Genomic DNA, 111,884 nt, shown 5'->3' on the forward strand with positions numbered 1-111,884 from the left:
CGGCATGGAGGTGGCCCTGCACCTGCTGGGCCCGCTGGGGGCTTCGGCGGTGTTGTTGTTTGCGGTCTCATCCGGTGCGCTGGCACAACCCTGGTCGATCATCGGCAGCTACCTGTGCGCCGGTGTCGTGGCATTGCTGGTGGCCCGCGTCCTTGGGCGCACCCTGGGCGGTGCCTGCCTGGCGGCCGGCATGGCCGTGGTGCTGATGTGCTGGCTGCGGTGCCTGCACCCGCCCGCCGGTGGGCTGGCCATGAGCCTGGTCCTGGCCGACCCTGCCTCCGCCGCCCTGGGCTGGCACGAATTGGGGGCCGTATTACTCGGCGCCGGCGCCTTGCTGGCCTGTGCATTGGCCTACAATAATGCGACGCGAACGCGCTACCCCAAGGGTGCTGTCGAGACGTCGACGACTGTCTTGCCTGACCCCAGGGCCGCCCGCGACCCCGCTATCACGGCCGCCGACTTGAAGCTGGCGCTGGCGGACATGGAGCAATTCTACGACGTGGCCCCGACGGAGCTGGAGCAATTGATCCATGCTGCAGAAACCCACGCTCGGCGCCGCAGCATCGGTGAAGTACTGGCAACCCGCGTGACCTGAACCCGCGCCCGCCACCCTGCATAAATGCAAAAACGACCTGCATGATTTCGGGTTGTACTGTGCAAATTTGCACTGGTACGATCACGGGAGTGTTTGCGCACGACCATCTTGATAAAGAACAATAAAAGCAGGGAGTTACAGATGACTGCTCAGGTTTCAAGCGAAGCAAGCAGCGCCGAGAGGCGTCAGGACGACGTACTGGCCGAAGTACGCAACCATATCGGTCACCTCACCCTCAATCGCCCCGCTGGCTTGAATGCCATCACCCTGGACATGGTCCGCAGCCTGGCGCAACAGCTGCACGCCTGGTCAGACGACCCGCAGGTGCATGCCGTAGTCCTGCGCGGTGCGGGCGAAAAGGCATTTTGTGCCGGCGGCGATATCCGCTCCCTGTATGACAGTTTCAAACGCGGCGACACCCTGCACGAAGACTTCTTCGTCGAGGAATACGCGCTGGACCTGGCCATCCACCATTACCGCAAACCCGTACTGGCCCTGATGGACGGGTTTGTCCTGGGCGGCGGCATGGGCCTGGTGCAGGGTGCTGATTTGCGCGTCGTCACCGAGCGCAGCCGCCTGGCGATGCCGGAGGTGGCGATCGGTTACTTCCCGGACGTCGGTGGCAGCTACTTCCTGCCGCGCATTCCCGGCGAGCTGGGCATTTACCTCGGCGTGACCGGCGTGCAGGTTCGCGCGGCAGACGCCCTGTATTGCGGGTTGGCCAACTGGTACCTGGACAGCGCCAAGCTGGCCAGCCTCGACCAGAAACTCGACAGCCTGCAATGGCATGAATCGCCGCTCAAAGACCTGCAAGGCGTGCTGGCCAAGCTGGCGGTGCAGCGCCTGCCCGACCCGCCGCTGGCCGCATTGCGCCCCGCGATCGACCACTTCTTCGGCCTGCCGGACATTCCGAGCATCGTCGAGCAACTTCAGGAGGTCACTGTCGCCGACAGCCATGAGTGGGCACTGAACACCGTCCACCTGATGCAAACCCGCTCGCCCCTGGCCATGGCCGTGACCCTGGAAATGCTGCGACGCGGCCGGCGCCTGCCGTTGGAGCAGTGCTTTGCCCTGGAGCTGCACCTTGACCGCCAATGGTTCGAACGCGGCGACCTGATCGAAGGGGTCCGTGCGCTGATCATCGACAAGGACAAGAACCCTCGCTGGAACCCGCCGACGCTCCATGGACTGAACAAAAGCCACGTCGACAGCTTCTTCCATCACTTCGAGCAGGTTGCGAAATAAGCCATGCAAGACATTGAATACACTGAAGAACAGGTAATGATCCGTGACATGGCGCGCGACTTCGCCCGTGGTGAAATCGCTCCCCATGCCCAAGCCTGGGAAAAAGCCGGCTGGATCGACGACGCCCTGGTGGCGAAGATGGGTGAACTGGGCCTGTTGGGCATGGTAGTGCCGGAAGAATGGGGCGGCACCTATGTCGACTACGTGGCGTATGCCCTGGCCGTGGAAGAGATCTCGGCCGGCGATGGCGCCACCGGCGCACTGATGAGTATCCATAATTCAGTGGGTTGCGGGCCAATCCTCAACTACGGCACCGATGCCCAGAAACACACCTGGCTGGCCGACCTTGCCAGTGGCCAGGCGATTGGCTGCTTCTGCCTGACCGAACCCCAGGCCGGCTCCGAGGCCCACAACCTGCGCACCCGCGCCGAATTGCGCGATGGCCAGTGGGTGATCAATGGCGCCAAGCAGTTCGTCAGCAACGGCAAGCGCGCCAAGCTGGCGATTGTATTTGCCGTGACCGACCCGGACCTGGGCAAGAAGGGCATTTCCGCGTTCCTGGTACCCACCGACACCCCGGGGTTTGTGGTCGACCGTACCGAACACAAGATGGGTATTCGTGCCTCGGACACCTGCGCCGTGACCCTCAACCACTGCAGCGTGCCCGAGGCCAACCTGCTCGGCGAGCGCGGCAAAGGCCTGGCCATCGCCCTGTCCAACCTCGAAGGCGGCCGCATCGGCATTGCCGCCCAAGCCCTGGGCATCGCCCGTGCGGCCTTCGAGGCGGCGCTGACCTATGCCCGCGACCGGGTGCAATTCGACAAGGCGATCATCGAACACCAAAGCGTGGCCAACCTGCTGGCAGACATGCAAACCCGCCTGAACGCTGCCCGTTTACTGATCCTGCACGCGGCGCGCCTGCGCAGCGCTGGCAAGCCGTGCCTCTCGGAAGCGTCCCAGGCCAAGCTGTTCGCCTCGGAAATGGCCGAGAAAGTCTGCTCCAGCGCAATGCAGATTCATGGCGGCTATGGATATTTGGAGGATTACCCGGTGGAGCGTTACTACCGGGACGCGCGGATCACGCAGATTTACGAAGGGACCAGCGAGATACAGCGGATGGTCATTGCCCGGGAACTCAAAAACTACCAGCTGTAGGAGCTGCAAGTCTTAAGCTGCAAGCTTCAAGTAAAAGCGCATTGGCGATTACTTGCAGCTTGCAGCTATACAGCTGGCAACGGCTACTTATCCTTGAACTCAGGCGCACGCTTGGCCACAAACGCCGCCATGCCTTCCTTCTGATCCTGCGTGGCGAACGCGGCATGGAACACCCGGCGCTCAAAGCGCACGCCTTCCGACAGGCTCACTTCAAACGCACGGTTCACACTTTCCTTGACCATCATGCTGATCGGCACCGATTTGCCGGCAATCAGCGTGGCGACCTTCAGCGCCTCGTCGAGCAGTTCATCGGCGGGCACGATGCGCGCGACAATCCCGCAGCGCTCGGCTTCCACCGCATCGATAAACCGTCCGGTCAGGCACATTTCCATGGCCTTGGCCTTGCCCACCGCGCGGGTCAGGCGCTGGGTGCCGCCCATGCCCGGCAGCACGCCGAGGTTGATTTCCGGCTGACCGAACTTGGCGCCGTCACCGGCCAGGATAAAGTCGCACATCAGCGCCAGTTCGCAGCCACCGCCGAGGGCGAAGCCGTTGACCGCGGCGATGATCGGCTTGCGACGGTTGGCGATGCGGTCGCTGTCACTGAACAGGTCGTCGAGGTAGATCTGCGGGTAGGTCAGCTCGGCCATTTCCTTGATGTCGGCGCCGGCGGCGAAGGCTTTTTTCGAGCCGGCCAGCACGATGCAGCCGATTTCCGGGTTGGCCTCCAGGCCATCCAGCGCCTGGTTCAACTCGCTGACCAACTGCGCATTCAGGGCGTTCAGGGCTTGGGGACGGTTGAGGGTAATCAACCCGACGCGGCCCTGGACTTCGAGCAAAATGGTGTCGTAACTCATGTATCGGCTCCTTAGAGATTGCGTGAGATGACCATGCGTTGAATATCGCTGGTGCCTTCGTAAATCTGGCAGACCCGCACATCGCGGTAGATCCGCTCCAGGGGAAAGTCGCTCAGGTAACCGTAACCGCCGAGGGTTTGCAAGGCGGCGGAACAGACTTTCTCAGCCATTTCCGAGGCGAACAGCTTGGCCATGGAAGCTTCGACCAACGCCGGCTTGCCGCTGTCCCGCAGGGCGGCGGCGTAGTGCACCATCTGCCGTGCCACGGCGATTTGCGTGGCCATGTCCGCCAGGCGAAAGGCCACGGCCTGATGCTCAATGATCGGTTTGCCGAAGCTTTCACGCTCTCGGGCGTAGTCGCGTGCAGCCTCGAAAGCGGCGCGGGCCATGCCCACCGATTGCGAGGCGATGCCGACGCGACCGCCTTCAAGGTTGGCCAGGGCGATCCTGTAGCCCTCGCCCTCCTCCCCAAGACGGTTGGCCACTGGCACCTTTACATCCTCGAACAGGATCTGGCAGGTATCGGAGGCATGCTGGCCGAGCTTGTCCTCGACCCGCGCCACGCTGTAGCCCGGCGAATCGGTGGGCACGATAAACGCGCTGATGCCACGCTTGCCCGCTGCCGGGTCGGTCACCGCGAACACAATCACCACCCCGGCATTCTGGCCGGAAGTGATGAACTGTTTGCAGCCATTGAGCACGTAATGATCGCCTTCACGCCGTGCACGGGTTTTCAGGCCACTGGCATCCGAACCGGCTTGTGGCTCAGTCAGGGCGAAAGCACCGAGCATGGCGCCGCTGGCCAGGGGCTGGAGGAATTGCTCTTTCTGCTGATCGTTGCCGAAGTTCAGGATCGGCACGCAGCCCACCGAGTTGTGCACACTCATGATGGTGGAGCAGGCGCCGTCACCGGCGGCGATTTCTTCCAGGGCCATGGCGTAGGCCAGGTAACCGGTATCGCACCCGCCCCACTGTTCGGGCACCAGCATGCCGAAAAAGCCCAGTTCGGCCATTTCGCCGATGGCTTCCTTGGGAAAGCGATGTTCGCGGTCCCACTCGGCGGCAAACGGTTTAAGCCGCTCCTGGGCAAATTGCCGGGCGGCGTCGCTGATCTGCAGTTGTTCGTCATTGGGCAGCATTGGGCTCAGTCCTTAATACAGGCATTCGACGGCCATGGCCGTGGCTTCACCGCCGCCGATACAAATGGCCGCGACGCCCCGCTTGAGGCCTTTCTGGCGCAGGGCCGAGAGCAGGGTGACCAGGATCCGCGCGCCGGACGCGCCAATCGGGTGGCCCAGGGCGCAGGCACCGCCGTGGACATTGACCTTGGCGTGGGGGATTTCCAGCTTGCTCATGGTCACCAGGCTGACCACGGCAAAGGCTTCGTTGATTTCAAACAGATCGACGTCGTCGAGGCTCCAGCCGGTCTTGCTCATCAGCTTGCGAATCGCGCCCACCGGCGCCACCGGAAACAACCCCGGTTCATCGGCAAACGCTGCGTGCCCATGGATCACCGCCAACGGTTTGAGCCCCCGCTGTTGTGCCTCGGACTCGCGCATCAGCAGCAATGCGGCCGCGCCGTCGGAAATCGAGCTGGAATTGGCCGCCGTCACCGTGCCGCCTTCGCGGAACGCCGGTTTGAGGCCGGGAATTTTTTCCGGCCTGGCCTTGGGCGGTTGTTCGTCATGCAGGATGGTTTTCTGCTCTTTGCCGACGGTGACCTGTACCGGGACAATTTCGGCGGCGAAGCTGCCATGGGTGATTGCCTCCTGCGCACGGGTCAGCGACGCGATGGCAAACGCATCCTGCGCCTCACGGCTGAAGCCGTTGAGCTGCGCGCACTCCTCGGCAAAGGTGCCCATCAGGCGGCCTTTTTCATACGCATCTTCCAGGCCGTCGAGGAACATGTGGTCGATGACCCGCCCGTGCCCCATGCGATAGCCGCTGCGGGCGCGGTCCAGCAGGTAGGGCGCGTTGGACATGCTTTCCATGCCGCCGGCGATCACCACGTCGACGCTGCCGGCCAGCAGCGAATCATGGGCGAGGATCGCCGCTTCCATGCCCGAGCCGCACATCTTGTTGAGGGTGGTGCAACGCGTGGACTTATCCAACCCGGCGCCCAAGGCGGCTTGACGCGCGGGCGCCTGGCCCAGGCCGGCGGGCAGCACGCACCCAAACAACACCTCATCCACGGCGTCGGCGGCGATGCCTGCACGCTCGATCGCCGCACGGATGGCGGCAGAGCCCAGTTGCGGCGCAGTCAGGCCCTTGAGGTCGCCCTGGAACCCGCCCATGGGCGTGCGCACGGCGCTGACAATCACGATGGGATCATTCATGGCTCATCCTCCTTACTTGGCCGCCATGCGCAAGGCGCCGTCGAGACGGATCACCTCGCCATTGAGCATGCTGTTTTCAATGATGTGCCGCACCAGCGCGGCGTATTCGGCAGGCTTGCCCAGGCGCGGCGGAAACGGCACGCCGGCGGCCAGGGAGTCTCGTACTTCCGGGGTCATGCCGGCCATCATCGGGGTTTCGAAAATGCCCGGGGCGATGGTCATCACGCGAATGCCGAAGCGCGCAAGCTCCCGTGCGGCGGGCAAGGTCAGGCTGGCTATCGCGCCTTTGGACGCCGCGTACGCGGCCTGCCCGATCTGCCCGTCGAACGCAGCCACCGACGCGGTATTGATGATCACCCCGCGCTCGCCGTCGGCGTTCGCTTCCGTTTCGGCGATGGCCGCTGCCGCCAGGCGCAGCAGGTTAAAGCTGCCGATCAGGTTGACGTTGATCACCTGGGCAAAGCTGGCCAGCCCGTGGGGGCCAGTCTTGCCGAGGATCTTTTCACCGCGCACCACCCCCGCGCAGTTGACCAAGCCGTGCAAACCGCCAAACGCCGCGACCGTTGCCTGCACGGCGGTTTCGGCTGCGGCCTCCTGGCTGATATCCGCCACTGCGCTGCGGGCGTTGTCGCCGAGCTGCCTGGCCTTGGCCGCCACGGCGTCGGCATTCAAATCCACCAGCATGACCTTGGCGCCGGCCGCGACCAGCATATCTGCGGTGGCCGCACCGAGGCCGGAAGCGCCGCCGCTGACCAGAAAAACCTTGTTCTCAATCTGCATTATTGTTTCCTTGAACGGTCGAGATCGTCGAAATAGTCGCTCTGCAACGCCACGGCAGCAATGGTCAAAGCCTTCAACATGGCTGACTGGTTTGGCCAATCATCGACCGCGCTGATCGTCCGGTCAGCCCAAGCGATTGGACGTGCGTCGTGCAAGCTCCTAACCTGAGGGCCTGCGCCACCGAAGAAGTCCTCCCCGCGATGATCGTACGTCCCAAACCGAACCTGCTGGGCATCCTGTTTTCCCTAAAGGGCTCGATTGCCAAGCGCATCGCCCTGCGCAGCCTGCTGGTCACGCTGCTGGCGTCGGTGATCGTGCTGGTGGAAACCCTGCACCCGGCCTATTTCTCCAAGGTCAACGCCACGCCCTTTACATTGCTCGGGCTGTCGCTGTCGATCTTCATGAGTTTTCGCAATAACGCCTGCTATGACCGCTGGTGGGAAGGCCGCAAGCAACTGGGGCAGATGATCATCGAGGTGCGCTCGCTGATTCGCGAGACCCAGGTGCTTACTGACCCGGCGGAGCGTGGGCGCCTGCTGCGGGGCCTGGGCGGCTTCGCCCACGGGCTGGTCGCGCGCTTGCGCCACGAAGACGAAGCCCGGGCGATCCAGCCCTGGGCGAGCGTGGAAGCGAGTCATCCCAACCTGCCTGACCGGGTGCTGCAACAGATTGGCGCGGGATTTTCCGCCCTGGCCGAGCAAGGCGCCCTCAGCGAATGGCGTTACACCCAGTTGGAAACCCGTCTGGTCAGCCTCAGCCAGGTACAGGCCGCGTGCGAGCGAATCAAAAGCACGCCGCTGCCCTTCCCCTACACCTTGCTGCTGCACCGCACCATTTACCTGTTCTGCATCCTCTTGCCGTTCGCCATGGCCGAACCCCTGGGCTGGCTGACGCCGGTGTTTACCGCCATTGTCAGCTACACCTTCTTCGGCCTCGATGAGATCGGCGACGACCTGGAAGACCCTTTCGGCTTTGACGAAAACGACCTGCCCTGCAATGCGATCCTGCGCACCCTGGAGCGTGAGCTGCTCGCCGCCCTCGGCGAAACCGACCTGCCGCCGGCCCTGGAGCCAGTGGAATACGTGCTGACCTGACGCGGGTTTGACACCTGCCGTGGTCTGGCCGAAGCTTGCGGCTTTGCTTCTTCAGCTTTTCGGACGCCTGCATGTCAAAGTCACGCCGTTACGCCATCGTCGGCCTGTGCGCCCTGTTGTTGATTGTGCTGATCACCTGGTATTTCTCCCGCACCGCCCAGGTGGCCGTGCCTCCTGCCATTGCCCACGGTTACTCAAAAGCCTTGAAACAGGCGCATAACGGCGAGCCGGGCGCCGCGCGCGTGCTGTATCAGCAACTGGGCCGGCCGGACCTGTCACCCGAACGCCGCGCCGCGCTGCATGCCGAATTGCCCAACTACCCCAGCCCCCAGGCCTTGAAGCTCGCCGATAAAGACCTCACCAGCGACTCCGCGTTGGTGCGCGAAGCGGCCATCCACAGCATTGTCGGCCTGGTGCCCAGCGGCCAGCGCACCCTGCTGCTGGGCCCGGTGCTCGATGATCCCGAACAAAGCGTACGCTTTGCCGCCGCCAATGCCCTGCTCGGCCTGTCGCCCGACACCTTGGGCCTGTACTTCGGGCCATTGCAGCAGGTATTGGACGAGTTCGTGAAAAAGCTCAAGGCCCAGCCGGAAACGGCCGAAGGCTGGATTCAACTGGCGCGCCTGTACATCCACAGCGCCCTGCTGCCGGAAGCGCAAAACGCCCTGGAACAGGCCATGCGCTTGCAGCCGGACAACCTGCAAGCGGTGGTCGCGCAGATCGAGTTGCTGGATAAACAGGGCAAGACCGATGAGTCCCGCCAATTGCTGGCCCGGCAATTGGCGGCGCACCCTGAGTCGGCCTACCTGCAACATGCCCTGGGTATGTGGCTGCTGCACCATGGCGAGCGCCCCTATGCCCTGCTCGGCCTGTCCAAGGCCGTGGAGCTGGAGCCGGACAATCAGGATTACCGCTACGACCTCGCTACCACCCTGCATGCCCAGCAGGAATTGGAAGCGGCCCAGCGCCAGTTGGAGGAAATCGTCCAGCGCCACCCGGCCAATCGCAAGGCCCGGGTGCTGTTGGTCAATTATTGGAAAGAAAGCGGCCAATTGCAGAATGTGCAGGTGCTGCTCGCCCAGCTCGAACAGCAAAACCCTGACGATCCGGCACTGCAGCAAGGCCTGTAGGCACAATAATCGCGCATCAGTTTGAACCGCCACAAAGCGCTACGGTCAAGAGAACATGGCGCGTCCACCTGGATGCGCATCCTCTACTCGTATGTGACCTGAGGGCACTTCTTGTCTACATCCAAAGCGTTGTTAACCGAAAAAGCAGCCATCGGCATCGAAGGTCTCGACGACATTCTTGCCGGAGGGCTATCGCGCAGCCACCTGTTCCTGCTGGAAGGTGAACCTGGCACCGGTAAAACCACGGTCGCCCTGCACTTCCTGCAGGCCGGGGCGAAAGCGGGTGAGCGAACGCTCTACATCACACTGTCCGAAACCGAGCGTGAGTTGCGCCAGGGCGCCGAGTCCCACGGTTGGGACCTGGACGACAATATTCATATCTTCGAACTGACCCCGCCGGAGAGCCTGCTGGATGCCGAGCATCAGCAGAGCCTGCTGTACTCTTCGGACCTGGAGCTGGGCGAAGCAACCCGGCAGATCTTCGAAGTGGTGGAGAGGGTCAAGCCGACCCGAGTGGTCATCGACAGCCTCTCGGAAATCCGCCTGCTCGCGCAAAGCTCGCTGCGCTATCGCCGCCAGATCCTGGCGATCAAGCATTACTTCGTGCGCTACGACGCCACCGTGCTGCTGCTCGACGACCTGACTACCGAATCACTCGACAAAACCGTGCACAGCGTGGCCCACGGGGTGATTCGCCTGGAAGAACTGACCCCCAACTACGGCGCCGAACGCCGTCGCGTGCGGGTGGTGAAATATCGCGGGCAGAAATATCGGGGTGGGTTTCACGACTTCACCATCATGCACGATGGCATTCACGTATTCCCGCGCCTGGTCGCCGCCGAGCATCGTGGCGGTTACATACGCCAGACCTTGAGCAGCGGCATTCGCGAGCTGGATGCCCTGATGGGCGGCGGCGTCGAGACCGGCTCCAGCAGCCTGATTCTCGGCCCGGCCGGTACCGGCAAATCGCTGATCTCGATGATCTTCGCCGCAGCGGCGGTAGGCCGTGGCGAAAAGGCCGCGCTGTTTATCTTCGATGAAGAACTGGGCCTGCTGTTCGAGCGCATGAACAATATGGGCATCGACCTCGCCGCCCTGCAGGCCACCGGCAACCTGCTGATCGAACAGGTGGACGCGGCCGAGTTGTCCCCCGGCGAGTTTTCCCACCGCGTGCGTCGTTGCGTGGACGAGCGCGGGATCAAGACGGTGGTCATCGACAGTATCAATGGCTACCAGGCGGCAATGCCGGAAGAAAACGCGCTGATCCTGCATATGCATGAACTGCTGCTGTACCTCAACCGCCGTGGCGCGGCGACGTTCATGACCGTCGCGCAACATGGACTGGTCGGCGACATGCAGGCTCCTGTCGACATCACTTACCTGGCCGACACCGTGATTCTGCTGCGTTATTTCGAGGCGTTGGGCAAGGTGCGCCGCGCCATCTCGATTATCAAGAAACGCACCGGCGCCCACGAGTCGACTATCCGTGAATACCGTATCAGCAGCCGTGGCATGACCGTCGGAGAACCGCTGGACAATTTCCAAGGCGTGTTGCGTGGCATTCCAACCTACATGGGCGCAGGCTCGCCTCTGCTCAAGGATGAGGGCGTGTGACCACCATTTCACCTGTATCCGAACGCGCAATCGTCCTGGCGCCCATGGGCCGTGATGGTTCGTTGGCGCTGATGATGCTCAAGGAAGCCGGCTACACCGGCATGGTTGCCAGCAGCCTGCCCGCATTGTGCGAGGCCGTGGAGCAAGGCGCCGGGATGCTTATCATCGCAGCCGAAGCCTTGCGCGGCGCGGACCTGGAGCCCCTGCTGGAATACCTTCACCAGCAGCCCGCCTGGTCCGACCTGCCCATCGTGCTGATGACCCATCACGGCGGCAGCGAGCAGAACGGTTCATCCCACCTCAGCGGCCTGCTGGGCAACGTGACGTTCCTGGAGCGCCCCTTCCACCCCGTGACGTTGATCAGCCTGGTGAGCGCGGCCCTGCGTGGACGGCGTCGGCAATATGAAGCACGGGACAGGTTGATCGACCTGAGCGAGAGCGAACTGCGCCTGCAGCGCACCCTTGAGACCCTGGAGCAGCAAGTCGAGGAACGCACGGCGCAGTTGCGCAGCAATGAAGAAGCCTTGCGCCAATCCCAGAAGATGGAAGCCGTCGGCCAGTTGACCGGCGGTATCGCCCATGACTTCAACAACATGCTCACCGGTATTATCGGCAGCCTGGAGCTGCTGCGAAGGCGTGTGTCCCGCGGCAAGCTGGACGATCTGGACAGCCTGATCGACCTCGGCGTGACCTCCGCCAACCGTGCCGCCGGCCTCACCCACCGCCTGCTGGCGTTCTCGCGGCGCCAGTCGCTGGACTCCAAGCCGGTACAGATCAACCAGCTGGTGACCTCCATGGGCGAGCTGCTGCAACGCAGCCTCAACGAAAGCATCGCCTTGGACATGCGCCTGGACACTCAGTTGTGGACCGCCGAGGCCGACCCCAATCAACTGGAAAGTGCCCTGCTCAACCTGGCGCTCAACGCCCGGGATGCCATGCCGAGTGGGGGCCGCCTGGTTGTCGAAACCTGCAACCGCCACCTCGACAGCGTCTTCACCGCCGCCTACGGCACGCTCAAGCCCGGCGACTACGTGGAACTGAGCGTCAGCGACACCGGCTGCGGTATTCCGGAAAGCCTCATGGGCCGGGTATTCGACCCCTTCTTTACCACCAAGCCCATTGGCCAGGGCACCGGCCTGGGCTTGTCGATGATCTACGGTTTCGCGCGCCAGTCGCGCGGCCATGTAACCCTCCACAGCGAGGTAGGCAAAGGCACCACGGTGAGCCTGTTCCTGCCGCGTTTCGTCGGCGAAATCACCCCCGATGTGACCGTGGACCCTGCCCTGTTGCCGATCGCCAACAGCGGGGAAACCGTGCTGATCGTCGAGGACGACCCGGCGGTGCGCGTGCTGGTCAGCCAGGTATTGAGTGAGCTGGGCTACGCCTTTGTCGAAGCGGGCGATGCCGATGGCGCACTGCCGATTATCGAATCCAGCCAGCGCATTGACCTGATGATCAGCGACGTCGGCTTGCCCGGCATGAATGGACGCCAACTGGCAGAGATAGGCCGGCAGGTTCGTCCGGACCTGAAGGTGCTGTTCATTACCGGATATGCCGAGCATGCGGCGGTGCGTGGGGGGTTCCTGGATCCGGGGATGCAGTTGATCACCAAGCCATTTACCTTTGATTTGTTGACGGCGAAGGTGCGGGAGATGATTCGGGCGTAAATGGCCATTAGCCAAGCAGTGTCATTCAGGCTCAGGAAGAGCCTGATGCACCACCTGGCCCTTCAGGCCAACAACCGCTGTATATGCTCCTGCAAGGTATCCAGGTCAAACGGCTTGGCCAGGATCGGCGCATTGCGCGTGATCGGGCTGTTGCAGTCGAGAATCTCCTGCGGGTAGCCGCTGATAAAGATCACTTTCAATTCCGGGCGCAACTTGAGCGCGGGCTCAGCGATCTGCACGCCGGAAATCCCACCGGGCAAACGGTAGTCGGTGACCATCAGGTCCAAGTGCGGCTTGGTGGCGAGGATTTCAAAGGCCTGCTCCCCGTTGATCGCCTTCAATACCCGATACCCCAGGCCGGCCAGGTACTCACCCAGCACAAACATAATGGATTCGTCGTCCTCGACGATCAGTACGACATCTTGTGCATCTTCACTCATGGGAAGCCTTTGTCCGGTCAATTGCTGCAATTACGACCATGGGGTCACGTAGAGGTTGCGTCGGGGTGACGATTGATTTCATGCCGATGGTTCAAGGGGCAGGCACACCCGGAACAAGGCGCCCTCGCCTATCTGGCTCTCGACCTCGATGGTGCCGCCATGGGCGGCTACGATCTGCTCGGAAATAAACAACCCAAGGCCCAGTCCCGCGGCAACCTGGCTGGCTGACACACGTTCGAACTGCTGGAAAATACGCTTCTGGTTCTCTTCGCTGATGCCGATCCCGTGGTCACGCACTTCTACCCTGGCTTCGCCATGCTCGGTATACACGCGCACCTCCACCGGGCTCTTGGCCCCGTAGCGCAGGGCGTTGGTCAGCAGGTTGGTGACCACCTGTTCGATACGAAACTCATCCCAGTTGCCCACCACCGGCCCCTCGGCCGCGAGGTGCATCGACGATTCGGCGGCAGCCACCTGCGGTGCGAAATTCTCCACCAGGTTGCTCACCAATTGCGCCAGGTCGAAGCGCCCCGGGCGTATCGACAGTTTGCCGGTGCGGATACGCGAGACGTCGAGCATGTCTTCGATCAGGCGGATCAGGCTCTGGATCTGGCGCTCATCGCGGTCGACCATGGCGTGCATCTTGTCCAGGGTGAACGCGGCGGCGTTATCCCGGGCCAGGTGCATCTTGCGCAGCTGGGTTTCGAGAATCAGGCCGTTAAGGGGCGTACGCACCTCGTGGGCGACGATCGACATGAAGTCGTCGCGCATGCGCACTGCCTGCTCCAGCTCGGCCTGGGTGGCCTGCAGGCGCGTGAGCAACAGCTCCTGCTCGCGGCGGCTGCGCTCCAGGGCTTCGACTTGCTGCTTCATCGCCTTGCTCTGACGGTACAGGTCGACAAACACATTGACCTTGCTCTTGACCGCGTGGATATCCAGCGGCTTGTGCAGGAAGTCCACGGCGCCACTTTCATAGCCCTTGAACGCATAATTGAGTTCACGGCCGGCGGCGCTGACGAACACAATCGGAATGTTTTTGGTTTTCTCGGTGCCGCGCATCAGCTCGGCCAGTTCGAACCCGTTCATGCCGGGCATCTGCACATCGAGAATCGCCATGGCGAACTCGTGCTCCAGCAACAGGGACAAGGCCTCATCGGCGCTCAAAGCCTTGAAGACCTGACGGTCCTCGCGCTTGATCAACGCTTCGAGGGCCAGCAGGTTTTCCGGCAGATCGTCGACGATCAGCAGTTTGGCCTGGACAGTACTTAACATGGGGAGGATTCCAGGGAAGCCAGCAATGCGGCAATGCGGCTCAGGGTCAGAATATGATCAGGGGTGTGCAGGGCCAGGGCCGCCCGCGGCATCACGGCAATCCGCGCTTCGCTGGGGTCCTGGACCACCGTGGTGCCGCCCGAATGCTTGACATGGGCCAGCCCGTGGGCGCCGTCCTGGTTGGCCCCCGTCAACAAAATCGCCAGCAGGCCCTGGCCATAGGCATCGGCGGCGGAGGCAAACAGGTAGTCGATCGCCGGCCGGGAATGGTGTACCCGCTCTTCCTGGCTGAGGGACAGGCTGCGGTCATGCTCGACCGAAAGGTGATAACCAGGCCCGGCGAAATACAACGTGCCCGCCTGGATCGCTTCCTTGTCCTGCCCTTCCCGTACCGGAATCGGCAGGCGTCGCGCAAAGACTTCCGCCAGTTGGCTGCGGCGCTCATCCGGCAGGTGCAATACGGCTATGATCGGCAGGCCGAAGGTGTCGGGCAGTTCGCTGAAAATACTCAGCAACGCCTCGACGCCGCCGGCGGAGGCGCCGACGACGATGGCTTCAATCCCGCGAATCGGGTTGGCGGCAACGTCGTTCATGATTTGCGGTAGATCCGTTCCTGCTTGACCAAGGGTTCGAATTGCTTGCTGTAGGCGGAAAAGTCCAGGGTTTCCTTACTGCCCAGGACCAGGAAGCCGCGATGGCACAGCGACTCATGAAACAATCCAAACGCCCGATCCTGCAATTTTTTATTGAAATAGATCAGCACGTTACGACATGAAATTAATTGAGTTTCTGAGAATACACTGTCGGTTGCCAGGCTATGGTCGGCGAAGGTCACATTCTCCCGCAACGATTTGTCGAAGATCGCGTAATCGTAAGCCGCCGTGTAGTAGTCGGCAAATGATCGCTGCCCCCCGGCCTGCTGATAATTGGCGGTGTAGGCCCGCACATTCTCCAGGGAGAAGATGCCTTGCTTGGCTTTATCCAGGGACGCGGGGTTGATGTCGGTGGCATAGATGATCGTGCGTTCCAGCAGCCCTTCCTCACGCAACAGGATGGCCATGGAGTACACCTCCTCCCCCGTGCTGCAGCCGGCAATCCAGATCTTGATCGACGGGTAGGTCTTGAGCAGGGGCACCACTTCCTGACGGATCGCCAGGAAGTGCGACGGGTCGCGAAACATCTCGCTCACCGGGATCGTCAGGAACTGCAGCAACTGCATGAACGCCGCCGGGTCGTGCAGCACCCGCTCCTGCAGCGCTGAAATCGTGGCGCAGTCGAACTGGCGCAAGGCATGGGCCACGCGGCGTTTGACCGACGCGCCGGAGTAGTCGCGAAAGTCGTAGCTGTACTTGAGGTAAATCGCCTCGATCAACAGGCGCAGCTCAATATCGCTGTTCTTCTCCAAAAAACGTTGCTCCACTTAAATGCGTTCCATCTTCGGTAGCCACACGCGAATCAGCGAGAACAGGCGATCCAGGTCGATCGGCTTGGCCAGGTAGTCGTTGGAACCCGCCGCGAGGCAGCGCTCCTGGTCGTCTTTCATGGCCTTGGCCGTCACCGCGATGATCGGCAGTTTCTTCCAGCGCGGGTCCTGGCGGATCAAGGCGGTGGCCTCGTAGCCGTCCATCTCCGGCATCATCACGTCCATCAGCACCAGGTCGATATCGTCGACTTCATTGAGTCTCTCGATGGCTTCGCGGCCGTTACGCCCGATCACCACCACGGCACCTTTGTGCTCCAGGGCGCTGGTCAGGGCGAAGATGTTACGCACATCGTCGTCCACCAACAGGATCTTGCGCCCTTCGAAGACCTTGTCGCGGCTGCGAGCGGTCTTGAGCATCTTCTGGCGGTCATGGGACAGCTGGGATTCGACTTTGTGCAGAAAGAGTGTGACTTCATCGAGCAGGCGCTCTGGCGAGCGGGCGCCCTTGATGATGATCGAGCGCGAATACTTGCGCAGTTCGGCCTCTTCATCGCGGGTCAGGTTGCGCCCGGTGTAGACGATCACCGGCGGGAACGAGCAGATATCTTCGGTGGCCATGCGCTTGAGCAACTCGTTGCCCAGCATGTCCGGCAGCTTGAGGTCGATGATCATGCAGTCATAGACGTTGGTGCGCAGCAGTTCCAGGGCGGCCTGGGCATAGCCGACATCGGTGATCTCGATGTCATCGTCGCCGATCAGGCGGGCAATGCTGTCGCGCTGCAGGTCATCGTCCTCCACCAGCAGTACGCGCTTGACCTTCTGGGTCAGCTTGGCCTCAAGGCGCGCAAACACGTCCTTGAGCTCTTCGCGCGTCGTCGGTTTTACCGCATAGCCGATGGCGCCCATATGCATGGCGGCTTCGACACGGTCCTCCACGGAAATCACGTGCACCGGGATATGGCGCGTGTTGGCGTGCTCCTTGAGGCGTTGCAGCACGGTGAGCCCGGAATGGTCCGGCAGGCGCATGTCCAGCAGGATCGCATCGGGAATGTACTCCTCGGCCAGGCTGTAGCCCTCGTCCGCGCCGTGGGCCACCAGGCACTGGTAACCCAGCTCATGGGCCAGGTCGAACAGGATGCGGGCAAAGTTCGGTTCGTCCTCCACCACCAGGATGCAGCGGGTGGTGAACGGCGCCTTGTCGCGGTCATCGGCGAAGCGCGGGATCTGCCTGGTGTCGGCCACCGGCAGCGGCGAAATTGCGATGGGCGTGGGTGCGGGTGCGGTAATCACCTGGCGCGGCGGCTCGATTGGCGCGGCATCTTCCTCGCGTTCGACATACTGCTCCGGCAACACCAGGGTGAAGGTGCTGCCTTTGCCGGGCTCACTGGTCACGCTGATATAGCCGCCAAGCAACGCGGCCAGGTCGCGGGAAATCGACAGGCCCAGGCCAGTGCCGCCGTAACGGCGGTTGGTGGTGCCATCGGCCTGGCGGAACGCCTCGAAGATGCTTTCCTGCTGGTCCGGGGCAATCCCGATGCCCGAATCGCGCACGGTAAAGGCGATGCCTTCCCCCGGCGCGCGGGACACCGACAGGCTGACCTCGCCTTGCTCGGTGAACTTGATCGCGTTGGAGAGCAGGTTCTTGAGGATCTGCTCCAGGCGCTGGCGGTCGGTGAACAGCATGATCGGTGCATCGGCCTGCACCTGTACCTGAAACCCCAGCTTACGGTCGGCGGCCAACGGCTCGAACATCCCGCGCAGGCCATCGACCAGGCGCGTGACGCTTGAATTTTCCGGCCGCACTTCCAACTTGCCGGCTTCCACCTTGGAAATATCCAGGATGTCGTTGATCAGGTTGAGCAGGTCATTGCCCGCCGAATAGATCGACTCGGCAAACTTGACCTGTTCGGCGTTGAGGTTTTCCTGGGGGTTTTCCGCCAGCAACTTGGCCAGGATCAACGAACTGTTCAGCGGCGTGCGCAGTTCGTGGGACATATTGGCGAGGAATTCGGACTTGTACTTGCTGGAGCGCTGCAATTCATCGGCGCGATCTTCCAGCTCCAGCTGGGCCTGGTTGAGTTCGACGTTCTTGCGGTCCATGGCGTCGCGCTGTTCGGCCAGGGTCTGGGTCTGTTCGGCCAGTTGCTCGTTGGTCTGCTCCAGCTCTGCCTGCTGGGTTTCCAGGTGAGCCTGAGACTCCTTGAGAATGCGCGACTGTTCTTCGAGTTCTTCGTTGGCGGTCTTGAGTTCTTCCTGCTGGACCTGCAGTTCTTCGTTGAGCTGCTGGGTTTCGGCCAGCACTTCCTGCAGGCGTTGGCGATAACGGGCGGCTTCGATGGAGGTGCCGATATTGCCGGCGATCAGCTCCAGCAGTTCGACGTCGCGCTCCTCCAGCGGGCGCAAAAAGCCCAGTTCGATCACACCGTTGACACGGTCGTCATCGCTGGTGGGAACCACCAGCACGCTGCGGGTCGAGCCTTCCCCCAGGCCGGAGCTGACCTTGAAGTAGTCCACCGGCACGTCGTCCAGGCGAATCAGGCGATCGAGCTGGGCGGCCTGCCCGACGATGCCCTCATCGCTGTAGATCGACTGCTCCAGCTGTTCCTGCTCGCGGGAGAAACCATAGGTGGCCACGCGCTTGAGGCCGCCGTGCTCTTCGCGGACATACAGCGCCGCCACCGCCGAGCCCATGTACTGGGCAAAGAACTGCAGGATATTGCGTCCGAGCATGTTCAGGGTAAGTTGGCCGAGCACTTGTTCGGCCAGTTCGGTCTGGCCGTTACGCAGCCATGCCTGTCGCTCCAGGCGCTGCGCGATCTTCTGTTGTGACGCGAGGTTTGCGCTGTAACTATCTGACAGGGAAAGTAAATTTTTTCTACCGATATACGCCAGGATCCCGCTCAGGCCGAGAACGAACAACAGATAGAGGGTGACGCTGATCACCGTGGTGCGCGTGACTTGTTCGTTGCGAGTGATCCGGAACTGCTGCTCCATCGCCACCGCGTCCTCGTATTCCTTGCGAATTTCGTCGGTCAGGCGCTTGCCCCGGCCGGACTTGACGGCGTTGCGGTAGTCACCGCTTTCGCGCTGCAGGTCGATCATCGACTGGGCGTATTTGTTCCATTCGGCTTGCAGGGCTTCCAGGCGTTTCAGGCGGTCCACCTGTTGCGGGTTGTCCGCCACCAGCTCCTGCAAGTTACGCAGGTCGGCAATGATGCGCGGCTTGGCCACTTCGTACGGGTCGAGGAAGTGCTCGTCCCCGGTGATCAGGAAACCACGCATGCCGGTTTCAAGATCGACGGTCAGCTTGGACGACTCGTTGAGGTTGTTGATGACCCGGTCCGTGTGTTCCACCCACTGGATCACCGCGAGCAAATAGGTGATCAGACAGACGAAAAACACCGCGCTGAGCACGCCCACACCCAGGGGCAATGCCACGTTTCGGCTGAGCAGTGTACGAAAGCTCTTTTCATCGACGGACGACGCGGGAGTCATGGGCATGCCTTGGCCAAATAGGGAAAAACCGGGAGTTTGCCCCAAAGTGCCGGTAGAGGGCTACGTTTCTGACGCGAAACATATTCACATCCCAAACTTGCCACCGCCGATGCCCGACATTTATGGAACCAATGCCGGAGGAACACCTTTGTGCGCTCCCGACACTCAACGGAGGTCTGAAGCAGGTCCAGGGAGGACCAACAACCAAAGGTAATGAAAATGTCATCCTCATTGAGCGTCCAACCACGCCCCTCGGTTATAGATCACTCCATTGCATCGACGCCTGCTCAGTCGCAGGCCACCCCTGGTAACACCCTGTCCATACACAGCGACCCAGCTTCAACACCTGCACGACGCTCCTCGGATGAATCGCAGCCTCTTTCACCCCAAGCACGCGCGCAGGCAAACGCACAGAACTGGAAGAACCTCGCGCACCAGCTCACCGAGGCGACGAAGAGCCTGGGAGAGGACGCGACTCCAGCAGCCGTGTTGTCACATTTGAAAACCACTCAAACAGTCATTGATCCCCACTCGGCCTTTCACCCGTCCGGCATGCCGGGCAGCGAGTCCGCCGCCAGCCTGGAAAGCTTTATCAAGCATCACGATTTACCTATCCCTGAAACCCGAGCTGACCTGGTTCACTTGGCAGATGCCGCTAACGCTCGGGCCCTGGAACCGCCGCTGGGTGATCTAGGAGGTGGCTTATCCTGGCCCCTTCCCCTGACCCAGGAACAACGGCGCAAGATACGGGTCATCGTCGAGTCCAGCATCCTGCGCAGCAATATCCGGACAGAGCCCTCCTTAGTCCGGGCGGAGCTGGCCAAAGCGGCGCTGGGTGCGCTTATCAAGGCCAGCGCTCTTTCGGATGTCGAACTGCAAGACCCGGCCAGGGCGCTGGACACCCTGCTCAAGTCCCCCATGGCCCAGAAGATAGGGCAAGGGATCCAGGACGGGCTGAATGGTATCGACACGCCAACCAGCATCAGCGATTACGTGTTGGCCGCCCTTCACATCGGTCTCGATCGTGAATCCGTCGTGTTGCCTGTGAGAAATTCAATCGCCGGCTTTGACTTGAGCCATCAAGACTATTGGGGCCTGCCACCGTCAGCCATCGTCGAGGGGCTCAGTAAACATCTGGTGACTAAAGGCAGGGCCACGCCGGCCACGGCCAAGCTGGCCACCCACCTGTTGCTGTCACGCACAGCCCCCCAATTCCTGGTCAAGGATATTCCCGACACACTGGTGAACGGCAGCCAGGCCTGGGTGAGTTTCTGCCTTGCGGTGGCCAAGGTCGAAGCGAGTGCGCCGGGGACCGCATCACAAATGAGCTACGGCCAGGTCATGAGTGCCGCACAAGCCTTGAATGGTCCTGCGGAACACGCCATCACGCCGTTGTTACTGGATTGGGGCGTGTCCAATGGTTTGGTCGAAAAGAAGGACGATGCCCTCTACACCCCTGAGGAAGTGGACAGCATCCGGACCGCGTTCAATGAGCAGTTAAGTGCCAGAATCAAGGCCTCCCAATCACTCACTGCCGAGATTCCAAGTAGAAAAGCCATCGCCCTGGAAAAACTCAAGGAGCATTTTGGCGAGCGCACTGACTTTGAGTCGAAAAGTCTCTCAACCGTCTCCAATGACAAAGCCAAGCAACTGGATGGCAAGCACTCGATGCTGGACATGGCCATGATGGGCATCAACGTCAACTGGAAAACCGACGACCCTGGCCTTCCTATCCACGCGATCAACCAGCAACCCAGGCTCAACGTCAATGGGATATTCCTGGGGCAATACGAATCGGCAATCGAATCACTCAAAGATGGCATTGAGACCCAGGTAAAACACATGATTTCCGAGCTGCCACTGGAAGATCGGAAAAACCTGGAGTTCGGTAAAATCGAATTATTTCAATACAACCAATACAGGATTGGCAGGGGTTTCATAAACCCGGCCACTTTCCAATCCAAGCTCAATGAATTGCTGGTAAGAACCGAAAGGCAGGTTGACGGAAAAACCGAGGTCAATGTTTATGAGATCGATGTCCGGAACAAACGCATCGTCAAGCGACAGAGTGAGGCAGCCATTACGCGGGGTGGATGGCGCGACGCGAATATATCGACCAAAGTGGAAAAGTTCACCCCTGAGCACAAGGACCGGCTCGAGCGAGAACAGCCGCCGGAGGACCCTTCTCGTCCCCCATCGAGTTTCACCTCTACCCGAACACACGACCTGGCAGGCGCTTTTTTTGAGCACCTTGGTATCAGGAACCAATGGCAACAAGCCAGGGGAAGCACGACATTCGATCAGCAGAAAGAAAGTAATGAGCGACTCAGGCAGTTTTTTCTCAACTTGATTCCCTTGAGATCGGCCATTGTCAACTTTCGTGACGGTGACTATGAAGCCGGGCTTTTGGACCTCGGCCTGGATGCTCTCGGGCTGCTGACCATGGGTTACGGTGCTGCCCCAAAGCTCGCCAAGGTGGCTTCATCCTCGGCGTCCACTGCCGTAAAGGCATTGCAGGCGGGTCGCGTCATCGGCAGTAGCCTTATCAGCTCGCTCAACCCGTTGAGCGGAGTGAGGGGCGCGGCGACGGGAGGCGCCAAGCTGGCCACGCGCGGCGCAAAATTTCTCGGCGACTCCGGGCAGGTACTGATCAACAAGGTGCGTGGCGCATCCGGAAGCTATGACCTGTTGAAGGCGGCAAACAAGCAATATGGCCCGACGCTGATAGGGTCTTATAAGGTCGGAGAGCAAAGCGTCGAAGGCTTTGCCGTGTTGAAAAACGATCAGTGGTTCAGTTATGACCCTGTCCGGAACCTGCCCTATGGCCCGCCAATCGAGGATTTCTCCCCCCTGCGCGGCAGTCTGTTCGATAGCGTCGCGGATATGCACCTGACGAGTGTAGGAACGAATATCGCTAAGGCGAGGACCTCCAACGCACTTCCAAAATTCAACCAGGGTTATCGAAGCGGTGCATTGGATGACCTGTCGGATTACGCTGGAGAGCGCAGTTTCGAAGCGTTGGTGGCACTCGCCGCAAAACCTGGCAGGACACCGGAAGAAATGGGGATTCTGGCCAGGGAGTTGAAGACCAGAAGAATTGAAGACGGCGAGTATTTCACCGCGCTGCTTGCCAGCGACGTCGGGAATCCCGGGGTTTCCATCAATCGCTTTGCCCAGTCGGACTACCTCGGCCGTGTCGATCTGACCTCCAAGGGCGATTGCGCCGGGCTATCGAATGCCATGGCGCTCGCCTTGCATCGAGGCGACGAAAAAATATTCCTCGACAATCTTCGCAAGGCGTCCACGACTAAATCGCCCTCTTCGCTGCATGACAAATTCAATCGCGATATAAAAACACTGCAGTACGCCGTAAACACAAAGGACACCTTCCATATAAACGCCGCCCCTTCACTGATCAATCATCAGTCCATCATCGACGACCTGAGCAAGTCCACTGCGTCAAAATACCTGAGAATCAGCACGGAAGATCACGCCATGCTGGCGGGTGTCAGAGTCAAGGATGGCCAAAAAGAGTGGTTTTTCTTCGAACCCAATGGCGGGCTGGTCAGTTTTGACAACGTAGAGTCCATGCGCGAAGGCATCGAAAAAATCCTCAGCAGCGGCGGTGTCAGCGCGACCTTGAAGCCTAAGGTTTCGCCGGCGGGCAAAAAGGAATTCCACGTGAGCGCTTTCCATCCCGATGACATCGTCACAGACAAGGTCGACAGTTTTGCGGTTTCAATCATGGTGTCCACGCCCTTGCCGTCTTGACGCATGGGATTGCCCCGGCCCCCGGCAGGGTTGGGGCTCCTGAAAAAGCAAGGCGTTGAACGGCGCGCAGGAGGGCGCCACTGACCGCTCGCGGCCCCTCGTGGTTAACGCGACATTTTCCTCCATTCCCGTCACAATGCCCGCGCCAACGGAACTTGCCGAGATTGACGCGACTCATTAGAGAATGGTCTTTCAACCGCTAAAGACCTGCACCTCCATTTTTTCGGGAACCCTCATTATGTCCGCAGCCCCCTCCACCCTCCTTGTCGTCGAAGACGATGCCATCGTGCGCATGTTGATCGTTGATGTGCTCGAAGAGTTGGAGTTCCTGGTGCTTGAAGCTGCCGACGCTGAAGAAGCCTTGAAGATTGTCGAAAATGCCGCGCAGCACATCGACCTGATGATGACCGACGTCGGCCTGCCGGATATGGACGGTAAGCAATTGGCAGCCAAGGTGCGTGAAGTGCGGCCCACCCTGCCGATCCTGTTTGCCAGCGGCTATGCCGAGAACATCGATGTGCCCGCCGGCATGCAGGTGATCGCCAAGCCGTTCTCCATCGATCAATTGCGCGACAAAGTCAAATCGATGCTGCCTGCCGCCTGACCACCCCTCTTTTACACAGTGCCGCCCATCGAGGCGGCTATTTGTGCGTCTTTACCCACAGGTTCAAGCCGCCGTACGGATCGGCATTGATGAGTTCGCATAATTCGCAGGGATTAACGTGACGTTCGGGAAATAAAACAGGAAACTCATCGCCTTTATTCCCCGTCAGTCAAACGCACTTTGGAAGGACGCGACAACATGATTGGAAAACCGACGCGCCTGCTGTTGGCGAGCCTCTCGATACTCATGAGTACCGGCGCCTGGGCCGATTTCACCGCCACCCCCAGCGAAGCCCGGGCCATCGCCAAGGAAGCCTACCTGTATGGCTACCCAGTGGTGGAGATGTACAAGACGCTCTACACCCAGGCCGTCGACAAGGGCGGCGCCAACTTCAAGGCGCCGTTCAACCATATCGGCAATACAGCTCAGGTGTTCACCCCCAAGGACACCGCGGTCGTCACCCCGAACCTGGACACGCCCTACTCCTTCGTCTGGCTGGACCTGCGCAGCGAGCCTCAGGTTCTGACACTGCCCAGGATCGAAGACAACCGTTATTACTCGGTGCAGTTGATCGATCTCTACACACAGAACATCGCTTACCTGGGCACCCGCAGCACCGGCAACAACGGCGGCCACTACATGATCGCCGGCCCTGACTGGAAAGGTCAGCAACCGGTCAACGTGGACCGTGTGGTGTACAGCGAAAGCAACATCGCCTACGCCCTCTACCGTACGCAGTTGTTCGACGAGAAGGACCTGAACAAGGTCAAGCAGATTCAGAACGGCTACAAAGTGCAGTCACTGAGCAGCTACGTGAAGCAAGCCGCGCCGGCCAAGGCTCCGAAAGTGGAGTGGCCCAAGCCCATGGCGACCATGACCGAAGGTCCGCAACTGTTTCGCTACCTGAACTTCATGCTGGCCTTCGCCGCGCCCCAGGACAGCGAGAAAGACCTGCTGGCGCGTTTCGCCAAGATCGGTATCGCCCCAGGCGCGCCCTTCAAGGTCAAGGCGTTGACCGCTGAACAGCGCAAGGCCCTGGAAGACGGTATCTCCGATGCCCGCGCCGAGTTTGCCGCGTTCAAAAAGGACAAGGTCGACACGCATCAAGTCTCCAGTGCCGATTTGTACGGCAGCCGCGACCACCTGAACAACAACTACCTGTACCGCTACGCCGGTGCGGACATGGGGATTTTCGGTAACTCCGGCGATGAGGTCGCGTACCTGAGCTACGTCATCGACAGCGAGGGCAAGCCTGCCAACGGCGCACGCCACAGCTACACCGTGCATTTCGCCAAGGACCAGTTGCCACCGGCCGATGCGTTCTGGTCCCTGACCATGTACGACGCCAAGACCAAGCAACTGGTGCCCAACCACAAGAAACGCTACCTGATCAACTCGCACATGCTGTCCGGCCTCAAGCGCGACGCCGATGGCGGCCTGACCCTGGCCCTGCAGCACCACGAGCCGCCAAAAGCCGAGCAGAGCAACTGGTTGCCGGCCCCACCCGGTCCGTTCTACGCAATCCTGCGGATTTACCTGCCCACGCCTGAGGTGGGTAACGGCCAGTGGAAACTGCCGCCGTTGACGCCGCTCAAGTAACACCGCGTGCCCGGTCGCCGCAGGGCTGGACCGGGCCAGTCCTACCACGAGCCCTACCCCCTACTACCGCTGGTTTATCAACCTGTAAAACGGGTAACGTGCGCGCGATTGTCTATGGAGTTGCACTGCACATGACTTGCTGGAATGTCCTCGGCCTGGCCCCGGATGCCGATAGCCGCGCGATCAAGCGCCAATACGCCGCCCTGCTGAAGAAAACCCGGCCGGATGATGACCCCGAGGGTTTCCAGCGCCTGCGCGAAGCCTATGAGGCCGCGCTGGAGTGGAGCCAGGGGCAGCAGGAAGCTGACGAAGTGGTCATCGACATCCTGGGCGACGGCCTTGCCGACCACTACCAGGCAGCCATGGCCCATGGCAATGCGCTGCACTTTGAAATCCAGCTGTTGTTACGCGACATCGAGGGGCATCTCAACCCCGAGGACACCCGCTGGGCCTTTGAAACCTTCAACTGGCTGACGGCCTGGCAGCGCCTGGAGTTGCCCGGCGAGCTGATCGAAAGACTCGAGCGCAAGCACCGCAGCGCGTTGCAGCAACCCTTTCGCCAGGCCCTTGAGCAAAAGGACGAGGCCGCTTTCCTGGCTGCCTATGCCGCACGTTCCGAACATCCCTGGGTGAACAATCATCCCCATGCCGAGTGGTTCAACCAATGGCTGGCCCGCCTGCTTGCACAGAGTCACTACTGGTCGAGCGCAGTGTTCGACGCGGTGTGCGCCGGCCAGCACTGGCATGGCGGCGCCGGTCATGACTGCCCGGCGGGGGATTGGGCGCGGCTGTTGCAACGCCAGCAAGGCCCGGTCTTCATGGCACGCCAACGGGCACTGGCCACCGAAGCGCCCAACAGCCCGCAACAACGTGCCGCCCGGCTGCTATTGGCTCCGATGAGCCTGGGGCAGCGCCGTGCCTTCGCCCAACGCTTCGATGAACATGACTGGAAAGCCTGCCAGGCACTCAGCGCAGATATCTACGCCGACCATGTGGCCGAAGCCGAAGCGATGCCCGGCGGTACCGTGTATTTCTGGCAAGGGTGGGACACGGCCATGGACACCTGGCCCTGGATTGTCGCACTGGTGTTGAGCTGCCTGGTGGGCGTGCTGGTGAATGCCGAGCCCCTGGCCGGCAATGTGCTGCCGACCTTGGGCTACGGCCTGCTGTGGTCATTGGGCGCCGTGATAGGTGCCGGATTGGCTTGGCAGGTCTGGCGCCCGCTGGCTCATCAGTACCGCGTGCTCGATGAACGACTCAGTGAGCACCTGCCGCGCTGGCTCAGCCCTACTCACCTGCCGTTGTTGCCGATACGGGACCTGCTGCCAGGGCTGGTCCTTGCCGCAGCGCTGGGTTACGCCTTCGGCCCGTTTGCCAGCCTGGCGCTGGTCGCGACCCTGGCGGTTATCGGCGTCATCAAGCGACCCTTCATGAACAGCCACACCCCCTGGACCGCCCGCCACCCGCGCTGGACGGCCCTGGGCATGGTGCTGTTGGTCACCAGTGGGATTGTGCTGTACGCCGGCTTGAAGGTGCTCGACAACCAGCAACACGTGACCCGTAACCAGGGCCTGCAACAGTGGCCCGAACGCCTGTGCAGCCGCATGCCTCGCACCGCCCCCGACTGTCAGGCGCCCGCCACCCAGGCACAGTGGTATGGCCAGGAGGCCGCGCAATGAATCCGAAATGGTTGTTACCCATCAGCCTGGTATTGGGCCTGGGATTGCTCGGTGTGGCCGGCGCCACCAAACCCCTGCAACGCGTGCAATTATGGCTCGACCAACGGGACAGCCCTTCCACCGCAACGGCCAGCGCACTGGCCCCGATCATTGACTGCGTGAACCGCATTGATCGCGATACGCGCCTGGCGTACTACCGTATGCGTTCGACACAGCCCGAAGCACCCACCCAGGATAAATTTGGCGACCGTGATGAGCCTGAACCGCGCCTTATCCAAGCGGCGGTCTGTTCGCAGTTGTACACACTCAAACTGGAGCGCCAGCAGCCCGGAAGCCACCTCGGTACTCTCGCCACGGTGTATGCCGACAAGCTGAATAAATTCACCTCGCTGGCAGACATGGTTGACCCGATACAAACCGAAGGTATGCCGTCGAACATACGCCAGTTTGTGGCACAGGCCATGAACAAGAGTCTGGAGGAGCAACTGGCCCAGCGGGGCGAAGAATACCTGCGGGCATCCGCCGAATTACGCAACCATTTGCAGGACGAAGACCTCCGTTTGCGCCCGGCACAGCTGGAGCGACTCGAATCGCGCTTCGGCCGGGACCTGCATTGGCACCTGCTCAACCATATGATCGCCGCCCGCCAGGCGATGAACCAGATTGACCAGGGTGTACGCGACGCCAGCCTGACGCCTCAGCAACTGCTCAGCTTGACCGAGACGCTGCAACAGGCCAGCGATGCCAGCAAGGACTTCCTGGTGAAAATGCCGCACAGCAAACGGGAGGATGAAGCCACTCACCTCTGGTACGCCACCCGCGCGTCAGCCGACGCGTACCTCCAGGCGTTGCGCACCCTGCATCAGGACTGGCGGGAACACGCCCCACCACAGCAACTGAGCGATGACTACTACCTCATCACCCGTCGCTACGACGCCCTGCTCAGCTACTACAACAAACCCGCCAGGAATGCGTTCTAGTCCCTAGTGTTTTTTCAGCTTCACATACGACTGATGCAGGTCCGACGCCCAGCCATCGATCACGCCTTTCACGTCATCGGCCTTCATCACCTGCGAGTCGTTGGACAGCGGCTTGCCCGTGCCCTTGCGCACCACTTGGGCGAGCACCTTGCCACTGGCACCATCGAGGAACTGCGCCTCGGTGCCCAGGGTGGTTTCCTGGTCTCGGATGCCGGTACCGGTACTCACCGCTGCCGCCACCAGGGCCACGGGCACGAATTCATAGGGTTTGAGGCCTTCGGTCTTGCTGCTGACGGCGGTGATCGCCGCACGTACCACCATCACACCGGGGCCGGGCCCGTTGGCCAGGGGCAGTGATTTGCCCAGCTCACGCTTGAGCGCCTGGTTGAAGTAGGTGTTGATGCCATTGAGGGTGCTGTCGGGGATTTTCGTGGTGGCCTGGGGCTTGGGGTAGAACTGCGTCGGTTCGATATACACCGCGGTATAGCGGCTCAGGTCGAGTTGGGGGTCTACCCAGCGCATCACCTCGACCCCCGAAGGCGACTTGGCTTCCTTGAGTTGGCTGTAGTCGGACAGAAAGCCTGAGTACTCGTCCGGTTGGGTGACCTTGCTGGCGCAGCCGGCCATTGCGATGGAGGCCACGCACAGCGTACTGATCATTAGCCTTAGTTTCATCATTGAACTCCCTGGCGATCATCATCGAAACATGGAGCTGTAGGTATAGCCAATCCTGGGAAAAAAATGCGTATTTCCACCCGGTGTCTGACACACCGGCGTCCCCCATCGACGTTGCGCGAAGCGGGAGCCCCTCAGCCGCGTTCGCGCGGGATCAGGCTCTGCAACTGCGTAGCCAGGAAATTGGCGTCAAAGCCAAAGGTGTCCGGGTCTTTGAGGCCATTTGTTTTCTTCCACAGCCAGTCGTTTTTGTCGGCCGGCAGCACCAGCGACACACTGCCGTGGCGGGCAGCGGTCAAGCCCATCACCGACACCGAGATCAAACCGCCCACGCCCATGACTTCAGGCACGAACTCCACGGTCTTACCGGTGATCTGCACCAGCAGCTTTTCGGTCTTGAAGGTCGAGGTCTCCACCGGTACGCCCGGCCCGCTGGCGACATAGGCTTCACGGTGCACCTCCAGCAGGCCGACAGTCTTGACCGGCTCCAGCCATTGCTCGATCTGCCCGAACAGCTCGTCGAGCTTGTGCGTCCAGCGCGCCGACTGCACATCGAACTGCTGCTTCTTGTGCGCTTCGCTATCGGCGTAATGACGAAGCATCTCGCCCAGTTGCTGTACATCGTCCATTGCAGATTTCCTTGGGTGTGCCAGGTTGCGATGCCCGATCATGGCAGATGCGGCCACTCACCGTACGATTAACGCTGACAGGCCAGTGGGCGTGCTTGTCGACTGATCCGCTGTAATGAGGTTTTTCTGAGCCTGTTTTGTTTTTCCCGCGTTTCCTACAGTGCCCGCCACTTGGAACCGTGGGAGGACTAAGCATGAGCACAGCAATAACCGGGCAGGCCTATAACTATAAAGTCGTCCGCCAATTCGTGATCGCCACCCTTGTGTGGGGCGTGGTGGGTATGGCCATGGGCGTGTGGATCGCCTCGCAACTGGTCTGGCCGCAGATGAACCTGGACCTGCCCTGGACCACGTTCGGCCGGTTGCGGCCGTTGCACACCAGCCTGGTGATCTTTGGCTTCGCCGGCAGTGCGCAATTTGCCGCCAGCTACTATGCGGTGCAACGGACCTGCCAGGTGCGCCTGTTTTCCGACCGCCTCGCCGCGTTTACCTTCTGGGGCTGGCAGTCGGTGATCGTGATCATGCTGGTCAGCCTGCCCCTGGGCTACACCACCACCAAGGAATACGCCGAGATCGAGTTTTCCGGCGCGGTGTGGATGACCGTGGTGTGGGTGGCCTACGCCATTGTGTTCTTCACCACGGTGGTAAGGCGCAAGACCCGGCATATCTACGTGGGCAACTGGTTTTTCGGCGCGTTTATCCTGGTGATCGCCATGTTGCACGTGGTCAATCACCTGGCGATCCCGGTGGATTGGTTCAAGTCCTACCCGGTGTATTCCGGCGCGACCGATGCCATGGTGCAGTGGTGGTACGGGCATAACGCCGTGGGCTTTTTCCTCACCACCGGTTTCCTGGGGATGATGTATTACTTCGTACCCAAGCAGGTGGGCCGGCCGGTGTACTCCTATCGCCTGTCCATCGTGCACTTCTGGGCGCTGATCACCCTGTACATCTGGGCCGGCCCGCACCATTTGCACTACACCGCCTTGCCCGACTGGGCGCAGTCACTGGGCATGGCCATGTCGCTGATCCTGCTGGCCCCGAGCTGGGGCGGCATGATCAACGGCATGATGACCTTGTCCGGTGCCTGGCATAAGCTGCGCACCGACCCGATCCTGCGCTTCCTGGTGCTGTCCCTGGCGTTCTATGGCATGTCGACCTTCGAAGGCCCGATGATGGCGATCAAGACCGTCAACGCCCTCTCCCACTACACCGACTGGACCATCGGCCACGTACACGCCGGTGCCCTGGGCTGGGTGGCGATGATCACCTTTGGCTCGCTGTACCACATGATCCCCAAGCTGTTCGGCCGCGAGCAGATGCACAGCGTGGCGCTGATCAACCTGCACTTCTGGCTGGCAACCATCGGCACGGTGCTGTACATCGCCTCGATGTGGGTCAACGGCATCACCCAAGGCCTGATGTGGCGCGCGGTAAACGACGACGGCACCCTCACCTACTCGTTTGTCGAAGCCTTGCAGGCCAGCCATCCGGGGTTTGTGGTGCGGTTTGCGGGGGGCGTGTTTTTCCTCACGGGCATGTTGCTGATGGCCTACAACACTTGGCGCACGGTGCGGGTCGCAGACTTGAACGTGGCCCGGCTCGATGCGCGGATCGCCTGATATGTGGAGCGTGCTGATCGTGGTGTGCCTGTACGCTGCGGTGGAGTATTGCCTGCGCGGGCAGTCCGAGACGAGCCTGGACGAAGCCAGCATGTTGCCGTTCGCCGACGACCCGGAGGTGGCGCGGCGCGTGGAGCAGGCCACGGGTAAACCCATCCACGCCATTGCCGCGGAGCAACCCCGGCCGGGATGGGGCAACCTGGACATGTGAAACTGCTCCGGTCATTTGGCGGGCAACTGCGTATGACTATTCAGCGGCTGATGGGTAAGGTGAAGCGACTTTCCCTGTCAGGAGCATCACATGCGCACCATCGGCCTTATCGGCGGCATGAGCTGGGAGTCCAGCGCCGAGTACTACCGCATCATCAACCAGCGCGTGCGCGACCAGCTCGGCCCGCTGCGCTCGGCCCAGGTGTTGATGTACAGCGTGGACTTCGGCCCGGTGGAACAGGCCCAGCACGCCGGGCGTTGGGATGACACCGCGCTGATCCTGGAAGACGCCGCGCGCCGTTTGCAGGCCGGCGGCGCCGAATGCGTGGTGTTGTGTACCAACACCATGCACTTGGTGGCGCCGCGTATCGAGGCGGCGGTGTCGATTCCCTTCCTGCATATCGCCGATGCGGCCGCTGCGGCGGCGGTGGCAGCCGGCACCCTGACCGTCGGCTTGCTCGGCACCGCGTTCACCATGGAGCAGGATTTTCTCACGTCACGCCTGGCCGCCCAGGGCCTCACCGTGCTGGTGCCGGACGCGGAGGAGCGCCGCGCCGTGCACCGGATCATCTATGAGGAGTTGTGCGTCGGCGTGATCAGCGATGCATCACGCCAGGTTTATCTGCGGGTCATCGAGTCCCTGGCCGCACGGGGTGCCCAGGCGGTCATCCTCGGTTGCACGGAAATCAGCCTGTTGGTCAAGCCCGAACACAGCGACCTGCCGCTGCTGGACACCACCGAGCTGCATGCGCAGGCTGCGGTGGCGTTTGCGCTGGAGGGTTAAGCCGACTGGCGCAGGCGCGCCATGCTCAGGGTGTCGACAAACACCCCATCGCGCAGGGCGTAGTCACGCAAGCGCCCTTCGACCTCGAAGCCGAACTTGCGGTACAGGTGGTGCGCGGCTTCGTTGTCGGCGTACACCGTGAGTTCCACCCGGTGCAGGTTCATCCAGTTGTCGGCCACGTCCAGCGCGGCCGTCAACAGCCGCGAGCCTACGCCCTTGCCCTGCCAGGCCGTCGCCACGCCCATGCCGAACGAACCGACATGGGCCTGGCGCACGCGCAGGTACTGTTCCAGGCCCAGTTGGCCGATCACCTCGCCGCCGTGCACCGCCACCAGTTGCAGGCGCCGCTCGTTGTCGGTGACCAGGCGTTTGCGCCAGACATCCACCGACTGGAACGGCATCTGCAGCACCTGCCGGCACACGGCCGGTTCGTTATAGAGCGCCGCCACACCGTCAAGGTGGGCCTCGGTAAAGCGCTGGATCACGATATGGGGTTCAGGTGCGTGCATGGTGTTTCATCCTTTGAAAGACACGTGGCCGACCAGTGTAGAGGCCGTGCCTGCTCCCTGGCTAGGGCGCCGGCACGGTCGTCCATAACGACGGCCAGTCGCCGTAACCGACACCGGTGCAGCGCGGCATGCTATGAAATTCACTGAGCTGGAACGCCTTGCCGTCAAACACCCAGACACCACCGCCGCCACAGTCACCGATGCCACGCTGCTTGTAGAAATAACTCAAGGTGCCGGTGGCTTCGTCATAGCCCACCGAGCCTTGCAGCGCAGCGCCGTCCAACGGCAAGGGCTCAAGCGCCAGCGGCGTTTGCGCATAGGGCGCCTGACGCTGGCGGCTGGTCACGTCGAACTCACAGTTGTAGGCCGCGCAGTCGTAACGCACCACCGTCATCGCCTGTTGCGCCGTCAGCGCCCCGGCCTTTGCCTCGGGCTCACCCTCCTCCGGCGTCACGGCCTGCAACGCGGCGGTCACCAGGCCGGCCTGTTCCTGCGCGGTCAACGCCGGCGGCGCAGGAAACTTGCGCAGCACCGGTGTCGGCAAACGTGGCGGCACCTCATGGGCCGGCGCTTTTCCGGGGCGTGCCAGGGCCGTCACGTTATCCACCCGCCCCTGAACCGCATCCATCAGCAGCAGCGAAGCGCTCAGGCCACTCAGCGACACATGGGCCTGCTCGTCGCCCGGCAATTGCAGGCGCTGGCCATTGCGCAAACGCTGCAACCAGCGCCGCGCCGCAGCGTCCTCGATCACGCCGTAAGACTGCACCTCGGGATCGCCGCCTTGATCGTCCAGTTCCACATGCAGATCCCGGGTCAGCTCCAGGCCCAGCGGCTGACCGTCCAACAGCAAGGTCGACAGGTCCAGCGCTTCGCCGCGGTGGTCGAAGCGCAAGCGCAGATACCCTTCGGGACCGGCCTGATGCCAGATATGTAAGGTCAGGGAGCTGTAGTCTTCTTCATCGACGCCACTGGGCGCGCTGAGGGCGTGGCAATTGCGCAGGTTGTCGCACCCGGTGACCCAGTTCTTGATTTCCCGTAGCAGCGGTACGGTTTCAGCGGGCGGTTGAGCGAAGGCATGGGTGGCGGTGCCGGTCAGCAGCAGGGCCAGGAGTACGGGGCGCAGCATGGGGACTCTCCGTGTCGAAAAATGACGCGGATTGTCCCATGTTCACTGTTTAAGACGGTAGTACTCAGGGCCTGGCTTGGCCACGAACACGGGCTGCGTACTTTTCGAGACGCTGTGCGTGACGTTCGGCCTGTTGCTTGAGTGCCTGGCAGTATTCGGGGAGGCAATGCTGGGCATCGGGTGAGTTGACTTCGTCTGCCAGGCGCCGGGCAGCAGCGGCAGTGATCGGAGTACCACGTGGTCGCAATCGGCCTCTGACAACGGCGGCCCTATCGTTTACCAGCGTCGGGTGATTGAGCTTAAGGACCTCGACGGTGGCAACAGCGTCAGGCGTCAGACCTTCTACGTAGCCATCACTGGAATATCGAAACTGGCGCTCGACATTGGCTGACAGCGGAGAAACGAAGGGCTTTCGGGCCACGTCGTAGTCAGCTTTTTCCACGGCACCATAACCACAAGCCATCTTGGTTTGGCTGGAGGGATAACACGCCACCAAATTGTCGTAGGCGATGCTGTCAGCCTCGTGATGCGTTTGTGCAAGGACATGCTCAATGTGGCAGCTGAATTGTGTGCCCTGTCCCTTTGTTTGGCATTCGGTCGCAGTGGGCAACCGCCGCAAGGTGTACGCGCATAAATGGAACTGCTCCTTCAAGAGCGCCTGGCGAACGGGCTCGCTCGGAAAGCTGCTTCCCTTGCCGTAGTAAAGGTTATGCGGCGTATTGCGGTTTTCTCTTTTCCATTCAATCAGCGCCCGTGGCTCGGCGCCTTTTTTGATAGACCTCACGCGCCGCCCTCTTCTAGCGACCTCAGAGAGTCAATACTGGCTTGGGCTTCAAGGACATCAGGGATTTTTCCGACCTGTTCGCGCAGTTTCGCAAGGTAGGCTTGAGCGATTTCAAGATCATCATTGTCTAGGGCACGGTATATTTTTCTCAGCTGCTGTCGGACGTTTTGATTTTGTGCCAACCCGTCCATTATTTCCTCAATTACCTCGCCGCTACGAAGACCCAGCGAGCGCTCTGGATGGCCTAGATATTTGCCATCTTTGAGCAGTAAAACGGATTCAACAGGTAATTCACCCAGTATTTGCGGGGAGTGGGTGGTAATGATGAATTGGCAGTTGGGAAATGTTTTTCTCAAGTTGGCGACGACGGTGCGTTGCCAACCAGGATGAAGATGAAGTTCCAGTTCGTCGATAAGCACGATCCCTTCACCTCGGAGGGGATCTTTCACACCACGATTGAGCAACGTCAGACGACGAGCCAAATCCCCCACCATTGCAAGAAGGCATTTTTCGCCATCCGAAAGCTGTAGAACATCGAACTCCTGCTCTCCTTTAAGGACCGTCATTTTCAATGCTGGTTTACGGCGCACGCGAATATCTCTAAAACCAGTGAAGGTCTCGATTGCCTTGCGCACGGCGGAAAGTTCCCGATCACGAAAGCCTGGAACGTCCCGTCCAGTTTCATTCTCAATGTCCTCTTGAGTTCGGAACCACGCAAAGAACGTCTTAAAGTCCGCCCCACCCCGACCTAGAGCCCCTTCGTACCCTAACGCAACCACGTTCGGCACACGTCCGGCAACGCGTAAAGGAACATCCAGCACTGCGCGATGGATGTCGTAATAAACAGCGAGCGGGAGCGCTATATGGCCATTTACCCATGTTTCGAAATGGTCAATGCCATACACAAGCTCGTCTGCTTTGAGACTTAGCTGGATCAGGTTGCTGGAGCGCTCTGGCGGGTGTTTACCTGCCTTCCTGTTCAGTGCAATCGCCCAGCTCAACTCCCCTTCGCCAGGTTGATCGAACAATTCAATGGCAACGTCCAGACGACTGTAATCGCTACCTATGCGGATATCATCAGGTGATATCGCTCTGGACTTCGAAGCCTGATTAACAATCCGCGCCGTCAAATTCGAAAGCGTAATCGCCAACGCATCCAGAATCGAAGACTTGCCCACCCCATTGACGCCCACCAAAGCGACAGTCTTCTTACCCTCGAAGTCGAGTTCCATGTGCTCGATGCCGCGAAAATTGACGAGAGTAAAACGCTTGATCTGCATGATCGGCTTCCAACGTGTCCGGCCAGGTCAGCCAGTCTTAAAAGAATGCACGGATCATAGTAATTATCGACAGCTGTGTCACGGCGCCGAGGGCTGCCTCTATCAGCCCCGCGCAGCCACACGCCACACCCGCGCAATATCCGCCGCGCGCTCGCGTAGCAAACGCGGTGCCTCACTGCAGGCCTGCTCCAGGCTTATCGGGCCGCTTGGCAAGGCAAACGCCGCTGCCACGCCATGGGCGTACATCTGCTCGTAGCCGTCGCCCAGGGTGCCGGCGATGACAATCACCGGTACGCCGTGTTGCCGGGCGATGCGGGCCACGCCGAAGGGGGTTTTGCCGCGCAGGGTCTGGGCGTCGAAGCGGCCTTCGCCGGTGATGACCAGGTCGGCGCCGCGTACGGCTTCGTCAAGGCCCACCAGTTCGGCAACGACTTCCACGCCCGCGCGGAACTGCGCGCCGAGGAACGCCTTGGCTGCGAAACCCAGGCCACCGGCGGCGCCGCTGCCGGGCTCGTCGCGCACGTCCTTGGGCAGGACCTTGGCGCAGTGATCGGCGAAGTGGCCGAGGGCGGCGTCCAGTTGTTGCACCTGCCCGGGGCTGGCGCCTTTTTGCGGGCCGAAAATCGCCGAGGCGCCGTGGGGGCCGCACAGTGGGTTGTTCACATCGGCGGCGATTTCAAAGCGTACCTGGGCCAGGCGCGGGTCGAGTTTTTCCAGGTTGATATGCGCCAGCCGTGACAAGGCCAGGCCTCCGGGCGGCAAGGCCTGTTCCGCAGCGTCGAACAGTTGCACGCCCAGGGCTTGCATCGCCCCCGCGCCGCCGTCGTTGGTGGCGCTGCCGCCAATTGCCAGAATGATGCGCTGGGCACCCAGGTCCAGGGCCGCGCGAATCAGCTCGCCGGTGCCGTAGGTGCTGCTGGTGCACGCATCGCGCTGGCCTGGCGCTACCAATTGCAGGCCGCTGGCTTCGGCCATTTCGATAATCGCGGTGTGGCTGTCAGCCAACCAGCCCCAACGTGCTTCAACCGTACCGCCCAGAGGGCCACATACCGCCTGGCGGCGCAATTGGCCGTTACAGGCGGCGAGCACCGCGTCCACCGTGCCTTCACCACCGTCCGCCATCGGGCACTGGATCAGCTGTGCGTCCGGCCAGACCTGCGCCAACCCTGCGGCAATGGCCTGGGCGACGCCCTCGGCACTCAGGCTGTCCTTGAACGAGTCGGGTGCGATGATGATTTTCATGGGCTTTCTCCGGTTTTTATCACGCCCATGCTGCCAGTTGGCACCGCCGCTGACGCCGGTCCGATGCACAAGTACGAGTAAGGTTTGTTGTTCATTCCGACAAAGCCTGGGGCAATAGCTGCACGCCGAGGTACAGCGCCAACATCCCATCCAGGGTCAGCGGGTCGACGCCGCTGAGTTCGGCGATGCGCTCCATGCGGTAACGCAGGCTGTTGCGGTGAATGCCGAGGGCGTCGGCACAGGCCTGGCTTTGCCCGTCGTGTTCGCACCAACTGCGCAGCGTGGCCTGGAGTTGGCCGTTGCTGTCCTTGGCCAGCACCTTGCGCAAGGGGTTGAGCAGTTCGTCGAGGGCATCGTCGTTGCGATGACGCCAGAGCATCACGGGCAGGCGGTAGCGGTTGAGGGTCAACAGCCGCGAGTGCGGCAGTACATCGCGACCGTACGCCAGCAAATCGCCGACCCGGCGATAACACCGGCGCAGCCCCGCCAGCCCATCGGCCTGCCCGCCCACGGCCACACGCAGGATAGTCCAGCCCAGGCCTTCGAGTTTTTCCAACAGGCGCGGATTGTCGACGGGCACGGCGGCAGGCCGGCACCACAACAGGGAAAACTGCGCCGAGCTGACACACCAGCTGTCCGGGTAACGCGACGTCAACCAGGTACTCAAGGCCTCCGCTGATTGCCCCGCGCCCAGTTCGAACAGGTACGGCGTGCGCGCCAGCTGCGGCTTGAGGCCCAATTGCCGGGCTTCATCAATCAGGCGCGGTGAGTCGCCACCGTCGGCCAGCAACAAGGCCAATAGATCGTCGCAGCGCTGGCGTCGCCACTGTTGCTCGACCTGCTGATGCCGGTGGCTGACCAGCATCTCGGCGGTCATGCGCACCAGCTCGGCGTACGTGCGCAAGCCCTCCGGCTCGCCAGTGATGCCCAGCACGCCAATCAAGCGCTGATCGTGCATCAGCGGCAGGTTAATGCCCGGCTGCACGCCCTTGAGGTGCTTGGCGGTCTGCCCGTCGATCTCGACCACGCGACCGTTGGCCAGTACCAGTTGCGCGCCTTCGTGGCGGGTGTTGATGCGCTCGGGTTCGCCGCTGCCGAGGATCAGGCCCTGGCTGTCCATGACGTTGACGTTATAGGGCAGGATCGCCATGGTGCGATTGACGATATCCTGCGCCAGGTCATGATCCAGCTCGAACATGCGGCCATCTCCTTGAAAGGAAGTCCTTGAAAGCGTGGTTGTTCATCGGCACAGCGCAAAGCATGCATCACTGTGCGCAAGCACAAAGACAGCACCCCGCCACGTGGCCGAGACTCGTTGGGCGATCAACGTTACCCTCGCATCGCAAAAAATCATAATAAAGAGAGATTCCCATGTCACAGAGCGCCGCTGTCACACTGGCCACCGATGACGATAAAAACGCCATCTACAAGCGCATTACCCTGCGCCTGATCCCCTTCATTTTCATCTGCTATCTGTTCAACTACCTCGACCGGGTCAACGTTGGCTTTGCCAAGTTGCAGATGCTCGATGCGCTGAAATTCAGCGAAACCGTATACGGCCTGGGCGCCGGGATCTTCTTTATCGGCTACGTGCTGTGCGGCGTGCCGAGCAACCTGGCGCTGACCAGGTTCGGTCCACGGCGCTGGATCGCCTTGATGATGATCGTCTGGGGCACACTGTCCACCTGCCTGCTGTTCGTCACCACGCCGACGCATTTCTACACCTTGCGCCTGTTTACCGGTGCGGCTGAAGCCGGCTTCTTCCCCGGTGTGGTGCTGTACCTCTCGCAGTGGTTCCCGACGTTCCGCCGTGGGCGGATCATGGCGCTGTTCATGTCGGCGATCCCGGTGTCCGGTTTGCTTGGCAGCCCGTTTTCCGGCTGGATCCTCAACCACTTCGCCGCCGGCCAGGGCGGCCTGGCGGGCTGGCAGTGGATGTTCCTGCTGCAAGGCATCCCGACCGTGATCCTCGGCGCCCTCGCCTACTTCCTGCTCAGCGACAGCTTTGCCCATGCCAAGTGGCTCAAGCCCCACGAGCGCGCCGTGCTGGAAGCCGATCAGGCCACCGACCTGGCCAACAAGCCGAAAACCACCAGCGATTCACTCGCCGCAGTGTTCAAGAACCCGGCGATCTGGGCGTTCGGCCTGATCTACTTCTGCATCCAGAGTGGCGTATACGCCATCAACTTCTGGCTGCCGTCGATCATCAAGAACCTGGGCTTCAGCGATAACCTGGTGATCGGCTGGCTCAGTGCGATTCCGTATCTGCTGGCAGCGGTGTTCATGTTGCTGGTGGGCCGCTCGGCGGACTTGCGCAAGGAGCGTCGCTGGCATCTTGTCGTACCGATGTTGATGGGCGCCATCGGCCTGGTGATCGCGGTGAACTTCGCCACCACCCCGGCCATCGCTATCCTCGGCCTGACCATCGCCACCATGGGCGCCCTCACCGGCCTGCCGATGTTCTGGCCGGTGCCGACCGCCATGCTCAGCGCAGGCGCAGCCGCTGGCGGCCTGGCGCTGATCAACTCCATGGGCCAGATGGCCGGCTTCCTCAGCCCGTATATCGTCGGTTTTGTGAAGGATGCCACCGGGTCCACGGATGTGGCGTTGTACCTGCTGGCGGCGGTGATTGTGGCGGGCAGTGTGCTGGCGTTGCGGATGACGCGGACCTTGAAGGTATAACGCGGTCCATGTGGGAGGGGCGGTGCGACGATTCGACTTGCCCCCTCCCACATTTAGCCTGCGTTTACAGCAGGCCGCCGCCGTCGATATCAATGACAGCGCCGGTCATGTAGCCATTTTCCATGGCCAGCACATACCCAGCCGCCACTTCCTCGGCCTGCCCCACGCGCCCCACCGGCAGCGCGCCACCTGCCTTGGCAAACATCGCCAGGCGCTGGTCCTCGGCCAACCCCGCATACGCCGGGGTATCAATCACGCCGGGACTCACCACGTTGACCCGACGCGGCGCCAGCTCCTTGGCCAACTGCTTGCCCAGGGCTTCAGTGGCGGCGTTGATACCGACTTTGATGAACTGCCCCGGTGCCAATTTGCGCCCCAGTTGCCCGGAGGTCAGGCTGATGCTGCCGTGCTCATCGAGGAAAGGCAGCGCGTGCTGGATCGCCCGCAAGGCGCCCCAGAGTTTCACGTTGAAGTTGTCCTGGGCCTCGCCCAGGTCGGTTTCGGCCAAGGCCTTGGCGCGCACCGCGGGGCCGGAGGTGTACACCAGATGGTCAAACCGCCCGACGGTTTCGAACAACCGTTGCAGGGACGCGGCGTCGGTGACGTCCACTGGTTCGCTGCGCAGGCCGTTATCGCGGCCCGACGATAGGCGCCGCCCCGCCAGCACCACCTGGGCACCGCGTGCGGCAGCGGCCTTGGCCACGGCTGCACCGATGCCGCTGCTGCCGCCGATGACGATGACCGTTTTGCCGTTGAGTGAGGAGTTCATGGGGAAGTGTCCTGGGTCAGAAAGTGAGCGTTCATCTTCCCAGCTTGGCAATCAATGAAAAATCCCGGTAAAACGACAGGATCTTTAAGGGATTTTTACAAATGAGCTCAATCCTCGACCTCGAAGTGTTCGCACGCACCGCCGACACCGGCAGCCTGTCTGCCGCCGCACGCGGGCTCGGCCTGACCCCCGCAGCGGCCAGCATTGCCCTCAAGCGCCTGGAAACCCGCTTGGGTACCCGCCTGCTGGCACGTTCCACCCGCAGCATGCGCCTGACCGAAGAAGGCCGGCGCTACCTCGACAGCGTGCGCGAGGCCCTGGCCGCCTTGGCCGAAGGCGAGCAAGCGCTCAAGCAGCAGAGCCAGGGCCTGACCGGCTTGTTGCAGTTGGCCGCGCCCTCGGATTTCGGCCGTAATGTGGTGCTGGGCTGGCTGGATGAGTTCAAGCTGGAACACCCGCACATCCGCCTGCAACTACTGCTCAACGACAGCAATGCCGACCTGTTCCGCGACACCGTCGACATCGCCCTGCGCTTCGGCGTCCCACGGGACTCCAGCCTGGTGGCGCTGCCGGTGGTGCCCGATCACCAACGCCTGCCCTGCGCCAGCCCCGACTACCTGGCGCGCCACGGCACGCCGCGCACCCCGGCGGAGTTGGCGCAGCACAATACGCTGCGGTACATGCGCCAGGGCCGGGCCAACAGCACCTGGTACTTTCGCCAGGGCACTAGGTTGCAGGAAGTCGAAGTGACGGGCGACTACCTGAGCGATGACGGTGAAATTGTGCGGCGCTGGGCGCTGGCTGGCCACGGGATTGCCTACAAAGCCAATCTCGACATCGCCCGGGACCTCAAGGCCGGACGGCTGGTGCAACTGCTGCCGGACTGGCAAGGCGAACCCACCCCGTTCAACCTGATGTGCCCGCACCGCCTGCAAGTGTCGGAGCGGGTGAAAGTGCTGCACCGATTTCTGCAAGGGCGTTGCCAGGCCTTGCTGAGTGCATGAAGAAACGCCCGCAGGGCTTGTTCCAGAGCCTGCGACTCTGGTATTGCATAGGTCACGTCTCACAGCTGCAAGGAGCTTTGCATGATTTACCGCACATTGGGCCAGTCCGGTTTGAAGGTCAGCGCCTTGACCCTGGGCACCATGATGTTTGGCGAACAGACCCACACCGAGGACTCGCTGCGCATCATCGACAAGGCCTGGGACCAGGGCATCAATTTTATCGACACGGCGGATGTCTACACCGGCGGGCGCTCCGAGGAAATCGTCGGCGAGGCCATCGCTCGCCATCGTCAGGATTGGGTGGTGGCGTCGAAAGTCGCCATTGGCCCCACCGAGGGCCTGCCCAACCGCAGTGGCCTGAGCCGCAAGCGCATCTTCAACGCGCTGGAAGCCAGCCTCACCCGTCTCGATACCGACTACCTCGACATCTACTACCTGCACCGCGAAGATCACGACACCCCGCTGGAGGTGACGGTATCGGCCATCGGCGACCTGATTCGCCAGGGCAAGATCCGCTACTGGGGCCTGTCCAACTATCGCGGCTGGCGGATTGCCGAGGTGATCCGCGTCGCCGAACGCCTGGGCGTGGACAAACCGGTGATCAGCCAGCCGTTGTACAACATCGTCAACCGCCAGGCTGAAGTCGAACAGATCACCGCCGCTGCCGCGTACGGCCTGGGCGTCGTGCCTTACAGCCCACTGGCGCGCGGCGTGCTCAGCGGCAAGTACGCACCGGACGTGACACCCGAAGCCGGCAGCCGTGCGGCACGCCAGGACAAGCGCATCCTGGAAACCGAATGGCGCGTGGAGTCGTTGCGCATCGCCCAGCAGATCCAGCAATACACCCAGGGCCGTGGCGTGGGCATTGTCGAGTTTGCCATCGCCTGGGTGCTGAACAACGCGGCGGTGAGCTCGGCGATCGTGGGGCCGCGCACCGAGGCGCAGTGGGATGCCTACACCGGCGCGCTGGACGTGAAGATCACGGCTGAGGATGAAGCGTTCATTGATTCGTTGGTAACGCCGGGGCATTCCTCTACGCCGGGGTTCAACGATGTGGGCCATTTTGTCTCGGGCCGAGTGGCGCGCGCATAGCCTGTTTGACCAAGTAAGGGTTGCGGAGCGGCCTTACTGTGGTGAGCTGCCTTGCTGTGGTGAGCGGGCTTGCTGTGGTGAGCGGGCTTGCCCCGCGCTGGGCTGCGCAGCAGCCCTTTAAAGCCGTCGCGTTTTTCCAGGAAAACCTCGTCGCCAGTTATTGGGGCTGCTTCGCAGCCCAGCGCGGGGCAAGCCCGCTCACCACTACTACCAATACCACTACCACTACCACCACCACTACCACCACCACTACCACCACCACCACCACCACCACCACCACAACAACAACACCCCGACTGCCCCTACCAGGCAGACCCAGACAGCGACAGCGAGACATTTTCCTGAAAACGCCCCAAAACAGCGCGCCCTTCCCGCTTCAAAAGCACCATAATCCCCCTGTTGAAACTCCCCTACTTGTTTGAAATCGGTTTTCGCGAGGACAGCGTGTCTAAAGGTGTTGTGTTATCGGTGTCGGCCTCGGTGTTGTTTGCCGTGATGTATTACTTCACGTCATTGCTGACGCCATTGAGCGGCCTGGAAATTTTCGGCTGGCGCATGTTGCTGACCGTACCGTGCATGACGGTGTTCATGATCGTCAGCGGCGAATGGCGGCGGGTCTGGGAATTGCTGCGAGTGCTGGCGGCCAAGCCTCGGCTGATCGGCGGTGTGGTGTTGTCGTCGGCGTTGCTGGGCGTGCAGTTGTGGTTGTTCATGTGGGCGCCGCTGAACGGGCGCAGCCTGGATGTATCGGTGGGTTACTTCCTGCTGCCGCTGACCATGGTGCTGACCGGGCGCCTGGTATGGGGCGAACAGTTGTCCTACCTGCAAAAGATCGCGGTGTTTTTTGCCGGCCTCGGGGTACTCAACGAGTTGTTCCAGGCCGGCGGGTTCTCCTGGGCGACGCTGGTGGTGATCATCGGTTACCCGCTGTATTTCATTGCGCGCAGATACCTCAAGACCGACCACCTGGGCGGACTGTGGCTGGACATGGCGCTCATGCTGCCGGTGGCCTGGTGGTTTGTGCAAAGCGGCGAACAGGGCTTTGCGGTGATGGATGCCCACCCCAAGCTGTACGGGTTGATCCCGATGCTGGGCCTGATCAGCGCCTCGGCGCTCGTGAGCTATATCATCGCCAGCCGCCTGCTGGCGTTCAGCCTGTTCGGACTGCTCAGTTATGTCGAGCCGGTGCTGTTGCTGGTGGTGGCGCTGCTGCTGGGTGAAGGCATCAAGGCCGGCGAATGGTTGACCTACATCCCGATCTGGATCGCGGTCATGGTCCTGGTGTTCGAAGGGGTCAAGCACCTGGTGCGTCAGCGCAGGGCTTGAGCGACGAACAGGCGACAGGCCGCAACAGCGCCTGATGGTGCTGAATGGCACCCTCATCGTCCAGGGTGGTGAACTGTACTTGCGTACCGGTCAGGCCCTCGTGAGGCAGCCCGGGCATCGCAATCCGTGCAGTCCCATAGGGCGCGACCATCGGCGGATCTTCGCTGCGATGCTCCACTGCGCGGAGTGTCAGTACCACCCCGGACAAGGTCACGTGATAGGGCGTGGGGTTAAGCACCTCCAACCCCGCCTCGCCTCCACCGCTTACGGACCATTGCAGCGCATGAGCCGCGTCCTGCACCTTCCCCGGCAGTTCGGCGGGCCGGAGGAAAAGCTTGATCCGCGTACGAAAGGCAAATTGCAGGACGTTGGTTTCAGCCGAGGCCTCAACGCTCGGCCTGATTGCCAGCACGTTCAGCCAGTACACCGACTCCCGGCCAGCCATCGGCTTCGGCGTTTGATAATGCATGATCCGCAAGGCGCGTCCGGTGCTTGCATTCATGCGAACGATGGGTGGCGTAATCGTGAACGGCACATCACTGTTTTCGGGCGCCGCCGCCGCATCGCCGTCATCGATCCACGCCTGCACCAGGCGCGGACTGTCAGCCTCGTTGTGCAGGTTGATCACCACCGCGCGCGCGGCGCCCGGATAGATGACACGTGTGCGGTCAATCACGATTTCACCCTGCGCGACGATCGCCTGCAGGCTCATCAGCACGCCAAGGCCCCTGCTCCACAGCGCGATGCTCATCGGTAGCTCATTGTGAAGGACGCCAACCCGTTCGCGCTGCCGGGCCGGATCGATGAGCCCGTCTGGATATAACGTGCGGTCAAAGGAATCTGCACGGTTGCATTGCCGGTTGTGCCGACCAGCCACTGGTTCGGGTTGCCAATGGTCGTGGAGTCAGCGCCGTAACGCACCAGTGTGCTCCCCCGCAGTAATTGCAGTGCGACGCCGCTGGCCACGGAGGTCGGGGTCAGGGACAACACATCGCTGCGATTGGCCGGCGTGGTCTGGTCTGTCACCGTGATAAATACGTCACGCGTAGCGCCGCTGGTGCCGCCCGCACATGACAGTGTGATGTTGCGGGTCACGCTGCCGGCGAAGCTGCCCACCCCGCGAAAGTCACGTGCAGCCACGGCCGGCATGGGCATTGCAACCGAAGGCGTGGTGACGCTGCAGGTGGGTTTGCGGGGCGCATTGATCGTGATATTGGAGAAGTTCACCGCGTAATAACCGGCGCCGCTGATGGGCGTGCCGGTGATCGTATACCGTGCAAGGTTCCTGGCGGCGATCGTGCCGCCGGTGATGGGGCCCGTGGCTACAAAATAGATACGGGTATCAAGCCCGAGGACGATGGGCCTTGCCCTGATATCTCCAACAATCAGTGTGACACCTGCCGTGTTGATAGGCATGAACGGCCGATTCGGGTCCCTAGCCATCAAGGCAAACCCGACCCCAGGCACATTGGTGGCATGCACTGGCATTGAAAGCCCGTTGGCGGAAAATGTCCGGCCCGTCGGCGTGCTATTGACCAGCGCCAGCCTGGCCTGAGCCCCGAAAGCAATGCGTTCGGTACACCGAAGCGCGGACGATGGAAGGCTATCAAAGCGATAGCCGCTGGCGGACCCTATCACTTGCCCTACCTGTTGCCCGGCCGCAACGGTGATCGGGGGAATAGTAATATTCACCGACGGGCCGGGGGCGCAGGTGATCGCTTGAGCTTCCAGCGCCACCATCCATCCTCCCAGCACCACGCTGACAAGCGAAAACCTAGTCATGAAAACAACACCTCTGTCATATCGGATAAGTCATGCATCGCATCAATCATGAATCGGCGCTCGCTCATGGCTGGCCTGCCACCTGGCTCGCCACGCATACCCCTTGCATGAAGTCGGTAGTGACCTGTCGCTGGCCGGCGGTCGCCGGCAGCATGTGATAGTGGATATCGCACTGCTCGGCGATTTTGCTGCCCCACTTGACGGTCAGGCGGCCTTCCTGCGGGATGTCCCGGACGAAGGCTTTACTGGCCTGCCCCACCACACCGACCTCACGCCCTTGCCCATCGAATACCTGTGCGGCAAATGGCAGCGGGCTGCCATTCTCGCGAACGCCCTTGACCACCACTGCCCGGCCGTTGACCGTGTCGAACTTGACCAGCGATACCGCACCCGAGGTCGGTACGACGTTGCGGGTCGATTCCTGAAGCTCCACATCCAGCGACATGCCTTCCGGATCGATCTCCACCGTATTGTTCTGGAACGCCGTCAGATTGGGCACGACGGCGTATCCCTTGCTGTTGACCCGTGTACCGCCGCCGCCGCCAAGCCGGGCGCCTTCGGCTCCCGGCACATGGACCAGCGCCGAGGCTTCGCCCAGGCTTTGCGAGAACGCCACACCGTCGGCGTGCACGACTACCCCGCCGTCGGCGCCGAACGAAAGCTGCGAGCTATCGCGGCTCTGGCCATATCCGGCGCGCAGGTGGGTGGCATCGGTGCGATAACCCGCATAGGTGTTGAACTGGCTGGAGCGTGTGCCTTCACTGGTCGCACGGTGGGCGGAAACACCGTAGTTGACCTCGGCGTTCTCGCCCAGGAAGCCGTTGATGCCCACCTGCTGCTGGCTGCCCCGTGTATCGCCGGTATCCCGGGACAGCGAAGTATTGATCGTCGGCGACCTCGACTCGCTCCCCAGGGGCATCGACAGTGTGAGCATGTAGCGGTTATCGATGCGCCCAGGTTGGCCGATACGCCCGAAGAACACATCGTCACTGAGCTCGCTTTGGGTCAGTTGCCGCGTGTCCTGGATCCTCGAACGTTGCGCCGAAAGGTTCCAGTTGAGCTTGTTCCAGGTCGAGCCGTAGCTGGCGGTGAATGAAACCTGGCGCCCCTCCTCACCGCCCCAATAGTCGACAGAGCTGCCGTACAGGCTCAAGGTGCCGATGCCCAGTTGCTGGCTGATGGTCAGGTCGAGCCGGCTTTTTTGCCGGGCATAGCCGTTGACATCACCGGAGCGGCTCGCGATCTCACGCACATTCAGGGCATCCGGAAGGTTCAGGTATCCCTCTGTGGAGAATCGATACGCGCCCAGCGCAAAATGCGTACCCGATGCCGGCAGGCTTTTGTTGTAGCCAAGCCCGAGGCTTTGCCCGGTCAGGCGTCCATGCTCTGGCACCGCGGTACGTGAGGTGGCGGTGTCCAGCGAAAACGCGCCGACGGGCGTATTCAACGCAACACCGACCTTTCCCTGCTCATAGCCTTTGGAAAGACTGCCGCCGCCATACACCGTCAGGTCATCGGTCAAGCCGTGTTGCAGAGTGCCTTGAAAGACGCTCGCCCCCTTGGCATCGATGCCCTTTTGCTGCACCTCACCCAGGGTGGCGCTGTATTTTGTCGTGTCGGCCCGCAGCAGTTGCGGGGCCACTGAGTACGGCACGACGAAGGTGTTCCGACGCCCGTCGACTTCGGTCACGCTGACGATCAAATCACCGCCGTAACCGGTGGCATGCAGGTCACTGATGACAAAGGGGCCAGGCGCCACCGTGGTCTCATAAATGGTGTAGCCGTTCTGGCTGACCGTGACCGTTGCATTACTGTCGGCGACACCCCGTACCTGCGGTGCATAGCCTTGCTGCGTCTGCGGGCGCATGCGGTCATCGGTGGCCAGGGTCACGCCCCGCAGGCGGACCCCGTCGACAATCTGTCCGTTGCTGAAGGTGTCTCCCAGGGTCAGTTGTGACTGCCAGGGGATGATACTGCGCTGCACATACGTGGACGTGTTCTGATAAGTCTCGAAGCCTGTGCGATTGCTCCAGGCCTGGGCGCCCTGGTGCCGCAAGCGCCAGGCGCCCAGATTGATCCCCGCATTGAGGCCCAGGTAAGTACGACCGTCACCTTCACCGGCGGTGACTGCGCTGGTGCTGAAGTTGTAATTGAGTAACCCTGCGGCAATCCCCTCATCCAGCGACTCGGGGTCAATGTAGCCACGCATGGAGCGCTTCATATAGGCCTGCGGCACGCTGGCGGCCAACTCGAGCGCACCCGGGTCGAAAGTGCTGGACGCCATCGGAATCCACTGCCCCAGGTCGCCGCAATACTGGCCGGCTGCGGCAGGGTTGCCGACCTCGCGCCCATGGGCCTCGGTATCGACTTTATCCATCGCGATACCGATCTTTTCCAACACTTCGCGACTCAAGCACGGCTGCGCACCGGCCTTTGCCTGGGCTGCGACGAACTCCACCTCCCTGCGGCCCAATGCCTGGCCGTTGACCACGATATCTACGCGGTACAGGCCGGGGCTCATCGGGTTGCCGGTGTTGAACCGTGACGTGTCGACCGACGACGCCAGGCCACTGGAGAATGCGTTCAGATCAAAGCTCAACTCAGACGCAAGCGCGGCATCGCTTGCCATCACGGCCGCACTCATCAAACCACCCAACATCATCGTGCGAGGCTGGAATGGCAAAATCGGGGCGCAACGATGCACCCTTACCTGGATGTGACTAGGCATAGTTATGACTTCAGTGGCCGCTGGGAAATGTACGTTTGCTTGCCATCGTCAACGTTCCGGGGACGCGTTCAGCGGTGCAACACAGCAGGCTGCACCGATGAAAAGCCACCGAAATCGTTGATGTAGGTGAAACTCACCCGCGCATCAGCAGGTATTGCCTTCGCGGCTTTCGGCACCGGTACCTTCAATGTGCCTCCTGGTTCCACCATTCCTTCCGGCAGGATCAGTTTTTTCGCGTCGGGATCAGCGCCCATGAGCAGGGCAATGTCGTTGAAGGTGACGTGATACGCCGATGGGTTATGCACCTGTATCTCGTTGCCCTGGGCGACCCGCGCCAGGGACCAGCGCAACAGCCCGGGCGCCTCCTCGGGTGTTCCGGATAATTGCGCCGGACGAAAAAACACTTTGGTGCGGATACGGAACGCGAACTTGAAGTGGTTCCGCTGGTCGTCTTCAAGCGTGGGATCAAACTCACTGGTCGCACCAGGGACCTCAAGTACATTCAACCAGAACAGCGACTCTCTATCCGCAGGCAGCGGTGCCTTGGTGTAGGACAGGCGCATGGACTGGCTTTTGCCTGAGTCCAGGCGAAATACCGGCGGAGACAGGACGAAAGGCACATCGCTCAGCGACGGCGCTGCCTCTGGGTCACCGGCGTCCAGCCATGCCTGGACCAGGCGGGGTGCATGTTTGTCATCATTGGTCACTCGCAGGGTGACCTCGCGTCGCTGCTCGGGGTAAATCTGTCGCGTACCGTCGATAACCACGCCCGCGTGCGCCATGTGCGAGGCCATCCCCAAGGACAGGCTCATCGCCACGCACATCGCTCGACGACTTAAGATCATCAGTAAATCCTGCATCGGGTAATCCTTGATAACAGTTGTCCTGCGCCCGACCGCCGGGTCGAGCGAGGATCTCAGGCGATGGTCATCTGCGTGGCTGCATCAAGGAAAGGTGACCGAGTACTGCACACTGCTGGTGACATTACCCGCGCCCGCCGCGCCACCGTTGGCGATATAGCGTGCGTAGAACGGCAAGGTCGCCAGGCCATTGGTAACGGTGGCAACGGTCGAGTTGTTGCCGGTGCGCAAGTCCATTGGCGTGGAGGTCGCACCATCGAGGATTTGTACCTCCACCCGCGAGGCCGGCGTTGCCGTGGCCGTGTTACGCAAGTTGCCGGTTGCCGGGTTGATGCCAGGGCTGGTCGGCTCATAACGTACGGCGACCTTGGTACCGTCCGGGCACCCACCCGAGCCGCCAACATAGACAAAGTAGCGCTTGGCGCCGGCCGTATCGCCTGCGGCCTTGAGGGCCGAGGTTTGCACTCGGTCAAGCACTACCGGGAAGTTGGCGCCCGAACCTGGCGAGGCCCCGGTACCGCCACTGATGGTGCAGGTGGTGCCACTGACCGAGCCTGTGATGGTGATGGTACCGTCTGCCGCATAAGCGGAGCTGGCGGCAAAGCCGCAAAAGGCCAGCACTGCAGCCGCCAGAGTTTGTTTTGTCATAGTCAATCTTTCCTTAAAGTTGGGTTCGCGGAATGCACGGTTGCGACACAGGAGAACATCAGCTCTTGCGCCCCCTATGTGTGGATATCGCGATCAATCGGGTTCCCAGGCCTGGAAAAGCCGTTTGTTTCAAGCTGGTTCTGAATGGGCAGGCAAAAAAAATGCTCCGTACCTTGGGATACGGAGCATGTTCGTCAAGCACCTGGGCAGCCTGCCAGGCCCCACATGGATCAGTCGGCGGTCAACACGCCTCGGCGAACCTGATCGCGCTCGATCGACTCGAACAGCGCCTTGAAGTTGCCCTCGCCAAACCCGTCATCGCCCTTGCGCTGGATGAACTCGAAGAACACCGGGCCCATCAGGGTTTCCGAGAAGATCTGCAGCAACAGGCGCTTGTCGCCTTCGATGGACGAGCCGTCCAGCAGGATGCCCCGCGCCTGCAGTTGATCCACCGGTTCGCCGTGGTTCGGCAGGCGACCTTCGAGCATTTCGTAGTAGGTGTCCGGCGGTGCGGTCATGAAGCGCATGCCGATCTTCTTGAGTGCGTCCCAGGTCTTGACCAGGTCGTCGGTGAGGAACGCCACGTGCTGGATGCCCTCGCCATTGAACTGCATCAGGAACTCTTCGATCTGCCCGGCGCCCTTGGACGACTCTTCGTTCAGCGGGATGCGGATCATGCCGTCGGGGGCGCTCATGGCCTTGGAGGTCAGGCCGGTGTATTCGCCCTTGATATCGAAGTAGCGCGCTTCACGGAAGTTGAACAGTTTCTCGTAGAAGCCGGCCCAGTAGGCCATGCGCCCGCGATAGACGTTGTGGGTCAGGTGGTCGATGACCTTGAGGCCGGCACCTTGGGGGTTGCGCTCGACGCCGTCGAGGTAGACGAAGTCGATGTCATAGATCGAGCTGCCCTCACCAAAACGGTCGATCAGGTACAGCGGCGCGCCGCCGATGCCCTTGATGGCCGGCAGGTTCAGCTCCATCGGGCCGGTTTCGATATGGATGGGCTGGGCACCCAGCTCCAGGGCGCGGTTGTAGGCTTTTTGCGAGTCCTTGACGCGGAACGCCATGCCGCACACCGACGGGCCATGCTCGGCGGCGAAGTAGGAGGCGATGCTGTTGGGCTCGTTGTTGAGGATCAGGTTGATCTCGCCCTGGCGGAACAGCTGGACGTTCTTGGAGCGGTGATTCGCGACTTTGGTGAAGCCCATGATCTCGAAGATCGGCTCCAGGGTGCCCGGGGTCGGCGATGCGAATTCGATAAATTCAAAGCCCATCAGGCCCATTGGGTTTTCATAGTGGTCGGTCATGGCCGGCGCCTCATCATTCTTGTGGGTAGCAATTGGTTATTTGCGAGCAAGGATGAGGTCGGAGGGCGGCGCGCAGGAAAGGCCTCGCACACTGCGGGCGAGGAAGTCACCAAAGATGAGGGGGGAGCCGAGTAGCTTCATGGTTACATCAGTCTCTGACGGCCGAGGCTTGCGTGAGCGCAAGTCCATATTCTTGTATGCGTAAATCGATTCTACACAGCGTAACTGCATTTGTCCGTACTCTTATCAAATCCCCATTGCCCTGGCCTGTGCAAGGGGTTTGTTGCACAGGTAGATGCCCAGCAGGATGATGGCCCCGCCCGCCAGCATGGGCGCCGTCAGTTGCTCCCCCAGCAGCAAGGCACCGCAGATCACCGCCGTCAGTGGGTTGAGTGCGATAAACACGCCGGAGCGCGTCGCGCCGATACGCCGGATGCCGTCGTAGTAACCAATATACGCCAGCGCCGAGCCCAACACGCCGAGGTAGGCCAGGCTGAGCCACTGGGTGAGTTGCAAGCGGCCGAGCGCTTCTACGCTGACGCTTGCGGTGACAAACGCGGTGCTGATCAACATCAACGTGCCCAGCAGCACCGACCAGGTGACCGTCTGCAATGGCCCCAGGCTTTGGTTGAGCCCACGGGCACACAACGAATAAACGCCCCACCCTGCCACGCAGCCAAGGATCAGCAGGTCGCCGATCCAGGCATCGGCGGTGGCCTGCAGCAACTGCGGGTTACGGCTGACAATGACCGTCCCGGCACCGACCAGGCACAACAGGATCCCCAGCAGCTTGATCCGACTCAGCCGCTCCTTGAATAACAGCCAGCTCGCCAGGCCGATCACCGCCGGGTTCAACGCCACGATCAACGAAGCCCGCGACGCATTGATGTACTGCAACCCATAGAAGAAGCACAGGTTGTAGAAAAAAATCCCGCAGAAGCCCAGCACCGCCAGCTGCGCAAACTGCCGAAGGTTCGGGCGTAACAGTCGAATACGCGCGCAGGCCATGAACAGCAACAACGCCAGGCTGGCGAGGATAAAACGCAGGCTGGCGGCCAGCAGCGGATTGAGGTGGTCGGCCAGGAAGCGCCCGGCGACAAAGGTACCGCCCCAGATCATGGTGACGGCGGCGAGTTTGCAATAAGTCAGGTAGTCGGAGGCGGGATGCATGGGGATGGCTCTAGGTACGGGGAGAATTGGCGTATTCTTCAGCTAATAACTATTCATCGTAAAATGAGCTTTCACTCATGACCCTGACCCAATTGGAAATCTTCTCGCTGGTCGCCGAGCTGCAGGGTTTTACCAGTGCGGCCCACCGCTTGGGCATCAGCCAGTCGGCGGTGTCCCATGCCATCAAGGCCCTGGAGCAGGAACTGGGTGTGGAGCTGTTTCGGCGCCACCAGTCACTGGTAGAACCCAGCGACATCGGCCGGCAATTACTCGGACGTGCCCGTGCCATGCTCGGCCTGGCCAACACCCTGCAACAAGAAGCGGCCGATGCCCGGGGCATGCGGCGCGGTACCTTGCGCATCGGCTCGTTCGGGCCGACCGCGTCGATTCGCCTGCTGCCCACCATCCTCAGCGAGTTTCGCAGCGCCCATCCGGGGATTGAGGTGCATGTGGACGAAGGCCCCGACCGCCAGGTGCTGCAGTGGCTGGATGAGCGACGGATCGATGTGGGCTTTGTGGTGCTGGAACAGGAGCGCTACGACACCTTTACCGTGTTCGAGGACGAGCTGGTGGCGCTGCTGCCGGCAGATCATCCATTGGCTGCGCGGGACACGCTGGCCCTGCAGGACCTGTGCGACGATGCCTTTATCCTGACCGAAGCCGGCTCCTCGGAACTGGTCACCCGCCTGTTCGACGCCGGACAACTGCGACCAAGGATTCGTTACCGCTGTGCACAACTGCTGAGCACCCTGGAAGCGGTCAGCCGTGGCGATGGCCTGAGCATCGTCGCCGAAGCGTCGCTGCCCCAGGCACTTGATCCGCGCTATGTGAAGCGACCCCTTTCGCCCCGTGTGCCGCGCCAGATCGGCCTGGCGGTGCTGGATCGTCGGCAGTCGTCACCGGCCACCGTGGCCTTTATCGAGATTGCGCAAAGCCTTGTCAGGGCGAGCAAACTCCAAGCGGGCCATCTATCATCGGAACATTCCCCGCCGGCCTGCCGGTAAAGCCCTCCCCCTGCGCAACAGGCCTGAACCCATGCCCCTCACTGTCAAAGGCCCGCGAAGACTTCTCACCCGCTATGCGATCAGCCTGTTGGCGGGTGTGCTGCCGATCCTGCTCGGTGCGGCCATCCTGTATTGGCAAGCCGAACGCACCCTCGAACAAAGCACCGCGCAAACCGCCCAGGAAGCCGTACGTCAATTCGACCTGATGCTCGACAATACCGCCCTCGCCGCCCAGGCCTTGCTGCCCCTGGCCGGACAGCCGTGTGACAGTGGCGCGCAACTGGCGCTGCGTGAACAGGTCACGCGCCGGCCGTTTGTGCGGGCGACGACCTTGTCCTGGCAGAGAAACATTTATTGCAGCTCCCTGTTCGGCAGCAACTACGAGTCACCGGTAAACCCGGATGACTACGTCGATGGCCGCCTGTGGCTGATGAACGGCAACCCGGTTACGCCGGATACCGCGCTGCTGGTCTACCGCCTGGTCGACGGCGACAAAGCGGCGTTTGCCTCCATCGACGGCTATCACCTGACCAACGCCCTGCGCCTGATCAGCCGCTATGCGCAGCTTGTGCTGCAAGTCGGCCCTCACTGGCTCGGCGCTGATGGCAACGTGCACGACACTGCAGTCCCGGTATTTGCCGTGGCCCATCATCACCTGGCGTCCGAGCGTTATCGCTACAGCGTCGACGCCGGCATGCCGGCCGGTGAAGTGTGGCGCTATATGCAGGCACGTTACCCGGCGCTGTTCAGCCTGGTGGTGTTCTTTGGCGTCCTCGCGGGCCTGCTTGCGCACTGGCTGCAAAAGCGCTCCTCGGCGCCCACCCATGAGCTGCAACGGGCGCTGGGGGCCAATGAGTTCATCCCGTACTTCCAGCCGGTGGTGCGCGGTGACACCCGCGAATGGGCCGGCTGCGAAGTGCTGATGCGCTGGCAGCACCCCAAGGAAGGCCTGGTCCGGCCCGATCTGTTTATCCCGCTGGCCGAACATTCCGGCCTGATAGTGCCAATGACCCGTGCCCTGCTGCGCCAGACCGCCACCCAACTGGCGCCCCATGCGACGCAGTTCAGCCCGGGCTTCCATATCGGCGTGAATATCACCGCGCGCCATTGCCACGACCTTGCACTGGTGGAGGATTGCCGTGAATTTCTCGCCGCCTTTGCGCCGGGCCAGGTGACCTTGGTGCTGGAGCTGACCGAGCGCGAGTTGATCGAGCCCACGGATATTACCCGTCGACTGTTCGACGCCTTGCATCAACTGGGCGTGATGATTGCCATCGATGACTTTGGTACCGGTCACTCCAGCCTGGGTTATTTACGTAACTTCAATGTGGACTACTTGAAGATCGACCAGAGTTTTGTCGCCATGATCGGTGCCGATGCACTATCGCGGCATATTCTGGACAGCATCATCGAATTGTCCGGCAAGCTGGACCTGGGCATCGTTGCCGAGGGTGTAGAGACTGCCGAGCAGTGCGAATACCTGGCCGCTCATGGTGTGGATTTCCTGCAGGGTTACCTGTTTGGAAGGCCTTTACCCTGCGATGATTTCATTAAAAACCTGGCCAGCCATTCAATAGGCACGCACTAGCGGCGTTGAAATAATGTTAATACGACAAAAGACGTGATTTACTCGTGGCGGATTAACTACTACAATTTTTCTTGCCTGTGCAGAACTCGCAGGACGACTTCTTCTGTGAGTCGCCTTAACGCTATTGGCTTATAGCTTTGTCTGTAGTTGACATCAGCCAAATACACTATTGGAGTACAGATTTTGTCCAGACTCGCCGAATTTCGCGCAGCAGAAAAAGCCCTTCAAGAGCAGCTCGCCCAGCTGGAGTCCCTGAAGAACGACGCCGGCCTGAAGAAAGAAATCGAATTCGAAGAAAAGCTTCAAGGACTGATGAAAACCTACGGCAAAGGCCTGCGCGACATTATCCTGATCCTTGATCCAAACCCGGGCAAGACCAGCGCTGCCGCCGCCAGCGCACCCAAACAGCGCCGTGCGCGCGTGGTCAAGGTTTACCACAACCCGCACACTGGCGAACTGATCGAAACCAAGGGCGGTAACCACCGTGGCCTCAAGGCCTGGAAAGAACAGTATGGCGCGGCCACTGTAGACTCCTGGCTTCGCGGCTGATCGCAGCGCACTGACAAAGAGCCCCGCACATGCGGGGCTTTTTTATTCAAGGGTTCGAAACCGAACTTAAATAACATTTCACCTTGTTGAGAATCGACGGGCGAAACCCACTTAAAGTTTGAGGCTGGCGCGCACCGAACTGACTTCATCCTTGCTGGCTTCGTAGGCATCGGCTTGACCCGCGTATGAAAAAACATACGCTTTATCGGTATCTACAGCCCCCACCAATGTTTGCGAAAGGACGTGCCGTCCATTCTCGGTAATCACACAGGTAGTTTCCACGGCCTCAAGGCGACTCAGTGTTGTCGAGTGCATCTTGCTGCATACACTTTGATAACCGCCCTGGGCAAAATCTTTCTGGATGGACTTGCGCATCTCCAGCAATACGCCCTGGAGATTAACGTTATGCCCGGCCTCGATCGGCGTCCCCGTCAACTCCATCACCATCAATGTGTTGCCATTTTCGTCGTTCTTGATCGCACGCTGCCGCGAGACCGGCTGCCGCGTGGCCGGCGCGTCGCCGTCGGGCACCACCTCTTCTACCTGCCAGCCGCTGGGCCAGTGAATTTCCGGGGCGCCCGCCCACACCCAGGGGCTGGCCAACAGCAAACACAGAGCGCTCAACAGCGGTATACGACATTCGATCATTGCAAAAGACACCCAAGGTTCAAGCGACAAAGTGTGAGCCCCGCCACCGGCCGGTCGCAAGACCTGCGCGCGCTTTTTCATTTGGCGCAGCAAGCGGGCCTTGCGTATCATGGCCCGGCTGCACGGACGCCAGCCGCAAGCCAAGGGAACGCTCCTCTTACCTGGAGCCGCGTTTGCCCCATTTTTTTCTGGAGGGCCCATGAGCCTGCACGAACTGAACACCTTCCCGGGCGTCACCGCCCAACCTGACACCGCCACCTCGAACTTCGTGTTCAACCACACCATGCTGCGGGTCAAGGACATCACCAAGTCCCTGGATTTCTACACCCGCGTCCTGGGTTTTTCCCTGGTTGAAAAGCGCGACTTCCCGGAAGCCGAATTCAGCCTGTACTTCCTGGCCCTGGTGGACAAATCCCAGATCCCGGCCGACGCCGCCGCGCGTACCCAATGGATGAAGTCGATTCCAGGCATCCTGGAACTGACCCACAACCACGGCACCGAAAACGATGCCGACTTCGCCTACCACAACGGCAACACCGATCCACGCGGCTTCGGCCATATCTGCATCTCGGTGCCCGATATTGTCGCCGCATGCGAACGCTTCGAAGCATTGGGCTGCGATTTCCAGAAACGCCTGACCGATGGCCGCATGAAAAGCCTGGCGTTCATCAAGGACCCGGATGCGTACTGGGTCGAGATCATCCAGCCAGCGCCGCTGTAAGTTTCAACACATCAAAAAACCCCATGATCACTCATGGGGTTTTTCGTTTCCTGACCTGGGCTTACGCCGGAGCGGAGGTACGGATCAGGTGATCGAAAGCACTCAGGGAAGCCTTGGCGCCCTCGCCTACCGCAATCACGATCTGCTTGTACGGTACGGTCGTCACGTCACCGGCGGCGAACACACCTGGCAGTGAAGTCTCGCCACGGGCATCGACAATGATTTCGCCACGCGGGGTCAATTCCACAGTGCCTTTAAGCCAGTCGGTGTTGGGCAGCAAGCCGATCTGTACAAAGATGCCTTCCAGGTCGAGGGTCTTGAACTCGCCAGTATCGCGATCCTTGTAGGCCAGGCCGGTGACCTTCTGGCCATCGCCTTTGACTTCACTGGTCAGCGCGCTGGTGATCACGTCAACGTTAGGCAGGCTGTACAGCTTGCGCTGCAATACCGCGTCGGCGCGTAATTTGCTGTCGAACTCCAGCAAGGTCACGTGGTTGACGATCCCGGCCAAGTCGATGGCCGCTTCAACGCCGGAGTTACCGCCGCCGATCACCGCCACACGCTTGCCCTTGAATAGCGGACCATCGCAGTGCGGGCAGAAGCACACGCCCTTGGCCTTGTATTCCTGCTCGCCCGGTACACCCATTTCGCGCCAGCGGGCGCCGGTGGCCAGGATCACGGTCTTGGACTTGAGGGTCGCACCGCTTTCAAAGCGAATTTCGTGCAGATCACCGGCATTCTTCGCCGGCACCAGGCTGCTGGCGCGCTGCAGGTTCATGATGTCCACGTCGTACTGACGCACGTGGGCTTCCAGGGCGCTGGCCAGTTTCGGCCCTTCGGTTTCCTGTACCGAGATAAAGTTCTCGATGGACATGGTGTCCAGCACCTGGCCACCAAAGCGTTCGGCGGCAACACCGGTGCGAATACCTTTACGTGCGGCGTAGATGGCAGCTGCGGAACCGGCTGGGCCACCGCCGACGACCAGCACATCAAAGGCCTCCTTGGCGCTGATTTTCTCGGCGGCTTTTTCAATGCCGCTGGTGTCGAGCTTGGCGAGGATTTCTTCCAGGCCCATGCGGCCCTGGCCGAAGTTCACACCATTCAAGTAGACGCTCGGCACCGCCATGATCTGACGCTCGTCGACTTCAGCCTGGAACAGCGCGCCGTCGATGGCGACGTGGCGGATATTCGGGTTGAGCACGGCCATCAGGTTCAGCGCCTGGACCACGTCCGGGCAGTTCTGGCAGGACAGCGAGAAGTAAGTCTCGAAACTGAACTCGCCCTTAAGGGCGCGGATCTGTTCGATGACTTCGACACTGGCCTTCGACGGGTGGCCACCGACTTGCAGCAGGGCCAGCACCAACGAAGTGAATTCATGGCCCATGGGGATGCCGGCGAAACGCAGGCTGATCTCGGCACCCGGGCGGTTGATGGAGAACGATGGCTTACGTGCATCATCACCATCGGTCTTCAGGGTAATCAGCGTGGTGAGGCTGGCTACGTCCTGCAGAAGGGCAAGCATTTCCTGGGATTTCGCGCCGTCGTCGAGGGAGGCGACGATCTCGATCGGCTGGGTGACCCGTTCCAGGTATGACTTCAACTGAGCTTTAAGATTGGCGTCCAACATACGGGCGATTTCCTATTAATTCGGTTTATTGCAGACAAAAAAACGCCCGAGCGACTGTCGCCCGGGCGTTTTGAGGGCGGATGCAGCTTACTTAAGTGCGGAGTTCCGCCCTTGATACGTCTTCACAGACTTAGATCTTGCCGACCAGATCCAGGGACGGAGCCAGAGTAGCCTCGCCTTCTTTCCACTTGGCTGGGCACACTTCGCCTGGGTGGGCAGCAACGTATTGAGCGGCCTTGATTTTGCGCAGCAGCTCGGAAGCGTCACGGCCAACACCGCCGTCGTTCAGTTCAACGATCTTGATCTGACCTTCCGGGTTGATCACGAAGGTACCGCGGTCAGCCAGGCCAGCTTCTTCGATCAGGACGTCGAAGTTGCGGGAGATGGTCAGGGTCGGGTCGCCGATCATGGTGTACTGGATTTTGCCGATGGCTGGCGAAGTGTTGTGCCAAGCAGCGTGGGCAAAGTGGGTGTCGGTGGAAACGCTGTAGATTTCGACGCCCAGCTTCTGGAATTCGGCGTAGTTGTCGGCCAGGTCTTCCAGCTCGGTTGGGCAAACGAAGGTGAAGTCGGCTGGGTAGAAGAACACTACCGACCATTTGCCTTTCAGGTCAGCGTCGGTCACATCTACGAAGTTGCCGTTTTTGTATGCAGTTGCTTTGAACGGTTTTACTTGGCTGTTGATGATAGGCATCGTTGACTCTCCGTCAGGGGTTAAGAAGTTGATGAGGTGAATCCTACCCACTCTCTCGGCAGATGGCTCATTGGCAAACCTGATGCTGACGATTGGTTTTCCCTATCAGGTGACGGTATTAATAGAAGAAATCTCAAAGCAGCGGTTGAGTGGCCAATGTCATGCCGAGAAAGGGCGTCGCTTCAACATAGCGCATGGCGGATTTCATGTCGCTCCAGCCGACGTAACTCATCAACGACTTCAAGTCCCACCCGCTGGAATGGGCCCAGGTGGCAAAGCCCCGACGCAGCGAGTGACTGGTGTACTGCTCGGCGGCGATGCCCGCACGCTCAAGCGCCTGGCGCAGCAGCGGTATCACGCTGTTGGGGTGCAAGCCCTCCTCCCCCAGGTTTCCCCAGCGATCGATACCGCGAAATACCGGACCGCGCACCAGAGCCGAGGCGCTGAGCCATTCGCTGTAGGCCTGCACCGGACAGAGGCGCAGCAGCGCCGGGGTGTGATAGGTCTTGCCGAGGTTGTCGCGGTCACTTTTGCTGCGCGGCAGGTACAGACTGATGCCTGCACCGGGTGTTGCCTGCACGTGTTCGATACTTAATCGGCACAACTCATCGCTGCGGAAACCGCGCCAGAAGCCCAGCAGGATGAGCGCAGTGTCACGTTTGGCGCGCAGCAACCGCGGTGGGTCATGCGCCTCACTGGCCTCTCGCGCTTCAGCCTCAAGGGAGGCCGCGACCTGCTCCAGATGCCTGAGTTGCAACGGCTCGGCCTGCTTCTCCTGCGCCGGGTGCACGGCGCGAATCCCCTTGAGCACCTTGCGCACCACCGGCGCTTTCGTCGGATCGGGAAAGCCCTGGCTGGTATGCCATTGCGCCAATGCCGAGAGCCGCAACTTCAAGGTGTTGACTGCCAACACGCCGGCATGCGCCACCAGGTAACGCGCCACGCTGTCGCTGGTGGCCGGCAGAAATCCGCCCCAACTGACTTCGAAGTGTTCGATCGCCGCACGATAGCTGCGGCGCGTGTTATCGCGGGTGGCGGCGTTGAGGTAACGGTCCAGATCGCTCATGGGAGGCCTATTCGTACTGCTGGCAGAGGTATAAGCGCTCCAGTCGCTCATGACACGGGATAATACGCCAATATCCTATCTGTTAAATCATGAATTTTAACGAGTTTTTATTCGTGTTAGAGTATGTATCTACATAATACATACCACAGTACTAAATCGACGGAGACCCCATGGCTCGCGGCGGCATTAATAAAGCAGTAGTTCAAACGGCACGCCTGGCGATCCTTGCCCGTGGCGAGAACCCCAGCATCGACGCGGTACGCATCGAGATGGGCAATACCGGCTCGAAAACCACGATCCACCGCTATTTGAAGGAGCTGGACGACAGCGAAGCCCGCCTGACTATCACCGAAGCGCCGATCGACGACGAGCTGGGTGAGCTGGTTGCACGGTTGGCGCAGCGTTTGAAGGACAAGGCTCAAGAGCCGATTGACCTGGCCCTTGCGCAGTTCGAACAGCAAAAATCCGCCCTGCTCGCCCAGATCGAGGCGCTTGAAGAAGCTCACGGCGAACTCAAGCAACAATTCGATATTCAGGCGGCTGCACTGGCAGAAGAAAGCGCTGCCCTGCAAACCACCAGTACCAGTCTGCAAACCGAGCAAACGCGCAACGCCGGGCTCAGCCAGGCCTGCAGCGATTACGAGCTAAGGATCAACGACAAGGACGAACAGATTCGCTCGCTGGAAGAAAAGCACCTGCACGCCCGCGAGGCGCTGGAGCACTACCGCAATGCGATCAAGGAGCAGCGCGAGCAGGAGCAACGGCGCCACGAAGGCCAGCTGCAGCAAGTACAGGCAGAGCTGCGCCAAGCCCAGCAAAGCGCAATGGTTCGCCAGGACGAAATCACCCAGCTGCACCGTGACAACGAGCGCCTGCTGATCGAGCACCGAGTGACGGCAAAGGAACTGGCTGCGCTGCAGGAGCAAACCCGCAAAGACCAGGCCCAGCAACTGAAGCTGAGCGAACACGTGAGCCAGATCGACAGCGAGCGCACCCTGCTTCAGGAGCGCCTGCGGGTGGCCTTGCTTGAAAGTGAGTCACGCCAACAAGCGCTGGCTGAGCACGGGCACACCAACAAGCGCCTGGAACTGGAGCTTATGAAGGCCCACGCCACTATCGAGGCGTTGCGCCTGGCCGCCGCCGTTGCGACGGCGCCAGAGGCAACACCGCCAGCCTGATCAGTCGGACACAGGCGTGCGCATGGTGACAAACTCTTCTGCCGCCGTGGGATGCACACCGATGGTTTCATCGAAGTGCTGCTTGGTCGCGCCGGCCTTGAGCGCGATCGCCAGGCCCTGGACGATCTCGCCCGCATCCGGACCGACCATGTGGCAGCCCAATACCTTATCGGTGTCCGCGTCGACCACCAGTTTCATCAAGGTTTTTTCCTGGCACTCGGTCAAGGTCAGCTTCATCGGGCGGAACCGGCTTTCGAAGATCTGCACCCTGTGCCCGTTTTTCTTCGCCTCCTCCTCCGTCAGGCCGACCGTGCCGATATTCGGCAGGCTGAATACCGCTGTCGGGATCATTGCGTAATCCACCGGGCGGTAATGCTCGGGCTTGAACAAGCGACGCGCTACGGCCATGCCTTCGGCGAGAGCCACCGGCGTCAGCTGCACACGGCCGATCACATCACCGATCGCCAGGATCGACGCTTCGGTGGTCTCGTACTGGTCGTTCACCTGGACGAAACCGCGTTCATCCAGTTTGACGCTGGTATTTTCCAACCCCAGGTTATCCAGCATCGGACGTCGGCCAGTGGCATAGAACACGCAATCGGCCTCCAGCACGCGACCGTCTTTCAAGGTGGCCTTGAGGCTGCCATCGGCTTGCTTTTCAATGCGCTCGATATCCGCATTGAACTGCAGGTCGAGGCCGCGCTTGGTCAATTCTTCCTTAAGGTGTGTGCGCACTGAACCATCAAAGCCACGCAGGAACAGGTCGCCGCGATACAGCAATGACGTCTGCGCGCCCAGGCCATGGAAAATCCCGGCAAACTCAACCGCGATATAGCCGCCACCTACCACCAGCACGCGCTTGGGCAACTCTTTGAGGAAAAACGCCTCATTGGAGCCTATGGCGTGCTCACGTCCAGGAATATCCGGAATCTGCGGCCAGCCCCCGGTAGCGATCAGGATGTGCCTGGCCGTAAAGCGCTCGCCATTGATTTCCACCTGGTGCGGATCAACCAGGCGCGCATGCCCCTCATGCAGGGTCACGCCGCTGTTGACCAGCAGGTTGCGGTAGATGCCATTGAGGCGGTTGATCTCGCGATCCTTGTTGGCGATCAGGGTCGGCCAATCAAAATTCGCTTCACCCAGGGACCAGCCAAAGCCACTGGCTTGCTCGAAGTCCTCGGCAAAATGCGCACCGTACACCAGCAGTTTCTTCGGCACGCAGCCAACATTCACGCAGGTGCCGCCCAGGTAGCGACTTTCCGCCACGGCCACCTTGGCCCCAAAGCCCGCAGCAAAGCGCGCCGCGCGAACACCGCCGGAACCGGCGCCAATTACATACAGGTCAAAATCGTAGGCCATTTCATTCTCCTCGGCAGGACATCAGCATACCGACTTACATGGGGCTGAAAAACGAAAAAGCCACCCGAAGGTGGCTTTTTCAAAGGCAGGCCTGCGTGAATCAGTAAGCCTTACCAGTCTTGTAGAAGTGCTCGTAGCAGAAGTTGGTGGCTTCGATGTAGCCTTCGGCGCCACCGCAGTCAAAACGACGCCCCTTGAACTTGTAGGCGATCACACAACCGTCTTTGGCCTGCTTCAACAGGGCGTCGGTGATCTGGATCTCGCCACCCTTGCCTGGCTCGGTTTCTTCGATCAGCTTGAAGATGTCCGGGGTTAGAATGTAACGACCGATGATCGCCAGGTTCGACGGTGCATCTTCAGGCGCCGGCTTCTCGACCATGTCGCGTACGCGGATCAGGCCATCACCAATGTCGTCACCGGCAATCACGCCGTACTTGTTGGTCTCTTGAGGATCGACCTCTTGAACCGCAACGATGGTGCAACGGTATTTCTGATACAGCTTGACCATCTGGGTCAGTACGCCGTCGCCTTCCAGGTTTACACACAGGTCATCCGCGAGTACTACGGCGAACGGCTCGTCACCGATCAATGGGCGACCGGTCAGGATGGCGTGGCCGAGGCCTTTCATCTGAGTCTGGCGGGTGTAGGAGAAAGAGCACTCGTCCAGCAGCTTGCGGATACCGACCAGATATTTTTCCTTGTCGGTGCCCTTGATTTGGTTTTCCAACTCGTAGCTGATGTCGAAATGGTCTTCCAGTGCGCGTTTACCGCGACCGGTGACGATAGAGATTTCGTTCAGACCGGCATCCAATGCCTCTTCGACGCCGTACTGAATCAGTGGCTTGTTTACCACCGGCAGCATCTCTTTGGGCATGGCCTTGGTCGCTGGCAAGAAGCGAGTGCCGTAACCGGCTGCTGGGAACAAGCATTTCTTGATCATATAAGTCCTTACAAAGGGCTGTGCGTACGGAATTCGGCGCAGTCTAATCAGGCCGCAGTCACCTTACAATGGGTCCTGCTGGCGTTGCGATGTCATCTAGAGAAAAAATGTCGGCGTAAGTTCCGCTGATCTTACAAAGAGCGGCTCTGCCGGCACGCTAAAAAAAGCCGCCTGCTCATGCTTAAAGGGGCTGCAACCCTTTTAGCACGCTTTTCAGGCTGGAACACTGACCTGGAATAACTTGCGCGGTCCTGGAACATTTGGCGCTATCATTGCACCCTTGAATCAGACCATGAGATTGTTAATAGATGTCAGAACCAAAAGGCGTGAACGGCTACCTGATCACCAAGCGAGCGGACGGCTGGCACCTGATCAACTTCCACGGAGACAGCGTCGCCGGTGTTTTCGAGACCGAAAGCATGGCAATCGCAGTCGCCGAAGTGTTTGTGGATGAAGCAGGCCACGCGTCGAGCAAAAGGCCGAAGGGCAAGTAAGCCTCCATGCCTATGCAAAAAGCCCCGACTTACGGGGCTTTTTTGGTTTTGCCTGTACCTAGATGGCAGTTCGCTATAATCTTCCAAAAACGCCCCACGACAGTGTCAGCGCCCCTCCCACACCCTCGACGACGAACACACATGAACAAATTTCTGGCACTGACTGCGGTACTGGCACTCGCCGGCTGCACCACCACATCCGATGTCTACCTCAAGAACGGCGAGCAAGGCCTGACCATCGACTGTTCAGGCGAAGCCAACTCCTGGGCCAGTTGCTACGAAAAAGCCGATGCCTCCTGCGCAGGCACCGGCTATCGCATTGTCGGCACTGAAGGCACGCCATCGCTGAAGGAAAGCGACAAGACCCTGGGCCAGGATGTGGGCAACTACAAAAGTCGCAGTGTGGTGGTAGTCTGCAAGTAACCCTGCGGGTTACAGGTGGATCTCGGCGAATTTGATCCCCAGTTCCCGAAGGATTTCGCTCAGTTCGTCAAGACTGGCAAAGGATTCGACTTCATCCTGATCATCCACCAGAAAAAAGCTGCGACCGCCACTTTTCTTGAAGAAGACGATCCACTCGCCCAGGTCGGCGGGGTTCTGGATGACATGGGTGGCCGAGATTTCACCCTCGGCATGGCGGGCCTTGACGTGTTCACGCTTCATATCGGCTTTCCCCAGCGGCCTCAACCGGAAATGCACTCTTCCCCGGCTTTTTTCACATCACCCGGGCGGATCGGCACGTTGGACATGCTCTCGTAGAGCTTGATGCTGCTACCGCTGGAGCGCTCTTCAATTTCGAAAATAGCCGAAGGATCGGCGGAAAATTTCTGCGGCACGATAACCTGCACACCGTCTTTATGCGGTTCAATCTGCGGCGGCCGACGAGTAGCAGACAGTTTCCTTACCACACACGCGGCATACTCCTGGGGTTTTTTCCCGGAAATGACGGCCAACGTCGGCGGGGTCTGCTTGATATCTGCAACCGAAGCACACCCACCTATCGCCAAGGCCAGAACCAACACACTCCACTTCATACAAAACCTCCAATAAAGACCCTACGACAGCGGAGATGGTAATTTTCTCCCGCCCACGTAGGATTTATCCCTGATAACTCGGTAAATAACTGTTTTAAATTGTCGACGCCGTTGAAGACGGGCCGATAATAAACGCGCTGGGGCTGATAAACTCTATCTTAACCTACGTATCATTCTGATTTTGCAGAAAAAGCCCTTCTGGAGACACCCTCATGAAATTTATCCACCAGCGCGAGCACCTCAACGAGGGAGACATTGTCGTCATCGAATGCTCGCAGACTTGCAATATTCGCCTGATGAGCGACGCGAACTTTCGCAGCTTCAAGAATGGCGGTCGCCACACATACCACGGCGGCGCCTTCGACAAGTTCCCCGCCAAGATCACCGCACCCAGCACCGGGTTCTGGAACATCACCCTGGACGTGGTGACGCGTCGCGCGATCAGCGTCACCCGCAAGCCGGCGCTGTCCCACAAGATTCGCATCGTACGTCGCACCAGCACCAAGCTGAGCTGAGCTGACTCGAAGACGCCAGAGGAAATCACCGTGACTGCTACCACCAAATACGTGATCAAGTACAAGCTCAACGGCGAACGCCGCTTTGAGTTCGCCCAACTGACGAACAATAGCGTGGAAGAGGCCCTGCAAGCCCTGGCGAAAATCCACGATGCCAGCGATGTCATCAGCGACATCAACGTGAGCAAGGCGCTGTAAGGCAATGCCCGGCCCCACTGATGACCTGTTCGCCGATGACGCCCTGCAACAACCCGCAGCACGTGAGCAGATCGGCGAACAGTCCTACGTGTTAAGGGGCTATGCCCTGCCCTGGATTGAGCGCCTTCTGCCAGAACTGCGCCGTGTGCTGGCGCAATCGCCATTTCGGCAAATGGTTACGCCCGGTGGCTTTACCATGTCGGCGGCCTTGAGCAGTTGCGGCGCGCTGGGCTGGACCAGCGACGCCAGCGGCTACCGCTACACGCCCCTGGACCCTCGCACCCGGCAACCCTGGCCAGCGCTGCCGGACACCTTGCGCCAACTGGCCATAGAAGCCGCGGCAGACGCCGGGTTTGTCGACTTTGCCCCCGACGCCTGCCTGATCAACCGTTATGTTCCGGGCGCGAAAATGTCCTTGCACCAGGACAGGAATGAACGTCGCTACAGCGAGCCCGTCGTGTCGATATCCCTTGGACTGCCGGCAGTTTTCCTGTTCGGTGGCCACGCCCGCAGTGACAAGACCCGCAAGGTCTCGCTGTTCCATGGTGATGTGGTGGTCTGGGGCGGGGTCGATCGGCTGCGCTTTCATGGGGTGATGCCGATCAAGGAAGGCGTGCACCCGATCATGGGCCCGCAACGTATCAACCTCACTTTTCGCACCGCCGGCTGATTTGACCGCAAGCTTCGGAGTGCCAGGCCACTGCAGCACGGCTAATCTGGCCAGGATCCGTCAAGAGTGCCAACCATGACTACCGAACAAGATCCGCGCTGGGCTGCGATTCTTGCCCGCGATCCGAAAGCCGATGGGCTGTTCGTCTACGGCGTGAAAACCACCGGTGTGTATTGCCGCCCGAGCAGCGCCTCGCGATTGCCCCGCCCGGAAAATATCGAGTTTTTCGACACCCCGGCACAGGCCGAGGCCGCCGGTTATCGCGCCAGCAAACGCGCAGCCGGTGACCAGACACAACTGGCTGCGCAGCATGCGCAATTGGTGGCTGACGCGTGCCGGCAGATCGAACACGCCGACACCGCGCCCAGCCTCAGCACGCTGGCGAGCCGGGCCGGCCTGAGCCCGTTCCATTTCCACCGGGTGTTCAAAGGCGTGACCGGCTTGACCCCCAAGGGTTACGCCAGCGCCCATCGCTCACGCAAGGTCCGCGAGGGGCTCAAGGGCCCGCATTCGGTAACCGAGGCGCTGTATGAAGCCGGTTTTAATTCCAACAGCCGCTTTTATGAGTCGGCCAACCAACGGCTCGGCATGACGCCCAGCGACTACAAGGCCGGCGGCACCAACAACGATATTCTGTTCGCCGTCGGGCAATGCTCGCTGGGTGCAATCCTGGTGGCGCAGAGCGCCCGTGGCGTGTGTGCGATTCTGCTCGGGGATGACCCGGACAAACTGGTGCGCGACCTGCAGGATCAATTCCCCAGGGCCAACCTGGTGGGGGCCGACCGCCGTTTCGAACAATTGATCGCGCAGGTGGTGGGCTTTATCGAGGCGCCCGCCCTGGGCCTGGACTTGCCACTGGACTTGCGTGGCACCGCGTTCCAGGAACGGGTGTGGCAGGCCCTGCGCGAGATTCCGGTGGGCAGCACGGCCAGCTATGGGCAGATCGCCCAACGCATCGGCGCGCCCAAGGCCTTTCGCGCGGTGGCCCAGGCCTGCGGGGCGAACAGCCTGGCGGTAGCGATCCCCTGTCATCGGGTGGTGCGCAGCAATGGCGATCTATCCGGCTATCGCTGGGGGGTTGAACGCAAGCGGCAGCTGCTGGAGCGGGAAAGAGACCACTGACGTGCACGAAAAACGTCCCTCGTCCAGTGAATAAAACAGACTGGCCGGGTGCCAAGGGCCCTGTTAAAACAGCGACAAGCCTCACTGATACTGGAGACACGCCCCATGAGCACCTGGCCAGACACCCGTATTCTCGACCTGCTGGGCATCGACGTGCCCATCATCCAGGCACCGATGGCCGGTGCGACCAGCGCCGCCATGGTGATTGCCGCCAACCAGGCCGGTGCGCTGGGTTCGATCCCTGCGGCGATGCTGAGCATCGAGCAACTGCATGAAACCCTGGCCACCGTGCGCCATGCCAGTACCGGGCCTATCAACGTCAATTTCTTCTGCCATCAGCCGCCGGAGCCGGATGAGGAGTGCAATCGCCACTGGAAGGCCTTGCTGGAACCCTACTACCGCGAACTGGGCGCCGATTTCGATGCGCCGACTCCGGTCTCCAATCGCGCCCCGTTCAACGTCGCCAGTTGCGAAGTGGTGGAGCAACACCGCCCCGAGGTCGTGAGCTTTCATTTCGGCCTGCCGGAAAAAAGCCTGCTGGAACGTGTCAAGGCGACCGGGGCCAAGGTGCTGTCCTCGGCCACCACGGTCGAGGAAGCGATCTGGTTGGAGCGGCACGGTTGCGACGCGATTATCGCCATGGGGTATGAGGCCGGCGGGCATCGGGGAATGTTCCTGGCTTCGGACCTGAGCAGCCAGATCGGCACGCTGGCCCTGGTCCCGCAAGTGGTGGACGCAGTGAACGTCCCGGTAATCGCCGCCGGCGGAATCGGCGATGCGCGCGGTATTGCCGCAGCCTTCGTCCTCGGAGCCTCGGCGGTGCAGATCGGCACCGCGTACCTGTTCACCCCGGAGGCGACGCTCAGCCGGGCCCACCATCTGGCCTTGCTGACGGCCCAGGCCAGTGGCACAGCGCTGACCAACCTGTTCACCGGACGCCCTGCCCGTGGCCTCTTGAATCGCCTGATGCGTGAGCTGGGCCCGGTGAACCCGGCGGCGCCGGCCTTTCCTCTGGCAGGCGGCGCGCTGATGCCATTGAAGGCCAGGGAGGAAGCCGGTTTTGGCTCTCAGTGGGCCGGGCAGGCCGTCGGGCTCAAGCACGCACTGTCGACGCGCGAACTGACCACGCTGCTCGCCGCGCAAGCCCTCAAGAGGCTTACCCGCACGCCGGACTAGAGCGGTACAGGTTCCGCAGGTCGTAGCCCGCTCAGGCGGTTTTCGTGGGCCTGGGTCAGTACCATGAAGCGCTTTTGCCGCAGGGCGTGGATACCGTAGATGATGCGGGCGAAGTGCTCGTTACTGTTCTCGTAGGGCTGGCAGGTCATGATCAAGGCGAAGAAGCAATCGGACTGCCGATGGGTGGCCATGGCGTTGATCAACTTCAGCCCGATAGCAAACAGCGCCTGGCCGGTGCTCATGGAGAGTCGTTCGTAGCTGGCCCCCAGTACGTGGTGTATCTGCACTTCGCGATGGGCGGCCAGCGTCTGGTGCAGGTAGTCGAGTTGCGCCCTTGTACACAGGTCCGCACTGGCGCGATCCCCCGTGACATAGCGTTCGATTTCGCTGCGCAGCAAACTGCGCCAGTCGTCGTCTTCCTGGCCGGCCCGCAGTGCGATCCAGTCGACGCAATCGACCAGGGCGTTCTCCGCCGTGGCAATCGGGCTGGCGAGGCCCGATTGCAACTGGTCCAGGTGAGCCAATGCTCCGCGCACCAACTCCGCCTCTTCTGCGATAACGCTGTCCATCAGCTCCACATACTCTTCCAGCGACTCGTGGCGCCAGCTCCGGAAAGCCCCCAGCAGTTGCGCCCTGAGGTTGCCAACCACAGGCACCCCAACGGTACGGCGCAACATATCCTCGGATTCATCGATCAAGCCCCGCAGGTTACTGACCTGCAGCAACAGGCCGGCGTGATCGAACGGCTGCGGCGTATTTTGCAACGCCGTCGTCAGCTGCGACGCGCCCCCTGGCAGCTCCCGGGAAAGCACATCCCATAACCTGGGCAGTTGGCGTTGGATGGCGGTGATAAATCGCTGCGGACACGCGAGGACCGAATAGCTGCCGGTATTGAAGAAACGCCCCCAACTCACTCCCAGCCGGAACACCGTGTTGAGCTCATGGCTGGCCTCGATGACGTTGGCGTAGAGCTTGTAGACCACCAATTTGCCGCTCGACGCCGGTGCTTGCTGCACGCGCTGCTCCCAACCGGCGATGGAATCAAAATAGGCCAGTTGCTGCGCCGAAGGGTCCAGGCGCCCCAACCCCGTGTCCAGCACCGCCGCATCACTTTCATTGCGAACCGACAGGGCGAAATGGCACTGGGGACGCGGGTCGTCCGGTTCGGCGAACAGCAAGACGCCGATAGCCTGTACGCCCCAGGACTGGCTTGACAGGTAGTCCGCACAGCGCTTGGACTCAACGAAGCCGCCTGTACTCGAAGCCTCGGAGTCGCCCGCCAATTCGGCCAGCTTATTGGCGTCGCGATAAAGCTTTTCCAGACGACCGCGCATGCCCAGCAGGTCCGCTGATGTGGGCAGGAATAACGTGGAGGCGCTCGCCTGTTCCAGGGAAACAGGGGGGGCCGGGCGCTCACGGGATCTCAAGGCCGGCAACAGCAACTTCCCGGTCTGGGCCGACCGTTTCAACAGCGTGCGCAGTTGCCCCCTGGCCAGGGTAACGTCGGCGACCAGCTCCACCACGCCCAGCAAGACGCCCAACTTGCACTCATACACATAGGCGGCGTAATCCTCGGGTCGGTCCATGCTGCGGGCCAGTTGGTAGGAGAAGCTTGCGTCCGCGACATTGGCGATCAGGCCGACACCGCCGGACAACAGCAAAGCCCCGACGCCCGAAGCGGGACCGACCGCCGCTATCACCAGGCTGGACACCGCGCGGGTAGCGACCTTGAACAGGCCCCATTTCGCCAGGCGCCGCTCTTCATCGGAGGAAAATACCGCGTAATTCATCATGTGCTTGAGTTCGCCGATACCGATCTCATACAGCGCATCGTTGATGTTCGTCACCTCCCGGAAAGCCACCGGCTGCGGTGGCACGCGGCGGTAGTGATAGCCGTAGCGCTTTTTCTGCGGATAGAAATCCGAGCGCTCCACACTGAGTTTTTCCGGAAATGGCAGGTGGTGCGTGATAAACCGCATCAAGTCGTCACTGGGGTGCCCCGCCACGCCGCTGGGCTGCCACACCGCCCAAGTGAGCTCTGCCATGTTCAGTGAGATGAGGAGCGCCTTCTGTGAACTGAGCTTGAGCACCAACGCATTGGGCACCACTTTTTCCCGGAACAGCAGCAGGCGCGGCTTGACTTCCCCTTTGAGAAAACGATGGGCGAGTTCACGCAGGGACACATCCTGCTCAGCATCATCGACCAGGAACTGTGCCGCGCGGACCTTGGCCAAGGCCTCGCAGGTTTCGCCAAACAGTTGTTTGTAGTCGGTGTTGCGCGCCAGTTCGTCGATATCGGCGACAAAGGTTTCATACAGGATGTCGCGCAAGCGGCCCAGGGTGCGCACTTCCACGCTCGACAGCGGTTCCCCGCTGACATGGATGTTGGCGATGGTTTCCTGGAAATACGCCGTGCGCTGCGGCTCGCCCGTCAGCACCTGCAAGAAAGAAAAATGCTTGTAGCGCGGTGGCGCATAGGCGGTCATGCCCGCCGAATAGACCGGGTAGCCCACCTGGTATTTATAGCGAAACCGTTTTTCGTCCCTGAACCGATCCTGCGTCCGTTGCGGCAGCCCGGACTTGTTCAGGCAGCGCTCGATAAGGTTCTGGATATAGTCCTTGGAGAGTTCGGCGTTCCACACACTGCTCAGCAGGTTGTCCCATTTTTGCCAGGCCTTGGGGGGCGTAACCGGCTGTATCGACGTCGGCACGCCCTCCAGCCACTGCGCCAGGTCCCCAGGCAATATCTGTATCGAAAAAGACGCCTGGGAGGCGTCGCTGCGCACGAACCAGACATTCTGCTGGTCACTTTGTGCGCGGATCACGCCCTCTTCATCCATCACCCCGCAGTTCACCCAAGGACAACGGTGATTCAAATAGACCGCAAGATAATATTGCCAGCGTCCTGACGCTCGATATTCCTGGGCGACGGTGATCGAGTATTCCAGCGCTGGCGCACCGCCTGGAAGATTGCCAAGGGTCACCTTGAGCAATTGATTGGGCTCTATGTGAGTGTCTGGCAGCTGCACGTCCTTGAGTGTCCACCGCGCAAGGATACTCAAGATCGCAACCCCCACCGGCTCTTCGAAGGGTTTGAGCCACAGCCGGTTCTGGCTCGTATCGGCTGAATACTCGAAGCGGCTGCCCGACTGCACACCCATGCGCATGCCCGGCCACTCCAGGCTGATCGCCTTGGGCCATTGGTTGGCCCCCCGGGATGTGGGAGGCAGGTCGAACCAGATTTCCGCCATCATTTCGGCGTGGGTGTTCCACACCGATAGCACCACCACCTCGGTCTTGAGTACCGCCTGGTAAGGCATCATCAACTCATGCTGCACCCAAAAGCCCGCGTGGATCTGCCCACCGACGCGGATGCGACCGAGGAAAAATCGCGTGAAATTCAGCTCCCGTGCCACCTCACCGTAGAAATACGGCATCAGGACTTTGGTTTGTACGCTGTCGGTGTTTTGCTGCTTGCCGGCATATGCCTGCCAGGGAAACCGATCGTTGAGGATGTGCCACAGCGGCAACGACTCGTTCTCGACAATGATCGGCTGTCGCTGGCTGTCATCGGTATCGAATACCGAGAATTCGACGGGGATCAGGGCGTCCGCCCGGATCAGTGCCTTGGCCTGAGGTTCCAGCGTGGATTGAGCCAATACCCGCTCTATCCATGCTTGCGTGTAAGCCTCGCTGCTCTCGGTGTTTGTCGCGCCCACGTCGATGTAAGCGTATTCCTTGCCCATGATGTGCTTCCGTTTCAGATCAATACGCCGCTCACTATCGCGTTGCGACCAGCGCCCGGCTGTCAGCCATGGGGGTGTCGACGGGAGGAAATCTCGACCGCACGCCGACATCGATTCCAAGGATGGATTTCCCTTGCCATTTTTACGCTATATACCTATACATACAGCGCCTGGCAGCGCCCGTCCCTTATAATCGGCACCAGGTTCTGCACCTTCTCAAACGGAGCCATTCATGACTTTCAATACCCCTCGCTTTGTACCCACGTGCCTGGCGGCATTGGTTGCATTGCTCGCGACCGCAGCGGCCCACGCCGATGAAGTCCAGGTGGCCGTAGCGGCCAACTTCACCGCACCGATCCAGGCGATTGCCGCCGACTTCGAAAAAGACACCGGCCACAAACTGGTCGCAGCCTACGGCGCCACCGGGCAGTTCTACACGCAGATCAAGAACGGCGCGCCGTTCGAAGTGTTCCTGAGTGCCGACGACACCACCCCGCAAAAGCTCGAAAGCGAAGGCGACACGGTCAAGGGCTCGCGCTTCACCTACGCCGTGGGCACCCTGGCGCTGTGGTCGGCCAAGGAAGGTTATGTAGACGCCAAGGGCGAGGTGTTGAAGAGGAATGAATTCAAGCACCTGTCCATCGCCAACCCGAAAGCCGCGCCTTACGGCCTCGCCGCCACCCAGGTATTGGCCAAGGAAGGGTTGACCGAGCAGGTCAAGGACAAGCTCGTCGAAGGCCAGAACATCACCCAGGCCTTTCAGTTCGTTTCCACCGGCAACGCCGAGTTGGGTTTTGTGGCCTTGTCGCAGATCTATAAAGACGGCAAAGTCACCAGCGGCTCGGCCTGGATCGTCCCGGCCGCCCTGCACGACCCGATCAAACAGGACGCGGTGATCCTCAACAAGGGCAAGGACAGCGCTGCAGCCAAGGCACTGGTCGACTACCTCAAAGGGCCGAAAGCCGCCGCCGTCATCCAGTCCTACGGTTATGAACTGAGCAAGTAAATGCCCCTGTCGAGTGCCGATTTTTCCGCAATCTGGTTGACCCTCAAACTGGCGTCACTGACCACCGTGATCCTGCTGGTCATCGGCACTCCGATTGCCCTGTGGCTGTCGCGCACCCGTTCATGGTGGCGCGGTCCCATTGGCGCGGTGGTGGCCTTGCCATTGGTGCTGCCACCCACCGTCATCGGTTTCTACCTGCTGTTGACCATGGGCCCCCACGGCTACTTCGGCCAGTTCACCCAATGGCTGGGCCTGGGCACCCTCACCTTCAGCTTCGCCGGGTTGGTGATCGGTTCGGTGATCTATTCCATGCCGTTCGTGGTGCAGCCGTTGCAGAACGCCTTTTCCGCCATCGGCACACGCCCATTGGAGGTGGCCGCGACCCTGCGCGCCAATCCGTGGGATACCTTCTTCACGGTGATCCTGCCCCTGGCGCGCCCGGGGTTTATCACCGCGTCCATCCTGGGTTTTGCCCATACCGTCGGAGAATTCGGCGTAGTGCTGATGATCGGCGGCAATATCCCCGACAAGACCCGCGTGGTCTCGGTGCAGATCTACGATCATGTCGAAGCCATGGAGTATGCCCAGGCCCATTGGCTGGCCGGCGCCATGGTGGTGTTCGCGTTCCTCGTGTTGCTGGCGCTCTACTCCAGCCGTAAAACCAGGATGGGCTGGAGTTGATGCCGATGATCAATGTGCGCCTGAACTTGAAGTACACAGGCTTTGCCCTGGACGTGGACCTGCATGTGCCCGGCCGAGGGGTGACTGCGCTGTACGGGCATTCCGGCTCCGGCAAGACCACCTGCCTGCGCTGCATTGCCGGGCTGGAGCGGGCCGAAGATGGGTTTATCCAGATCAACGATGAAGTCTGGCAAGACAGCCGCAACGGCCTGTTCGTGCCCCCGCACAAGCGCGCGCTCGGCTACGTGTTCCAGGAGCCCAGCCTGTTCCCCCATCTATCGGTGCGGGCCAACCTGGAGTTCGGCCTCAAGCGCATCCCGCGCTCGCAACGCCGGGTGGATATACTCCAGGCCACGGAGTTGCTGGGGATCGGCCATCTGCTGGAGCGTCACCCCCAACACTTGTCCGGCGGTGAACGTCAGCGCATCGGTATCGCCCGGGCCCTGCTCACCAGCCCAAGACTCCTGTTGATGGATGAACCCCTGGCCGCCCTCGACAGCAAGCGTAAAAGCGAAATCCTGCCCTACCTGGAACGCCTGCACGACGAACTGGACATCCCCGTGCTATACGTCAGCCATGCTCAGGATGAGGTGGCGCGCCTGGCCGATCACATCGTATTGCTCAGCGACGGCAAGGCCCTGGCCAGTGGTCCCATCGGCGACACCCTGGCGCGGCTCGACCTGCCCCTGGCGTTGGGGGACGACGCGGGCGTGGTGATCAACGGCAGCGTCAGCGCCTACGACGATCACTACCATCTGCTCACGCTGCAACTGCCCGACAGTGCCCAGCACCTGCGCGTGGCCCATGCACCGCTGGCGTTGGGCAAGGCATTGCGGGTCAAGGTACAGGCGCGCGACGTCAGCCTCAGCCTGCACGCCGGAGAGCACAGCAGCATCCTCAACCGCCTGCCGGTGACGGTTACCCAGGAGATCGCGGCGGATAACAGCGCCCATGTGCTGGTGCGCCTGGACGCGGATGGCACGCCGTTGCTGGCGCGGATCACGCGGTTCTCCCGCGACCAGTTGCAATTGCACCCCGGCCAGGCGCTGTGGGCGCAGATCAAGGCGGTGGCCGTGCTGGCATAAGAAACCTTTTGGCACGACCGCACACGGCTGCGGTCAATCAGGAATACCGGCCTGATCCGTTGCCAAGGAACCTGCACCATGCCCGACTCCGCGCTGCCCGCCGACCTGCCCCGCGACCTGCATTACGTTGACGACACCCAGCCCGGCATCCGCCGCAAGCGAGTGCGCGGCAAGTTCCAGTACTTCGACGCCAAGGGCGAGCGCATCCGGGATGCCGATGAGATCAAGCGCCTGAACGCCCTCGCCGTCCCTCCGGCGTATACCGATGTGTGGATCTGCGCCGACCCGCGCGGGCACCTGCAAGCCACCGGCCGCGATGCCCGTGGACGCAAGCAATACCGCTATCACGCGCGCTGGCGTGAGGTGCGTGACAGCGACAAGTACGCGCGGCTGCAGGAGTTCGGCAACGCCCTGCCGAAACTGCGCAAACAGCTCGAATCGCAAATCGCCGAACCCGGCTTCACGCGCGAAAAAGTCCTGGCCACGGTGGTGATGCTGCTGGACGCCACGCTGATCCGTGTCGGCAATACCCAATATGCGCGAGACAACAAATCCTACGGGCTGACCACCCTGCGCAACCGCCATGTGGATGTCAAAGGCAGCGAGATCCAGTTCCAGTTTCGCGGCAAGAGTGGCGTGGAGCACCAGGTCAGCGTCAAGGACCGGCGCCTGGCCACGGTGGTCAAGCGCTGCCTGGAGTTACCGGGGCAGAACCTGTTCCAGTATCTGGACGAAGACGGCGAGCGGCACACCGTCAGCTCCCATGACGTCAACGCCTACCTGCACGATCTTACCGGTGCCGACTTCACTGCCAAGGATTACCGCACCTGGGCCGGCACCGCCATGGCGCTGGCGGTGCTGCGGGAGTTGGAATGGCAACCGGAATCCGACGCCAAGCGACATGTGGTGGCGATGGTCAAGGATGTTGCCAGGCAACTGGGCAATACGCCTGCGGTGTGCCGCAAGTGTTATATCCACCCGGCCGTGCTGGAGCATTTCAGCCTGGGCGAATTGTCCAGATTGCCCAAGCCACGGGGGCGCAAAGGCCTGAAGGCCGAGGAAGTCGCCTTGGCGATGTTCCTTGAACAACTGGCCGCCGACTTGCCCGGCAATGCCAAGGCGGGTTAGGCTCTTGGCCCCCCCTCTGACTTCCGGGACGACCGCCGACGTGAATCACTAAGCCTTCCAGAATGTACCTGCAACGAGCCGCCTGGCGCGCTTGTTGGCCTGTCCGACATTTTTTGGAGGTGCTGATGGCTGACGTCAACCGGCTACCCGTATTGGTTTCCCTGCAACACCTGTGCTTCCAGTTCGCCAATGGCGAGACATTGCTGGACGACCTGAACCTGTCCATCGACCACACGCCCACCGGGATTGTGGGACGTAATGGACGGGGCAAAAGTATCCTCGCCCAATTGATCGCCGGCGTGTTGTCCCCCTCCTCCGGCTCGCTCAAGCGCTCGGCCAGCGTGGCCTATGTCCCCCAGGACATGGCGGTTGCAGCGGGAGACACCCTCTCTGACCTGACGGGCACCACGCCCGTGCTGGCGGCACTGGCACGCATGGCGGCAGGGACGGCGCAGGTCGATGACCTTGAGTTGATCGACAATCGCTGGGACCTTGCCGAACGCTTGCGCGCCGCACTCGATACGGCAGGCCTTGCGCAGCTGGGTGTCGATACGCCGGCCGATCAACTCAGTGGAGGACAACTGGCGCGGCTCAGGCTGATCGGCGCCGTGCTGGCCGCACCGCAACTGCTGGTGCTCGATGAGCCCACCAACCACCTCGACAGCGCCGGCCGCCGGTGGCTGCTGCACCTGTTGCAGGAATGGCGTGGCGGCCTGGTGGTGGTGAGCCACGACCGAAAAATACTCAACACCCTCGGGCGCATCATTGAACTGTCCCCACTCGGCCCTCACGTCTACGGCGGCAACTATGATGCCTATCGCCTGCAGCGCGACACCGAACAACACGCCGCCGTCGCGGCGCTGGAGCACGCACGCCTTGAACGCAACCGCGAACGCCGGCGCGTGCAGAAAAACCATGACAGCCTGCAACGCCAGGCGGCGCGCTCCCGCAAGCACGCAGAGACAGCCAATGTGGACCGGTTTACCAAGGCGCGCTGGAAAAGCGCCGCCACCGAAGTCGTCGGCACGGTGCGCAGTGCCCATCACGCCTACAAACACGTGCTGGATGAGCAGGTGCGCCAAGCCTACGAGCGCGTGGTGGATGAAACGCCGACCCTGTTGGCCTTGCCGGGGTCGGTCGTGCCCAATGGCCGACAGGTCGTGGCCTTGACGGAGGTCCGGTTGCCCTGGCTGGAGCATCCCGCCCTCACACTCAACCTCACAGGGCCGGTGCGCGTGGCTGTGCAAGGACCGAATGGTTGCGGCAAATCCACCCTGCTCAAGGTACTGGCCGGCCACTGCCAGCCCGCCAGCGGTGAGTGCTCGGTGCCGGTGCCCTGCGCGTATATCGACCAGCACCAGGCGCTGCTGGATGACCGACGCTCCCTCGTCGAACAGCTCAACCTGCTCGACACACCGCTGCCCGAAGCCGAACTGCGTACGCGCCTGGCCTTGCTGCAACTGGATGCCCGGCGGGTCACCCAACCGACCGTGCACCTCAGCGGCGGCGAGCGGTTGAAAGCCGCGATGGCGATTGCCCTGTGGGGTGAAACACCCGCGCAACTGCTGTTGCTTGATGAGCCCACCAACCACCTGGACCTGGAATCGGTGATCGCCTTTGAACAGGCGCTGCTGGGCTTCAGCGGGGCAATGATGGTTGTATCCCATGATGAGGCGTTCATCCAGGCGCTCGGGCCAACCCACCGCTTGCTCTGGCAACCTGAGGGTTGGCGCCTGGAGTGTGTCTGAGGTCATTGCGCGCGCAATCAAAGCGTCCTAGGGTAGTGGCCGGATAATCTCACCGAGGAACCCGGCCCTATGCTGCCTTCGCCCAAAAAGCCTTATGCCAATGCCGCACTGGCCCATCAAAAGCGCTGGCGCGGCCGCGTCGGCCTGATGCTGGTGGCCAGCCTTTCGGTATTGGCGGGCATGACTGACGCCATCGGCTTCATGGCCAGCGGCGACTTTGTTTCGTTCATGAGCGGCAACACCACGCGCCTGGCCGTGGCCATCAGTGTGGGGGATCTCGGCTTGACCGCACGCCTGCTGTTGCTGGTCGCCACATTTGTCGCCGGTAACGCCTTGGGCGTAGTGGTCGGCCGTCTCAGCCGGCGCCATGCCCTGCCCCTGTTGCTGTGTATCGCCACCTTGCTCTGCGGCGCAGCCTTGCTGCCCTTCGCCGACACCTTGCCGGCGCTGCTGGCGGCGATCATTGCGATGGGCATGCTCAACGCAGCCGTGGAAGAGGTCAACGGCTTGCCGGTGGGGCTGACCTACGTGACCGGGGCACTGTCACGCTTTGGGCGCGGGCTGGGACGCTGGATGCTGGGGGAACGCCGCAACGGCTGGCGGGTGCAACTGATTCCGTGGGCGGGGATGTTTGTCGGCGCGGTGATTGGCGCGCTGCTGGAGCAGCACATGGGGCTGAGGGCGCTGGTGGTCAGCGGTGTATTGGCGGGCGTGTTGGGGCTGGTGTCGCTGAAGATTCCCCGGCGCTGGCATTTGGGTTTTATGCCGCGATAAAGACTAAAGGTGCCCGCCCGACGGTAAGGCCTCGACGTCCGTGTACTGGTAAAGAGCCATTATGTCGGGCGGGCGGATTGAATCATAAGCGAATGTCCGGCGGCTGTCCCGCCGGGCGTTTCCTGAAATGACTAAGGCAACGTATTACAGACAGGTCGCGAGTGCCGCCAAGCGACGCTTGGCCGGCATCGTGTCTTCAACGGCGTAGTACTTGACGGACGAACCGGCACCGGCGCTTTGCACGTCGACGAAGTAATCGCCACCGGTGGTGTAGACGGTGAAACCACCGGCCCCGTTCGGCTCTTTGAAGCCACCGGCGTCGACGCCAAACACGCTTTCATCCTGCCAGCCAAACTGGATGCACTCGGCAACTACCAGCGTGGCCTTGTCCGATGCCATGGCCTTGTAGGGAGCCCCCAGGCGCGCCTCGTTCATCTTCGAGCCCGCGCAACCGGCCAGTGCCGTCAATACCAATGCGCCCATTACCACCTTGTGCATGCCATTGCCTCGTTGGAAAAAACGCGACTGTACCATTGCCGCAAGGCTGACTGACGCCCCCATGAATTTTGTTTCACTGTGGAGGGAGAATATGCCGCCTATAGTGGCCTGGCTCATTTTTAGAAGTGTCCTTCTGCCCGCCCTCCCGCGGGCTTTTTTTCGCCTGCGCTTCAGAGCCACCCGCGAAACAGGTAGAACAACCCCATGCTCAGCAGCACGGTCATCAATACGTTACGCGTCCAGAACATCAGCGCCACGGCGCAGATACCGGCCAGCAAATACGGATTGGCCGGGCTCAGGTTGAGCTGGTGATCAGCCAGGAAAATAATCGGCCCGCAGATCGCCGTGAGCATGCCCGGCACCGCAAACCCGAGAAACTCCCGTGCCCCACGGTTGAGGCGCACCGGCAGGCGCGGCTCGATAAACAGATAACGGTTGAAAAAAACCACCAGGCCCATGGCCACAATCATCAGGTAAATCATCGCTGCCCAACCCCCAGGCGTTTACAGAAAAACCCTGCGCTCATGCCGAGCACACCCGACACCACCACGGCCGACTCCCAGTGCAGGAAGCTCAACCATACGGAAAACAACAACGACACCGCCACGCAGACCACCGTCGGCACGTCGCGCACCACCGGGGTGATCAGCGCGATAAAGGTGGCGGCGATGGAGAACTCCAGGCCCAACTGATCAAGGCCTGGGATGCTTTTGCCAAGCACGATGCCGGCCAGGGTGAACAGGTTCCAGGCGATGTAAAACGTCAGGCCAACGCCCAGGGCGTACCAGCGATTGAAGGTTTCACGGTCATAGTGGTTGACCAGAGCAAAGAACTCATCGGTCAGCAGAAAGCCCAGGCTCATGCGCCAGCGGGTCTTGAGTGGCGAAAGAATCGGGCGCAGGTGCATGCCATACAGCAGGTGCTGGGAGGTCAGCAGCAAGGTGGTCAACACGATGGAAATCAGGCTGGCACCGCTCTTGACCATGCCAATGGCGACCAACTGCGCAGCGCCGGCAAACACAATGGCGGACAAGCCCTGGGCTTGCAGTGGCGTGAATTGCGCATCGATGGCCATGGAACCGGCCAGCAGCCCCCAGGGTGCACAGGCCAGGGACAGGGGAATGACGGCGATTGCACCGCGAGCGAAGGCGTAATGAGGTAAGGCAGCAGGCATGGAAACGGCTCATCGACAGACAGTCCACAAGCATGCCAGCGCAAGATGGAGCTTGTCTTGAACGATCTTGCTCAGGCGAGCCTGACCGACACCTGCTCCACCGAATCCCGCGCTTCACGCAGTTCGTGAGCGTCCTGGTTGAGCCGGTGAATGGTGTTGAGCAAGCGCTGGCGCAGCACTTCATCGCCGAGTTTTTCAACGGCACGCATCAGGTCGAATGCCGCGGTTTCGTTATTTTCCGCGACGGAATCCAGGGTTTTGCGCAGGTTGCGAGTGGCACGGGTCACGCGGGTCTTCCTTCATCAGCAATGGGGAGGCACTTTAGGACATTCGTGTTTCATTTTAATTTCAATCACTTGTGGCAGTTTTCCCGAGGTTTGATCCATATCAATTGAAACAGGATTTGACCGAAACATATGGACATACGTATATTCGAATTTCCATATGTATATAGGCAATGGTCATGTCGGATCCCCTTACACCGCCCACCCTGTTCAAATGCCTGGCCGACGCCACTCGGGCGCGCCTGACGCTATTGATTCAGCGTGAAGGCGAACTTTGCGTCTGCGAACTGATCCATGCCTTGGACGACAGCCAGCCAAAAATCTCCCGCCACCTGGCGCAACTGCGCAGTTGCGGTGTGCTGCTGGATCGTCGCCAGGGCCAATGGATCTACTACCGCGTCAACCCGGCACTGCCCGATTGGGTGAACCAGGTGCTGGACATCACCCTGCAAGCCAACCAGCCATGGTTGCACAGCGACGCACAGCGTCTGGATGCAATGGGCGACAGACCACAACGAGCCAGCACCTGCTGCTGAGCCACCGGAGCGTTAATTCATGCTTGTCGCAGTCGCCATTTTTATTTTCACCATCGTCTTGGTCATCTGGCAGCCCAAGGGGCTCGGAGTGGGCTGGAGCGCCACGATGGGCGCGATCCTGGCCCTGGCCTGTGGCGTGATCAGCCTGGCGGATATCCCGGCGGTCTGGCACATCATCTGGAATGCCACCGGGACGTTTGTCGCACTGATCATCATCAGCCTGCTGCTGGACGAAGCCGGGTTCTTTGCCTGGACGGCACTGCATGTGGCGCGCTGGGGGCGCGGGCGTGGCCGGCGCTTGTTTGCCTATATGGTGCTGCTCGGCGCCCTGGTGTCGGCGCTGTTTGCCAACGACGGCGCGGCGCTGATCCTCACGCCCATCGTGATGTCGATGCTGCTGGCGCTGCGCTTTTCGCCGGCGGCGACCCTGGCCTTTGTGATGGGCGCGGGGTTTATCGCCGACACGGCGAGCCTGCCGCTGGTGGTGTCGAACCTGGTGAATATCGTCTCGGCGGACTATTTCAAGATCGGCTTCAACGAATATGCCGCGGTCATGGTGCCGGTCAACGTCGTCAGTGTCGCCGCCACCCTGGCGGTGCTGCTGTGGTTCTTCCGCCGCGATATTCCCCAGGCCTACGACCCCGCCGACCTGGCAGACCCCGCCAGCGCGATCCACGACCGCGCCACCTTCCGCGCCGGCTGGTGGGTGCTCGGCATCCTGCTGATCGGTTGCTTTGCCCTGGAACCCCTGGGCATTCCCATCAGCGCGATTTCCGCAGTGTGCGCCGTGCTCCTGCTGGTGATCGCCGCCAAGGGCCACAAGATCTCCACGCGCAAGGTGCTGAAGGAAGCCCCGTGGCAGATCGTGATCTTTTCCCTGGGGATGTACTTGGTGGTCTACGGCTTGCGTAACGCCGGCCTCACCACCTACCTGGCGACCTGGCTCGATACCTTTGCCACTTACGGCGTATGGGGTGCGGCCATGGGCACCGGCGTGCTGACGGCCTTGTTGTCCTCGGCGATGAACAACCTGCCGACGGTATTGATCGGTGCGCTGTCCATCGAATCCAGCCATGCCGTGGGCGTGGTCAAGGACGCGATGATCTACGCCAACGTGATCGGCAGCGACCTGGGCCCGAAAATCACCCCCATCGGCAGCCTGGCCACCCTGTTGTGGCTGCATATCCTGGCGCGCAAAGGCATCACCATCACCTGGGGCTACTACTTCAAGGTCGGGATTGTGCTGACCTTGCCGGTGCTGCTGATCACCCTCGCCGCCCTCGCGTTGCGCCTGAGCATCTAACGGAGAAACCGCAATGAAAGTCCTGTTCATGTGCACCGCCAACAGCTGTCGCAGCATCTTGTCCGAAGCGATGTTCAACCACCTGGCCCCGCAGGGTTTTGCCGCGGTCAGCTCCGGCAGTTTCCCTAAGGGCCAGGTCCTGCCGCGCAGCCTGAGCACCTTGCAGGCGGCGGGTATCCGCACCGAAGGCTTGTACAGCAAGGGCAATGACGCATTTGAAGACAGCCCGCCGGATGTGGTCATCACCGTCTGCGACAAGGCGGCGGGCGAAGCCTGCCCGGTGTATTTCGGGCCGGCGGTGAAGGCGCATTGGGGCTTGGCAGATCCCTCGGAGGTTCAAGGTGACCAGGCCAGCATCCAGGCGGCATTCGATGCCACGCTGGAGACCATCGCCAGCCGTTGCCGGGCGTTTTTCGCCCTGCCCTTTGCCCGCCTCAGCCCTGGCGAGCTCAAGGTCGAACTCGAGCGCATAGCGCTGCTGGAAATGGCCACCTCCTGACGGCTGGATGAATCCGCTGCGGCGATATGGATTCCCAGCCCTCTGCCAGCGTATGCTCTCGCACTTTCCTGAAAGGACGCGGGCATGCTGACGATCTTTTTTTACGCACTGGTATTCGGCTTTGTGTTTTGCCTCTCCCCCGGTGCGGTGCTGGCGGAGACGTTGCGCCGTGGCTTGCTCCACGGTTTCACACCCGCCTTGCTGGTGCAGTTTGGCTCGCTGGTAGGCGATGCCGTGTGGGCAGTGATCGGCCTCACCGGCATCGCACTGCTGATCCAGCATGACGCCGTGCGCGTGCCGCTGACGATCATCTGCGCGCTGTACCTGGCGTGGCTGGGCGTACGCAGCCTGATCGACGCCTGGCACTTGCCCGAAGCCGATGATGCACCGGCCAGCACCCGACAAAATGCGCTGGCCGTGGGCGCGGCGATTTCCCTGGCCAACCCGAAAAACATCGTCTACTGGGGGGCGCTGGGCAGCGCGCTGTCAGGCATCGTCGGCGCTACGCCCAGCCATGGGCAGACGCTGATGTTTTTCGCCGGCTTCATGCTGGCTTCGGTGCTGTCATGCTTTCTGATCGCCGCACTGGTGAACCTGCTGCGCAAGAATGCATCGCCCATGTGGCAACGCATCAGTTATGGCGCCTGCGGTTTAGTGCTGATCTATCTGGCCGTTCTCGCCGCACAGGGCGTATGAAGTTATATATCGGGTAACTTTCGAGTGCCTCTTGTCTGAATGAACTCTGAACACCGGGCTATTTAATTAATCATGCGTTGACATTTTGTAACTGCCTGAGTAGATTGCCCCTGCCCGCAACTGGGGCCTTTTTTAACCCTCACAAAAGAAGCCAATGGACACAGTATCCAGTCGCTGTCCGAGCACCGCCCTGGCGGGCGTCGGGCGCCCAATCCAGAACATGACAGGACTCGCCTCCCCGGTCCGGTAAGCTGCGCTGGAGCTTGATGCTCCGCCGTAACTGCCTCGCCGGTCGCCCGTCCGGTCCCGAGGTGTGTTATGACCTTCCCAACCCTTGCTTTGCCCGATGCACCCACACTGGCCGCAGCCTTGCGAGCCAAGCGTTGCCATGCCCGCGTGGTTTTTCTGCCACGACGCACGCCCTGCGTTGCCCCCTCCCCCAAAGACCCGCAGAGACCGCCGCTTTTCAGCCTGGGATAGTGCTGAGCGCCCGCGCCGTTCAATCCGCTGAAACAATAACTTCCTGATTAAGTCCCTGGAGTTCCTTATGAAACTTTCCAGTTGTAGTTCGCTGCGCACCTTATAACTAACGCGCCAGTAAAAGTTATCCAAGCACCTTATTTAAACCGATCGCGAAGTCAGCGACTCGGCATGCTTTCGCTCGCCTGTATTCAGGCAAGTACCGGGTATGTTTTGTCGAGAATTGGCGACAGGAGCACAGACAATGAGCGCCGTAAAAAACACGCCACTGCAGAAAAAAACCGGCACCGCCAGCGACACCAAACTGTCGATGCGTGCCGCCCGCGAAGCCCACAACGGCCTGTCGGCCACCCTGGCCAACGTACGCGCCACCCAGGATGGCCTGACCGAACTGGACGCCACTGCCCGACTGCAACGGGAAGGCCACAACGAAGTGGCCCATGACAAACCGCCTCACGCCATCGTGCAATTCCTGCAGGCCCTGAACAACCCGTTCATCTACGTGTTGCTGACCCTGGGCGGCATCAGCTTTTTCACCGACTGCTGGCTGCCGATGCAGGACGGTGAAGAAGCCGATCCCACCAAGGTCGTCATCATCATGACCATGGTCCTGCTCAGCAGCCTGCTGCGCTTCTGGCAGGAGCACCGTTCGACCAAGTCCGCCGAAGCCTTGAAAGCCATGGTCCGCACCACTGCCACGGTGCTGCGCCGTGAGCAAGTGGGCAGCCAGCCCACCCTGCGCGAAGTGCCGATGCGCGAGTTGGTGGCCGGCGATATCGTGCAGTTGTCTGCCGGTGACATGATCCCTGCCGACATCCGCCTGATCGAGTCCCGGGACCTGTTTATCAGCCAGGCGGTGCTCACCGGCGAAGCCTTGCCGGTGGAGAAGTACGACACCCTCGGCGACGTCACGCAAAAATCCGCCGGGCCGGTCGCCGCCGACCAGGGCAACCTGCTGGACCTGCCGAACATCTGCTTCATGGGCACCAATGTGGTCAGCGGCCGCGCCAAAGCTGTGGTGGTGGCGACCGGGCCGCGCACCTACTTTGGCTCCCTGGCCAAGGCGATTGTCGGCTCCCGGGTACAGACCGCATTCGATCGCGGGGTGAACAGCGTCAGCTGGCTGCTGATCCGCTTCATGCTGGTGATGGTACCGATCGTGTTCTTCCTCAACGGCTTCTCCAAGGGTGACTGGGGCGATGCGTTCCTGTTCGCCCTGGCGGTTGCCGTGGGCCTGACCCCGGAAATGCTGCCGATGATCGTCAGCGCCAACCTGGCCAAGGGCGCCACGGCGATGGCCAAGCGCAAAGTAGTGGTCAAGCGCCTCAACGCGATCCAGAACTTCGGCTCGATGGACGTGCTGTGCACCGACAAGACCGGCACCCTGACCCAGGACAAGATCATCCTCGAGCATCACCTCAACGCCTTCGGCCAGCGCGATGATGCGGTGCTGTCCCTGGCCTGGCTCAACAGCTACCACCAGAGCGGCATGAAAAACCTGATGGACCAGGCCGTGGTGCAGTTCTCGGAGCAGAACCCGAGGTTCCAGCTGCCGTTTGCCTACAGCAAGGTCGATGAATTGCCGTTCGACTTTGTGCGCCGTCGCCTCTCCATCGTGGTCAAGGACGCTGTCCACGACCATCTGCTGGTGTGCAAAGGCGCCGTCGAGGAGATGCTGGACATTGCCACCCACGTGATGGAGGCCGGCAGTGCAGTGCCTCTGGATGAGCACCGCCGCGAGGAGTTGCTGGCGATCGCCAATGACTACAACGAAGACGGCTTCCGCGTGCTGGTGGTGGCCACGCGCAACATTCCAAAGGCCCTGGCCCGCCAGCAGTACACCACCGCCGATGAGCGCAACCTGGTGATCCAGGGCTTCCTGACCTTCCTCGATCCGCCCAAGGAAACCGCCGGCCCGGCGATTGCAGCCCTGCAGCAGATCGGCGTGACGGTCAAAGTCCTCACCGGCGACAACGCCGTGGTCACCAGCAAGATCTGCCGCCAGGTCGGCCTCGAACCAGGCCGGCCGCTGTTGGGGGTGGAGATCGAGCTTATGGACGACGCCACCCTGGCGCGCCATGTGGAGGAGCGCACGGTATTTGCCAAGCTCACGCCGCTGCAGAAATCCCGGGTGCTCAAGGCCCTGCAAGCCAACGGCCACACCGTCGGCTTCCTCGGCGACGGCATCAACGACGCACCGGCATTGCGGGATGCCGACGTGGGTATCTCGGTGGACAGCGGCACGGACATCGCCAAGGAATCGGCCGACATCATCCTGCTCGAAAAGAGCCTGATGGTGCTGGAAGAAGGCGTGCTCAAAGGCCGCGAAACCTTCGGCAATATCATGAAGTACCTGAACATGACCGCCAGTTCCAACTTCGGCAACGTGTTTTCGGTGCTGGTGGCCAGTGCATTCATCCCGTTCCTGCCGATGCTGTCGATTCACCTGCTGCTGCAGAACCTGATGTACGACATCTCCCAACTGGCCCTGCCGTGGGACAAGATGGACAAGGAGTACCTGGCCAAACCGCGCAAGTGGGACGCCAGGAACATCGGCCGCTTCATGATCTGGATCGGGCCGACCTCGTCGATCTTCGACATCACCACCTTTGCCCTGATGTGGTACGTGTTCGCCGCCAACAGCGTGGAAATGCAGACCCTGTTCCAGTCCGGCTGGTTTATCGAGGGCCTGCTCTCGCAAACCCTGGTGGTGCACATGCTGCGCACCCGCAAGATTCCGTTCTTCCAGAGCACGGCGGCATGGCCGGTGCTGATGATGACCGGCGTGGTGATTGCGCTGGGCATCTACGTACCGTTCTCGCCCCTGGGCACCCTGGTGGGCCTGCAACCGCTACCGCTGGCGTACTTCCCGTGGCTGGTCGGCACGCTGCTCAGCTATTGCTGCGTGGCCCAACTGATGAAAACCCTCTACATCCGCCGCTTCAAGCAGTGGTACTGAGTTCCCCCGCCGTTTAAACGGTGGCGGTCGCCCGGCCGCCACCGTGCATTACAAGGAATAGGATCATGCGCGTCTTGATCTGTGCCGGTCGTCATTACGCCGACTGCAAAAAGTCCCGCCAAGTGCTGGACGCTTACCACCGCCTGCGCCCCGTGCAGGTGCTGATTCACGGCGGCAACCAGTTCCTCGGCAGCGCCATCGAGGACTGGGCGCGGGAACTCGGCATCGACGTGGTGCGCTACCCGCCCAACTGGCAACGCCACGGCAAGCAGGCGGAGCGCCAGCGCAACCATTTCATGCTGACCGACAGCCGCGCGGACGTGGTCATCGCGCTGCCAGGTGGTGACGACACGTCGGAGCTGGTCTGCCAGGCCAGGGCCAGCGGCATTTCGGTGCTGACCGTAGAGAACTGACATTCAAGCGAGGTGCATCATGCACAACAAACACACCCCGAAGCGCCCGGACGGGTTTGCCAAATACCGTGCGCGGCACTATCGCGGCGCGCGCCAGACCCTGCTGCTGTTGCCGCCGGCAAAACAGCGGGCGCTGCGGCGCAACCTGCTGTTTATCGGTATCACCCTGGGTTCGATCCTGTTAATTGCCCTGGTGTCCAAGGCCCATGCCGCCGGTGGCGCCTATGTGGTCGATGACGGCGCAATCAACGCACCGGGTGCCTGCAATCTCGACGCCTGGTACAGCGCCGACCGGCACGCCGGCAACACGCACACGGCAACGCTGTCTCCCGCGTGCACGTTCAGCGTACTGCCTTCGGTGCAGTGGGGCGCGGCGCTGTCACGGGCCGACAGCGCAGGCCGGGGCGAGACCCAGGTGAGTCCGCAACTCAAGGCGCAGGTGCTGTCACGGCAAGACCTGGGGCTGGAAATGGCGATCTCCGCCGGGGCGCATCTTGCCCTTGATCGACGACACGGGTTCGACGGCGCCGACTTCACCCTCCCCTTGACCTGGCAACCGCTGGCGCCCCTGCGCTTGAACCTGAATGCCGGCTGGGCCCATGCCTACAACGACGGCGAGCAAACCCAGCGCCTGAGCTGGGGCACCGGCGTCGAGTATCAACTGATGGATGCCCTCACGTTGATCGCTGAACGTTACGGCCAGGAAGGCGGTGACCAGGCCTGGCAAGCAGGGCCGCGCCTGCACTTCGGGGAGTTTGTCGACGTCGACCTGGTGCTCGGGCGCGACCTGGGCGGTGAACGCAATCAATGGCTGACCACCGGTGCGACGCTCAGGTTTTAGGCCTGGCCTGCTGCTCCCGGTGCAGTTGCCGTGGCGGGTCGTCCAGGTAATTGCCTTATGATGGCGGCACCATTCCAACGAGGGGTAAAGCACGTGGACCGTATCGAACAAATGACGCTGCTGGCGACCTACAACCAGTGGATGAACCGCAAGGTCTATGACGCGGCTGCCAGGCTTACGGACGATGAGTTGCGCGTGGACCGCCAAGCGTTTTTCGGCTCGGTCTTCGGCACGCTCAACCATCTCACGTTGGGCGACACCGTCTGGCTCAAACGCTTTGCCCTGCACCCCGCCGGCTACGCGACGCTGGCGCCGCTGAACAGCATCGCCGCGCCGTCGGACCTCAAGCAACTGGCGTTCGCCGACCTGGGTGAACTCGCCGCCCGGCGGCGTTGGCTGGACCAATTGATCATCGATTGGGTGCACACCCTGCGCGAACCCGACCTCGACCATCGCCTGCACTACCACAACATGCGCGGCGCGGCGGCCAGCAAGACATTCGGCGCCCTGCTGGTGCATTTTTTCAATCACCAGACCCACCATCGAGGCCAGGTCACCACGCTGCTGACCCAGACCGGGCAGGACGTGGGCGATACGGACCTGCTCGCCTTGATTGACTGAACTCAGCGAGCGCTGAATTCGGCATAGGCCTGCAGCAACCGTGCAAAGTCCTCGGGTTGCGGCAACTGCTCGAAGCTTTCGACTGCCGGCGTGGTAGCCCAGGCCAGTTTTTCGCGGGTCCAGGTTTCCATAAAGGGCACGTACTCCGCAGCATTATCCAACAGCGTCGCACGCACGTTGACGAACTCATCGATGCCATGGGGGCGGGTAAACAGCCAGCTCATGCAGTGCGGGCAGCAATAGTGACGATCGACCCCGTGCAGGCCGCCGACCACCGGGCAGCCCTGGGTCACCGTGAACGCGCTGGCGGGAATCAGTGCACTGAGGGAGAACGCACTGGCGGTCATCTTCTGGCAGCCGGTGCAGTGGCACGCCATGGTAATCACCGGCGCCTGGCTCACGCTGAAGCGCACCCGGTTACAACGGCAACTGCCTTCCAGGGGCAGGGTCTCGACGCTCATCACACACTCCTTTTCATGATCAGTGGCATGGCAGGGTAGCGCCGAGGCGGGGGTGTTGAACAGGTCCAGGGGCAAAACCGAACGCTGCTGCGCCCATGGGGGTCGTAACCTCAGGTAAGTGCCGCACCTGCCGCAACACCGATGCCTACAAGGAAGCGCGCCGCAACCAGCGCAACGCCGCACGCCGTGCTTCGCGCCAGGCCAAGACCCACACCAGCACCGACTGGCGCAGTGCCTGGACGCAGCGCCTGACCGATCTGCCAGGGCGACAGCGCCTGCCCCGCGGCTTCGGCGCACAGCCTTTCGTATAAGCAGAAACGCAGAAGCCCCGGACAAACCGGGGCTTCGTTTTCAATCAATCATCATTGGACACCGGCCTGTTGCGTGCCTGGTAACCCGGCAACGTGGCGGCATACGCCAGTGCCTGTTCACGGGAATTGAAGGACGCCAGCCGATCCTGGGGCGTACACACCCGCCATGGCCCGAAATTGACCTGCACGATGTCGTACCCATTCAGATGCAGCTTCTTCAGCAGTGGAGCGCTCATAGTCACCTCGCTTTCCTGAGATTTCCCAGCGTTGCACGCCCTACCTTACACCCGCATCCAGGCTCATGACCGACCGCATGTCGCATGCGGCCAGGCTACTTGACCTTGCTGCTCAAGGTATCCACGCTGCGCTTGAGATCATCCAGGCTGCGCTTCAAACCTTCGATATCGCTTTTCTGCCGTTCGATCGTGCTGTTCTGATCCTCGACCGTGCGCTTGAGGCTCGCCAACTGGCTGTCACTGGAACTGGCGCTCGAACCGTCCCTGCGCTTGAACTCATCGAACGCGCGGTCCTGCCCCTCCAGCTTGCCTTTCAGGCCTTGCACCTCACTCTCGGTACGTTTCTGCGCAGCCTGCAGCTGTTCAATATCCCCCACCGAAATGCTCGACGCCTTCAACACATACTGATTGCCCGCCTCCAGCGAAGTCCCCGTCAACCGATCACCGCCTGACGCGCTGAAATCCCCCCACTTCACCGCACTCCCAGCCTGTGCCGTACCGGCCAACAGTCCCACGACACCTGCAATAACCATCCAATAGCGCCTGCGAACACTGAGCATCAACTGATTCCTTTCCAGATTGCCTAGATGGCATATCGCTATGACTGTCATTTATACCGCTTGTTCCCGTACTGTAGGAATCATCCGGTTCGCCTGTTAAAGCCGATGTAGATCACTGATCTGCCAAGCTTTTTCAGGCGCCGTCCATGCAAGAAAGCGGCAGACCGACCTTGCGTCGAAGCGCCTGGATCTATATATTCCCAACCCTGTAACAACGCGCTACCGCCCGAATGGCGAAACTGGTAGACGCATGGGACTTAAAATCCCCCGCTCGTAAGGGCGTCCCGGTTCGATTCCGGGTTCGGGCACCATATATATCAAGGGCTTGCATGATGAACTTCATGCAGGCCCTTATCTTTTTGGCTCCGCAATTTTAGACCCTGCACCGCAATTCCCTTTATACAACTGCGCAAAAACTTAGCATCCAGTCGAGTTTTACCAATCACATGGATGTCCAGTAAGCTGCTCATTCAAACTGGACAAGGACGACTCGCGTGATCACCTGCCATCTGAAGTATCAGATTGACCCCTATCAAATCCCCACCTTTGAAAACTATTCGAGACTATGGATTGGCATAGTCAACCGAATGGGGGGCACCCACCACGGTTATTTCCTTCCTGCCGAGGGCGCCAATAACGTCGCCTATTGCCTTTTCAGCTTTCCGAGCCTTTCGGATTATGAGCGCTATCGCAAAGAATCAGAGACTGATCCGGAATGTGTCAGCACATTCGCGCTGGCAACAGAGAAGCGATTCATCGTCAGCTACGAGAGAACCTTCTTGCGGCCGGTGCTCGACTGACCCAGGGCCCGGCCCGCCGAGCTCTTTCATACCGTGAAAAAAACGGATTGCCGATGAAAATCCGCCCACTCCAGTTTGAGTTGAAAGACTTCGCTCTCGCGCTTTACGGCCTGAGCCTGATGCTGCCGGCTACAAACGAGCATCATGAGGTTTTCGACGTAAGCCCATACTCATATGGCTGGCATATTTTGCTGTCAGGTATTCTTGCGGTCATGGACGGAGGCATCGCGTGGCTTGCAAACATCGCGTTCATACCGGCGTATCTATACAGGAATGCAAGAAAGTCGCTGATTTGCTCAATCATAGCAATCGCGATGGGCCTAACCTCGTTCTCCTACACCAGCATCTGGAACGATGGCGCCGGAAGGATAAGCATCACAAGCTACAGCTACGGATTTTACGTTTGGATGCTTTCTTTTGCATGGCTTGCCGCCACCTCTGTTATTGAACTTCAACGTGATAAAAGACGCTCACTGACCGCAAGCTCGTAAAACGGGATGACATTGCAACTCGGTCATGGCGTTTTGCACCTTCGGCACGTCACAAAGGTCACGAGGAATGAGTTCAGCAGAAAAGGACGCAGCAAGATCTACCGGTATATCAATAGCAGTAGTAGGTATTGCTCTGGGCCTAGCCGTTGCCGTCTACATAAGCCCTAAAAACGAGTATTTCCTGGGTAATTTTACATACCTCTGGTTACCGCAAGCAGCCGTGCTTGCTCTGGCTCTGGCGTGCAAGGCCTCCCGAGAATCAGTGGGCGGAATAGCTATAGCGTTGGCCCTGTATTTGAGTGTTTTCGCCTTCTGGTTTTCTGGTAGGAACGCTGATTCCATGGCTTGGCTGGGTTACTTCTTCAGCTTCCCTGGAGCCTTAATTGGCGCAGGCTTTGCAATCGTGAGCGAGAAGCCCAAAACGCCCATCACCCCAATCCTGCAGGCGCTCGGGTGGGTGGTTCTTGGCGTAGCCGTTAACCAGACGGTCGTTTGCTCTACTGTCATGTATTGCCTCGGGAATTAGTAGCGCTGGGCGAGCATTTGACGGGCCAGATGCACAAAGCCCGGCGCGAGCCGGCTACCAGTGGTCGAAAGCCTATTTTTCTAGCGCAATTCGTAAACCAAAACTGCTTCAGCAAGCTCGATGTCGCTGGCCGTGCCCGCCTCATTCTGAGTACGCAAACGCTCGAATGCAGCTTCCAGGCTCGCGCCTCTAATAACTCCATCACTCGCGACGAAAGCTGCAGCATCATTGCGAGCGGCAACTATCTTTGTGTCGCCTCTCTTTGAACTATTGCGGCTACTTTCTTGACTGTCTTCGGTAAGCGTAACGGGGAAAAGAGTCACAGCTAGGCTCGATGAAACAATTACTCCAAAGGCCGAAACCTTGACCGCCCTGCCATCACCAGCGATTGCGGGAAAACTGCACGGAAAACCGAGCATAAGCACAACAATCAGTTTGCGCAAAAAATCCACTCCACGGGTTTGCATCATCCTTTAGGGCTGAATCTACAATCTTCCTGGCCAGGCATCCAGTGTGTATGGAATGCCAGTAACTACGTCCATTACGAAATGATAGCGTTGCGCCACACTAATTTATCGAGCGCATGAGGAAGCCATGGCAATAGGTGACAAGATAAGACAATTCTCTGTAGCACCCGCCAAAGATCATCAGTGGATCCGTGGGCTGCGCTACGCGATCATGTTAGAAATTGAAGATTTCAAGGACCGCGAGGGCATGCGCCTATCTCTTTCAGCGGAACGGATAAACGCTCTCAAGGGCAACGAACGTTTCGCTCATCGACTTTCGAATCTGCAAGAAATTATGGATCTCATAGCACCTTTAGAAAACGAAGATCCTTTACGGTCAGCCGAATTAGGAAATGAGTTAGCCCACTACCTATCGGCTAGAGAGAACAATCCTGATTGTAGTAGCCCGATCAGGCTCAAAGGCGAGTTGCTAGGGATGGATCTTGGTCTTTGAATTTATGGATTTCTCCAGCCCCTCGCCCGCAGCCCAAGGAATGGGGGAGTGCCAATATCGGCGCACTTATGACCTGGAGGTCAAATGAGCGAAAACACGTTTGCAGTAGCGGCTGGACATTTGGCAAATACATCAGCATTGCTGGCTTTAATCCTGAACCTTACCGGACGCAGCAGCCTGGCGATTACTTGGACGGGACGTACTCATCTACTCGCGCCCCAGTGCTCGTGTCGACAATGATCATGTCCCACCAAGTATTACTCGGGGCGGTTGTGAGCTTGTATGTGCGGCCAGCGACAAGATTAACGTCACGGAACTTTCGATCCAGAGAAACGGTGGTGCCCGCCCAATGCCTGAGTTCCAGTCGATGTCTACCGGCAGTGAGTCGATATACTGTTTGGGTAGCAAGCGCGAAATTGGTTTTACGGCCATCAATGGTGGCAATGAACAGTGACTTGTCAGTTAGACCGATACGCGCAACGTCAGAATCCGGTAGCCCTTCCGCTGCTTTTTCGGTGTAGCAGATGCAACCACTGGTGAGAGTGATCATCAGAGCCAATCCGAATAATCGCAACGCGCGCGCCTTCGACATACCAGCCTCCAAATCCATGTGGATGAGTGCAGCATTCAACCCCAAACCATATCAAATTGCCACCAACCACTCACTGGAGGGCGGCGTTTACCTGAGGTAAACGAAATGACTGTGCGTAACCGTCCAGCGAAGTCGCCTTCCCTATCCCGGCCTGTGCGGATGAACAACTGTTGATGCTCACGAAGCCGCGAGATTCACTAGCGTTATTTCCGGGAAACATCCCGACTCGGTACTTCCGAGCGTTTCCTCGTCTTCATGAATTCTGGCCCAGGGAGAGCATCACGATAGCGAGAATAATGTTCAAAGAGCGGCGGATTGGGCACGGGCGTGATTTGATCGAAATGCTTGTGAAACTGGCGCCTGCGAAACCCGCTCGAAAGACTTAAACCATAGAATGAGTGATCGGAATGTACTTTTGCGCAGAATTAAGTCATTTAGGGACCTACCTGGCTCAGCCCTCAGCACTTTAAAGTACGCCAATCATTCAACTATCGGCGTCTGTATGAATCTCTGGTTTCGACTTCTCCTCATGCTGCTTCGTCGACCTTGGCGCAAACCGGCAAAAGCGCTGGATTCGACCGTTATCCGAATGCGCGTCTGGCCACTGGACCTCGACTTCAATCGACATGTCACCAACGGCCGATATTTCACCCTGGCCGATGTCGGACGCATGGATTTCGTTTTGCGCAGTGGCGCCTATCGAGTAGCTATTAGAGCAAAGGCGCTGCCCATCGTCGGAGATACTTGGGGTAAATTTCGTCGCGAGCTTAGACTGTTTGAAGCGTTTGAAATCCACACAAGGATGCTTGGCTGGGACGACAAGTGGAGCTTCATGGAGCATCGATTTGTGAGTAAAGGCAGAGTGATCGGCGTTGTCGTAATGCGAGGTCTATTCCGTTCAGCGAAAGGTATTGTTCCGCCAAGCGAGTTTGTTCGAGAACTGGGACTGCCCGAACGGTCGCCAGAGATGCCGGAATGGCTGACCTCGTGGTCGCAGAGCTGCGATGCCATGAGTCGGCAACTCAGGGATGAAGAAAGCACCAATGATTGACTTGACGTGCAGTCAGCCCATGACCAGTGCGCTATTGGGACCGTTGATTGCTCCGCCGTTGGCGTGTGCGGCGTAACTTCGCCAGCCCGTGTAATTCGTCAATAACGGGCTGTATGTGCTTTTCTCCGAGCAGGTGCTGGTATACCTCGAAGTGGCCCTATCGCCAAGCGCACTTGCTTCTTTATTTCCTCTATGGCCAGGCACGCCTCATGCACGAAGCGTTCGTCGAATACGCCATGCAACTCAAGCTCCATCCCACTTTTGTCATGGTGTATTTGCACATGGCAGTATCGACCACCATATTGGCCGCTGCTGCAAAATAACACCAGATTAAAACCATGACCGAGGAGCTTACGTAATTGATCCTGAAGACTGTCTTGGTGCAAGCCAGATATTTCCAGCTGCCGAGACGCACACGGGCCATTGGCGAATTGTTTACTCAACATAACCATCTCCACTTTTATCGGTTACGCAGTGCCAGCACTACTGCGCACTATCACGAACAAGCTTACGACGTAGCCAGCCTGAAAAATGTCAGAAGTCGGTAAGGTAATGGTAAATACCACGAGCACTCCGAGTTACTTCCCACTCTGTTATTTACCCACCTTAACCATAAATTAACGCTACCAAACAGAGCAACCTATTAAGCTTGGCTGATGCGCCTCTCCTGCCCCCGGCCACTCATGAGGTGATGGCGCACCATCAAGCCTGCCGGCCCAGTCGAAAACGACGCACTACCGATATATCATTCTGGAGTGTTTGACTAATGCCTGACGACAACGCTCATTCGGCAAAACATGCCTCGTACAGTATCGCCCTGGTTAATTATAAAACGCTGCACATGACACGCCTTTGCTTAGGATTGCTACGCGACTACGCTATATACCATCAAGTTCCGGTCTGGGTAGTGGATAACGGTTCCGCCGATGAAAGCACCCACTACCTGCGGACACTTGACTGGATCAACTTGGTAGAGCGGATTCCCCACCCTCGAGAGGCCGGATACATCGCGCATGGTAAAGCCCTTGATCTGATTTTGGGATACATTGAAACTCCGTACTTATTCCTGCTTCATACGGACACATTTGTATTTGATACCGATGTGTTCAGCATGATGATGAGCCAAAGTACTGCAACGCCGCGTACAGTGGCAGTCGGTTGTACAGAACAGATCAATCGCGGTTTTTTAAGAACTGCCTGGCGGTTCGGTACTCGACTGATGAAGTACCACTACCGAACGCTCATGCGTTACGTGGGGCTACCCTCTAAAAACCCCAAGCCTTTCAGAGAAACCCACTTGAAAAGTTTTTGCACCTTATGGAACTGCGATGTAATTAAACAACATAACTTGCGCTTCATGATGGATAACCGGGTACCGGGATACGCTCTACAAGACAAGATGGTCAAGCTGGGTTATGCGATCAGCTTTCTGTCAGCACGAAGATTGTTCAGTTATCTGGACCATATTCAAGCCGGCACTGTCGCCGCTAACGGCGGCTATGACACGGACCATCGTCGAAGAAAAACGTATCACGATACCCTGCTGCGCTTTCAAAAAGAGGCGTCAAATGACGCGAAAACGACCAGCACGGAAAAATGACGGTTGCTGATAAGACCGGCCCCCGAGATTCGAACTGAGTGGGAGCGCACAGCTGGCTTGAAAATCGAACCTGATAGGGCTTTATCCACGGCCCAGCCCATAGGGCGCTTGTTCGATACTCATCGCTTACTCTGCTGCGCATCAAGAGGGATCTCGAGGATGAAGGTTGCGCCCTGCCCTTCCCCGTCGCTGTGCACGGTCAAGCTGCCACCCATTTCCTGTGCAGCGAGCGCGCAGCTGTGCAGGCCGAAACCGTGACCGTCTTTGCGAGTCGTGAAGCCATGGGAAAAGATACGCGTCAGGTGCTCTGGCGTAATCCCGTTGCCATTGTCGGCCACCGTGATACGCAAGACTGCTCCGTCACCGATAAGGGAGGCGCTGAACGTGATGCACGGGCTGCGATCGACCACGCCGTCCAACGCCTGCCTGGCGTTTTTGATCAGGTTTACCAGAATCAGCAGCACCCGGTGCCGGTCCAGCGACAGCAGTGGCAAGTCGGCAATGTCCTTGACCACCGTCACCTCCTGATTCATCCGTGAGCCGGCACTCATGCGCCAGGCATCATCGATTAATTCCGAGACCGGTATTGTCTCGACGACACTGACGGCAACGGCATAGGACTGCTGGGCAGCGACAATGGTCTTGATGTGGTCAATGCCTTTGGTGAGTTGCTCGAGCTCTTCGATGATGCCCTGCTGCTCTGCCGCCACCGCCTGCGCCAGCTTGAGCAGGTAGTCGGGCAGCATCTTTCCCCTCTGGTCCTGGGTGAGAAAATCGCTCAGCTCATGGATGTGTTCGTTCATCATCTGCGCCACCTTGCCCAGGCCCTGGGCCTTGGAGGTGCGCATCTGGCTGCTGACCAACTCGGCCGAAACGTTCACGCTGTTGAGGACGTTGCCGACATTGTGCAGCACCGTCGTGGCGATCTCGGCCATGCCCGCCTGACGGGATTTCGCATTCAGTTCGGATTGCACCTGGCTCATGCGTAGCGCCGCGCGTACGCGAGCCTTGAGCTCCAATGGCGAGAAAGGTTTGGCGATATAGTCATCGGCGCCACTCTCCAGCCCGGAGATGCAAGCCTCGCTGCCGCCGCGGGCGGTCAACAGGATGACGGGCAGATGGGCAAAACCGGCGCTCGCCTTGATTCTGGCGGTCAGGCCAAAGCCGTCAAGCTCCGGCATCATCACATCCGAGAGAACGACATTGATCGGTTGACGCTGCAGCATGGCCCAGGCCTGCTCTCCATCAGCGGCGGTGACGACGCTGTAGTCGTCGCGCAAAAGCTCGCTGAGGTAGCCAAGCATTTCCGGGCTGTCATCGACCACCAGGACCCTGGACTGCGAGGTGCGTTCCGGGTGCTGCTCGTTGTCTGCATCGCCCATGGACGCCTGGTCGTTGCTACTGCCACGGCGGCCGTCGTCGAACAGCAAGTGGCGCTGCTCGGTTGTGATCATTGCGGTGGATGACGATCCCTCATGCAGATGACCGGCTTCGGTCGGCACCGTGTTTTGCTCGGTTCCTCGAGGAAATCGAACAAGGAAGCACGACCCCTTTCCAGGCTCACTGTTGACGCTGACTTCGCCCCCCATCAGTTCGACCAGATCCTTGACCAGGGCCAGGCCGATGCCTGTACCGCTGTAATGCCGCGTGGCGGAATTGTCGATCTGGGAAAAACGCTGGAACAGCAGGGGTAATTTGTCAGGCGCGATGCCAATGCCCGAGTCTTGCACCGCGAGCTCAAATCGCTCGTCATCAAGCGCAGTGACTGCCAGATGCACCGTACCGCCAGCAGGGGTGAACTTGATGGCATTACTCACCAGGTTGAGCAGAATCTTCTCAAAGTGTCGGGGGTCCAGGAACACGGTGCCGAGGGCAGGATCGATGCTGCAGGTCAACGTGCAGCCTTTGCCCTTGGCCACCATGGCGGCGTCCTCGGCCAGCACACCCACCGCCTTGTTCAAATCAACGGGCGCCGGACACAGCTCAAACTTGCCTGCTTCGGCCTTGGAGAAGTCAAGGATATCGTTCACGCGGTTCATCAGGCGCAGTGCGTTTCGTTGTGCGCGCTCGATTTGCACGCGCCAGTCCGCCGGCGGCGTGATCGCCACCGAGAGCTGCTCCAACGGGGCGAGAATAAGGGTCAAAGGGGTGCGCAGTTCGTGGCTGACCGTGGCGACGAAATCACTCTTTGCCTGGTTGGCCGTCTCGGCCTGGTTGCGCGCCTGAATAAGTGCAACCGCCTGCGCCTCCAGCACCTCGGTCTGTCGGTGCAGCGTGTCGGTCCGCTCGGCGACCATTCTCTCCAGAGAGGCCTGCACCTGCTGTCTTTCGCCTTCGGCCTCGGCCTCCAGCACCCGGATGCGCAAGGCATTCTCCTGGAACACCCGGACGGCGCGAGTCATGATCCCAATCTCATCGCCGCGTCCAGCACTGGCGATTTCGGCGGTCAAGTCACCGGCAGCCAGCCGGCGCATGACCGAAGCCAGGGCGACGATGGGCTGCGCGACAAACCGCGAGGTGCTCCAGGCGATGGCTCCGGCCAGCAGGATGGCGACGGCGCCAGCGACTATTGTCGCCAGCATGCCGCGATCCTTGTGGACCAAGGCGTCTGAACGCGCTTCGCCTGCGAAGCGCGCAACCAACAGGCCAGCGCTGCGTGCCTCGATACGAACCTGGTCGCGCGCGTCGCCCAAGGCGTTGCTCGCCTGATGGAACCCGGCAAATGCCGCCCGGTAGCCAGCAATCTGATCGCTGACCGTCAGGGGCGTAGCGCTGGCCTGCTGCCCCACAGACGAAGGCAGAACCCGGGCGAGACGGGAGAGTTCATCGAGGATCACGCCTACAGAACTGGCGACCTCGGCCGACGGCGCCAGGCGAAACGACAAGGTTTGCGCCTCCAGGGTGGCAACACGTTCGGCGAAACGCTTGGACAACGCGGCGGCGTTTTGCAGCAAACCGATGGCGGCCTGAATGTCACTGGCGTCATGGGCAATGTGCTCGTCCACTTCAGCCAACATGACTTCAAGGCGCTCTGCCACGCCTCCAACAGCCCCCAGATGCCGCAAAGCCTCGCCGCCCCGGAGCCTGGGAGCCTCGCCAAGCTGCTCGAGCGCCAGGCTGGCTGCTGCCACCGCCGTCGCCAACTGTTCCAGGGTCTCCACCTGTTGCGGCGCCCCCATTAACTCACGCAATTGCTCGACCACAGGCGGCAGCGCCGCACAGGCGTTGCGCGCCGCAGTGGCGGCCGCACCATCACCGGTCACCAGCACCTGGGCCACATTGGCGGTAATGATACGTTCGCCGTTGCGCAGGATATCCAGGATGCGATGGGCGCTCTGGGCGTTGCTCACCCGCGCCTGGTGGTCGGCGGCGCGGGAGTCCAGGCCCTTCAGCCCAGCGGCGATGCCCTGTTCAACGAGGGCCGTCGCCTCTCGCATCCGAGCGTAATGGGCGGTCATATTCTCGGTTTCGCCATCCATGGTCAGCGTCGCCACCCGCAAGGACGCGATCGCCGCAGCGAGCCTATCCAGGCTGCCCTTGAGCGATTGCGCCTCTGCCGCCGGGATGGCGTTAAGGCCGTTGATAGCCGTCGCGACCAAGCCTTCGGCCTGGGACACGCTGTCCTGGTCGCGGGTGGCAATGAAGTTTTCCACCCGCCCGGTAGCCCCGTTGACCGAGGCCAGAATTTCCGCGGAATGGCTGGCGGAATCCACCGCACGAACCATGCCTCGCAGGCCGTAGAGGTTCACGAGCGATACCGCCAGCATCAGCAACACCAGTGCGGCAACCGCCAGGCCGATCCTGACGGCAATAGGCCTGGCCGTGGCTGATTTGAATGTCAACATGGGGCCTCGCCTCCTAGCCCGCCGCTACTGTTTCGTCACCTCCGGCAAAGGCGCCGGCGGCGCCGTATGGTTGATGGCCGCATCGATCATCGCCGCAACGGAAGCCTGGCCGTAGAACGGATTGGCGGCACCGCCCACCGGCATAGTGGCAAGCCAGGCGTCCAGGTCTTTGGCATCAATACGTACCAGCGGCACTTCGACGAACTTCGGCACCTGCTTGCCCGCCAGTATCTGCTGGGCCACCCAGAACCCCATCTGGGAGACGCTCGGGGAGGCAGAGACAGAGACGGTCTCGTAGCCATTGGCATCGCGTTCCTGTTTCCACAGGGCAAGTTCGTCCTGACGGTTCCCCATCACGATGATCGGTAAAGGGCGACCCGCCGCCTTGAACGCCATGGCCGCACCATATCCGTCGCCACCCTGGGTAGCCACGGCATCAATGGTGGGCAGCGACGGCAGCGCCAGCGTGACTTCCGTGCGGGCGACAGAAGCCGTCCAGTTCCCGTATACGGTCTTGACGAATTTCAGGCCCGGATAGTCGCTGGCGGCCTTGCGAATGCCATCGCTGATGTTTTTATCCGTGGCATCGCCAGCGATGCCGCGGATCTCCAGTAATGTCCCGTTGCCCTTCAGGCGCTCGGCGATGTAGTCCATTTCCACACGGCCCATGGCGGACCAGTTGTAATCCACGGTATAGACACAGGGCTCGGTGACCAGGCTGGCCATGACGACCACCACGATGCCGGCGTTGCAGGCATCGCGGATCACCCCGTTGAGGGCCGTGTCGGAGGCAGCGAGGATCACGATGGCATCGACGCCCTTGACGATCATGTCCTGGATATGAGCCGCCTGTTCCGAAGCCGAGTTATTGGCGCTGACGACGGGAGCCTCACGGATCAAGCCCTCCTTTTGCGCCTGGAGCGCAATTTCCTGCCAGTTGCGCACCATCACCTTGCGAAAATCGCTACCTGCGTAGGAATTGCTGAAGGCAATGCTGTAGCTCGCGGTAGGGCCGCTGGCGATGCCGTCGGCGGCAGCCTGGGCCGGATTGGCGGCAACTATCGCCAGCCCCGCCACGCAGCCGGCGAAGCGCCCCAAGGTCTTGTGGATCGACTGGGTGTTCATGCTGTTCTCCATCGTGCTTGGCATTTACCAACAGTCATCCACCCGTACCGGCTTACAGCCTGGATCGACGGCGTGTTCTGGTTGGAGCCGTTGGCCCCTACATTGGAGATTTTCGAGCAGGTGAGGTTTGAGGCAGGCATTGAACGTTTCCCTGTATGCCGCGTGCGGGTTGTTGCGTGAGCCGTTGAAAACGCCTGAAGCCCGCCCACCGGCTGTCTTGCCGATACAAGGCTGCTGGCCAACGTCAATGATTTTGCCAGGGTCGGTGCCCTTGGCGGCCGAACATTGAAACCCGTAGATGGCTCGCATTGGCAATGAGCATAGTATCAAAGTGCCCGCTTTGCTCGCGGTCTGTGAACGGATGCGGCGTTCCGAGCCATAGTTTTGTGTTTGACTGCCGCCCCACTCAACCCTGCCTGCTGTTCTACGCTTGTTGCTCGACCCACTTATCGGAGACCCGACATGAACCCACACACCACCGCCCTGGTCCTGATCGAATACCAGAACGATTTCACCACCCAAGGCGGCGTGTTCCATGACGCCGTCAAAGACGTCATGCACACGTCCAATATGCTCGCGAACACCGCCACCACGGTTGAACAGGCGCGCGCGCTCGGCGTGAAGATCATCCACCTGCCGATCCAGTTCGCCGAGGGCTACCCGGAGCTGACCACCCGCGACTACGGGATTCTCAAGGGCGTTGCCGATGGCAGCGCCTTTCGCACCGGCAGTTGGGGTGCCGACATCAGCGAGGCGATTACCCGGGAAGACGGCGACATCCTCGTGGAGGGCAAGCGCGGGCTGGACGGTTTCGCCACCACGGGCCTGGACCTGGTGCTGCGCAACAACGGCATCCAGACCCTGGTGGTGGCGGGCTTCCTGACCAATTGCTGTGTCGAAGGCACGGTACGATCAGGTTATGAGAAGGGCTATAACGTGGTGACCCTGATCGATTGCACCGCGACCTTCACCGACGAACAACAACAGGCCGCAGAACGCTTCACGCTGCCGATGTTTTCCAGGACGTTGCAACACACCGAGTTTCTCGACGGGCTGAACGCCCGGTAGCCATCGCCCAGAAGGCGGCTTTACAGCCGCCTTCGGATTCCCAGCCACCTGCGACACCCCGGCCGGGTTCGTTGATCTGAAACACCTCAGTTGTCAGGGTGCTCGCTCGCCACTGAATCGGCAGCGTCCACATCAGACATATCCTCCTCAAGGGGTGCATCGTCGTCCGGCGGCAGCGGGATCTTATCCTCATCACGCTTCGGGTCGTGCCCTGTCTCGTTGTCCGTGCCGCGCGTAACAGCCTGCTGTGAAATGTTGCCCGGGGCATTCTCATTGATTTCCATGCTGGCTCTCCGTTCTTGGGCTCGGGATATCCGTGCTTAAGGTTGAGAAACACCATGCCCCCCAGAGTGCCGGGCAACAGACGAATGGACGCGCCCAAACTGGCACAAGGTGACACTGCCGGTGCGTGTTTCGATCCATTCGACGCCGTGGGTATTTGCTGGATGGCGCTGACGGCGGGGCGATTATCGATGCGATTGAAAGGTGATAGTGCTCGGAGGTCCTTCGTTCATTTGTCCAGATTCATTGGTTCATGCATCCGTTCGCCTATTATTGCGCGCAGCCATGCGGCATGAAATTCCATGTCTTCCAGAGAAGTCCCCTCAGCCAATCGATATTCGAACTCCTTGCCCCTCGGCCCTTGATACACGACGCTGAAATGTCCATGGCGGTCATAACTGGCGAGCAGGTAAGGGCTGATACAAATGATATCGCTAAAGGGCACCTGCACTTCGGCGGGTTTACGGCCGCGACGGGTGACGGTGAGAGTAAGCAGTTGCCGGTTTTCGTCAAAGGTGAAGGCCAGCACTCTGGACGCAGAGAACATCCACGCGAAAACCAGCCCCATGAGCACAACAAAACCAAGCATGAACAGGATGAGAGGCGACGTGGTGAGACTCGCCCCATCGCTGGACGATGCGCCTTGCATCGCTTCTAGGCCGAAAAAGATCAGCACCATCACCCCTATGACCGGCAGGAACATAAGCAGCACAACGCAGAAACCCAAAATGGCCGCCCCAGTGCTGCCGAGGGTGGGTAAGTCCGGATTGCCATGCCACATAGGTGGGTGAACGCGCGGTTTTTCAGTGCTTGACCCGGCTGCAGGCGTTGCGATGGGGTGAACTGAAGTTTGATGAGTCATCCAGCAGGCTCCGGGGGTGCTGCGTAGACAGTAGCACTATCGCCAGACAGTCTGGTCCGGTACCCACCGATAAACGTCACATGGCTCGCACTGCCGGCCGGCAGACTGGGGAAAGCCCTCCCGCAAATGCTCAAATCGCTGCCCGCAACTCACGGGGTGACAGGCCATAGTGTGAGCGAAAGCGCACGGCAAAACGTGAGGCCGAGGCGTAGCCGCAGGCGCCGGCAATTTCACCGATCGGGCGAGACGTTGTTTGCAGCCGTTGTAATGCTGTCGCCAGTCGAACGCCCTCCAGAATATTCCTGAAACTATTCCCTTCGTTCGCCAGTTGGCGACGCAAGGTCGACTCCCCCAGGTTCATGTGCTGTGCGATGCTCGCAACCGTCCAGTCTCTCTCCGGGCTGGCCATTACCAACTGCTGCACCCGCTCGCACAATGGATCGTTGCGCCCCATCAGCAGAGGTCCGGCCTGGCCGCCAAGGCTTAGGCTCAGCAGCACCGCTTCCCCATAATGTGTGCAGAGTGCCTGCGGGGCGTTTGCATTGATGGCGACCAGCAACTGCTCCCATGCCTGGGTCGTGTGCCTGTCCAGGGGAACGCATAGATCGCTCTTCAGTGCACCGCGACCACTCTTGATCTGCTGGCTATATCGGCTGCTGAATTGACGCAATGTCGAGACGGGAAAGGTCACCGCATCGGCGATGTAGTGACCCTGAGGGCCGGGTAAGTTTGAGATACCCAGCTCGCGCCCGGCCGGCATCAGAATCAGATGCCGAGGCCCTGCGCGCATTTCCCGGTCATCCCATTGCAACAGTTTTTCCCCCTGCCGCACTCGACACAAGGTGGTCACGAACACCGGCACCCTGGGCAAGGTAAGGGCATGTCGCGCCCGTATGACACAGGCATCGATAATATTTTCCCGGTGCTGTATGCCGTCACAAGGGCGCATGGTTCTTAACGTCCGTAAGTTGAAGTAATGGTCGCTTTGGCCAGGACGTTGGCGTTGAGCATGTAACCGACCAAGGCTCCGCTGGCCTGGTTGTCGAGCGGTAGCTTATCGACTTTCAAGGCCCACACGGTGAATTGATAGCGATGGGGTTTATCGCCGACAGGAGGGCAAGCGCCACCGAACCCCGGCTGGCCATAATCGGTTCGCCCTTGTACTGCACCCGCAGGCAGGTTTGCCCCCACGCCGCTGGGCAAACTATGGGTGGAGGCTGGCAGGTTGACCACCGTCCAATGCCACCAACCGCTGCCGGTTGGGGCATCGGGATCGTAAACGGTGATCGCGTAGCTTTTAGTCCCTGCGGGGGCGTTTTTCCACGAAAGCTCAGGAGACGTGTTGCCACCTTCGCAACCGAAGCCCTGGAACACTTCGCGACGGGTCAGCGGGCGGTTGTCAGCAATATCCCGGCTGGTCAGTGAGAAATCCGCAGCGTAGCCACTGAGTGTGACGGCCATGGAGAGTGCAGGCAGGATTAATCTGATGTTCATTGCGGCTCCAGCTGAGTCTTGAAGTGAAGCTCGAGTCTAGGTTGAACAAAACCGGGAGACTGTGCCGAAATGCTCGATAACAGTGCCGAAATGCTCGATTGTCCGGACGAACGATGGTTCTCGACGTGCCCGACAGCCTTCAGATGCTCAAGAGCTCGCTGACGGGCAGTCGATGAGTGGTCTTCATCTCTCGCAGGGAGAGGTTCGAGCGAATACTTGAAACCCCAGGGAGCTTCCTCAGCACTGTTTCGACAAAGCGGCTATAGCTGTCCAGGTCCCGTGCAACCACCTCAAGTAGAAAGTCCGCCTCCCCCGTTGTGTTATGGCAACTCAATACCTGCGGGGCCGCCTGGATAATCTTTTCAAACGTTGCCGTGGCTTCTTCGCTGTGATCCGTGCAGGAGATCTGGACAAACGCCTTCAGGCCCAGCCCGAGTTTCTTTCGATTGAGAATGGCTTGGTATCCCTCGATCACCCCGCATTCTTCCAGCCGTCTTTGCTTGCGCCAACAGGACGCTTCGCTGAGGGACAGCTGCTCGGCCAGCTTGACATTCGACAGCTTGCCGTCCCGCTGCAAACGCTCCGATATTGCAATGTCCGCTTTATCGAGCTGCTCAACCATGAAATAACCCCTCAAATTCAGGCTTAAAAATGAAGGTTAATTTCAATTCTTGCGCTCGGTCAATTGCAACTTGAAAGGTAATTTCAAGGCGCTCATTCATAATGGCAATGCCTGAATCGCCCCTCCAAGCCGAGGTAATTTGAATGAAAGCAGTCGTCTACGAAGCCTTTTCCAAACCGCCGCGCCTGATGAACGTGGCCGATCCATCCCCGGAACGTCATGGCGTGGTGATCCAGGTGCTTGGCACCGGGGTGTGCCGCAGCGACTGGCATGGCTGGAAAGGTCATGACCCCGACATTGAACTGCCCCATGTACCGGGTCATGAGCTGGCGGGCATCGTGGCCGAGGTGGGCCACGGCGTCACGCGGTGGAAGGTCGGCGACCGGGTGACCGTGCCGTTCGTGGGTGGCTGTGGTGCCGGTGCGCAGTGCAACAGCGGCAATCAGCAGGTGTGCCACACGCAATTCCAGCCAGGCTTCACTCATTGGGGGTCTTTTGCCGAGTACGTCGGCATCCACCAGGCCGATCTGAACCTGGTCGCGCTGCCTGAGAGCATGGACTTCGCTACCGCCGCAAGCCTGGGTTGTCGCTTCGCCACCTCGTTCCGTGCAGTCGTCGACCAAGGCAACGTCAGCGCCGGTCAGTGGGTCGCGGTTCACGGCTGCGGAGGTGTAGGCCTGTCTGCGGTGATGATCGCCCAGGCCATTGGCGCGAACGTGATCGCCATCGATATTTCCCAGGAAAAACTCGATCTGGCGCGCGCCCTCGGCGCTGTCGCCACCATTAATGCCCAGTACGTCGCAGACGTCACCGAAGCCGTGCTGGAAATCACCCAGGGCGGTGCCCACGTCTCGCTGGACGCCTTGGGCCACCCAACCACCTGTTTCAACTCCATCAACAACCTGCGCCGTCGCGGCAAGCACGTCCAGGTCGGGCTGATGCTCGCTGATCACGCCACGCCGGCGATTCCCATGAGCAAGGTTATCGCCCATGAACTTGAGATCTACGGTAGCCACGGCATGCAGGCGCATCGCTATGGCGCCATGATCGAGATGATCACCTCAGGCAAGCTGGCGCCTGAAAAACTCGTGGGTAAAACCATCAGCCTGGAACAGTCCATCGACGCGTTGACGAACATGGACCGCTTCGAGACGGCAGGGGTAACCGTCGTAACCGAGTTTTAACCCATGACGCCACCCTGAGCCGCACTGAACAATAGTTTAGAAATCTCTGAACTATCTATTTGCACTTCCCTATTCTTTCCGCCAAGCGCCCCTCCCTACTATTGGCGGCAACAAAGGAGCCTTTCCACAGAGATGGGGCCCGAAGATTGCCTTTTCTGATTGTCACTGCCGTTTTTTGTGCGTTTCGGTCCGCGCCGAAACGCCGCTGTGTCAATCATGCGAAGGCACCTTTGGAGCAGATCGATGAAATTGGAAGTATTCCGAACGTTGTGGGGCTACACCGCAAGCAAGGCACAAGCGCTCGAAGAGTTGCTTGAGGCCGGGTTCGATGGCATGGAAGCCCGCCTGCCCATGACCGCCAGCGAACGCGCCGAGTTCGCAGCCTTTCTACGCGCCAACCATGTCAGCTATATCAGTACCGTCTTCAGCGCCTACGATGTTCTGCCGCAACAATCGGCGAGCGTCGACGAACACCTTCTGGACCTCGATAAAAAACTCGCTTGGGCGGCTGAATTGTCGCCGCGCTTCATCAACCTGCTGGCTGGCAACGACCGCTGGCCACTGGCACAGCAAGTCGACTTCTTTGGCCGCGCGATGGACGTCGCGCGCAAGCACGGCCAGGTGTGCGCCTTTGAAACCCATCGTGCGCGCTCGTTGTTCAACCCCTGGGTCACCCTCGAGCTGATCCGTCAACTGCCGGACCTGCGCTTCACCAGCGACATCAGTCATTGGGTCGTCACCTGCGAGCGTCTGCTCAACGATCCGGAAGATGACCTCAGCGCTTTCGTCGAGCGCGTTCACCACATTCAAGCCCGGGTCGGTTATGACCAGGGGCCCCAGGTTCCCCACCCCGCCGCTCCCGAGTACACCCAAGCGCTGGCCTTCCATCAGCAGCATTGGGAGGCCATCTGGCGATCCCAGGAAAGTCGCGGCTATCAGGTCAGCACGCTGACACCGGAGTTCGGTGCCGACGGCTACCTGCATCACCTGCCCTTCACCAATGTGCCGGTGGCCGACCTGTGGTCGCTGAATGTGTGGATGGCAAATACCGAGCGCGAGCATTTCCGGCGTTTCAGCGGCGCCTCAACCCGATAAGGAGCGTTACTTCATGCCTGACCAAACGCCAAAGGCCGCCAACTTCAATCGCATTCCGCTGGTGGACATCGCCGGGCTGTACAGCGACGACATCACACAGCGCCAGGCAGTGGCCGAAGAACTCGGTAACGCCGCACGCGCAGTGGGTTTTCTGTACATCAAGAACCACGGCATCGAGTCGTCGCTGATCGACGGCTTGCGCCACGCGGCGAAGGACCTGTTTGCGCAATCCCTTGCGTACAAGATGCAGCATTACATCGGCACCTCCCGCAGCCACAAGGGGTTTGTGCCTGAAGGCGAAGAGGTCTATGCCAAAGGCAAACCGGACCACAAGGAGGCGTTCGATATCGGTTTTGAAGTGGGCGAAGACGATCCGCTGGTCAGGGCCGGAACCCCCTTGATCGGGGCCAATGAATGGCCGGACCTGCCGGGTTTCCGTCCCGCCGTCGAAGCGTACTACGCTGCGGTGTTTGCGCTGGGGCGTCGCCTGTTCAAGGGCTTCGCGCTCGCATTAGGCCTTGAAGAGGACTATTTCGAGGCACTGGTTACCCGCCCACCGTCGAAACTGCGCCTGATTCACTACCCCTTTGACCTGGCCGCCCAAGACGCACCCGGCATTGGTGCACATACCGACTACGAGTGCTTCACCATTTTGCTTGCCGACAAGCCAGGCCTCGAGGTGATGAACGATCAAGGCCAATGGATTGATGCGCCACCCGTGGACGGTGCCTTTGTGGTCAACATCGGCGACATGCTGGAGGTCATGACCGCGGGTACGTTCGTCGCTACGGCTCACCGAGTGCGAACCGTCAGCGAAGAGCGCTACGCCTTCCCACTCTTCTACGCGTGCGACTTCCATACGCAGATCAAGCCACTGCCACAGTTTCTTGAAGGCGCTTTTCTTGAAGGCGCTAGGGATTACCAGGAAATCACCATCGGTGAGCACATGTTCGGCCAAGCGTTGCAGACCTATCAGTACCTGCGCCGCAAAGTCGAACGGGGCGAACTCAAGCTGTACGAGAAAGCACGCAAGCCATCGAGCTTCGGTCACTTGAAGAGCCAGGCGCAGGACGCGTCCTGATGCAACCCTCAGCCTGGTCACACCGCCCTGTTTAACCACCCGCCCAACCCTACTTTACCGACGTGGAGTCATCGATGATGCGCAATCCAATCAATCATGCTGTCCGCTTGACCCTGCTGGCCGTCGCACTCCTTGGTGCGGCCGGCGCCCATGCAGCAACGACGGTGACGCCCGGCGTACTCAAGATCGGCATGGAAATCACCTATCCGCCCTTTGAGTCATACGACGAACATAAAAACGTCGTCGGTTCCGACCCCGAGCTGGCGCACCTGCTCGCCAAGCACCTGGACCTCAAGGCCGACTTCGTCGACACCAAGTTTTCCAACCTGATCCTCAGCCTGAACGCCGGCCACTACGACGCGATCATCTCCGGCATGTACATCACGCCCCAGCGGCAGACGCAAGCGCAAACCATCCCCTACGCCAAGACCGGCGCAGCGATCATGGTGCTGAAGGACAGCCCGCTGAAACCGAAAGTACCGGAAGACCTCTGCGGCCTGAAAGTCGGCCTGGAAAAAGGCACCACGTGGGTGACGCAGTTCAACACGCTCTCGACCGACTACTGCACCCCGAATAACAAGGGCGCGATTATGGTCAGCGAGTTCCCGTCCGCACCGGAGGTAACCCAGGCGCTGCTCTCCGGCAATGTGCAGGCTCAGGTGGAGATCGACGGCGCCGCCGGCATGATCGCAGAACGCACCAAGGGCCGCGTCGTGGTGAGCACCGAGCACTCGATCTATCAGCAGACGCTGGGGATTTACGTCAAGAAAGGCAACGACGCGCTCTATCAGGCACTGCTCAAGGCCTTTGAGGCGAGCAAGGCCTCCGGTGAATACACCGCCCTGTTGAAGAAATACAACCTCGAAGAACCGACTAACTGACCCGGTGCAGCCCTGTGGGAGCGCAGCCGCTCCCACAGTCGGCGGCTTTCGCTTGACTGCCCGGCCCAGGTAAAGCCTGTGTCGACGCCAGCAGTTGGAGAGACACATGCAATTTGAATGGCCTTACTTTTTTTCTCTGTTTTCGCTCTCGGACTTCTGGAAAGCCTGCATTACGGTGGTGGAGCTCAGCACGCTGGCCTGGTTCATCGGCATGCTGCTGGGCTTCCTGCTGGCTTCGGCCAAGCTTTCGGCCGCGCGCTGGATCAGCGTGCCGGCGTCGATTTATATCTGGTTCTTTCGCAGCGTGCCGCTGCTGGTATTGGTGGTGTTCGTCTATAACCTGCCGCAGATGTTCCCGGTCACCCGTGGCGTCCTGTCCAACCCGTTCTATTCCGGCCTGTTGGCCCTGGTGGTCACCGAAGCGGCCTATATGGCGGAAATCCACCGTGGTGGCTTGATATCCGTGGCCAAAGGTCAAAAAGAGGCCGGCCGCGCGCTGGGCATCGGCCTGATCGGTTTGCAGCGCCTGATCGTGATCCCCCAGGCGTTCCGCATTTCCCTGCCGACGCTGATCAACGAATACATCACCGTGGTGAAACTGACCTCACTGGTCTCGGTGATTTCCTTGACCGAACTGTTGACCGTGGGCCAGCGCCTTTACGCGCAAAACTTCCTGGTGATGGAAACCCTATCGGCTGTGGCGGTGTATTACGTGCTGATCGTGACCGTGCTCGGCTGGCTGTTTCATTGGCTGGAGCACCACCTGGAACTCAACAACCGCACCCCCCAGACGCTGGATGACACCAGCATGGGGCGCCTACGCGCATCACAACCCGCCCCTCCTTCGGCAAGCGCTCGGAAAACCTCCGGGCCTGGCTCGGCACCCGCCCTGCAACTGGTCGACATTCACAAGCGCTACGGCCAGCACGCTGTGCTCAAGGGCATCAACCTTGATGTAAATGCGGGTCAGGTGATTTCCATCATCGGCCCGTCGGGCTCGGGAAAAACCTCGCTGATCCGCACCGTCAACGCCCTGGAAAGCATCGACCAAGGCGAGATCATTCTGTTCGGCGAAAGCTATATCCACGCCGGTGATAACACCAACACGCAACAAGTACGCCGTGGGGTACAGCACATCGGCATGGTGTTCCAGGGCTTCAACCTGTTTCCCCATCGCACCATTCTCGACAACGTCACCCTCGCGCCGCGCTATCACGGCCGCGACAAGCTCATCAGCGAGCAGCGCGCCTACGCCCTGCTGGACAAGGTCGGACTGCTGGCTCACGCGCACAAGTATCCGCATCAGTTGTCTGGGGGGCAGCAACAACGCGTGGCAATCGCCCGCGCATTGGCCATGGATCCACATATCATGCTGTTTGATGAGCCGACGTCAGCCCTTGACCCGGAACTGGTAGGCGACGTGCTCAAGGTTATCGGCGACCTGGCCAAAGAAGGCATGACCATGCTGATCGTGACTCACGAGATGGACTTCGCCCTGTCCATTTCCGACCGGGTGATTTTCATGGAGGACGGCCTGGTTGCGCTGGATGCGGCGCCTGGGATGATTCGTGCCGATCAGTGCGGCGAGAGAATCAAGGCGTTCATGCGGGTTTGAAGCCAGCGTGAGTGGGGCCTGAAATTCGAAACGCAAGCGTCGCTGATCAGCGCCACTCACCGTACTCTCAGCGCCTGGCCTTGAGCCGGACACTGGCAAAGGTAGATTCCCCCCGCGCCTGC

Annotated in this window: 111 protein-coding genes, 1 tRNA gene and 3 pseudogenes (2 of these 115 cut by a window edge); 59 read left to right on the forward strand and 56 right to left on the reverse strand. The window is 60.6% G+C overall.

The genetic code is table 11. From position 1 onward, the window contains the following. The 3 genes from F6S08_RS24270 to F6S08_RS24280 all read left to right on the forward strand — a co-directional run. A protein-coding gene (locus tag F6S08_RS24270) for an HPP family protein (protein WP_065927526.1) crosses the window boundary here: on the forward strand, positions 1-595 show its 3' portion. The gene continues 116 nt to the left of window position 1, outside the view; 595 of the gene's 711 nt are visible here — the last part of the coding sequence; the start codon falls outside the window, past its left edge; its stop codon occupies positions 593-595. Between the two features lie 141 nt (positions 596-736). Further along, the gene (locus F6S08_RS24275; RefSeq protein ID WP_065927525.1) at positions 737-1,840 is read left to right on the forward strand and encodes an enoyl-CoA hydratase/isomerase family protein; all 1,104 of its coding nucleotides are present in this window, start codon (positions 737-739) and stop codon (positions 1,838-1,840) included. A gap of 3 nt (positions 1,841-1,843) precedes the next feature. Beyond that, a complete protein-coding gene (locus F6S08_RS24280; protein ID WP_065946988.1) occupies positions 1,844-2,995 on the forward strand; it encodes an acyl-CoA dehydrogenase family protein in 1,152 nt (383 codons plus the stop codon). Positions 2,996-3,078: 83 nt separating this feature from the next. On the opposite strand, the gene F6S08_RS24285 is transcribed toward F6S08_RS24280, so the two are convergent. The 5 genes from F6S08_RS24285 to F6S08_RS24305 are packed head-to-tail and all read right to left on the reverse strand — an operon-like array spanning position 3,079 to position 7,123. Further along, on the reverse strand, positions 3,079-3,852 hold the full coding sequence (locus tag F6S08_RS24285) for an enoyl-CoA hydratase (RefSeq protein ID WP_315872433.1): 774 nt from the start codon (positions 3,850-3,852) through the stop codon (positions 3,079-3,081). A gap of 11 nt (positions 3,853-3,863) precedes the next feature. Next, on the reverse strand, positions 3,864-4,991 hold the full coding sequence (locus tag F6S08_RS24290; protein ID WP_315872434.1) for an acyl-CoA dehydrogenase: 1,128 nt from the start codon (positions 4,989-4,991) through the stop codon (positions 3,864-3,866). A gap of 12 nt (positions 4,992-5,003) precedes the next feature. Then, positions 5,004-6,188 (reverse strand): acetyl-CoA C-acyltransferase, encoded by a 1,185-nt coding sequence (locus tag F6S08_RS24295; RefSeq protein ID WP_137212311.1) that lies wholly within the window; start codon positions 6,186-6,188, stop codon positions 5,004-5,006. 12 nt (positions 6,189-6,200) lie between these two features. Beyond that, positions 6,201-6,968, reverse strand: coding sequence for an SDR family NAD(P)-dependent oxidoreductase (locus F6S08_RS24300; RefSeq protein WP_065927520.1), 768 nt, complete (start codon positions 6,966-6,968; stop codon positions 6,201-6,203). Continuing rightward, on the reverse strand, positions 6,968-7,123 hold the full coding sequence (locus F6S08_RS24305) for a hypothetical protein (RefSeq protein ID WP_159440246.1): 156 nt from the start codon (positions 7,121-7,123) through the stop codon (positions 6,968-6,970). Before F6S08_RS24305 ends, F6S08_RS24300 begins: the two co-directional genes overlap by 1 nt. A 45-nt stretch (positions 7,124-7,168) precedes the next feature. On the opposite strand from F6S08_RS24305, the gene F6S08_RS24310 reads away from it, so the two are divergent. The 4 genes from F6S08_RS24310 to F6S08_RS24325 all read left to right on the forward strand — a co-directional run bounded on the left by F6S08_RS24310 (position 7,169) and on the right by F6S08_RS24325 (position 12,473). Next, positions 7,169-8,062: a bestrophin family protein gene (locus F6S08_RS24310; protein ID WP_315872529.1), complete on the forward strand. Its 894-nt coding sequence runs from the start codon at positions 7,169-7,171 to the stop codon at positions 8,060-8,062. A 71-nt stretch (positions 8,063-8,133) separates the two neighbouring features. Continuing rightward, a complete protein-coding gene (locus F6S08_RS24315; RefSeq protein WP_065927518.1) occupies positions 8,134-9,192 on the forward strand; it encodes a tetratricopeptide repeat protein in 1,059 nt (352 codons plus the stop codon). 111 nt (positions 9,193-9,303) lie between these two features. Next, positions 9,304-10,806: an ATPase domain-containing protein gene (locus F6S08_RS24320; RefSeq protein WP_027605874.1), complete on the forward strand. Its 1,503-nt coding sequence runs from the start codon at positions 9,304-9,306 to the stop codon at positions 10,804-10,806. After that, the gene (locus F6S08_RS24325) at positions 10,803-12,473 is read left to right on the forward strand and encodes a response regulator (RefSeq protein WP_065927517.1); all 1,671 of its coding nucleotides are present in this window, start codon (positions 10,803-10,805) and stop codon (positions 12,471-12,473) included. The genes F6S08_RS24320 and F6S08_RS24325 overlap by 4 nt, the downstream gene beginning before the upstream one ends. A gap of 62 nt (positions 12,474-12,535) precedes the next feature. On the opposite strand, the gene F6S08_RS24330 is transcribed toward F6S08_RS24325, so the two are convergent. The 5 genes from F6S08_RS24330 to F6S08_RS24350 form a co-directional block, all read right to left on the reverse strand. Continuing rightward, on the reverse strand, positions 12,536-12,913 hold the full coding sequence (locus F6S08_RS24330) for a response regulator (RefSeq protein ID WP_057703059.1): 378 nt from the start codon (positions 12,911-12,913) through the stop codon (positions 12,536-12,538). A 78-nt stretch (positions 12,914-12,991) separates the two neighbouring features. Further along, entirely contained in the window at positions 12,992-14,185 is a 1,194-nt protein-coding gene (locus tag F6S08_RS24335; RefSeq protein WP_065927516.1) for a hybrid sensor histidine kinase/response regulator, read from the reverse strand. Then, on the reverse strand, positions 14,179-14,778 hold the full coding sequence (locus F6S08_RS24340; RefSeq protein WP_065946981.1) for a chemotaxis protein CheB: 600 nt from the start codon (positions 14,776-14,778) through the stop codon (positions 14,179-14,181). The genes F6S08_RS24335 and F6S08_RS24340 overlap by 7 nt, the downstream gene beginning before the upstream one ends. Beyond that, positions 14,775-15,605, reverse strand: a complete 831-nt coding sequence (locus tag F6S08_RS24345; RefSeq protein WP_176719685.1) for a CheR family methyltransferase — start codon at positions 15,603-15,605, stop codon at positions 14,775-14,777. Before F6S08_RS24345 ends, F6S08_RS24340 begins: the two co-directional genes overlap by 4 nt. Next, entirely contained in the window at positions 15,606-19,103 is a 3,498-nt protein-coding gene (locus F6S08_RS24350) for a response regulator (protein WP_315872435.1), read from the reverse strand. A gap of 219 nt (positions 19,104-19,322) precedes the next feature. Here F6S08_RS24350 and F6S08_RS24355 point away from each other — a divergent pair, with 219 nt between their 5' ends. From F6S08_RS24355 to F6S08_RS24375, 5 genes are all read left to right on the forward strand, one after another. Further along, positions 19,323-22,874 (forward strand): hypothetical protein, encoded by a 3,552-nt coding sequence (locus tag F6S08_RS24355; RefSeq protein ID WP_315872436.1) that lies wholly within the window; start codon positions 19,323-19,325, stop codon positions 22,872-22,874. Between the two features lie 238 nt (positions 22,875-23,112). Beyond that, a complete protein-coding gene (locus F6S08_RS24360) occupies positions 23,113-23,478 on the forward strand; it encodes a response regulator (RefSeq protein WP_065927512.1) in 366 nt (121 codons plus the stop codon). A gap of 198 nt (positions 23,479-23,676) precedes the next feature. Further along, positions 23,677-25,077: a DUF1254 domain-containing protein gene (locus tag F6S08_RS24365; RefSeq protein WP_065927511.1), complete on the forward strand. Its 1,401-nt coding sequence runs from the start codon at positions 23,677-23,679 to the stop codon at positions 25,075-25,077. 131 nt (positions 25,078-25,208) lie between these two features. After that, positions 25,209-26,756, forward strand: a complete 1,548-nt coding sequence (locus tag F6S08_RS24370; protein ID WP_065946977.1) for a J domain-containing protein — start codon at positions 25,209-25,211, stop codon at positions 26,754-26,756. Further along, entirely contained in the window at positions 26,753-27,736 is a 984-nt protein-coding gene (locus tag F6S08_RS24375) for a DUF3829 domain-containing protein (RefSeq protein WP_315872437.1), read from the forward strand. Before F6S08_RS24370 ends, F6S08_RS24375 begins: the two co-directional genes overlap by 4 nt. Before the next feature lie 3 nt (positions 27,737-27,739). Here the strand turns inward: F6S08_RS24375 and F6S08_RS24380 are convergent, their stop codons facing one another. Both F6S08_RS24380 and F6S08_RS24385 read right to left on the reverse strand, forming a co-directional pair. Beyond that, positions 27,740-28,411, reverse strand: a complete 672-nt coding sequence (locus tag F6S08_RS24380) for a DUF3313 domain-containing protein (protein WP_074846816.1) — start codon at positions 28,409-28,411, stop codon at positions 27,740-27,742. Positions 28,412-28,545: 134 nt separating this feature from the next. Beyond that, entirely contained in the window at positions 28,546-29,040 is a 495-nt protein-coding gene (locus F6S08_RS24385) for a hypothetical protein (protein ID WP_065946974.1), read from the reverse strand. 194 nt (positions 29,041-29,234) lie between these two features. Between F6S08_RS24385 and ccoN the strand changes: the two genes are divergently transcribed. From ccoN to F6S08_RS24400, 3 genes are all read left to right on the forward strand, one after another. Next, a complete protein-coding gene (ccoN, locus tag F6S08_RS24390; RefSeq protein ID WP_065927506.1) occupies positions 29,235-30,662 on the forward strand; it encodes a cytochrome-c oxidase, cbb3-type subunit I in 1,428 nt (475 codons plus the stop codon). Between the two features lies 1 nt (position 30,663). After that, entirely contained in the window at positions 30,664-30,873 is a 210-nt protein-coding gene (locus tag F6S08_RS24395) for a hypothetical protein (RefSeq protein WP_065946973.1), read from the forward strand. A 90-nt stretch (positions 30,874-30,963) separates the two neighbouring features. Next, entirely contained in the window at positions 30,964-31,656 is a 693-nt protein-coding gene (locus tag F6S08_RS24400) for an aspartate/glutamate racemase family protein (RefSeq protein WP_065927504.1), read from the forward strand. On the opposite strand, the gene F6S08_RS24405 is transcribed toward F6S08_RS24400, so the two are convergent. The 6 genes from F6S08_RS24405 to F6S08_RS24430 form a co-directional block, all read right to left on the reverse strand. After that, entirely contained in the window at positions 31,653-32,165 is a 513-nt protein-coding gene (locus F6S08_RS24405) for a GNAT family N-acetyltransferase (RefSeq protein WP_065927503.1), read from the reverse strand. The two genes, F6S08_RS24400 and F6S08_RS24405, sit on opposite strands and share 4 nt — an antisense overlap. Positions 32,166-32,226: 61 nt before the next feature. Next, positions 32,227-33,291 carry a DUF1176 domain-containing protein gene (locus F6S08_RS24410; RefSeq protein ID WP_315872438.1) on the reverse strand — a complete coding sequence of 355 codons (1,065 nt, stop codon included), beginning with the start codon at positions 33,289-33,291 and terminating at the stop codon, positions 32,227-32,229. 64 nt (positions 33,292-33,355) lie between these two features. Continuing rightward, entirely contained in the window at positions 33,356-34,075 is a 720-nt protein-coding gene (locus tag F6S08_RS24415; RefSeq protein ID WP_065927501.1) for a hypothetical protein, read from the reverse strand. After that, positions 34,072-35,355, reverse strand: coding sequence for an AAA family ATPase (locus F6S08_RS24420; RefSeq protein WP_315872439.1), 1,284 nt, complete (start codon positions 35,353-35,355; stop codon positions 34,072-34,074). Before F6S08_RS24420 ends, F6S08_RS24415 begins: the two co-directional genes overlap by 4 nt. 102 nt (positions 35,356-35,457) lie before the next feature. Next, positions 35,458-36,597: a glycerate kinase gene (locus tag F6S08_RS24425; protein ID WP_065927499.1), complete on the reverse strand. Its 1,140-nt coding sequence runs from the start codon at positions 36,595-36,597 to the stop codon at positions 35,458-35,460. Positions 36,598-36,688: 91 nt separating this feature from the next. Next, positions 36,689-37,795, reverse strand: coding sequence for a sugar diacid recognition domain-containing protein (locus F6S08_RS24430; protein ID WP_065927498.1), 1,107 nt, complete (start codon positions 37,793-37,795; stop codon positions 36,689-36,691). A 173-nt stretch (positions 37,796-37,968) separates the two neighbouring features. On the opposite strand from F6S08_RS24430, the gene F6S08_RS24435 reads away from it, so the two are divergent. Then, positions 37,969-39,279, forward strand: coding sequence for an MFS transporter (locus F6S08_RS24435; RefSeq protein WP_065946968.1), 1,311 nt, complete (start codon positions 37,969-37,971; stop codon positions 39,277-39,279). 64 nt (positions 39,280-39,343) lie between these two features. On the opposite strand, the gene F6S08_RS24440 is transcribed toward F6S08_RS24435, so the two are convergent. After that, a complete protein-coding gene (locus F6S08_RS24440; protein WP_065927496.1) occupies positions 39,344-40,048 on the reverse strand; it encodes an SDR family oxidoreductase in 705 nt (234 codons plus the stop codon). A gap of 101 nt (positions 40,049-40,149) precedes the next feature. Here F6S08_RS24440 and F6S08_RS24445 point away from each other — a divergent pair, with 101 nt between their 5' ends. Next, positions 40,150-41,052 carry a LysR family transcriptional regulator gene (locus tag F6S08_RS24445; protein ID WP_065927495.1) on the forward strand — a complete coding sequence of 301 codons (903 nt, stop codon included), beginning with the start codon at positions 40,150-40,152 and terminating at the stop codon, positions 41,050-41,052. An 81-nt stretch (positions 41,053-41,133) separates the two neighbouring features. Beyond that, positions 41,134-42,144, forward strand: coding sequence for an aldo/keto reductase (locus tag F6S08_RS24450; RefSeq protein WP_065927494.1), 1,011 nt, complete (start codon positions 41,134-41,136; stop codon positions 42,142-42,144). A gap of 157 nt (positions 42,145-42,301) precedes the next feature. Here the strand turns inward: F6S08_RS24450 and F6S08_RS24455 are convergent, their stop codons facing one another. Beyond that, positions 42,302-42,481 carry a hypothetical protein gene (locus tag F6S08_RS24455; protein ID WP_315872440.1) on the reverse strand — a complete coding sequence of 60 codons (180 nt, stop codon included), beginning with the start codon at positions 42,479-42,481 and terminating at the stop codon, positions 42,302-42,304. A gap of 107 nt (positions 42,482-42,588) precedes the next feature. On the opposite strand from F6S08_RS24455, the gene rarD reads away from it, so the two are divergent. After that, a complete protein-coding gene (rarD, locus tag F6S08_RS24460) occupies positions 42,589-43,470 on the forward strand; it encodes an EamA family transporter RarD (RefSeq protein WP_065927790.1) in 882 nt (293 codons plus the stop codon). On the opposite strand, the gene F6S08_RS24465 is transcribed toward rarD, so the two are convergent. From F6S08_RS24465 to F6S08_RS24495, 7 genes are all read right to left on the reverse strand, one after another. Further along, positions 43,439-44,221 carry a molecular chaperone gene (locus F6S08_RS24465; RefSeq protein ID WP_315872441.1) on the reverse strand — a complete coding sequence of 261 codons (783 nt, stop codon included), beginning with the start codon at positions 44,219-44,221 and terminating at the stop codon, positions 43,439-43,441. The genes rarD and F6S08_RS24465 overlap by 32 nt on opposite strands. After that, entirely contained in the window at positions 44,218-45,252 is a 1,035-nt protein-coding gene (locus tag F6S08_RS24470) for a fimbrial protein (RefSeq protein ID WP_315872442.1), read from the reverse strand. The genes F6S08_RS24465 and F6S08_RS24470 overlap by 4 nt, the downstream gene beginning before the upstream one ends. Before the next feature lie 64 nt (positions 45,253-45,316). Next, a complete protein-coding gene (locus tag F6S08_RS24475; RefSeq protein WP_315872443.1) occupies positions 45,317-47,881 on the reverse strand; it encodes a fimbria/pilus outer membrane usher protein in 2,565 nt (854 codons plus the stop codon). Between the two features lie 167 nt (positions 47,882-48,048). Continuing rightward, a complete protein-coding gene (locus F6S08_RS24480) occupies positions 48,049-48,840 on the reverse strand; it encodes a molecular chaperone (RefSeq protein ID WP_235865589.1) in 792 nt (263 codons plus the stop codon). A gap of 84 nt (positions 48,841-48,924) precedes the next feature. Further along, positions 48,925-49,488, reverse strand: coding sequence for a fimbrial protein (locus F6S08_RS24485; RefSeq protein ID WP_065927492.1), 564 nt, complete (start codon positions 49,486-49,488; stop codon positions 48,925-48,927). A 230-nt stretch (positions 49,489-49,718) separates the two neighbouring features. Then, positions 49,719-50,795, reverse strand: coding sequence for a 4-hydroxyphenylpyruvate dioxygenase (gene hppD, locus F6S08_RS24490; RefSeq protein ID WP_027606579.1), 1,077 nt, complete (start codon positions 50,793-50,795; stop codon positions 49,719-49,721). Between the two features lie 246 nt (positions 50,796-51,041). Further along, positions 51,042-51,965: a DMT family transporter gene (locus F6S08_RS24495; RefSeq protein ID WP_074846823.1), complete on the reverse strand. Its 924-nt coding sequence runs from the start codon at positions 51,963-51,965 to the stop codon at positions 51,042-51,044. A 77-nt stretch (positions 51,966-52,042) separates the two neighbouring features. Here F6S08_RS24495 and F6S08_RS24500 point away from each other — a divergent pair, with 77 nt between their 5' ends. From F6S08_RS24500 to F6S08_RS24510, 3 genes are all read left to right on the forward strand, one after another. Then, entirely contained in the window at positions 52,043-52,969 is a 927-nt protein-coding gene (locus tag F6S08_RS24500; protein ID WP_315872444.1) for a LysR family transcriptional regulator, read from the forward strand. Between the two features lie 31 nt (positions 52,970-53,000). Further along, positions 53,001-54,557 carry an EAL domain-containing protein gene (locus tag F6S08_RS24505; RefSeq protein WP_315872445.1) on the forward strand — a complete coding sequence of 519 codons (1,557 nt, stop codon included), beginning with the start codon at positions 53,001-53,003 and terminating at the stop codon, positions 54,555-54,557. A 183-nt stretch (positions 54,558-54,740) separates the two neighbouring features. Next, on the forward strand, positions 54,741-55,106 hold the full coding sequence (locus F6S08_RS24510; RefSeq protein ID WP_027606583.1) for a histone-like nucleoid-structuring protein, MvaT/MvaU family: 366 nt from the start codon (positions 54,741-54,743) through the stop codon (positions 55,104-55,106). Positions 55,107-55,217: 111 nt separating this feature from the next. Here F6S08_RS24510 and F6S08_RS24515 read toward each other — a convergent pair whose 3' ends face one another. Next, complete coding sequence (locus F6S08_RS24515) at positions 55,218-55,754, reverse strand: DUF4946 domain-containing protein (protein ID WP_065947029.1); 537 nt, start codon at positions 55,752-55,754, stop codon at positions 55,218-55,220. Positions 55,755-55,953: 199 nt separating this feature from the next. On the opposite strand from F6S08_RS24515, the gene gloA reads away from it, so the two are divergent. Continuing rightward, positions 55,954-56,475, forward strand: a complete 522-nt coding sequence (gene gloA / locus F6S08_RS24520) for a lactoylglutathione lyase (protein WP_053129696.1) — start codon at positions 55,954-55,956, stop codon at positions 56,473-56,475. Between the two features lie 61 nt (positions 56,476-56,536). Here the strand turns inward: gloA and ahpF are convergent, their stop codons facing one another. The 3 genes from ahpF to F6S08_RS24535 all read right to left on the reverse strand — a co-directional run bounded on the left by ahpF (position 56,537) and on the right by F6S08_RS24535 (position 59,862). After that, positions 56,537-58,102: an alkyl hydroperoxide reductase subunit F gene (gene ahpF / locus F6S08_RS24525; protein ID WP_074846825.1), complete on the reverse strand. Its 1,566-nt coding sequence runs from the start codon at positions 58,100-58,102 to the stop codon at positions 56,537-56,539. Between the two features lie 130 nt (positions 58,103-58,232). After that, positions 58,233-58,796 (reverse strand): alkyl hydroperoxide reductase subunit C, encoded by a 564-nt coding sequence (gene ahpC / locus F6S08_RS24530; protein WP_003173835.1) that lies wholly within the window; start codon positions 58,794-58,796, stop codon positions 58,233-58,235. 133 nt (positions 58,797-58,929) lie between these two features. Next, positions 58,930-59,862 (reverse strand): site-specific integrase, encoded by a 933-nt coding sequence (locus F6S08_RS24535; RefSeq protein ID WP_065927486.1) that lies wholly within the window; start codon positions 59,860-59,862, stop codon positions 58,930-58,932. A 170-nt stretch (positions 59,863-60,032) separates the two neighbouring features. Here F6S08_RS24535 and F6S08_RS24540 point away from each other — a divergent pair, with 170 nt between their 5' ends. Further along, on the forward strand, positions 60,033-61,040 hold the full coding sequence (locus tag F6S08_RS24540) for a DNA-binding protein (protein ID WP_065946966.1): 1,008 nt from the start codon (positions 60,033-60,035) through the stop codon (positions 61,038-61,040). Here the strand turns inward: F6S08_RS24540 and gorA are convergent, their stop codons facing one another. Beyond that, positions 61,041-62,399 (reverse strand): glutathione-disulfide reductase, encoded by a 1,359-nt coding sequence (gene gorA / locus F6S08_RS24545; RefSeq protein ID WP_315872446.1) that lies wholly within the window; start codon positions 62,397-62,399, stop codon positions 61,041-61,043. It abuts the gene before it with no gap. Between the two features lie 100 nt (positions 62,400-62,499). Continuing rightward, positions 62,500-63,339, reverse strand: a complete 840-nt coding sequence (galU, locus tag F6S08_RS24550) for a UTP--glucose-1-phosphate uridylyltransferase GalU (RefSeq protein ID WP_003212579.1) — start codon at positions 63,337-63,339, stop codon at positions 62,500-62,502. Positions 63,340-63,647: 308 nt separating this feature from the next. Here galU and F6S08_RS24555 point away from each other — a divergent pair, with 308 nt between their 5' ends. Continuing rightward, complete coding sequence (locus F6S08_RS24555) at positions 63,648-63,833, forward strand: hypothetical protein (RefSeq protein ID WP_017528082.1); 186 nt, start codon at positions 63,648-63,650, stop codon at positions 63,831-63,833. 141 nt (positions 63,834-63,974) lie between these two features. Then, a complete protein-coding gene (locus F6S08_RS24560; protein ID WP_027606590.1) occupies positions 63,975-64,256 on the forward strand; it encodes a hypothetical protein in 282 nt (93 codons plus the stop codon). A 9-nt stretch (positions 64,257-64,265) separates the two neighbouring features. On the opposite strand, the gene F6S08_RS24565 is transcribed toward F6S08_RS24560, so the two are convergent. Continuing rightward, complete coding sequence (locus tag F6S08_RS24565; RefSeq protein ID WP_027606591.1) at positions 64,266-64,496, reverse strand: hypothetical protein; 231 nt, start codon at positions 64,494-64,496, stop codon at positions 64,266-64,268. 20 nt (positions 64,497-64,516) lie between these two features. Further along, positions 64,517-64,867 (reverse strand): hypothetical protein, encoded by a 351-nt coding sequence (locus F6S08_RS24570; RefSeq protein ID WP_027606592.1) that lies wholly within the window; start codon positions 64,865-64,867, stop codon positions 64,517-64,519. Between the two features lie 212 nt (positions 64,868-65,079). Between F6S08_RS24570 and F6S08_RS24575 the strand changes: the two genes are divergently transcribed. From F6S08_RS24575 to F6S08_RS24595, 5 genes are all read left to right on the forward strand, one after another. Continuing rightward, a complete protein-coding gene (locus F6S08_RS24575; protein ID WP_003173824.1) occupies positions 65,080-65,382 on the forward strand; it encodes a DUF1883 domain-containing protein in 303 nt (100 codons plus the stop codon). 30 nt (positions 65,383-65,412) lie between these two features. After that, positions 65,413-65,580, forward strand: a complete 168-nt coding sequence (locus F6S08_RS24580; RefSeq protein WP_162844264.1) for a hypothetical protein — start codon at positions 65,413-65,415, stop codon at positions 65,578-65,580. 4 nt (positions 65,581-65,584) lie between these two features. Beyond that, entirely contained in the window at positions 65,585-66,250 is a 666-nt protein-coding gene (gene alkB, locus F6S08_RS24585) for a DNA oxidative demethylase AlkB (RefSeq protein WP_074846828.1), read from the forward strand. A gap of 75 nt (positions 66,251-66,325) precedes the next feature. Further along, entirely contained in the window at positions 66,326-67,372 is a 1,047-nt protein-coding gene (gene ada, locus F6S08_RS24590) for a bifunctional DNA-binding transcriptional regulator/O6-methylguanine-DNA methyltransferase Ada (RefSeq protein ID WP_315872447.1), read from the forward strand. A 105-nt stretch (positions 67,373-67,477) separates the two neighbouring features. Continuing rightward, on the forward strand, positions 67,478-68,548 hold the full coding sequence (locus F6S08_RS24595; RefSeq protein WP_315872448.1) for a nitronate monooxygenase: 1,071 nt from the start codon (positions 67,478-67,480) through the stop codon (positions 68,546-68,548). On the opposite strand, the gene F6S08_RS24600 is transcribed toward F6S08_RS24595, so the two are convergent. Then, positions 68,545-72,294, reverse strand: a complete 3,750-nt coding sequence (locus tag F6S08_RS24600; RefSeq protein ID WP_074846829.1) for a hypothetical protein — start codon at positions 72,292-72,294, stop codon at positions 68,545-68,547. The genes F6S08_RS24595 and F6S08_RS24600 overlap by 4 nt on opposite strands. Positions 72,295-72,526: 232 nt before the next feature. Here F6S08_RS24600 and modA point away from each other — a divergent pair, with 232 nt between their 5' ends. The 6 genes from modA to F6S08_RS24630 all read left to right on the forward strand — a co-directional run bounded on the left by modA (position 72,527) and on the right by F6S08_RS24630 (position 78,716). Continuing rightward, positions 72,527-73,300 carry a molybdate ABC transporter substrate-binding protein gene (gene modA / locus F6S08_RS24605; protein WP_315872449.1) on the forward strand — a complete coding sequence of 258 codons (774 nt, stop codon included), beginning with the start codon at positions 72,527-72,529 and terminating at the stop codon, positions 73,298-73,300. Continuing rightward, positions 73,301-73,981, forward strand: coding sequence for a molybdate ABC transporter permease subunit (modB, locus tag F6S08_RS24610; RefSeq protein WP_065927477.1), 681 nt, complete (start codon positions 73,301-73,303; stop codon positions 73,979-73,981). It begins immediately after the preceding gene. A 5-nt stretch (positions 73,982-73,986) separates the two neighbouring features. Then, complete coding sequence (modC, locus tag F6S08_RS24615; RefSeq protein ID WP_315872530.1) at positions 73,987-75,066, forward strand: molybdenum ABC transporter ATP-binding protein; 1,080 nt, start codon at positions 73,987-73,989, stop codon at positions 75,064-75,066. A gap of 78 nt (positions 75,067-75,144) precedes the next feature. After that, positions 75,145-76,194, forward strand: a complete 1,050-nt coding sequence (locus F6S08_RS24620; protein ID WP_074846830.1) for a DNA topoisomerase IB — start codon at positions 75,145-75,147, stop codon at positions 76,192-76,194. Positions 76,195-76,319: 125 nt separating this feature from the next. After that, complete coding sequence (locus tag F6S08_RS24625; RefSeq protein WP_315872450.1) at positions 76,320-77,942, forward strand: ABC-F family ATP-binding cassette domain-containing protein; 1,623 nt, start codon at positions 76,320-76,322, stop codon at positions 77,940-77,942. 69 nt (positions 77,943-78,011) lie between these two features. Then, positions 78,012-78,716 carry a YoaK family protein gene (locus F6S08_RS24630; protein ID WP_065946959.1) on the forward strand — a complete coding sequence of 235 codons (705 nt, stop codon included), beginning with the start codon at positions 78,012-78,014 and terminating at the stop codon, positions 78,714-78,716. A gap of 144 nt (positions 78,717-78,860) precedes the next feature. On the opposite strand, the gene F6S08_RS24635 is transcribed toward F6S08_RS24630, so the two are convergent. The 4 genes from F6S08_RS24635 to F6S08_RS24650 all read right to left on the reverse strand — a co-directional run bounded on the left by F6S08_RS24635 (position 78,861) and on the right by F6S08_RS24650 (position 80,675). Next, a complete protein-coding gene (locus F6S08_RS24635) occupies positions 78,861-79,214 on the reverse strand; it encodes a hypothetical protein (protein ID WP_027606604.1) in 354 nt (117 codons plus the stop codon). 170 nt (positions 79,215-79,384) lie between these two features. Then, entirely contained in the window at positions 79,385-79,696 is a 312-nt protein-coding gene (locus F6S08_RS24640) for an AzlD domain-containing protein (protein ID WP_065927473.1), read from the reverse strand. After that, on the reverse strand, positions 79,693-80,388 hold the full coding sequence (locus F6S08_RS24645; protein WP_027606606.1) for an AzlC family ABC transporter permease: 696 nt from the start codon (positions 80,386-80,388) through the stop codon (positions 79,693-79,695). The genes F6S08_RS24640 and F6S08_RS24645 overlap by 4 nt, the downstream gene beginning before the upstream one ends. Before the next feature lie 71 nt (positions 80,389-80,459). Beyond that, complete coding sequence (locus F6S08_RS24650) at positions 80,460-80,675, reverse strand: hypothetical protein (RefSeq protein ID WP_025856028.1); 216 nt, start codon at positions 80,673-80,675, stop codon at positions 80,460-80,462. Positions 80,676-80,851: 176 nt separating this feature from the next. Here F6S08_RS24650 and F6S08_RS24655 point away from each other — a divergent pair, with 176 nt between their 5' ends. The 8 genes from F6S08_RS24655 to F6S08_RS24690 all read left to right on the forward strand — a co-directional run bounded on the left by F6S08_RS24655 (position 80,852) and on the right by F6S08_RS24690 (position 89,020). Next, on the forward strand, positions 80,852-81,208 hold the full coding sequence (locus F6S08_RS24655; RefSeq protein WP_065927472.1) for a metalloregulator ArsR/SmtB family transcription factor: 357 nt from the start codon (positions 80,852-80,854) through the stop codon (positions 81,206-81,208). Between the two features lie 19 nt (positions 81,209-81,227). Beyond that, entirely contained in the window at positions 81,228-82,511 is a 1,284-nt protein-coding gene (locus tag F6S08_RS24660; protein WP_065927471.1) for an arsenic transporter, read from the forward strand. A 13-nt stretch (positions 82,512-82,524) separates the two neighbouring features. Further along, complete coding sequence (locus F6S08_RS24665) at positions 82,525-83,010, forward strand: arsenate reductase ArsC (protein WP_065946958.1); 486 nt, start codon at positions 82,525-82,527, stop codon at positions 83,008-83,010. A gap of 84 nt (positions 83,011-83,094) precedes the next feature. Next, a complete protein-coding gene (locus F6S08_RS24670) occupies positions 83,095-83,706 on the forward strand; it encodes a LysE family transporter (protein ID WP_027606610.1) in 612 nt (203 codons plus the stop codon). A 724-nt stretch (positions 83,707-84,430) separates the two neighbouring features. Then, entirely contained in the window at positions 84,431-87,145 is a 2,715-nt protein-coding gene (mgtA, locus tag F6S08_RS24675; protein WP_137212292.1) for a magnesium-translocating P-type ATPase, read from the forward strand. Between the two features lie 65 nt (positions 87,146-87,210). Next, a complete protein-coding gene (locus tag F6S08_RS24680; protein ID WP_065927468.1) occupies positions 87,211-87,558 on the forward strand; it encodes a DUF2493 domain-containing protein in 348 nt (115 codons plus the stop codon). Between the two features lie 19 nt (positions 87,559-87,577). Beyond that, positions 87,578-88,399: a hypothetical protein gene (locus F6S08_RS24685; protein ID WP_315872451.1), complete on the forward strand. Its 822-nt coding sequence runs from the start codon at positions 87,578-87,580 to the stop codon at positions 88,397-88,399. 93 nt (positions 88,400-88,492) lie between these two features. Continuing rightward, complete coding sequence (locus tag F6S08_RS24690) at positions 88,493-89,020, forward strand: DinB family protein (protein WP_315872452.1); 528 nt, start codon at positions 88,493-88,495, stop codon at positions 89,018-89,020. A gap of 2 nt (positions 89,021-89,022) precedes the next feature. On the opposite strand, the gene F6S08_RS24695 is transcribed toward F6S08_RS24690, so the two are convergent. After that, positions 89,023-89,481, reverse strand: coding sequence for a GFA family protein (locus F6S08_RS24695; protein ID WP_065927465.1), 459 nt, complete (start codon positions 89,479-89,481; stop codon positions 89,023-89,025). A 116-nt stretch (positions 89,482-89,597) separates the two neighbouring features. Here F6S08_RS24695 and F6S08_RS24700 point away from each other — a divergent pair. Next, positions 89,598-89,792 (forward strand): annotated as a pseudogene (locus F6S08_RS24700) (hypothetical protein); the annotation flags it as partial. 44 nt (positions 89,793-89,836) lie between these two features. Here the strand turns inward: F6S08_RS24700 and F6S08_RS24705 are convergent. Next, positions 89,837-90,028: a hypothetical protein gene (locus F6S08_RS24705; RefSeq protein ID WP_027606617.1), complete on the reverse strand. Its 192-nt coding sequence runs from the start codon at positions 90,026-90,028 to the stop codon at positions 89,837-89,839. Between the two features lie 95 nt (positions 90,029-90,123). Beyond that, the gene (locus tag F6S08_RS24710) at positions 90,124-90,561 is read right to left on the reverse strand and encodes a hypothetical protein (RefSeq protein ID WP_235865590.1); all 438 of its coding nucleotides are present in this window, start codon (positions 90,559-90,561) and stop codon (positions 90,124-90,126) included. A gap of 251 nt (positions 90,562-90,812) precedes the next feature. Here F6S08_RS24710 and F6S08_RS24715 point away from each other — a divergent pair. The 4 genes from F6S08_RS24715 to F6S08_RS24730 all read left to right on the forward strand — a co-directional run bounded on the left by F6S08_RS24715 (position 90,813) and on the right by F6S08_RS24730 (position 92,405). Next, a tRNA-Leu gene (locus F6S08_RS24715) sits at positions 90,813-90,899 on the forward strand. Positions 90,900-91,082: 183 nt separating this feature from the next. Then, on the forward strand, positions 91,083-91,388 hold the full coding sequence (locus F6S08_RS24720; protein ID WP_315872453.1) for an NIPSNAP family protein: 306 nt from the start codon (positions 91,083-91,085) through the stop codon (positions 91,386-91,388). Between the two features lie 53 nt (positions 91,389-91,441). Beyond that, entirely contained in the window at positions 91,442-91,879 is a 438-nt protein-coding gene (locus F6S08_RS24725; protein ID WP_074846836.1) for a hypothetical protein, read from the forward strand. A 67-nt stretch (positions 91,880-91,946) separates the two neighbouring features. Continuing rightward, a complete protein-coding gene (locus F6S08_RS24730) occupies positions 91,947-92,405 on the forward strand; it encodes a hypothetical protein (protein ID WP_315872454.1) in 459 nt (152 codons plus the stop codon). An 80-nt stretch (positions 92,406-92,485) separates the two neighbouring features. On the opposite strand, the gene F6S08_RS24735 is transcribed toward F6S08_RS24730, so the two are convergent. Continuing rightward, the gene (locus F6S08_RS24735; protein WP_315872455.1) at positions 92,486-92,848 is read right to left on the reverse strand and encodes a DUF2388 domain-containing protein; all 363 of its coding nucleotides are present in this window, start codon (positions 92,846-92,848) and stop codon (positions 92,486-92,488) included. 151 nt (positions 92,849-92,999) lie between these two features. On the opposite strand from F6S08_RS24735, the gene F6S08_RS24740 reads away from it, so the two are divergent. Continuing rightward, positions 93,000-93,365: a hypothetical protein gene (locus F6S08_RS24740; protein ID WP_074846837.1), complete on the forward strand. Its 366-nt coding sequence runs from the start codon at positions 93,000-93,002 to the stop codon at positions 93,363-93,365. A 184-nt stretch (positions 93,366-93,549) separates the two neighbouring features. Here the strand turns inward: F6S08_RS24740 and F6S08_RS24745 are convergent, their stop codons facing one another. Beyond that, positions 93,550-93,957 (reverse strand): hypothetical protein, encoded by a 408-nt coding sequence (locus F6S08_RS24745; RefSeq protein ID WP_074846838.1) that lies wholly within the window; start codon positions 93,955-93,957, stop codon positions 93,550-93,552. A 502-nt stretch (positions 93,958-94,459) separates the two neighbouring features. Between F6S08_RS24745 and F6S08_RS24750 the strand changes: the two genes are divergently transcribed. Next, a complete protein-coding gene (locus tag F6S08_RS24750) occupies positions 94,460-95,008 on the forward strand; it encodes a thioesterase family protein (RefSeq protein WP_065946955.1) in 549 nt (182 codons plus the stop codon). Between the two features lie 98 nt (positions 95,009-95,106). Here F6S08_RS24750 and F6S08_RS24755 read toward each other — a convergent pair whose 3' ends face one another. Continuing rightward, positions 95,107-95,454 carry a hypothetical protein gene (locus F6S08_RS24755; RefSeq protein WP_137212286.1) on the reverse strand — a complete coding sequence of 116 codons (348 nt, stop codon included), beginning with the start codon at positions 95,452-95,454 and terminating at the stop codon, positions 95,107-95,109. 320 nt (positions 95,455-95,774) lie between these two features. Between F6S08_RS24755 and F6S08_RS24760 the strand changes: the two genes are divergently transcribed. Further along, positions 95,775-96,608 (forward strand): glycosyltransferase family 2 protein, encoded by an 834-nt coding sequence (locus F6S08_RS24760; protein WP_137212285.1) that lies wholly within the window; start codon positions 95,775-95,777, stop codon positions 96,606-96,608. A 119-nt stretch (positions 96,609-96,727) separates the two neighbouring features. Here F6S08_RS24760 and F6S08_RS31565 read toward each other — a convergent pair whose 3' ends face one another. The 4 genes and pseudogenes from F6S08_RS31565 to F6S08_RS24770 form a co-directional block, all read right to left on the reverse strand. Beyond that, the gene (locus tag F6S08_RS31565) at positions 96,728-97,591 is read right to left on the reverse strand and encodes a sensor histidine kinase (protein ID WP_409999776.1); all 864 of its coding nucleotides are present in this window, start codon (positions 97,589-97,591) and stop codon (positions 96,728-96,730) included. Further along, a pseudogene (locus tag F6S08_RS31570) lies at positions 97,592-98,062 on the reverse strand (response regulator transcription factor); the annotation flags it as partial. Between the two features lie 78 nt (positions 98,063-98,140). Further along, a pseudogene (locus F6S08_RS31575) lies at positions 98,141-100,453 on the reverse strand (ATP-binding protein); the annotation flags it as partial. A 24-nt stretch (positions 100,454-100,477) separates the two neighbouring features. Then, the gene (locus F6S08_RS24770; protein ID WP_315872457.1) at positions 100,478-101,578 is read right to left on the reverse strand and encodes an ABC transporter substrate-binding protein; all 1,101 of its coding nucleotides are present in this window, start codon (positions 101,576-101,578) and stop codon (positions 100,478-100,480) included. Between the two features lie 462 nt (positions 101,579-102,040). Here F6S08_RS24770 and F6S08_RS24775 point away from each other — a divergent pair, with 462 nt between their 5' ends. Further along, positions 102,041-102,646 carry a cysteine hydrolase gene (locus F6S08_RS24775; protein WP_065927458.1) on the forward strand — a complete coding sequence of 202 codons (606 nt, stop codon included), beginning with the start codon at positions 102,041-102,043 and terminating at the stop codon, positions 102,644-102,646. A gap of 86 nt (positions 102,647-102,732) precedes the next feature. Here F6S08_RS24775 and F6S08_RS24780 read toward each other — a convergent pair whose 3' ends face one another. The 5 genes from F6S08_RS24780 to F6S08_RS24800 all read right to left on the reverse strand — a co-directional run bounded on the left by F6S08_RS24780 (position 102,733) and on the right by F6S08_RS24800 (position 105,906). Beyond that, a complete protein-coding gene (locus F6S08_RS24780; RefSeq protein WP_027606646.1) occupies positions 102,733-102,930 on the reverse strand; it encodes a hypothetical protein in 198 nt (65 codons plus the stop codon). 227 nt (positions 102,931-103,157) lie between these two features. After that, positions 103,158-103,790 carry a hypothetical protein gene (locus F6S08_RS24785; protein WP_074846843.1) on the reverse strand — a complete coding sequence of 211 codons (633 nt, stop codon included), beginning with the start codon at positions 103,788-103,790 and terminating at the stop codon, positions 103,158-103,160. 130 nt (positions 103,791-103,920) lie between these two features. Next, positions 103,921-104,739: a helix-turn-helix transcriptional regulator gene (locus F6S08_RS24790; protein ID WP_065946951.1), complete on the reverse strand. Its 819-nt coding sequence runs from the start codon at positions 104,737-104,739 to the stop codon at positions 103,921-103,923. A 5-nt stretch (positions 104,740-104,744) separates the two neighbouring features. Further along, the gene (locus tag F6S08_RS24795) at positions 104,745-105,284 is read right to left on the reverse strand and encodes a kinase inhibitor (RefSeq protein ID WP_065927455.1); all 540 of its coding nucleotides are present in this window, start codon (positions 105,282-105,284) and stop codon (positions 104,745-104,747) included. 139 nt (positions 105,285-105,423) lie between these two features. Continuing rightward, positions 105,424-105,906, reverse strand: coding sequence for an Lrp/AsnC family transcriptional regulator (locus F6S08_RS24800; RefSeq protein ID WP_065927454.1), 483 nt, complete (start codon positions 105,904-105,906; stop codon positions 105,424-105,426). A 143-nt stretch (positions 105,907-106,049) separates the two neighbouring features. Between F6S08_RS24800 and F6S08_RS24805 the strand changes: the two genes are divergently transcribed. The 5 genes from F6S08_RS24805 (at position 106,050) to F6S08_RS24825 (ending at position 111,762) form a co-directional block, all read left to right on the forward strand. Then, positions 106,050-107,090 (forward strand): zinc-dependent alcohol dehydrogenase family protein, encoded by a 1,041-nt coding sequence (locus F6S08_RS24805; protein WP_315872458.1) that lies wholly within the window; start codon positions 106,050-106,052, stop codon positions 107,088-107,090. A gap of 243 nt (positions 107,091-107,333) precedes the next feature. Continuing rightward, complete coding sequence (locus F6S08_RS24810) at positions 107,334-108,185, forward strand: sugar phosphate isomerase/epimerase family protein (protein WP_065927452.1); 852 nt, start codon at positions 107,334-107,336, stop codon at positions 108,183-108,185. A gap of 13 nt (positions 108,186-108,198) precedes the next feature. Beyond that, positions 108,199-109,266, forward strand: a complete 1,068-nt coding sequence (locus F6S08_RS24815; RefSeq protein WP_315872459.1) for an isopenicillin N synthase family dioxygenase — start codon at positions 108,199-108,201, stop codon at positions 109,264-109,266. A 77-nt stretch (positions 109,267-109,343) separates the two neighbouring features. Beyond that, positions 109,344-110,147: an ABC transporter substrate-binding protein gene (locus tag F6S08_RS24820; RefSeq protein ID WP_074848160.1), complete on the forward strand. Its 804-nt coding sequence runs from the start codon at positions 109,344-109,346 to the stop codon at positions 110,145-110,147. Positions 110,148-110,253: 106 nt separating this feature from the next. Then, positions 110,254-111,762 (forward strand): amino acid ABC transporter permease/ATP-binding protein, encoded by a 1,509-nt coding sequence (locus tag F6S08_RS24825; protein ID WP_315872460.1) that lies wholly within the window; start codon positions 110,254-110,256, stop codon positions 111,760-111,762. 67 nt (positions 111,763-111,829) lie between these two features. Here the strand turns inward: F6S08_RS24825 and F6S08_RS24830 are convergent, their stop codons facing one another. After that, on the reverse strand, positions 111,830-111,884 hold the 3' end of the coding sequence (locus F6S08_RS24830; protein WP_065946948.1) for a GlxA family transcriptional regulator. It continues 1,025 nt past the right edge of the window; the window shows 55 of its 1,080 coding nt (coding positions 1,026-1,080); its start codon lies beyond the right edge, outside the window; its stop codon occupies positions 111,830-111,832.

Source organism: Pseudomonas sp. JV449 (assembly GCF_032424295.1).
In the GTDB taxonomy this organism is placed as follows: Bacteria; Pseudomonadota; Gammaproteobacteria; order Pseudomonadales; family Pseudomonadaceae; genus Aquipseudomonas; species Aquipseudomonas marginalis.

What these genes read in the sequence shown, in the direction of transcription:
- F6S08_RS24450 (WP_065927494.1), top strand. Translation starts at nt 41,134, where the DNA reads ATGATTTACCGCACATTGGGCCAGTCCGGTTTGAAGGTCAGCGCCTTG.
- F6S08_RS24300 (WP_065927520.1), bottom strand. Translation starts at nt 6,968, where the DNA reads ATGCAGATTGAGAACAAGGTTTTTCTGGTCAGCGGCGGCGCTTCCGGC.
- F6S08_RS24465 (WP_315872441.1), bottom strand. Translation starts at nt 44,221, where the DNA reads ATGAGCATCGCGCTGTGGAGCAGGGGCCTTGGCGTGCTGATGAGCCTG.
- F6S08_RS24500 (WP_315872444.1), top strand. Translation starts at nt 52,043, where the DNA reads ATGACCCTGACCCAATTGGAAATCTTCTCGCTGGTCGCCGAGCTGCAG.
- F6S08_RS24655 (WP_065927472.1), top strand. Translation starts at nt 80,852, where the DNA reads ATGTCGGATCCCCTTACACCGCCCACCCTGTTCAAATGCCTGGCCGAC.
- F6S08_RS24380 (WP_074846816.1), bottom strand. Translation starts at nt 28,411, where the DNA reads ATGAAACTAAGGCTAATGATCAGTACGCTGTGCGTGGCCTCCATCGCA.
- modB (WP_065927477.1), top strand. Translation starts at nt 73,301, where the DNA reads ATGCCCCTGTCGAGTGCCGATTTTTCCGCAATCTGGTTGACCCTCAAA.
- F6S08_RS24750 (WP_065946955.1), top strand. Translation starts at nt 94,460, where the DNA reads ATGAATCTCTGGTTTCGACTTCTCCTCATGCTGCTTCGTCGACCTTGG.
- F6S08_RS24695 (WP_065927465.1), bottom strand. Translation starts at nt 89,481, where the DNA reads ATGAGCGTCGAGACCCTGCCCCTGGAAGGCAGTTGCCGTTGTAACCGG.
- F6S08_RS24820 (WP_074848160.1), top strand. Translation starts at nt 109,344, where the DNA reads ATGCGCAATCCAATCAATCATGCTGTCCGCTTGACCCTGCTGGCCGTC.
- F6S08_RS24535 (WP_065927486.1), bottom strand. Translation starts at nt 59,862, where the DNA reads ATGAGCGATCTGGACCGTTACCTCAACGCCGCCACCCGCGATAACACG.
- F6S08_RS24575 (WP_003173824.1), top strand. Translation starts at nt 65,080, where the DNA reads ATGAAATTTATCCACCAGCGCGAGCACCTCAACGAGGGAGACATTGTC.
- F6S08_RS24755 (WP_137212286.1), bottom strand. Translation starts at nt 95,454, where the DNA reads ATGTTGAGTAAACAATTCGCCAATGGCCCGTGTGCGTCTCGGCAGCTG.
- F6S08_RS24560 (WP_027606590.1), top strand. Translation starts at nt 63,975, where the DNA reads ATGAACAAATTTCTGGCACTGACTGCGGTACTGGCACTCGCCGGCTGC.
- F6S08_RS24405 (WP_065927503.1), bottom strand. Translation starts at nt 32,165, where the DNA reads ATGCACGCACCTGAACCCCATATCGTGATCCAGCGCTTTACCGAGGCC.
- F6S08_RS24785 (WP_074846843.1), bottom strand. Translation starts at nt 103,790, where the DNA reads ATGACTCATCAAACTTCAGTTCACCCCATCGCAACGCCTGCAGCCGGG.
- F6S08_RS24310 (WP_315872529.1), top strand. Translation starts at nt 7,169, where the DNA reads ATGATCGTACGTCCCAAACCGAACCTGCTGGGCATCCTGTTTTCCCTA.
- F6S08_RS24570 (WP_027606592.1), bottom strand. Translation starts at nt 64,867, where the DNA reads ATGAAGTGGAGTGTGTTGGTTCTGGCCTTGGCGATAGGTGGGTGTGCT.
- F6S08_RS24340 (WP_065946981.1), bottom strand. Translation starts at nt 14,778, where the DNA reads ATGAACGACGTTGCCGCCAACCCGATTCGCGGGATTGAAGCCATCGTC.
- F6S08_RS24400 (WP_065927504.1), top strand. Translation starts at nt 30,964, where the DNA reads ATGCGCACCATCGGCCTTATCGGCGGCATGAGCTGGGAGTCCAGCGCC.
- F6S08_RS24635 (WP_027606604.1), bottom strand. Translation starts at nt 79,214, where the DNA reads ATGCACAAGGTGGTAATGGGCGCATTGGTATTGACGGCACTGGCCGGT.
- F6S08_RS24595 (WP_315872448.1), top strand. Translation starts at nt 67,478, where the DNA reads ATGAGCACCTGGCCAGACACCCGTATTCTCGACCTGCTGGGCATCGAC.
- F6S08_RS24430 (WP_065927498.1), bottom strand. Translation starts at nt 37,795, where the DNA reads ATGTTCGAGCTGGATCATGACCTGGCGCAGGATATCGTCAATCGCACC.
- F6S08_RS24285 (WP_315872433.1), bottom strand. Translation starts at nt 3,852, where the DNA reads ATGAGTTACGACACCATTTTGCTCGAAGTCCAGGGCCGCGTCGGGTTG.
- F6S08_RS24470 (WP_315872442.1), bottom strand. Translation starts at nt 45,252, where the DNA reads ATGACTAGGTTTTCGCTTGTCAGCGTGGTGCTGGGAGGATGGATGGTG.
- F6S08_RS24540 (WP_065946966.1), top strand. Translation starts at nt 60,033, where the DNA reads ATGGCTCGCGGCGGCATTAATAAAGCAGTAGTTCAAACGGCACGCCTG.
- F6S08_RS24665 (WP_065946958.1), top strand. Translation starts at nt 82,525, where the DNA reads ATGAAAGTCCTGTTCATGTGCACCGCCAACAGCTGTCGCAGCATCTTG.
- F6S08_RS24445 (WP_065927495.1), top strand. Translation starts at nt 40,150, where the DNA reads ATGAGCTCAATCCTCGACCTCGAAGTGTTCGCACGCACCGCCGACACC.
- F6S08_RS24335 (WP_065927516.1), bottom strand. Translation starts at nt 14,185, where the DNA reads ATGTTAAGTACTGTCCAGGCCAAACTGCTGATCGTCGACGATCTGCCG.
- F6S08_RS24745 (WP_074846838.1), bottom strand. Translation starts at nt 93,957, where the DNA reads ATGTCGAAGGCGCGCGCGTTGCGATTATTCGGATTGGCTCTGATGATC.
- F6S08_RS24280 (WP_065946988.1), top strand. Translation starts at nt 1,844, where the DNA reads ATGCAAGACATTGAATACACTGAAGAACAGGTAATGATCCGTGACATG.
- F6S08_RS24485 (WP_065927492.1), bottom strand. Translation starts at nt 49,488, where the DNA reads ATGACAAAACAAACTCTGGCGGCTGCAGTGCTGGCCTTTTGCGGCTTT.
- F6S08_RS24330 (WP_057703059.1), bottom strand. Translation starts at nt 12,913, where the DNA reads ATGAGTGAAGATGCACAAGATGTCGTACTGATCGTCGAGGACGACGAA.
- F6S08_RS24290 (WP_315872434.1), bottom strand. Translation starts at nt 4,991, where the DNA reads ATGCTGCCCAATGACGAACAACTGCAGATCAGCGACGCCGCCCGGCAA.
- F6S08_RS24515 (WP_065947029.1), bottom strand. Translation starts at nt 55,754, where the DNA reads ATGATCGAATGTCGTATACCGCTGTTGAGCGCTCTGTGTTTGCTGTTG.
- F6S08_RS24565 (WP_027606591.1), bottom strand. Translation starts at nt 64,496, where the DNA reads ATGAAGCGTGAACACGTCAAGGCCCGCCATGCCGAGGGTGAAATCTCG.
- F6S08_RS24710 (WP_235865590.1), bottom strand. Translation starts at nt 90,561, where the DNA reads ATGGTTATTGCAGGTGTCGTGGGACTGTTGGCCGGTACGGCACAGGCT.
- F6S08_RS24295 (WP_137212311.1), bottom strand. Translation starts at nt 6,188, where the DNA reads ATGAATGATCCCATCGTGATTGTCAGCGCCGTGCGCACGCCCATGGGC.
- F6S08_RS24315 (WP_065927518.1), top strand. Translation starts at nt 8,134, where the DNA reads ATGTCAAAGTCACGCCGTTACGCCATCGTCGGCCTGTGCGCCCTGTTG.
- F6S08_RS24480 (WP_235865589.1), bottom strand. Translation starts at nt 48,840, where the DNA reads ATGCAGGATTTACTGATGATCTTAAGTCGTCGAGCGATGTGCGTGGCG.
- F6S08_RS24425 (WP_065927499.1), bottom strand. Translation starts at nt 36,597, where the DNA reads ATGAAAATCATCATCGCACCCGACTCGTTCAAGGACAGCCTGAGTGCC.
- galU (WP_003212579.1), bottom strand. Translation starts at nt 63,339, where the DNA reads ATGATCAAGAAATGCTTGTTCCCAGCAGCCGGTTACGGCACTCGCTTC.
- F6S08_RS24800 (WP_065927454.1), bottom strand. Translation starts at nt 105,906, where the DNA reads ATGGTTGAGCAGCTCGATAAAGCGGACATTGCAATATCGGAGCGTTTG.
- ahpC (WP_003173835.1), bottom strand. Translation starts at nt 58,796, where the DNA reads ATGCCTATCATCAACAGCCAAGTAAAACCGTTCAAAGCAACTGCATAC.
- F6S08_RS24395 (WP_065946973.1), top strand. Translation starts at nt 30,664, where the DNA reads ATGTGGAGCGTGCTGATCGTGGTGTGCCTGTACGCTGCGGTGGAGTAT.
- F6S08_RS24475 (WP_315872443.1), bottom strand. Translation starts at nt 47,881, where the DNA reads ATGGCAAGCGATGCCGCGCTTGCGTCTGAGTTGAGCTTTGATCTGAAC.
- F6S08_RS24660 (WP_065927471.1), top strand. Translation starts at nt 81,228, where the DNA reads ATGCTTGTCGCAGTCGCCATTTTTATTTTCACCATCGTCTTGGTCATC.
- F6S08_RS24670 (WP_027606610.1), top strand. Translation starts at nt 83,095, where the DNA reads ATGCTGACGATCTTTTTTTACGCACTGGTATTCGGCTTTGTGTTTTGC.
- F6S08_RS24740 (WP_074846837.1), top strand. Translation starts at nt 93,000, where the DNA reads ATGGCAATAGGTGACAAGATAAGACAATTCTCTGTAGCACCCGCCAAA.
- ahpF (WP_074846825.1), bottom strand. Translation starts at nt 58,102, where the DNA reads ATGTTGGACGCCAATCTTAAAGCTCAGTTGAAGTCATACCTGGAACGG.
- F6S08_RS24555 (WP_017528082.1), top strand. Translation starts at nt 63,648, where the DNA reads ATGTCAGAACCAAAAGGCGTGAACGGCTACCTGATCACCAAGCGAGCG.
- F6S08_RS24810 (WP_065927452.1), top strand. Translation starts at nt 107,334, where the DNA reads ATGAAATTGGAAGTATTCCGAACGTTGTGGGGCTACACCGCAAGCAAG.
- F6S08_RS24770 (WP_315872457.1), bottom strand. Translation starts at nt 101,578, where the DNA reads ATGAACACCCAGTCGATCCACAAGACCTTGGGGCGCTTCGCCGGCTGC.
- F6S08_RS24600 (WP_074846829.1), bottom strand. Translation starts at nt 72,294, where the DNA reads ATGGGCAAGGAATACGCTTACATCGACGTGGGCGCGACAAACACCGAG.
- F6S08_RS24815 (WP_315872459.1), top strand. Translation starts at nt 108,199, where the DNA reads ATGCCTGACCAAACGCCAAAGGCCGCCAACTTCAATCGCATTCCGCTG.
- modA (WP_315872449.1), top strand. Translation starts at nt 72,527, where the DNA reads ATGACTTTCAATACCCCTCGCTTTGTACCCACGTGCCTGGCGGCATTG.
- F6S08_RS24760 (WP_137212285.1), top strand. Translation starts at nt 95,775, where the DNA reads ATGCCTGACGACAACGCTCATTCGGCAAAACATGCCTCGTACAGTATC.
- F6S08_RS24435 (WP_065946968.1), top strand. Translation starts at nt 37,969, where the DNA reads ATGTCACAGAGCGCCGCTGTCACACTGGCCACCGATGACGATAAAAAC.
- alkB (WP_074846828.1), top strand. Translation starts at nt 65,585, where the DNA reads ATGCCCGGCCCCACTGATGACCTGTTCGCCGATGACGCCCTGCAACAA.
- F6S08_RS24780 (WP_027606646.1), bottom strand. Translation starts at nt 102,930, where the DNA reads ATGGAAATCAATGAGAATGCCCCGGGCAACATTTCACAGCAGGCTGTT.
- ada (WP_315872447.1), top strand. Translation starts at nt 66,326, where the DNA reads ATGACTACCGAACAAGATCCGCGCTGGGCTGCGATTCTTGCCCGCGAT.
- F6S08_RS24775 (WP_065927458.1), top strand. Translation starts at nt 102,041, where the DNA reads ATGAACCCACACACCACCGCCCTGGTCCTGATCGAATACCAGAACGAT.
- F6S08_RS24365 (WP_065927511.1), top strand. Translation starts at nt 23,677, where the DNA reads ATGATTGGAAAACCGACGCGCCTGCTGTTGGCGAGCCTCTCGATACTC.
- F6S08_RS24795 (WP_065927455.1), bottom strand. Translation starts at nt 105,284, where the DNA reads ATGAACATCAGATTAATCCTGCCTGCACTCTCCATGGCCGTCACACTC.
- F6S08_RS24375 (WP_315872437.1), top strand. Translation starts at nt 26,753, where the DNA reads ATGAATCCGAAATGGTTGTTACCCATCAGCCTGGTATTGGGCCTGGGA.
- F6S08_RS24730 (WP_315872454.1), top strand. Translation starts at nt 91,947, where the DNA reads ATGAGTTCAGCAGAAAAGGACGCAGCAAGATCTACCGGTATATCAATA.
- F6S08_RS24275 (WP_065927525.1), top strand. Translation starts at nt 737, where the DNA reads ATGACTGCTCAGGTTTCAAGCGAAGCAAGCAGCGCCGAGAGGCGTCAG.
- F6S08_RS24630 (WP_065946959.1), top strand. Translation starts at nt 78,012, where the DNA reads ATGCTGCCTTCGCCCAAAAAGCCTTATGCCAATGCCGCACTGGCCCAT.
- F6S08_RS24370 (WP_065946977.1), top strand. Translation starts at nt 25,209, where the DNA reads ATGACTTGCTGGAATGTCCTCGGCCTGGCCCCGGATGCCGATAGCCGC.
- F6S08_RS24385 (WP_065946974.1), bottom strand. Translation starts at nt 29,040, where the DNA reads ATGGACGATGTACAGCAACTGGGCGAGATGCTTCGTCATTACGCCGAT.
- F6S08_RS24790 (WP_065946951.1), bottom strand. Translation starts at nt 104,739, where the DNA reads ATGCGCCCTTGTGACGGCATACAGCACCGGGAAAATATTATCGATGCC.
- F6S08_RS24625 (WP_315872450.1), top strand. Translation starts at nt 76,320, where the DNA reads ATGGCTGACGTCAACCGGCTACCCGTATTGGTTTCCCTGCAACACCTG.
- F6S08_RS24420 (WP_315872439.1), bottom strand. Translation starts at nt 35,355, where the DNA reads ATGCAGATCAAGCGTTTTACTCTCGTCAATTTTCGCGGCATCGAGCAC.
- F6S08_RS31565 (WP_409999776.1), bottom strand. Translation starts at nt 97,591, where the DNA reads ATGAGCCAGGTGCAATCCGAACTGAATGCGAAATCCCGTCAGGCGGGC.
- gloA (WP_053129696.1), top strand. Translation starts at nt 55,954, where the DNA reads ATGAGCCTGCACGAACTGAACACCTTCCCGGGCGTCACCGCCCAACCT.
- F6S08_RS24495 (WP_074846823.1), bottom strand. Translation starts at nt 51,965, where the DNA reads ATGCATCCCGCCTCCGACTACCTGACTTATTGCAAACTCGCCGCCGTC.
- ccoN (WP_065927506.1), top strand. Translation starts at nt 29,235, where the DNA reads ATGAGCACAGCAATAACCGGGCAGGCCTATAACTATAAAGTCGTCCGC.
- F6S08_RS24350 (WP_315872435.1), bottom strand. Translation starts at nt 19,103, where the DNA reads ATGACTCCCGCGTCGTCCGTCGATGAAAAGAGCTTTCGTACACTGCTC.
- F6S08_RS24825 (WP_315872460.1), top strand. Translation starts at nt 110,254, where the DNA reads ATGCAATTTGAATGGCCTTACTTTTTTTCTCTGTTTTCGCTCTCGGAC.
- gorA (WP_315872446.1), bottom strand. Translation starts at nt 62,399, where the DNA reads ATGGCCTACGATTTTGACCTGTATGTAATTGGCGCCGGTTCCGGCGGT.
- F6S08_RS24505 (WP_315872445.1), top strand. Translation starts at nt 53,001, where the DNA reads ATGCCCCTCACTGTCAAAGGCCCGCGAAGACTTCTCACCCGCTATGCG.
- hppD (WP_027606579.1), bottom strand. Translation starts at nt 50,795, where the DNA reads ATGACCGACCACTATGAAAACCCAATGGGCCTGATGGGCTTTGAATTT.
- modC (WP_315872530.1), top strand. Translation starts at nt 73,987, where the DNA reads ATGATCAATGTGCGCCTGAACTTGAAGTACACAGGCTTTGCCCTGGAC.
- F6S08_RS24455 (WP_315872440.1), bottom strand. Translation starts at nt 42,481, where the DNA reads ATGTCTCGCTGTCGCTGTCTGGGTCTGCCTGGTAGGGGCAGTCGGGGT.
- F6S08_RS24440 (WP_065927496.1), bottom strand. Translation starts at nt 40,048, where the DNA reads ATGAACTCCTCACTCAACGGCAAAACGGTCATCGTCATCGGCGGCAGC.
- F6S08_RS24725 (WP_074846836.1), top strand. Translation starts at nt 91,442, where the DNA reads ATGAAAATCCGCCCACTCCAGTTTGAGTTGAAAGACTTCGCTCTCGCG.
- F6S08_RS24620 (WP_074846830.1), top strand. Translation starts at nt 75,145, where the DNA reads ATGCCCGACTCCGCGCTGCCCGCCGACCTGCCCCGCGACCTGCATTAC.
- F6S08_RS24805 (WP_315872458.1), top strand. Translation starts at nt 106,050, where the DNA reads ATGAAAGCAGTCGTCTACGAAGCCTTTTCCAAACCGCCGCGCCTGATG.
- F6S08_RS24410 (WP_315872438.1), bottom strand. Translation starts at nt 33,291, where the DNA reads ATGCTGCGCCCCGTACTCCTGGCCCTGCTGCTGACCGGCACCGCCACC.
- F6S08_RS24680 (WP_065927468.1), top strand. Translation starts at nt 87,211, where the DNA reads ATGCGCGTCTTGATCTGTGCCGGTCGTCATTACGCCGACTGCAAAAAG.
- F6S08_RS24640 (WP_065927473.1), bottom strand. Translation starts at nt 79,696, where the DNA reads ATGATTTACCTGATGATTGTGGCCATGGGCCTGGTGGTTTTTTTCAAC.
- F6S08_RS24685 (WP_315872451.1), top strand. Translation starts at nt 87,578, where the DNA reads ATGCACAACAAACACACCCCGAAGCGCCCGGACGGGTTTGCCAAATAC.
- F6S08_RS24360 (WP_065927512.1), top strand. Translation starts at nt 23,113, where the DNA reads ATGTCCGCAGCCCCCTCCACCCTCCTTGTCGTCGAAGACGATGCCATC.
- F6S08_RS24645 (WP_027606606.1), bottom strand. Translation starts at nt 80,388, where the DNA reads ATGCCTGCTGCCTTACCTCATTACGCCTTCGCTCGCGGTGCAATCGCC.
- mgtA (WP_137212292.1), top strand. Translation starts at nt 84,431, where the DNA reads ATGAGCGCCGTAAAAAACACGCCACTGCAGAAAAAAACCGGCACCGCC.
- F6S08_RS24355 (WP_315872436.1), top strand. Translation starts at nt 19,323, where the DNA reads ATGTCATCCTCATTGAGCGTCCAACCACGCCCCTCGGTTATAGATCAC.
- F6S08_RS24705 (WP_027606617.1), bottom strand. Translation starts at nt 90,028, where the DNA reads ATGAGCGCTCCACTGCTGAAGAAGCTGCATCTGAATGGGTACGACATC.